Consider the following 112818-nt stretch of genomic DNA (forward strand, 5'->3'; position numbering starts at 1 on the left):
ACGAGTGGCGCACCGTCGACCCGGAGAACAACAAGGACGGCGGCGAGCCGGGCGGCAACATCCGCCAGGTCTTCCTCTTCAACCCTGAGCGGGTCTCGTTCACCGACCGCGCCGGCGGCAACGCGACAGCGGCGACGGGTGTCGTACAGGAGGGCCGGCACGCTGCCCTGACCCTCTCACCCGGCCGGATCGACCCGGCCAACACGGCTTGGGAGAACAGCCGCAAGCCGCTGGCGGGCGAGTTCACCTTCCGCGGCCGTACGGTCTTCGTGGTCGCCAACCACTTCGGCTCGAAGGGCGGCGACGAGTCCCTCACCTCGCACCACCAGCCGCCGGTACGCTCCTCGGAGGCCAAGCGCCTGCTCCAGGCGCAGGCCGTCAACAGCTTCGTCAAGGACATCCTGAAGGTCCAGCGCAACGCGGACGTCCTCGTCGTCGGTGACATCAACGACTTCGAGTTCTCGGCGACGACGAAGGCACTGACGGACGGCGGTGCGCTCTACCCGGCCATCAAGTCCCTGCCGCGTTCGGAGCGTTACTCGTACGTCTTCCAGGGCAACGCACAGGTTCTGGACCAGATCCTGACCAGCCCGTCGATCGACGACTTCAGCTACGACAGCGTGCACATCAACGCCGAGTTCGCCGACCAGAACAGCGACCACGACCCGCAGGTCGTGCGCTTCCGTCCGTAGTACGGCCGGATGAAGACCCCGGGGTCCGGCCGCCGTCCCGGCCGGGCCCCGGCTTCCTCCCCGAGGACAAGCCGCCTAGCCGGGGATGAGCCGCAGTGCGGGCGTGTACCTGTTCACGCCGCCCCCGGTGACGCCCGGATAGTTCTGCACCCGGTGCCACTGAGGAGTGGCGGATCCGATGCCGTCGCCGGGGGCGGCGAGTGCCTCGATGTGCGCCTGCTCGCTCTCCCACTCCGCGTAGTTCAGCACCCGGGTGCCGTCCGTACTCACGTGGAAGTGCCCGGCGATCCCGCCGGGGTGCGGATGCGGATCGCCGGCCATCGCCTCGAAGACGGCGTCGACCCAGGCGCGCTGCCGTTCCGGATCGGGCCCCTCGAACTCCACGTCGACGATCACGACGACCTCCGGTACCGGGGTGTCACCGGGCCGGGGGGTGGTGCTGCGGTAGAGCTCGTACTGGCCGAGGCCCAGCCGCTTGATCCCGGGCACCGCCGCGTCGATGTCCGCGACACGGTCGTCCCGGTGGATGCGGGTGAACGCGGCGAACGCGGCCGGGTTCGTCCACTGCGAGTAGTGCAGCAGGGTGTCCCCGTCGTTGCCCGCGTAGACGGTGTACGAGAGCAGGCCCTCGCTCGGCCACGGCCGGCTCCGCCAGGCCTCTGCGATGGCGTCGACCGCGGCCCGCTGCCGCTCGGGCGTTTCCAGGCCCCACGTGCTGGACACGACGGTCCGGGCATCGGAACGGGTGAGGTCGGGCAGTGCGTCGAGGGCGGCCTGTGTGGTCATGGGGATCTCCTCGGTCGTGGCCGTTTCTGCCGGTGCGTGCCGAGAGCCATCCTCAGACATCAACCAAAGTTGAGGTCAAGCCGTGCCGTGCTCGTCTCATGAGTCCGGTACATCGTGTAGCGGCGCTTCCACCGTCGCTGAAGCAGATTTAAGTGGAGCCGCACGGCTCGGCGCGGCCACACTGCGGTCATGCCCTCACCCTCACCGCACACCTTCGGCCGCGCTCTGTGCGCGATGGTCACGCCCTTCACCGACGTCGGCGCCCTCGACGGCGACGGCGCGCAGAAGCTCGCCGCCCATCTGGTGGACGGAGGGTGCGACGGACTCGTGCTGAGCGGCACCACCGGCGAGTCCCCCACGACCACGGACCGCGAGAAGACGGAGCTGATCCGCGCTGTGGCGGACGCTGTGGGTGACCGCGCGACCGTGCTGGCCGGCGTGGGCAGCGCGGACACCCGCCATACCGTCGAGCTGGCGCGGGCCGCCGAACGTGCGGGCGCCGATGGTCTGCTGGTGGTCACGCCGTACTACAGCCGCCCGCCGCAGCACGCCGTCGAGGCGCACTTTCGCCGCGTCGCGGACGCGGTCGGCGTCCCGCTGATGGTGTACGACATCCCCGGCCGCACCGGTACCCGTATCGAGCCGGACACCATGCTCCGGCTGGCGGATCACCCGCGGATCACCGCGGTCAAGGACTGCGCGTACGACCTGCTGGGCAGCACGAAGGTCATTTCCCGCACCGGTCTCGCGTACTACTCGGGCTGCGAGGAACTGAACCTTCCGCTGTACGCGGTGGGCGGCGCCGGTTTCGTCTCGACCGTGGCCAATGTGGCGGCGCCGCGGCTGCGGGCGGTCCTGGACGCCTACGACGCGGGCGAGACAGCCGAGGCGGCGCGGCTGAACCAGCGCACGCTCGCGCTGACGGAGCTGATGATGGCCTCCGGCCTCCCCGGTACGGTGACCGCGAAGGCGCTGCTCGCGGCACTCGGCCTGCCCGCGGGACCGGTCCGCGAACCGCTGCAGCCCGCCGACCGGGAAACGGTCGACGGGCTGCTGGAGGCGTACGCGGCGCTCACCCAGGCCCTGTCCGCCACGGCGCCTGCTAAGGGTCTCTCTGGATCTTGGCGGCCCGGCGGGGTCCGGCCTGATCCAAACGGCAGACCCTAGTTGTGGCTGTGCAGGATCTCGTTCAGGCCACCCCAGACCGCGTTGTTCGGGCGGGCCTCGACAGCGCCGGTAACCGAGTTGCGGCGGAAGAGGATGTTGTCGGCGCCGGAGAGCTCCAGCGCCTTGACGACCTGGCCGTCGGGCATCGTGACGCGGGTGCCCGCGGTCACGTACAGCCCGGCCTCGATGATGCACTCGTCGCCGAGCGCGATACCGACGCCCGCCTCAGCGCCGACGAGGCAGCGCTCGCCGATCGAGATGATCTGCTTGCCGCCACCGGAGAGAGTGCCCATGGTGGAGGCGCCGCCGCCGATGTCGGTGCCGTCACCGATGACGACACCGGCGGAGATCCGGCCCTCGACCATCGACGTGCCGAGGGTGCCGGCATTGAAGTTCACAAAGCCCTCGTGCATGACCGTGGTGCCGTCGGCGAGGTGCGCGCCGAGGCGGACCCGGTCCGCGTCGGCGATGCGGACGCCCTTGGGTGCCACGTAGTCCGTCATGCGCGGGAACTTGTCGATCGAGGTGACCTGGAGGTGCAGGCCTTCGGCCCGCGCGTTCAGGCGGACGGTCTCGACCTGGTCGACGGCGACCGGGCCGAGGCTCGTCCACGCCACGTTCGCGAGCAGCCCGAAGACGCCGTCCAGGTTCTGGCCGTGCGGCTTGACCAGCCGGTGGCTCAGCAGGTGCAGGCGCAGGTAGGCGTCGTGGGCGTCCAGCGGCTTGTCGTCGAGCGAGGCGATGACCGTACGGACGGCGACGACCTGGACCCCGCGGCGCGGGTCGGGCCCGATCGCCTTCGGCGCGGCCTCCCCGAGCAGCTCGACGGTGCGCTCGGCGGTGAGCCGCTCGGTGCCGGAGGGGCCCGGCTCGGACACGAGCTCGGGTGCGGGGAACCAGGTGTCGAGGACGGTGCCGTCGTCGGCGAGGGTGGCGAGTCCGGCGGCGACGGCGCCGGTGGAGCGAGTAGCAGTGGTGTCGGTCATAACAGAAAACCTAACCGCCCGGGCCGCCCGGGAGCGAACCGGTCTCAGGTGCCGGTCGCGCGCGGGCGGACGCCCCCTCGGGACCGGCCGCGCCGGCCGCTTCCGCGGCGCCCACCCGGCTGGTCGACAACGGCGACAGGGGTTCGGGGAGCTGTGACGCCGGTACGGGTTCACGCAGCCGTCGCGCTGCCAGTACCGCCGCCCCCGCCGCCCCCGCGAGCACCGTGCAGGCGGGCCAGAGCAGGGCCGGCGCGACGGTGTAGAGCGCGCCGCCGAGTGGCGGCGCCAGAACCTGGCCGCTGATCGACGCCCCGGCGTACAGGCTCTGGAAACGGCCCTGGGCATGGTCCGGCGCCTGATCGGCGACGTAGGCCGTGGCCGTGGTCTTGTAGAGGATCTCGCCCGCCGTCAGCGACACCATCATGGTGACCGCGAGCAGCAGCCCCGCTCCCGGAATCAGCACGGCGTATCCGAGCGCCACCAGCAGCAGGCCGGTGCCGACGACGGAGAGCGGGGCTCGCCCCCGCAGCGCGTGCGCGGCGGGGAGTTCGAGGCAGAGGATGACGCCGCCGTTGATGGCGAGCAGCCAGCCGTACACCTGGGCGTCCAGGCCGTGGTCGGCGAGGAAGACGGGCAGGGTGGAGTACTGCTGCCGGTAGACCAGGTCGACACAGACGATCGCGACGAGGAGCACCAGGACGGTGGGCCGCGCCCGTAGTTCCCGGAAGAGGCCGGGCGCCCCCGGTTCGTACGTGCGCCGGTGCTGCACGGCCCCGTGTGCCGGCAGGACGCGGGCTGCGTAGGTGGCGAAGATCAGGGTTCCGGCGCCGTCGGCGACGAAGAGCCAGTCGTACGAGAAGCGGGCGGCAACCAGCGCCCCGAGCGGCGGGCCCACGGTGAACCCGGCGTTCGCCGCGAAGCGCATGACGGCGAAGCCCTGGCGGCGACTGCCCTCCGGGACCGACACGGCGACGAGCGCGGAGTTGGCGGCACGGACGACACCCGCGGCGTACTGGGCGGCCGGGAGCGCGAGGTACAGGGCGGAGACCGGGAGCGCCGGGAGCGTGACCAGGACCGCGCCGGCGGCGGTGGAGCCGATGAGCAGCATCCGGCGGTGGCCGTAGCGGTCTCCGAACCAGCCGCCGGTGAAGTTGCCCGCCACCAGGCCGATACCGCCGACGCCGCTGATCAGCCCGGCCTGTCCGACAGTGAGTCCGCGCGGCCCGGTCAGATAGACGAAGAGGTAGATGAAGGTGAAGCTGACGACCGCGTTGAAGAAGCCGCCGAACGCCAGCAGCCGGACCGTCCGCGGCACTCCGCGAAGCATCCCCATTCCGCCCCCGCCCGAGTGAGTTCCCTTTGGGAACGGACTATGTCAGCATGACAGCCTCGGGTCAACGCCCGTTCGGCGGACGGGACATGCCGGACGGCAGACAGGAGAGGCCATGGCCCAGCGCACGAGCCTCGGTGACGCGAACTGCGCCGTCGCCCAGGCCCTCGACGTCGTCGGCGACTGGTGGACGCTGCTGATCGTGCGCGACGCCGCCCGCGGTGTGCACCGCTTCGACGCCCTGCAACGCGAGCTGGGGATGTCCCGCAAGGTGCTGGCCGAGCGGCTGCGACTGCTGGTCGACGCGGGTGTGCTGACGCGCGAGCCGTACCAGGACCGCCCGGTCAGGTACGAGTACCGGCTCACCCCGCGCGGCCGCGCGCTGCTGCCCGTACTGGTCGCCCTTCAGGACTGGGGAGACACCTGGGTGATGGGAGAGGGAGAGATGACGGCGACGACGGCCGAGGCCTCCAGGGAGGCCGAACGCGTCCATGAACTGGCCGGCACCCGGGTGCCGGACCTCCGGCTGCTGGACCACCGGGGCGAGGTGCGCGATCCGGTCTCCGTATCGCCGTATACCGTCCTGTACTGCTTCCCCGGCGCGTACGCCCACGGCGAGTCCTATCCGCCGGGCTGGGCGGAGATCCCGGGCGCTGCCGGCTGCACGCTCGAATCCAGCACCTACCGCGACCGGTCGGCCGAGTTCACCGCCGCGGGCGCGACCGTGCACGGGGTTTCCACGCAACGCCCGGACGAGCAGCGGGCCTTCGCCGACAAGGAGCGGCTGCGATTCCCGCTGCTCTCGGACGCCGAGCTCGCCCTGACCGCCGCGCTGCGCCTGCCGACCTTCCGCGCCGCCGGGGTGAGCCGGCTCAAGCGGCTGACTCTGGTGATCGACCGCGACCGGGTGGTGCGAGAGGTCTTCTACCCGGTGACGGACATCGAGGCGAGCGTGCGGGCCGCGCTGGCCGCCGTCACCCGCTTCACAGGCGGCATCCTCAGCGGATGATCCGTGCCAGCATCTCCTTCGCGTACGCGGGGTCGTACGCGGCGTCGGTCAACAGGACCTGGAGGCAGATGCCGTCCATCAGCGCGACCAGCGCCCGCGCCGTCACCGGATCGGTGCGCGCGGCCAGCGCCTCGGCCACGCCCTCGCACCACTCGGCGGCGACCGGGCGGAGCGCCGGCCTGCGCAGGGCGGCCAGATACAGCTCGTACTCCAGCTCGACCCCCGTACGGTCGCCGGAGAGCCACTCGCCCAGCAGCCGGGCGAGCTCCTCGGCGAGATCCGCATGCGGATCCTCGAACGCGCCGCTCTCGCTCACGGCCTTGGCGAAGCCTTCGTTGGCCTGGCGCAGCGCGGCGACCATCAACTCGTCGAGCGTCTTGAAGTGGTACGTCGTCGAGCCCAGCGGTACATCCGCCTCGGCCGCGACGGACCGGTGGCTGAGCCCGCCGATGCCTTTCCGGGCGACCACCCGTATCGCTGCGTCGATGATGCGCCGGCGGCGCTCGGGGTCGTACCTGCGCGCCATCAGTGCGCACCGCCGAGGTTGAGCAGGACGACTCCACCAATCACCAGCGCGATGCCGGCCAGTTTGGCCGCGCTCGCCGTCTCATCCAGGAAGACCATGCCGATGACGGCGACCAAGGCGGTGCCGACGCCCGCCCAGATCGCATAGGCCGTACCGACCTGCATCGTCTTCAGGGTCTGCGCAAGCAGGGTGAAGGCGAGAAGGTATCCGGCGACCGTCCCCAGGGACGGCCACAGCTTGCTGAACCCGTCGCTGAACTTCATGGCCGTGGTCCCGGCCACCTCCGCCGCGATGGCCGCGGCCAGCAGTACGTATGGCATGTGTACGACAGTACACAACTATGCGTACGCTCGTACACAACGACGCTGTGCCCCAGCCATACGGAGATCGCGTGGCACCGGTTACCGTGTCCCGGTCAATGGGGGAAACGAGCAGACAGCGGAGCGCACTGATGTCGGACAACATGGGGTGGGGCCCGCCCGGCGGGCCGGGCGGAGAAGCCGGCGGACAGCCGGGCGGTCCGGCATGGGGGCCGCCGGGTGGCGGCGCACCGTACGGAGGGCAGCCGGGATGGGGTCCGCCGGGCGGCGGGTGGATGCCGCCTCCGCCCAAACCGGGGGTGATACCCCTGCGGCCGCTCACGCTGGGCGACCTTCTGGGCGGGGCCTTCTCGGCCATGAGCCGGTACTGGAAGCCGCTGTTCGGCACGGCGGTCATCGCGTACGGCGCGGCACTCGTCGCCGTACTGGGCGCCCTGCTGATCGCGTACCTGGCCGTCGAGGACAGTCTCCGGGCGTGGTTCGACCACCTGGAGTACGGCGATCTGCCGTGGGAGGACGGCCGCACCCTGCTCACCGCCCTCGGCGCGGTGGTCCTCTTCTCCATATTGCTGATGATGTTCAGCACCGCGGTGGTCTACGCCGCCACCTCGGCCGTGGTCCAGGACGCGGTCCTCGGCCGCCCGGCCACCTTCGGCGCGATCTGGCGCCGCGCCTGGTCCCGGATGCCCTCGGTGCTCGGCACCGTGCTCCTCACCTCACTGATCGCCGGCGCTCCGATGCTGGCCTTCGGTGTCGTCATGCTCGGGCTCCTCGCGGCGTCCGCCGGCGAAGGTCAGGACGCCGCCGGCACCCTGTTCGGCATCTGGGCCCTGCTGATGCTGGCGTCGCTGCCGGTGACGGTCTGGCTGTGGGTGCGGTTCTGTCTGGCACCGGCCGCCGCGGTCTTCGAGGAACACGGCCCGGTCGCGGCCCTGCGCCGCTCCGCGCGGCTGGTTCAGGGCAGCTGGTGGCGGACCTTCGGCATCGGGCTGCTGACGATCATCCTGGCCGCGGCGCTGGGCTACATCATCCAGCTGCCGTTCTCGATCGTCGGAGCGTTCACGATGCTGCCCGGCATGATGACCGCCGGTGCGGATCCCAGCCCCTCCGCGATATACGGCTCCATGGGCGCCTACCTCGGACTCAGCATGCTCGGCGGCGCGATCAGCCAGATCGTTCAGACGATCCTCCCGCAGCTGGTCGCGAGCCTGCTCTACGTGGACCAGCGCATCCGCCGGGAGAGCCTGGACCTGAGGCTGGCGGAGGCCGCGGGCATGCCGATGGCCGGGCCGCCGCAACGCTGAGCGCCGGGCGCCGGGCGCTGCGGACAGCAGAGGGGCGGGGCTCCACCGGCAATGGTGGGCCCCGCCCCTCTGGCGTACGCGCTATGCGTACTGACTGCTCAGACCCGCAGCTCAGACGTTGAAGCCGAGCGCGCGCAGCTGCTCACGGCCGTCGTCCGTGATCTTGTCCGGGCCCCACGGCGGCATCCAGACCCAGTTGATCTTCAGTTCGCTGACGATCCCCTCGGTCGCCGACTTCGCCTGGTCCTCGATGACATCGGTCAGCGGGCAGGCCGCGGACGTCAGCGTCATGTCGAGCGTGGCGGCGTTGGAGTCGTCGATGTGAATGCCGTAGATCAGGCCGAGGTTGACGACGTCGATGCCCAGCTCGGGGTCGACGACGTCGTACAGCGCCTCACGGACCTCGTCCTCGGAGGCGGGCTTCGTGGTCACAGTGTTCTCGCTCATGCCGTCTTCCTCTCGGCGCCCTCGCCCAGTGCCTGGGCAGTCGCGTCCTTCCACGCCATCCAGCTCAGCAGCGCGCATTTCACCCGGGCGGGGTACTTCGAGACGCCGGCGAACGCGACCGCGTCCTCCAGCACCTCTTCCATGGCATCGTCCGGTTCGAGCTTGCCCTTGGACTGCATCAGCTCCAGGAAGGTGCTCTGGATCTTCTGCGCCTCGGCCAGCTCCTTGCCGACGAGCAGCTCGTTCAGCACGGAGGCGCTGGCCTGGCTGATGGAGCAGCCCTGGCCCTCGTACGAGACGTCGGCGATGGTCCGGCCGTCGTACTTCACGCGGAGCGTGATCTCGTCGCCGCACGTCGGGTTGACGTGGTGCACCTCGGCGTCGCCATCCCGCAAGCCCCGCCCGTGCGGGTGCTTGTAATGATCCAGGATGACTTCCTGGTACATCGAATCCAGCTTCACGTCCCAGCCCCTAGCCGAAGAAGTTCCGTACGTGCTCCAGCCCGTCGACCAAGGCGTCGACCTCGGCCGGCGTGGAGTACAGGTAGAACGACGCTCGCGTGGTCGCAGGAATTCCGTACCGCAGGCAGACCGGCCGCGCGCAGTGGTGGCCGACCCGGACCGCGATGCCCTGCTCGTCGAGTACCTGCCCCACGTCGTGCGGGTGGATGTCGCCGAGCGTGAAGGAGATCGCCGCGCCGCGGTCCTCGGCCGTGGTGGGGCCGATGATCCGCAGGTCGGGTACCTCCAGCAGGCGCCGGACCGCGTACTCCGTGATCGCGTGCTCGTGCGCGGCGATGTTCTCCATGCCGATCGAGGAGAGGTAGTCCACGGCGGCGCCGAGGCCGACGGCCTGGGCGATCGGAGGGGTACCGGCCTCGAACTTGTGCGGAGCGGGGGCGTACGTCGACGAGTGCATCGAAACCGTCTCGATCATCTCGCCGCCGCCGAGGAACGGCGGCAGGTCCTCGAGCAGCTCCTGCCGACCCCAGAGGACGCCGATGCCCGTCGGGCCGCACATCTTGTGGCCGGTGAAGGCCACGAAGTCGGCGCCGAGCGCCTGCACGTCGAGCGGCATGTGCGGGGCGGCCTGCGAGGCGTCGATCAGCACCAGGGCGCCGACGTCCTGAGCGCGCCGGACGATCGCCTCGACCGGGTTGATCGTGCCCATGATGTTGGAGACCAGCGTGAAGGAGACGATCTTCGTCTTCTCGGTGATGATCTCTTCGATGTTGGACAGGTCGAGCCGGCCGTCGTCGGTGAGACCGAACCACTTCAGCTTCGCGCCGGTGCGCTGCGAGAGCAGCTGCCACGGCACGATGTTGGAGTGGTGCTCCATCTCCGTGATGACCACTTCGGTCTCGTGGTCCACCCGGTAGGGCTCGTCGGCCCAGCCCAGCATGTTGGCGACGAGGTTGAGCGACTCGGAGGCGTTCTTGGTGAAGATCACCTCGTCGCGGCTCGGCGCGTTGATGAAGGCGGCGACCTTGTCGCGGGAGCCCTCGTACAGCGCCGTGGCCTCCTCGGCAAGCACGTGGACGCCACGGTGGACGTTGGCGTTGTGCCGCTCGTAGTACTCGTTCAGCGCGTCGAGAACCTGGCGCGGCTTCTGCGAAGTCGCCGCGTTGTCCAGATAAACGATCTTCTTCCCGTCGTGGACCACACGATCCAGCAGGGGGAAGTCCTTGCGGATCGCTTCGGTGTCGAGGAGCCCCGGCAGCTGTGTCACGCGGTCGCGCCACCCTTCACGTAGGACTCGTAGCCCTCGGCCTCGAGCTTGTCGGCGAGTTCGGCGCCGCCGGACTCGGCGATGCGGCCGTTCGCGAACACGTGCACGAAGTCGGGCTTGATGTAGCGCAGGATCCGGGTGTAGTGCGTGATCAGCATGGTGCCGACCTCACCGGACTCGCGCACGCGGTTGACGCCCTCGGAGACGATCCGGAGCGCGTCGACGTCCAGGCCGGAGTCGGTCTCGTCGAGGATCGCGATCTTCGGCTTGAGCAGCTCGAGCTGAAGGATCTCGTGACGCTTCTTCTCACCGCCGGAGAAGCCCTCGTTGACGTTGCGCTCGGCGAAGGCCGGGTCCATGTTGAGGCGCTCCATGGCCTCCTTGACCTCCTTGACCCACAGCCGCAGCTTGGGGGCCTCACCGCGGATCGCCGTCGCCGACGTACGCAGGAAGTTGGAGACCGAGACACCGGGGACCTCGACCGGGTACTGCATGGCGAGGAAGACACCGGCGCGGGCGCGCTCGTCGACGGTCATCTCCAGGACGTCCTCGCCGTCGAGGGTGACGAAGCCGCTGGTGATCGTGTACTTCGGGTGACCGGCGAGCGAGTACGCAAGAGTCGACTTGCCGGAGCCGTTCGGGCCCATGATGGCGTGCGTCTCGCCCTGCTTGACGGTCAGGTCGACGCCCTTGAGGATCTCGCGGGCGCCACCATCGGCCTCGACGGTGACGTGCAGGTCGTTGATTTCAAGCGTTGCCATGGGTGCCTCAGGACTCCTGTGTGACGGAGACGAGCACATCGTCCCCTTCGATCTTTACGGGGTACACGGGGACGGGGCGCGTCGCGGGAAGACCGGACGGCTTGCCGGTACGGAGGTCGAAGCTGGATCCGTGCAGCCAGCACTCGATCATGCAGTCCTCCACCTCGCCCTCCGAGAGGGACACGTTCGCGTGCGAGCAGATGTCGTTGATCGCGAACACCTCACCCTCGGTCCGGACGATGGAGACCGGCGTGCCGTCGAGCTCTACCCGCTTCGGGGTGCCGTCCTCCAGCTCGCTCAGCGCACAGGCCTTGACGAAGGCCATCAGACGGAAGTTTCCAGCTCGGCGTCGATCTTGGCGATCAGGCGCTCCTCCACATCCGGCAGACCGATCTGCTGGACCAGCTCGGCGAAGAAGCCGCGGACCACGAGCCGGCGTGCCTCGCCGGCCGGGATGCCGCGCGACTGCAGGTAGAAAAGCTGCTCGTCGTCGAAGCGGCCGGTCGCGGAGGCGTGGCCCGCGCCGACGATCTCGCCGGTCTCGATCTCCAGGTTGGGGACCGAGTCGACCCGCGCGCCGTCGGTGAGGACGAGGTTGCGGTTCAGCTCGTACGTGTCGGTGCCCTCGGCCATGACGCGGATCAGCACGTCGCCGATCCAGACCGCGTGCGCGTCCTGGCCCTGCAGTGCGCCCTTGAAGGCGACGTTGGAGCGGCAGTGCGGCGCGTTGTGGTCGACCAGGAGACGGTGCTCCTGGTGCTGGCCCTGGTCGGTGAAGTACAGGCCGAAGAGCTCGGCCTCCCCGCCGGGGCCCGCGTACTGCACGCGCGGGTGGATACGGACGAGGTCTCCGCCGAAGGTGACGGTGACCGACTTGAAGGACGCGTCACGGCCGACGAGCGCGTTGTGCTGCGCCACGTGGACGGCCTTGTCGTCCCAGTCCTGTACGGAGACGACGGTCAGCTTCGCGCCGTCGCCCAGGACGTAGTCGACGTTGGCGGCGAGCACGGCGTCACCGGTGTGGTCGATGACGACGACCGCCTCGGCGAAGGCACCCAGCTCCACGACCTGGTGGCCGAACGCGGTACCGCCCTCACCGTGCACCGCGATCCGGATCGGCTCGTCGAGCACGGTCTCCTTGGGCACCGAGACCACCGAGGCCTTCTCGAAGGAGGTGTAGGCCTGGGCGGTGACCCGGTCCACCGGGGTGCCCGCCCTGCCGAGCCGCGCGTCGCCGCGGTCCACCGTCTCGACGGTGACACCCTCGGGAGCGGTCACCTCGACGGTGAGCACGCCACCCGCCTCGGCGGTGCCGTCGTGCAGACCGCGAAGGCGGTCGAGCGGCGTGAACCGCCACTCCTCCTCGCGGCCGTGGGGGACGGGGAAGTCCGCCACGTCGAAGGACGGGGGCGCACTCATACGGGTGGCGACGGTGGACTCGGCGGCCACCGCGATGGACCCGGCGGTGGTGGAACCCGCCGGAATGTTCTGAGCCTCAGCCATGGCTGTCGTCGTGCTCTCTCTCTACGTCAGAAATGAAGCGCTGCGGTGGTCCGGACGGCGATGCCGGGCTGTGTCAGCCGACAGAGCCCTCCATCTGCAGCTCGATCAGCCTGTTGAGCTCCAGTGCGTACTCCATGGGCAGCTCACGCGCGATCGGCTCCACGAAACCGCGCACGATCATGGCCATCGCCTCGAACTCCGTCATACCGCGGCTCATCAGGTAGAAGAGCTGGTCGTCGGAGACCTTGGAGACGGTCGCCTCGTGGCCCATGGACACGTCGTCCTCGCGGACGTCCACGTACGGGTAGGTGTCCGAGCGGGAGATCGTGTCGACCAGCAGCGCGTCGCAGAGCACGTTGGACTTCGCGCCCGGCGCGCCCTCGCCGATCTCGATCAGACCGCGGTAGGAGGTACGGCCACCGCCTCGCGCCACCGACTTGGAGACGATGTTGGACGAGGTGTTCGGAGCCATGTGAACCATCTTGGCGCCGGCGTCCTGGTGCTGGCCCTCGCCCGCGAAGGCGATGGACAGGGTCTCGCCCTTGGCGTGCTCGCCCATCAGGTAGACGGCCGGGTACTTCATGGTGACCTTGGAGCCGATGTTGCCGTCGACCCACTCCATGGTCGCGCCCTCGTACGCCACGGCACGCTTGGTGACCAGGTTGTAGACGTTGTTCGACCAGTTCTGGATCGTCGTGTAGCGGCAGCGGCCGCCCTTCTTTACGATGATCTCGACCACGGCACTGTGCAGCGAGTCCGAGGAGTAGATCGGGGCGGTGCAGCCCTCGACGTAGTGGACGTAGGCGTCCTCGTCGACGATGATCAGCGTCCGCTCGAACTGGCCCATGTTCTCCGTGTTGATACGGAAGTAGGCCTGCAGCGGGATGTCGACCTTCACGCCCTTGGGGACGTAGATGAAGGAGCCGCCGGACCACACGGCCGAGTTCAGCGAGGCGAACTTGTTGTCGCCGACCGGGATGACCGTGCCGAAGTACTCCTGGAAGAGCTCCGGGTGCTCCTTCAGCGCGGTGTCCGTGTCGAGGAAGATGACGCCCTGCTCCTCCAGGTCCTCACGGATCTGGTGGTAGACGACCTCGGACTCGTACTGGGCCGCGACACCGGCGACGAGGCGCTGCTTCTCCGCCTCCGGGATGCCGAGCTTGTCGTACGTGTTCTTGATGTCCTCGGGCAGTTCCTCCCAGGAAGCGGCCTGCTTCTCGGTGGACCGCACGAAGTACTTGATGTTGTCGAAGTCGATGCCCGACAGGTCGGAGCCCCAGTTCGGCATGGGCTTCTTGTCGAACAGGCGCAGACCCTTGAGCCGCAGCTTCAGCATCCACTCCGGCTCGGACTTCTTCGCCGAGATGTCGCGGACGACCTCCTCGGAGAGACCGCGCTTCGCAGAAGCGCCGGCCACGTCGGAGTCGGCCCAGCCGTATTCGTACGTGCCCAGGCCGTCGAGCTCAGGGTGGGCAGTCTCCGTGGGGAGAGTCATGCGGGGTTCCTCCCGGCCGTACTTGCAGATGCTTCGGTGGTGGTCTGTGTTCCGCTGCGCGGAATGAACGTCGTGCACACCCCGTCGCCATGGGCGATGGTGGCCAGACGCTGCACATGAGTCCCGAGCAGATGAGCGAAGACCTCGGTCTCCGCCTCACAGAGCTGCGGGAACTGCTCGGCCACATGGGCGACCGGGCAGTGGTGCTGGCAGAGCTGTTCGCCGACCGGTGCGCTGCGCGCTGTAGCAGCGTACCCGTCCGCGGTCAACGCCTTGGCGAGCGCCTCTGTGCGCTCCTCCGGGCCGGCCGCTTCCACGGTCTCCCGGTAGGTCTCGGCCTGCGCGGCGAGCCGGGCGCGGGCGAAGGCGGCGACCGCCGCTTCTCCCTGCTCCCCGCCGCCCGCCGCCTCGGCGATCCAGCGCAGGGCATCGACGGCCAGCTTGTCGTACGACTGGTCGAAGGCGTCCCGGCCGCAGTCGGTGAGTGCGAAGACCTTGGCGGGGCGGCCACGGGTCCTGGCCCCGTACACGCGCTGTTCGCGGGGCTCGACCACGTCGTCACCCACGAGTGCGTCGAGGTGCCTGCGGACGGCGGCCTGGGTAAGACCCAGCCGCCCGGCGAGGTCCGCCACGGTCGAGGGACCGTGGTCCAGGATGGACCGCGCGACCCGGTTGCGGGTGGACCGCTCTCCGGTCGCGAGCTCCTCATGGGCCTCGCCGACGTATTTCACAACACCATTGTTGCGTAATTCCCCAAGGTGCGACAAGCGGTCAGGGTTCCGGCCTCGGGTGGCCTCGGTCACTAAGGGTCACCTAATCGGCCCCCCGGCCATGGGAGGCCCGGCCCCTCTCTAGACTCGCCCGTATGCAAATCGCGCCCGTCGTCCGAGTCCGCGGCCTGGTCAAGCGGTACGGCAAGAAGGCCGCGGTGGACGGCCTCGACCTGGACGTCGCGGCGGGCACGGTCACCGCCGTCCTCGGCCCCAACGGTGCCGGCAAGACCACCACCGTCGAGACCTGCGAGGGATACCGCCGTCCGGATGACGGCACCGTGCGCGTACTCGGCCTGGACCCGGTCGCGGACGCCTCCGCACTGCGTCCCCGGATCGGCGTGATGCTGCAGTCCGGAGGGGTGTACTCGGGGGCCCGCGCCGACGAGATGCTGCGGCACATGGCCAAACTGCACGCCCATCCGCTCGACGTGGACGCGCTCATCGAGCGGCTCGGGCTCGAGAGCTGCGGCCGCACGACGTTCCGCAGGCTCTCCGGCGGCCAGCAGCAGCGGCTCGCCCTCGCCATGGCCGTGGTCGGCCGTCCCGAGCTGGTCTTCCTGGACGAGCCGACCGCCGGGCTGGACCCGCAGGCCCGCCGGGCCACCTGGGCGCTCGTACGCGAACTGCGCAGCGACGGCGTCAGCGTCGTGCTCACCACGCACTTCATGGACGAGGCGGAGCAGCTCGCCGACGACGTCGCGATCATCGACGCAGGCAGGGTCATCGCCCAGGGCAGTCCCGAACAGCTCTGCCGGGGCGGCGCGGAGAACACCCTCCGCTTCACCGGGCGCCCCGGTCTCGACCTGGCGGCCCTGCTGAAGGCTCTGCCCGACGGGACCTCGGCGGCCGAGCTCACGCCCGGCGCGTACCGCATCACCGGCAACATCGACCCTCAGCTGCTGGCGACCGTGACCACCTGGTGTGCCCAGCACGGGGTGATGCCGGGCGGCATCTCGGTGGAACGGCACACGCTCGAGGACGTCTTCCTCGAACTGACCGGTAAGGAGCTGCGCGGATGACCGCCGGTACGTTCACGCCGAAGCCGGGCGCCGCGCCGCTGTCCCGGATGATCGCGGCACAGACCGCGCTCGAGACCCGGATGCTGCTGCGCAACGGCGAGCAGCTGTTGCTGACGGTGATCATCCCGACGCTGCTGCTGGTGCTGTTCTCCACGGTCGACATCGTCGAAACGGGAGAGGACGCGGCGGTCGACTTCCTGGCCCCCGGAATCCTCGCGCTCGCGGTGATGTCGACCGCGTTCACCGGGCAGGCCATCGCGACGGGATTCGAGCGGCGGTACGGAGTACTGAAGCGGCTCGGCGCCTCTCCGCTCCCCCGATGGGCCCTGATGAGCGCGAAGACCCTGTCCGTACTCGTCACCGAAGTGCTGCAGATCGCGCTTCTCGCGGCGATCGCGTTCGCGCTCGGCTGGTCCCCGCAGGGCAATCCGCTCGCCGTGGTCCTGCTGCTTGTTCTCGGTACGGCGGCCTTCTCGGGTCTCGGCCTGCTGATGGCCGGGACCCTGAAGGCCGAGGCGACCCTGGCCGCGGCCAACCTGGTCTTCCTTCTGCTGCTGGTCGGCGGCGGGGTGATCGTGCCGCTGGAGAAGTTCCCGGACGCGGTCCAGTCGGTGCTCGCCCTGCTGCCGATCGCCGCGCTCTCGGACGGCCTGCGCGACGTGCTCCAGCACGGATCGGGGATCCCCTGGGGCGACATCGGGATCCTCGCGGTCTGGGCGGTCCTGGGACTGGGCGCGGCGGCGAAGTTCTTCCGCTGGGAGTGAGCGAGCCGCGCCACGGCCCCTCGTGAATGCACGCACAAGCGGGCGCCTACGATGGATGCCGTGTTGACCCCACTCGCTCTTGTCGCCCGGCGCTGGACGCCTACGCCCCGTACGCTCCAGCGCGCCGCGCTCGCCGCCCTCGTGATGAGCGTCGTCATCGTGGTCACCGGTGGCGCGGTCCGGCTGACCGGCTCCGGTCTCGGCTGCGACACCTGGCCGAAGTGCACGGACGACAGTCTCGTCGCGACGCCCGCGCAAGGCGTGCACGGCGCGATCGAATTCGGCAACCGGATGCTGACGTACGTGCTCTGCGCGGCGGTCGGCTGGGCGATCACCGCCGCCCGTTCGACCAAGCCCTGGCGGCGCGGTCTGACCCGGCTGGGCTGGGCGCAGTTCTGGATCGTCATGGGCAATGCGGTCCTCGGCGGCATCACCGTCTTGGCGGGTCTCAACCCCTGGACCGTCGCCGGCCACTTCCTGCTCGCCACCTCGCTGATCACCGTGACCACGATCACCTGGCAGCGCACCCGCGAGGGCGACGGCACCGCCCGGCCACGCGTCCCGCGCCCCGTGCGCAAGCTGTCCCGGGTCCTGATCGCCGCGTCCGTCGTACTGATCGCGGCGGGCACGGTGGTGACGGGGTCCGGCCCGCACGCGGGTGACAGCAGTGAGGTCCCGCGGATGGGGTTCGACTGGGCGGGCACCGCACATGTGCACGCGATCGCGGCCTGGGTCGTGTGTGCGCTGGCTCTGGGCATGTGGCTCGTGCTGCGCATGGTGGACGCACCGCCGGACACCAGTGCCCGGGCGAGGGATCTGCTGCTGGTGCTCCTCGCACAGGGAGCCGTCGGCTATGTGCAGTTCTTCACCGAGCTCCCCGAGGTCCTGGTCGCAGCCCACATGCTCGGCTCCTGTCTCGTGTGGATCGCGGTGCTCCGGCTGGCACTGAGCCTGCGCGAGCGCCCGGAAACGACCACCGGCATCCCGGCTCGGAGCGACCAGGCCCTGTCAGCAGCTGCCTAGGCCGTAGACGCGACGGGCATTGCCCGCAGCGATCATGGCGGCGACCCGTTCCGCGTCCCTGCGGGACCACGCCCCGTCGCCGACCCAGCCGCCGAGCACGCGTGCCATCGCCTCCCGGAACACCCGCGCGCCGACCACGTGCAGCTCCGGAAGCCCCCGGCCTCCGCTGGAGAACAACAGCTTGCCGAACGGTGCCAGCTCCAGGAACTCCGCCAGTACGGCATCGGCCCGTGCCCCCGTGTACGCGAGGGCGGGACCGAGATCGGCGTACACATGGGGGAAGGCACCGGCGAGGTGGGCGGCGTGGCGGTGGTACGGATAGCTGTGCAGCAGCACCAGATCGGTGCCCAGCCCGCCGGTGGCCCGTACGAAATCGGTGAGCAGCATCGGGTCGGTGCGGTCGATGCGCGTCCGGGGGTCGGCCGCCCCGGCGTGCAGCTGCAGCGGACGCCCCGAGGCGATCGCGATCCACAGCAGATGCCGCAGCAGGACGGGGTCGGTCAGCTGCCCGCCGGCCGGGCGCCGGGCTAGCCAGCGTCCGGAGGCTCCACGCACTTCGCCGGGCCCCGGCGGCTCGGGGGCGAACGCCGGCCCGTACCCGATGCCCGCGACCGAGGTGAAGGCGACGGCCGAGGCGGCTGCCCCGTGCACGGCCTCGGCGAGATTGGCCAGGAACGACTCCACGGTGCCGGAGGTGTCGGCCACCTGCTCGGCCAGGAGTTCGAGCCGGACGATCTCATGGGCCTCGGCGGCGCCCGCCACGGCCAGCTCTCCCGGACCGGTGAGGTCGCCGGGGAGCCCGGTGTCCACCAGATAGGTGGCGATACCCGACCCGCGCAGCAGGCGCCTGCCGGACTCCAGGACGCCGAGCTCCCTGCGGCGCGCGAGATAGCGCGCCGGCGAGCAGTGCGGCTCCAGGCCGAGCAGCGGCGGGCACCAGCGGCGCACGGCGAAACCGGTCTGGGTGTCGAAGAAGGTCGTTCCGGCTGCGGGCGGCCCCTCAGCCCTGGCGAGGTACGCCTCGAAGGTGCCGAGGCCCAGCTCGGTACGGAGCACCCCATGGCAGTACTGGTCCACCAGGGACGGCGTTTCGATCATCCGGGCACCCCGTTGTGGGCGTGGGGGTCCTCCCCGGACCTGGTCCGGGAGAGGACGTGCTTCCACCCCGCCTAACGGGTGAACCCTGCCTCAGGTGTTGCTCGCGCTGTTGCTCGGTCCGCCCACCTGGATGCCGGCCATGCGCGTCCACTCGTACGGGCCGGTGCGCACCTTCGCCGCGAACTCCCCGTCGAACGACTCGTGGAGCGTCAGTCCGGCCTTCTCGGCGGCTCGCGCGGCCATGGCGTGGCTCGGGGCCACGAGGTCGCCCCAGCCGCCGTCCTCGCCGACGAGGACGATACGAGTGCCCAGCTGCCCGAGGTACGCGAGTTGGCCCTCGGCGCCCCCGTGCGACTTGGAGAATGCATCGATCTGTTTGGCGAGCTTCGCCGCCAGGCGCTCGGTGCGGGCGTCGGGCGCGGTCTCTTCAGCCTTGGTTTCTGCCATGGCCCGCATGCTACTCGCGAGTAATGGCTATGCCTACCGTCGGCCGTGCTTACCGCGGGCACGACTACCGCAGGAAGGGATCCACCGCGACGGCGACGAAGAGCAGCGACACATAGGTGATCGACCAGTGGAACAGCCGCATCTCCTTCAGCTTCACGCCCGTCGCGCCGCCCTTGGCGCGCGACTGCAGCGCGTGCGCCTCCCAGAGCCACCAGCCGCCGGTCACCAGCGCCACGGCCGTGTAGAACCAGCCGGTGTAGCCCAGCGGAGTCAGGAGCAGCGAGACGCCGACCATCACCCAGCTGTAGAGGACGATCTGGCGGGCCACCACGGTGTTGGAGGCGACGACCGGCAGCATCGGCACACCCACACGGGCGTAGTCCTCCTTCACCTTCATCGACAGCGGCCAGTAGTGCGGCGGCGTCCAGAAGAACATGACGAGGAAGAGGATGACGGCCGCCCACGACATGGAGTTCGTGACGGCGGACCAGCCGATCAGCACTGGCATACAGCCGGCGATGCCGCCCCACACGATGTTCTGCGCCGTCCGGCGCTTGAGCACCATCGTGTAGACGACGACGTAGAAGAGCAGCGCCCCGAGGGACAGCGCGGCGGACAGCCAGTTGACGAGCAGCCCGAACCACAGCGTGGAGACGGCGGCGAGAACGAGGCCGAAGACCAGGCCCTCGCGCGGGCTCACCATTCCGGTGACCAGCGGACGCTGTGAGGTCCGGTCCATCAGCGCGTCGATGTCCCGGTCGATGTACATGTTCAGCGCGTTGGCGCCACCCGCGGAGAGGTATCCGCCGACGCACGTGACCAGCACGAGCCACAGGTCGGGAACGCCCTGCTCAGCCAGGAACATCACCGGTACGGTGGTGATGAGCAGCAGTTCGATGATCCGCGGCTTGGTCAGTGCCACGAATGCCTTGACCCGGGCCCCGAACGGCCGGTGGCCGGGGCTCGTCCCGAGCACCCCCGCGGGACGGGATTCGACGGCCGTCACGTACACCCCTGACAGAGACTCCCAGCAAGCTCCGGACGTGAAGGCCCGGTAAAGACTTGCGCGAACCAGGCCACTCTAGACGTTGCCCGATCGCCGCCCTGCGCCGGGGTGCGGTCGTGTTGAGCAGCGGCCCCGGGAAACGCGTATACGTGCGTGGAGAGGCGAAGACCCCGTGGGGACGGCACTCTGACAGTGACCTGAGCATGTGCCTGTGCTCGAAAAGATGCGCGTTGCGGCGGGGGTAGGCTCGACAACGCCCGGTGCATCAGTCGTCACCGGGATACGACATGTGGAGAGGAGCCCTGACCCAGGGTGAGCACCAAGCCGACCACCACAGACCTCGAGTGGACCGATCTGGACCAGCGGGCCGTTGATACCGCCCGCGTCCTGGCCATGGATTCCGTACAGAAGGTCGGCAACGGCCACCCCGGTACGGCCATGAGCCTCGCGCCCGCCGCCTATGTCCTGTTCCAGAAGCTCATGCGGCACGACCCCTCGGATCCCCAGTGGACCGGGCGCGACCGGTTCGTGCTGTCCGCGGGCCACTCGAGCCTGACGCTCTACACCCAGCTCTACCTCGCCGGTTACGGCCTCGAGCTCGCCGACCTGGAGGCCTTCCGCACCTGGGGCTCCAAGACCCCGGGCCACCCGGAGTACGGCCACACGGTGGGCGTCGAGACGACGACCGGGCCGCTGGGCCAGGGCGTCGCCAACGCCGTGGGCATGGCGATGGCCTCCCGTTACGAGCGCGGCCTGTTCGACCCGGACGCGGCCCCCGGCACCTCCCCGTTCGACCACACCATCTGGGCGATCGCGGGCGACGGCTGCCTCCAGGAGGGCATCTCACACGAGGCGTCCTCCCTCGCCGCCCACCAGAAGCTCGGCAACCTGGTGCTGCTGTGGGACGACAACCACATCTCGATCGAGGGCGACACGGAGACCGCGGTCTCCGAAGACACCCTCAAGCGGTACGAGGCGTACGGCTGGCACGTCCAGCGCGTGGAGCAGCAGCCGAACGGCGACCTCGACCCGAAGGCCCTGTACACGGCCCTGAAGGCGGCTCAGGCCGAGACCGAGCGCCCGTCCTTCATCGCGGCCCGCTCGATCATCGCCTGGCCGGCCCCGCACGCCCAGAATACCGAGGCCGCGCACGGCTCGGCGCTCGGCGAGGACGAGGTCGCGGCCACCAAGAGGGTTCTGGGCTTCGACCCGGAGAAGTCCTTCGAGGTCTCCGGCGAGGTCATCGCGCACACCCGCAAGGCGCTCGACCGTGGCCGCGAGGTCCGTGGCAAGTGGGACAAGACCTTCGCGGCCTGGCGGACCGCCAACCCGGAGCGTGCGGCCGAGTTCGACCGCGTCGCCGCGGGCGAGCTGCCCACGGGCTGGGAGGAGAAGCTCCCCGTCTTCGAGACCGGCAAGTCCGTCGCGACGCGTGCGGCCTCCGGCAAGGTGCTCCAGGCGCTCGGTGAGGTCGTCCCGGAGCTGTGGGGCGGCTCCGCCGACCTCGCGGGCTCCAACAACACCACGATCGACAAGCACTCGTCGTTCCTGCCCGTCGGCAACCCGCTGCCGGAGGCGAACCCGTACGGACGGACGATCCACTTCGGCATTCGCGAGCACGCGATGGCCGCGGAGATGAACGGCATCGTGCTGCACGGCAACACCCGCGTCTACGGCGGCACGTTCCTCGTGTTCTCCGACTACATGCGCAACGCCGTCCGGCTGTCCGCACTGATGCACCTGCCGGTGACGTACGTGTGGACGCACGACTCGATCGGCCTCGGCGAGGACGGCCCGACCCACCAGCCGGTGGAGCACCTGGCCGCCCTGCGTGCCATCCCGGGTCTGAACATCGTGCGCCCGGCGGACGCCAACGAGACGGCGATCGCCTGGCGCGAGATCCAGCGCCGCTGGACCAAGGAGTTCGGCAAGGGTGCCCCGCACGGTCTGGCGCTGACCCGGCAGGGCGTCCCGACCTACGAGCCCAACGACGACACGGCGAAGGGCGGCTACGTCCTGTTCGAGGCCGAGGGCGGTCAGCCGCAGGTCGTCCTCATCGGCACCGGCTCCGAGGTCCAGCTGGCCGTGGAGGCCCGGGAGCAGCTCCAGGCCGCGGGCATCGCGACCCGGGTCGTCTCCATGCCGTCGGTCGAGTGGTTCGAGGAGCAGGACCAGGGGTACCGGGACTCCGTGCTGCCGCCGGCCGTGAAGGCCCGGGTGGCGGTCGAGGCCGGTATCGGTCTGACCTGGCACCGCTTCGTGGGCGACGCCGGCCGGATCGTCTCGCTGGAGCACTTCGGTGCCTCGGCGGACGGAAAGGTGCTGTTCCGCGAGTTCGGCTTCACCGCCGAGGCCGTTGCCGCCGCCGCCCGGGAATCGATCGACGCCGCGGCGCGCTGACGCCCGTACACGACAAGTAGGAGATGCAACTCTCATGACAGACGCACTCAAGCGCCTCTCCGATGAAGGCGTCGCGATCTGGCTGGACGACCTGTCGCGCAAGCGGATCACGTCCGGCAACCTCGCCGAACTGATCGACCAGCAGCACGTCGTGGGCGTCACCACGAACCCGTCGATCTTCCAGAAGGCGATCAGCAGCGGTGACGGTTACGAGCAGCAGCTCGCCGACCTCGCCGTCCGCCGGGTGACCGTCGAGGAAGCCGTACGCATGATCACGACGGCGGACGTCCGCGACGCCGCCGACATCCTGCGCCCGGTCTTCGAGGCGACGCAGGGCCAGGACGGCCGGGTCTCGATCGAGGTCGACCCGCGCCTGGCGCACAACACCCACGCGACCGTCGCCGAGGCCAAGCAGCTCGCCTGGCTCGTGGACCGCCCGAACACGCTCATCAAGATCCCGGCGACCAAGGCGGGTCTGCCGGCGATCACCGAGACGATCGGCCGGGGCATCAGCGTCAACGTCACGCTGATCTTCTCGCTGGAGCGCTACCACGAGGTCATGGACGCCTACCTGGCCGGTCTGGAGAAGGCGAAGGCCGCGGGCCTGGACCTTTCCAAGATCTACTCGGTGGCGTCCTTCTTCGTGTCCCGCGTGGACACCGAGATCGACAAGCGGCTCGACGCGCTGGGCACGCCGGAGGCCAAGGAGGCCCGCGGAAAGGCGGGGCTGGCCAACGCCCGCCTGGCGTACCAGGCGTACGAGGCGGTGTTCAGCAGCGACCGCTGGGCGGCCCTGGACAAGGCGCAGGCGAACAAGCAGCGTCCGCTCTGGGCCTCGACCGGCGTCAAGGACCCCGCGTACAAGGACACCATGTACGTCGAGGAGCTGGTCGCCCCCGGCACGGTGAACACCATGCCGGAGGCCACCCTCGAAGCCGTAGCCGACCACGGCCGGATCACCGGTGACACGGTGCAGGCCACGTACGAGCAGGCCCGCGCCGACCTCGACGCCGTCGAGAAGCTCGGCATCTCGTACGACGAAGTCGTACAGCTGCTGGAAGACGAGGGCGTCGACAAGTTCGAGGCGTCCTGGAACGACCTGCTCAAGTCGACCGAGGCGGAGCTGAAGCGCCTCGCCCCTTCGGAGGGCTGACCACGTTGTCTGTTAACGGAGCGAACCCGCTTCGTGACGCACAGGATCGACGGCTCCCGCGTATCGCGGGGCCGTCGGGCCTGGTCATCTTTGGCGTTACGGGCGATTTGTCACGTAAAAAGTTGATGCCGGCCGTCTACGACCTGGCCAACCGCGGCCTGCTGCCCCCAGGTTTCTCGCTCATCGGCTTTGCCCGCCGCGAGTGGCAGGACGAGGACTTCGCCCAGGTGGTGCACGACGCGGTCAAGCAGCACTCGCGTACGCCCTTCCGAGAGGAGGTCTGGCAGCAGCTGGTGCAGGGCTGCCGCTTCGTCCAGGGCAATTTCGACGACGACGACGCGTTCGAGACGCTGAAGTCGACGATCGAGGAGCTCGACAAGGCGCAGGGCACCGGCGGCAACTTCGCCTTCTACCTCTCCGTACCGCCCAAGTTCTTCCCGAAGGTGGTCCAGCAGCTCAAGAAGCACGGGCTGGCCGACCAGAAGGAAGGATCCTGGCGCCGGGCGGTCATCGAGAAGCCCTTCGGGCACGACCTGAAGAGCGCGCAGGAGCTCAACCAGATCGTCCACGAGGTCTTCCCGCCCAACGAGGTCTTCCGGATCGACCACTACCTGGGCAAGGAGACCGTCCAGAACATCCTGGCGCTGCGCTTCGCCAACACGATGTTCGAGCCGATCTGGAACCGGTCCTACGTCGACCACGTCCAGATCACGATGGCCGAGGACATCGGCATCGGCGGCCGCGCCGGCTACTACGACGGCATCGGCGCCGCCCGGGACGTCATCCAGAACCACCTGCTCCAGCTGCTGGCGCTGACGGCGATGGAGGAGCCCGGCTCCTTCCACCCCAAGGCACTCGTCGCCGAGAAGCTCAAGGTGCTCACCGCGGTGCAGTTGCCGGACGACCTGGGCAAGTACACCGTGCGCGGACAGTACAGCGCCGCCTGGCAGGGCGGCGAGAAGGTCGTCGGGTACCTCGAAGAGGAAGGCATCGACCCCAACTCGAAGACCGACACCTACGCGGCCATCAAGTTGGAGATCAACAACCGCCGCTGGGCCGGCGTGCCGTTCTACCTGCGCACCGGCAAGCGCCTGGGCCGCCGTGTCACCGAGATCGCGGTCGTCTTCAAGCGGGCGCCGTATCTGCCCTTCGAATCCGGGGCGACGGAGGAGCTGGGGCAGAACGCCCTGGTCATCCGGGTCCAGCCGGACGAGGGCATCACCGTCCGGTTCGGCTCCAAGGTGCCCGGAACCTCCATGGAGGTGCGGGACGTGACGATGGACTTCGCGTACGGCGAGTCGTTCACCGAGTCCAGCCCCGAGGCGTACGAGCGGCTCATCCTCGATGTACTGCTGGGCGACGCCAACCTCTTCCCGCGCCACCAGGAGGTCGAACTCTCCTGGACCATTCTCGACCCGATCGAGGAGCACTGGGAGGCGCACGGCATGCCCGCGCAGTACCCCGCGGGTACGTGGGGGCCGGTCGAGGCGGACGAGATGCTCGCACGAGACGGACGGAGCTGGCGCCGGCCATGAAGATCGACCTCACGGACACCAACTCCAGCAAGATCAACGCCGCGTTGGTCCAGGCGCGCCGGGACATCGGCACGCCGGCCATCGGCATGGTGCTGACCCTTGTCATCGTCACCGACGAGGAGAACGCGTACGACGCCCTCAGGGCGGCGAACGACGCGTCCCACGAGCACCCCTCGCGGATCATCGTCGTGATCCGGCGGATAAGCCGCTCGCCGCGCAGCCGGCGCGACGCGCGCCTCGACGCCGAGGTACGGGTCGGCACCGACTCGGGCAGCGGTGAGACGGTGGTGCTGCGGCTCTACGGCGAGCTCGTCAATCACGCCCAGTCCGCGGTGCTGCCGCTGCTGCTGCCCGACGCCCCGGTGGTCGTCTGGTGGCCCGAGGGTGCCCCCGCGGACCTTGCGAAGGATCCGCTCGGCGCACTCGCGCAGCGCCGTATCACCGACACGTACGCCACCGAGAACCCGCTCGCGGCGCTCTCGGGGCGGGCGGAGGCGTACGCCCAGGGCGACACCGACCTGTCCTGGACCCGGATCACTCCGTGGCGCTCCATGCTCGCTGCGGCACTCGACCAGCAGACCGTGGACATCACGTCGGCGCGGGTCGAGGGCGAGGACGAGAACCCGAGCTGCGAACTGCTCGCCATGTGGCTGGCGGACCGGCTCAGGGTTCCGGTCCAGCGTGCGCGCTCGGCCGGCCCCGGGCTCACGGGCGTACGGCTGGCGACCGAGAACGGCGACATCGTCCTGGACCGGGCGGACGGATCGCTGGCGACGCTGTGCATGCCGGGCCAGCCGGACCGCGCGGTGGCGCTCAAGCGGCGGGAGACCGCCGAGCTGCTCGCCGAGGAACTGCGCCGGCTGGACCCGGACAACATCTACGAGTCCGCGGTGAAGTTCGGGGTGGACCGGCTGCACCAGCTTGCCGCCGAGGCCTCGAAGTCCGAAGCCCCGGAGTCCGAAGCCGCGCAAGCCGGTCCGGCTCACTCGCCCGAGGCCGTGAACGGCTCCTCGCCGCAGGCCGCCGGAAAGGCGGCACCGGCGAAGAAGCCGTCGGCCAGGAAGCCGGCCGCGAAGTGAGCACCCCTCAGGTGGTCGTCCACCGCGACAAGGATCTGATGGCCCAGGCCGCGGCGGCACGGTTGATCACGAAGATCGTGGACGCCCAGGCCGCGCGGGGCTCCGCCTCTGTCGTCCTTACGGGCGGGCGCAACGGCAACGGGGTGCTCGCGGCCCTGGCCGCGGCGCCCGCGCGCGACGCGGTGGACTGGGCGAATCTGGACCTGTGGTGGGGCGACGAGCGGTTCCTGCCGGCCGACCACCCCGAGCGCAACCACACACAGGCCCGAGAGGCGCTGCTCGACTCGGTACGGGTGAACCCGGCGCGGGTGCACGCGATGCCCGCCTCGGACGGCCCGTACGGACCGGACGTGGACACCGCCGCCGAGGCGTACGCGGACGAACTGGCCGCCGCCGCGGGACCGGAGAACCACGGGCCGGTGCCCACCTTCGACGTGCTGATGCTGGGCGTCGGCCCCGATACGCATGTCGCGTCGCTCTTCCCCGAGTCGCCGGCCGTCCGGGACAGCGAGCGCACGGTCGTCGGCGTGCACGGCGCACCCAAGCCACCGCCCACCCGGATCACCATGACGCTGCCCGCGATCCGCGCGGCCCGCGAGGTGTGGCTCCTCGCGGCCGGCGAGGACAAGGCGGGCGCGGTGGCGATCGCGCTCGGCGGGGCCGGGGAGATCCAGGCCCCGGCGGCGGGCGCGTACGGGCGGAGCCGCACGCTGTGGCTGCTGGACCGCGCGGCGGCGGCGAAGCTGCCGCCCCAGCTGTACCCGCCGGCCTCGGCCTGAGCGTACGACTGCGGCCCCGCACCCGGCCCGGGTGCGGGGCCGCAGTCACGCGGTACGCCCGGCGGGTGGGTACGATTCCGCCACGCGGTACGCCCGTGAGGGGCGTCGCCGCGGGTCAGGCGGGCCGCCGGTACCTGCTGCCGTCCCGGGTCCGCCGGAGCAGACCGGCCATGACCAGGCGTACGCGGTCGGGGTCGGCCAGGGCGGCCATCAGGGGGTGCATGACGTCCTTTCGGGGCGGTGTCACCGGCAGTTCGGACTGCAGTGTCACCCGCCCCGTCCGGAACGGCATCCCCTTTAGAGCTCCGCGCGGCTGCCCCCTCTCCTACTGCCTGCCGCGCAGCGCCCGATAGGTCGCCACCAGCGCCTTGGTCGACTCGTCCAGGCCCGGAACCTCCGCCGTCCCCGACAGGGCCGGTTCCAGCCGCTTGGCGAGGACCTTGCCCAGCTCGACGCCCCACTGGTCGAAGGTGTCGATGTTCCAGACGGCTCCCTGGACGAACACCTTGTGCTCGTAGAGCGCGACCAGCTGGCCGAGCACCGAGGGGGTGAGCTCCTTGGCGAGGATCGTGGTCGTCGGGCGGTTGCCCGGGAAGGTCTTGTGCGGGACCAGCTCCTCCGGGACGCCCTCCGCGCGTACCTCGTCGGCGGTCTTGCCGAACGCCAGCGCCTGCGTCTGGGCGAAGAAGTTCGCCATCAGCAGGTCGTGCTGGGCCACCAGACCCGTGCTGAGTTCGGCGACCGGCTCGGCGAAGCCGATGAAGTCCGCCGGGATGAGCTTCGTGCCCTGGTGGAGCAACTGGTAGTACGCGTGCTGGCCGTTGGTGCCGGGCGTCCCCCAGACCACCGGTCCGGTCTGCCAGTCGACCGGATTGCCTTGCCGGTCCACGGACTTGCCGTTCGACTCCATGTCCAGCTGCTGCAGGTACGCCGTGAACCTGGAGAGGTAGTGGCTGTACGGCAGCACGGCATGCGACTGGGCGTCATGGAAGTCGCCGTACCAGATGCCCAGCAGGCCCAGCAGCAGTGGCGCGTTGGCCTCCGGCGGGGCGGTGCGGAAGTGCTCGTCGACCAGGTGGAAGCCGCCGAGCATTTCTCGGAAGCGGTCCGGGCCGATGGCGATCATCAGGGAGAGCCCGATGGCCGAGTCGTACGAGTACCGGCCGCCGACCCAGTCCCAGAACTCGAACATGTTCGCCGTGTCGATGCCGAAGTCGGCGACCTTCTCGGCGTTGGTGGAGATCGCCACGAAGTGCTTGGCGACTGCCTCCCGGTCACCGCCCAGGCCACCGAGGAGCCATTCACGGGCGGAAGTGGCGTTGGTGATGGTCTCGATGGTGGTGAAGGTCTTGGACGCGATGATGAAGAGCGTCTCGGCCGGATCCAAGTCCCTCAGGGCTTCGTGGAGATCGGCCCCGTCGACGTTCGAGACGAAGCGGAAGGACAGCTCGCGCGTGGTGAAGGAGCGCAGCGCCTCGTATGCCATGGCGGGGCCCAGGTCCGAACCGCCGATGCCGATGTTCACCACGGTCCTGATGCGCCTGCCGGTGTGCCCGGTCCACGCGCCGGAGCGGACCTGGTCCGCGAAGCCGGTCATCTTGTCGAGCACCGCGTGCACGGCCGGTACGACATTCTCGCCGTCCACCTCGATCACCGCGTCCCGCGGCGCCCGCAGCGCGACGTGCAGCACGGCGCGGTCCTCGGTGGTGTTGATCTTCTCACCGCGGAACATCGCGTCGCGCAGCTCCGCCACGCCGGTCGCCGCGGCCAGTTCCCGCAGCAGCCGGAGGGTCTCGTCGGTCACCAGCTGCTTGGAGTAGTCGATGTGCAGGTCACCGACCTGGAGGGTGTAGCCGGAGCCGCGCCCCGGGTCCGCCGCGAACAGCTCACGCAGATGGGTGTCCCCCAGCTGTTCCCGGTGCTTGCCCAAGGCGGTCCACTCGGGCATCTGATTGAGCCTGGTACGGCCGTCTGCGTTCATACCGGTTATCAGCCCACTTCTTCTCGTACCTGCGTACCTGCCCCGCTGCCTCCCAACCTAGTTGATCGGAGCAGAGGCAGCAGGGAAGCGACCGCACACACGAACAGCCCGGCTGCCAGCAGAGCGGGGGTGTTCAGTCCCCAAGCTCCGGCCGCCGCTCCGCCCAGCATCGCTCCGAGGGGAGCTCCCGCGATCGTCATCGTGCGAAACGCCGAACTGATGCGGCCGAGCATGGAATCAGGGCTGCGCTGCTGCATCAGCGTGACCTGGTTGACGTTCCACACCATGCCCATGAAGCCGAACACCGCCAGTCCGCAGGCCAGGGCCCACAGTTCCCGGACCGTTCCCATCGTGAGCAGACAGCCGATCTGCATCGCACCGGCCCCGACGATGCCCCGGATACGCCCGAACCGCTCGGACAGCCGGCCGGCCAGCAGCCCCCCGGTCACGCTCCCCGCCCCGTACGCCGTCACGGCCAGCGCGTACCCGGCGTTCCCCGCGTCCAGCCAGCCGGTCACATGCAGCACGAGGGTGGCGATGAGCGCCCCCATACCGACGTTGCACAGGGTTGTTGCGGTGCACAGCCCGCGCAGCGCCCGGTCCCCCCACAGCACCCGGAGCCCTGCAGCGATGTCGCCGCGCAGAGTGCTCCCGGCCGCCCGTGGCGGCCTGTCCGGCACGGATACGCGCAACGAGGCGATCAGGACGGCCGCCAGTACGTACGTGACCGCGTCCGCCACGTAGGGCAGCGCCGCCCCGCCGGCCAGCAGCACGGGCACCAGCGGGGCGGCCAGGAAGGCGCCCGCGATCTGCTGCCCGGTGAGCAGCCGGGCGTTGGCGCTGCCCAGCGACTGTGCGGGCACCATCGAGGGCAGCAGCGCGGTGGCGGCGTTGTCGAAGAGCGTCTGCAGGGTGGTGAGTGCGAAGGCCAGCGCGATCAGCAGGGCTATCGAAGCGTGCCCGACCCCCACCGCCACCGCGAAGGCCGCCACAAGGGCCCCTCGCAGCAGATCCACCATCCACATCGCCCGCCGCTGGTCCACCCGGTCGGCGATCGCACCGCCCAGCAGCCCGAATATGAGCCAGGGCAGATACCCGCAGGCCGTCACCAGTGCGATGAGCAGGGGCTGTGTGGTCAGTGAGGCGGCGAGCAGCGGCATCGCAGCCGTCCGCAGCGAGTCCCCGAGCCGCGAGACGACAGCGGCCGTCCACAACCGGCCGAAACCGCCCCGCCAGTCGGCCGACCGCACACTCCCGGCCTCTGTCGCTGCCACGACTCCCCCTCGTGATCGATTGCTTCACGAGCGTAGGGGGCACCACTGACAACGGGCGGAGAACAAAGCAGTCCGGCCGGGCCCTCGAAAGGTGCCCGGCCGGACGTCAAGTCCTAGATCTCGCCCCGCAGTTTCGCGAGAGCCTCCGCGAGGATGGCCTCGCCGTCGGCGTCGGTGCGCCGCTCGCGTACGTACGCGAGGTGCGTCTTGTAGGGCTCGGTGCGCGGCGGGTCCGGCGGGTTGTCCCGGTCCTGGCCTGCCGGGAATCCGCAGCGCGGGCAGTCCCAGGTGTCGGGAACCTGCGCGTCGCTGGCGAAGCTCGGCTGCGTCTCGTGCCCGTTCGAGCACCAGAAGGAGATGCGGAGACGCGGCGCGGACTCGCCGCGCTCGGCCTCACCCATCGGCCCCGCTCCGACCCGACTTCCTCGGATCGCGTTGCCACTTGCCACGGTCGTAACTCCCTGCGTGATGGTGCTCGAAGTCAGCCCAGTCTACGTAAGGCCCAACGCGCGTCCAGTGACCGGAGTTACTTATCGGCCCCCAAAACGCAGGCCCATGATAGGCCGCGCAGGCGACGCCTCAGCGGACAGCGGGTCAGCTGTCCAGCTTCAGCAGCAGACCGAGCGCGACAATGCAGGCAAACCACAGCAGACCGACCACCACGGTGATGCGGTCCAGGTTGCGCTCCGCAACCGAGGAGCCGCCGACGGACGACTGCATACCGCCACCGAACATGTCGGAGAGGCCGCCGCCCTTCCCCTTGTGCATCAGCACCAGCAGCATCAGCAGCAGGCTGAAGACGATCAGGGCGATCGAGAACCCCATAATCACGGCTGAACCCTACTTTCCCGGAATTCCCTCGGACTGAATTGAACGACGGGGGCCGGGTGGCGCATGCCACCTCGGCCCCCGCAAGGGTACGACGGATCGGCCCTACCGCATACTCACTGGTCGCGGAAGCGGACGATCTTGACGAACTCGTCGGCGTCCAGCGCAGCGCCGCCGACCAGGGCGCCGTCGACATCCGGCTGAGCCATGATCGCCGCGACGTTCCCGGACTTCACCGAGCCGCCGTACTGGATACGGACCCGGTCCGCCAGTTCCTGCGAGTACAGCTCCGCCAGACGGCCACGGATCGCCCCGCAGACCTCCTGCGCGTCCTCGGGCGTGGCGACCTCGCCGGTGCCGATGGCCCACACCGGCTCGTACGCGATCACGATCGTCTCGGCCTGCTCGGCCGGGATGTCCTTGAGGCCGCCGTCGAGCTGGCTCAGCGTGTACGAGACCTGCTGACCGGCCTTGCGGATGTCCAGGCCCTCGCCGACGCACAGGATCGGGGTGAGCCCGTGCCGGTAGGCGGCCTTGACCTTGGCGTTGCAGATCTCGTCGGTCTCGCGGTGGTACTGGCGGCGCTCGCTGTGGCCGACGGCCACGTACGTGCACCTCAGCTTGGCCAGCATCGCGCCGGAGATCTCACCGGTGTACGCACCGGAGTCGTGCGCGGAGAGATCCTGGGCGCCGTACTTGATCCTCAGCTTGTCGCCGTCGACCAGGGTCTGCACCGAGCGGAGGGCGGTGAAGGGGGGCAGGACGGTGACCTCGACCGCGTCGTAGTCCTTGTCGGTCAGGGCGAAAGCGAGCTTCTGGACGTGGGCGATGGCCTCGAGGTGGTTGAGGTTCATCTTCCAGTTGCCCGCCATGAGCGGGGTGCGGGTGGTCATTGAGGGTCAGTCCTCCAGTGCGGCGAGGCCGGGGAGCGTCTTGCCCTCGAGGTATTCGAGGCTGGCGCCGCCGCCGGTGGAAATGTGGCCGAATGCCTTCTCGTCGAAGCCCAGGATGCGGACGGCCGCGGCGGAGTCGCCACCGCCGACCACTGTGAAGGCGGGGCCGTCGACCAGGGCCTGGGCGACAGCCCTCGTGCCCTCGGCGTAGTCGGGGTGCTCGAAGACGCCCATCGGCCCGTTCCAGAAGACGGTGCCGGCGTCGGCGAGCTTCGAGGCGTAAAGCTTGCGGGTCTCCGGGCCGATGTCCAGGCCCTCCTGGTCGGCCGGGATGGCGTCCGCGGGGACTGTAGTCGGGTTGGCCGGGGCCTTGGTCTTCAGGTCCGGGAATTCGGACGAGACCAGGACGTCGACGGGGAGGACGAACTCCACGCCGCGCTTCTCGGCCCGCGCCAGGTACTCGAGAACCGTCGGGATCTGGTCCTCCTGGAGCAGCGAGATGCCGACCTCGTAGCCCTTGGCCTTGAGGAAGGTGTACGCCATGCCGCCGCCGACGAGGATGCGGTCGGCCTTCTCCAGCAGGTGGTCGATCACCCCGAGCTTGTCGGAGACCTTGGCTCCGCCGAGGACGACGACGTACGGGCGCTCGACGTCCTCGGTGAGCTTCTTCAGGACGCCGACCTCGGTGGCGATCAGGTAGCCGGCCGCGTGCGGCAGGCGGGCCGGCAGGTCGAAGACCGAGGCGTGCTTGCGGTGGACCGCGCCGAAGCCGTCGCCGACGTACACGTCGGCGAGCTCTGCGAGCTGGTCGGCGAAGGCGCCGCGCTCGACGTCGTCCTTCGACGTCTCACCAGGGTTGAAGCGCAGGTTCTCGATGACGGCGACCTGGCCGTCGGCGAGGCCCGCGACGGTCGCCCGGGCGGACTCACCGACGGTGTCGGTCGCGAAGGCGATGTCGGAACCGAGGAGTTCACCGAGCCGCGCCGCGGCCGGGGCGAGCGAGAAGGCCGGTTCCGGAGCGCCCTTGGGGCGGCCCAGGTGGGAGGCGACGACCACGCGCGCGCCGGCGTGGGCGAGTTTGGTGATCGTCGGCAGGACGGCGCGGATGCGGCCGTCGTCGGTGATGGTGGTGCCTTCGAGCGGCACATTGAGGTCGGCGCGGACGAATACCCGCTGACCCGCGACGCCGTCGGCGAGAAGTTCGTCGATCGTCTTCATCTGTTGCTGACTCCTAGAGAGACCGGGACAAGGAGCAGGGCTCGAACAGCGCGTCCTTGCGCTGTCCGAGCCCTGCCGCTCACATCGAGGGCCTACAGACCCGGGATCAGAGCCGGCCGCCGACGAAGACCGTGAGGTCCACCAGACGGTTGGAGTAACCCCACTCGTTGTCGTACCAGCCGATGACCTTGACACTCTTGCCCGACGCCATCGTCAGGGAGGAGTCGAAGGTGCAGGAAGCCGGCCAGTTGACGATGTCCGAGGAAACGATCGCGTCCTCGGTGTAGTCCAGGATGCCCTTGAGCTGGCCCTCGGCGGCCTTCTGGAAGGCCGAGTTGATCTCGTCCTTGGTGACCTCGCGCTCGAGCTCGATCACGAGGTCGGTCACGGAACCGGTCGGGACCGGGACGCGCATCGCGATGCCGTCGAGCTTGCCCTTGAGCTGCGGGAGAACCAGCGCCGTGGCCTTGGCCGCACCGGTGGTCGTCGGGATGATGTTCTCGGCGGCGGCGCGGGCGCGTCGCAGGTCCGAGTGCGGGAAGTCCAGAATGCGCTGGTCGTTGGTGTACGCGTGGACCGTCGTCATCAGGCCCTTGACGATGCCGAAGTTCTCGTCGAGAACCTTGGCCATCGGCGCCACACAGTTCGTGGTGCAGGAAGCGTTGGAGATGACGTGGTGGTTGTCCGCGTCGTACTTGTCCTGGTTGACACCCATCACGATCGTGATGTCCTCGTCCTTGGCCGGAGCCGAGATGAGGACCTTCTTGGCGCCTGCGGCGAGGTGCTTCGCGGCGTCGGCCTTCTTGGTGAAGATGCCGGTCGACTCGATGACGATGTCGGCTCCGAGCTCGGCCCAGGGCAGGTTCGCCGGGTCACGCTCGGCCATCGTCTTGAAGGTCTGGTTGCCGACCGTGATGGAGTCGTCGGTGTGGCTGACCTCTGCCTTGAGGCGGCCCAGGATGGTGTCGTACTTCAGCAGGTGCACCAGGGTCGCATTGTCGGTCAGGTCGTTGACACCGACGATCTCGATGTCCGCACCCTGCTCCAGGAGCGCCCGGAAGTAGTTGCGGCCGATGCGGCCAAAGCCGTTGATGCCTACGCGGATCGTCACGAACCGATCTCCTCGTTGGTACGCCGGGTGTCCGCCGGCGAGCTGTATGGGATGTCCCCGACCGCCTCCGACCCTACCCCTCCGAGGGCCCGGTAGTGACATCGGTCGCATCCGTGCCGGCCGAGTCGGCCCGTACCCGTGGGTACGGATACGGGCCGCCCGGAACCACGGTCCCGCCTGGGGAGTCAGTCCCGGAGCGAACGCAGCGCCTTGCCGATCAGTGAGGTGCGGTCCGCCGCTGCCGGTACGTGCTCGAGGCCGAATCCGAGGAGCACGGTGTCACGGGTGGTTACCGCCCCGTAGGACTTGAACAGCTCACCGGAGCGGGCCCAGTCACCGGCGACTTCAGGACTTCCCGCCGGTGCGCCCGGGACCGTCCAGACACCGAGGGAGGTCTCGAAGCCTTCGGACTCCTTGTCCGCGCCGCCGACGACCAGCCGGGCGTCGTCGGCGAAGACTCCGCGTCCACCGCTGCCGGGGTCGGTGACGGAGCTGAGCGAGAGCTCGACGCTCTTGCCCGCGTAACCGCTCAGGTCGAAGGTGACCTGCTTCCAGCCGCCGGAGGATCCGGTGAAGCTGTTCCAGGCCCCGCTGGTGCCGGCCGCCGTGCAGCTGCCCGACCCCACGGTCAGGTAGCGCCGCAGGAAGGGGTGGCCGTTGACGAAGTAGCCTGCCTCGCACTCCTCCGGAACCGCCGTGCCGGTGAGGCCGCCCGCCTCGGGAAGCGTGGTCCAGTCGTCGGCGCCGGTTGTGTGGGCCTCGAGGATGGCGTGATCGTAACCGGGCTCGGTGTTCCAGTTCAGAGCCAGCCGGAGCTCCGGCTTGTCGGCCGCGCTGATGCCCGTGAGGTCGACGGTACGGGTGAGGCGCTTCCAGTCCCCGTCCTCGTGCGAGGCGGCCGCCATCCACTGGCCCGCGTACGGAGCGTACGGGTTGGTGACGCCGGCGTAGCGGCCCGCCGACGCGCTCTCGAACTGCGGGAAGTCCGCGGGCGGCAGGGTGTCGGACGTGACTGTGTAGGCCCCGGCCGCGTTGAGCGGATTGCCGGGGCTGCCGGGGGCGCCGGCGAGCGGGCCGGCGTATCCGGCGAGCGCTCCGGCACCGGTGAAGCCGGTGGCGGTGGGCGCGGACGTACGTCCGTACGCACCTAGGTAGTACTGGCTGAAGTCGTTGGTCGCGGCGCGCCCGACCTGGGCGTTGCCGCCGGCCGGCTCACCGGCCTCGATCAGCTTGCCGCCCTCGTTGAGGAAGGCGCGGACCGCCATCTGGGTGGGGCCGCCGGGGGCCCGGTCGCCGGTGTAGTGGACGGCCGTGGAGAAGTGGCCGAGGATGCCGAGCGGGTGCGGTGCTCCTTGGGTGGCGACGTCCCAGACGACGGCCTTGCGGCCGTTGGCCGTCAGCGCGTCGACGTACTTCTGGGCGTGCTGGGCGGGAGCTCCCTCCTCGGCGATCACCAGGGTGCCGGCCCGGGGCCGTTCGGCGACGGTGTAGGTGAAGTGCTCGCTGGAGGTGGGCTTCCCGCTTCTGGTCTCCCCGGTGAACCAGACCTCGACCTTGTCGCCGACGTCACCGTCCTGGACCTTCGCGCGGTACTCGTCGAAGCGGATGTTGTCCTCGCCGCCGTAGGTCTCGCCGCCCTTCCAGGGCTTCAGGGCCTGGTCGTGCGTACGGCCTCCGTTGACGCGGTACCTGAGTTCCTTGTCGCGTACGGACTTGCGGACGGTGACCGACACCTCCTGGTCGCCGCCGCGGGCGTACGAAGTGGTGAAGGGGTCGACGGTGAAGTCGGGGGCGTCAAGGCCGACCGAGGAGGACGGCTGGTCGGGATGGGCAGCGGTCTCGGCGACGGAGAGTGCGAAGGGGATGTTCTTGGCGAACTCCGCCTGGATCAGCTTCTCGTCGTCGGGGAAGTTGAAGCCGGACTGGCAGTCCTCGGGCTTCCACGGATCGTCGGGGTCGTATCCGGCGGCGGTCTGACAGGTGGTCATCTCCGGGGTGAACATCATCATCCCGTTGACGTTGGCCGCATGGCCGTCGGCCTCACCGTTGGTGGTGTAGAGCTCGGAGGAGACCTGGGGGTAGTAGCCGGGCACGGCGGAGTTCTCCGGGGTGCCGGCGAGTGACTTGTAGAGGACGTCGTCGGGTGTCGGGGTGGCGACCTGCCAGCCGACGCCGTACAGCAACAGCTCTGCCGCGGAGTGGTAGTTGATGCCGTACTCGAAACCGATGCGCTTCTGGAAGCGGTCGAGCGCGACGGTCTCGGGCTCGGAGGAGGGCCCGGCTCCGCGGTAGGTCTGGCTCGCCGGGCTGGGCGACGAACCTTCGTTGTCGTAGCCCCACTTGTAGGCGAAGTTCCGGTTCAGGTCGACACCGTCGGCATTGGTGATCTTTCCGTCGCCGTCGTTGTCGCGGAGGTTCTTGCGCCACAGCCGGTTGTCCGCGGACTGGTGGGTGTAGTCATAGCCGTCCGGGTTGGCCGAGAGCACGAACCACAGCTCGGTGGAGTTCACCACCTTGGTGATCCGGGGGTCCTTGCCGTAGTTGTCGAGGTAGTGGCGGAGCAGCCGGCGGGTCATTTCCGGGGTGATCCACTCGCGGGCGTGCTGGTTGGACAAGTACAGCACGGACGGCTTGGCACCGTCCTTGGTCTTCTTGGCGCCCTTGGTCAGCTTGAGGGCGAGGATGTCCTGACCACGCAGCGTCTTGCCGATGGAGACGACTTTGGTGATGTCCGGGTGGGCCTGGCCGGTCCTGACCACCTCCTCCTGGAGGTTGCCTTGCCCGCTGTACGGGCGGTAGACCCCGTCTCCCGCGGACTGCAGCCGCGCCTCGGTCCTTGCCGAGACCTTGCGTTCGGTGGCCTGCACGCCCTGCTTCTCCAGCCCGCGGGCCTGGGCGTCGGTGAGGAAGAGCTCGACCCGGGCGGTGCCCTTGTCGGGGGCCTGTTCGCCCAGTTCGTGGGCGTCCTGGCCGAGTGTGAGGAGCAGGGGTACCTGCTCCTTGGTGACGTCGGCGTTGAAGACCTTCACCGCGTCGGCGGCGGGGTCGGCGGCACGGTCGGCGGCGCGTCCGGCCTCGGCCTGGGCGACGGGTGCCGCCGCCAGTCCGCCGAGCAGCAATACACCCGCCGCGAGGATCGATCCCGCTCTGGGTCTCATGAGCTCCCCTTGCTGTTGTTTGTCACAAAAGGACAGAGGCCAGGCTCATGACACTGCATGATCATGTCAATAGGGCCTGGTGGGACGGAAACGCCACCGCCGGTGCCCGAAAAGGCACCGGCAGCGGCGAATTGACCAGTCGTCACGGAGGTCAGCCGGTCAGTCGGTCAGCCGACGAGGTTGTCGGCCATGTCGTCGGTGAGGTTCGACTCCGTACTGGGAATTCCCAGATCCTGCGCCCGCTTGTCCGCCATGGCCAGCAGCCGGCGGATCCGGCCCGCTACCGCGTCCTTGGTCAGCGGAGGGTCGGCCAGGGCGCCCAGCTCCTCCAGCGAGGCCTGCTTGTGCTCCATACGCAGCCGGCCCGCGGCGGCGAGGTGCTCCGGCACCTCTTCGCCGAGAATCTCCAGGGCGCGCTGCACCCGCGCGCCGGCGGCCACCGCCGCTCGCGCCGACCGGCGCAGGTTCGCGTCGTCGAAGTTGGCGAGCCGGTTGGCGGTGGCCCGCACCTCGCGACGCATCCGCCGCTCTTCCCAGGCGAGGACCGACTCGTGCGCACCGAGCCGGGTCAGCAGGGCGCCGATCGCGTCACCGTCGCGTACGACGACCCGGTCCACCCCGCGCACCTCCCGGGCCTTGGCCGCGATGGAGAGCCGACGCGCCGCGCCGACCAGGGCAAGAGCAGCCTCCGGCCCGGGGCAGGTCACCTCCAGCGAGGAGGAGCGCCCGGGCTCGGTGAGCGAGCCGTGGGCCAGGAAGGCCCCACGCCAGGCCGCCTCGGCATCACAGGTGGCGCCGGAGACGACCTGCGGGGGAAGCCCCCGGATGGGCCGGCCCCGGCCGTCCACCAGACCGGTCTGGCGTGCGAGCTGGTCGCCGCCCGCCACCACCCGTACGACGTAACGCGAGCCGCGGCGCAGGCCGCCGGGCGCCATCACAATGAGCTCGGAGCCGTGTCCGAAGATCTCCAGGATGTCCTTCTTCAGGCGGCGCGCCGCCATGGCGGTGTCCAGCTCCGCCTCGATCACGATCCGGCCGCTCACCAGGTGCAGCCCGCCCGCGAACCGAAGAATCGCCGAGACCTCTGCCTTTCTGCAGCAGGTCCGGGTGACGGGGAGCCGGGAGATTTCGTCCTTCACCGCTGCCGTCATCGCCATGGGCCGATCCTTCCATGCATCCGAAAAATACGGTCGTACGCGGCGGCCAACAGCTCCGGGTCGTGCTTCGGGCCATCGGGCGCGGCGACCGGCGCCAGCTCGACCGCGGCGCCGAGCCGCCTGGCGGCGTCGGCTAGGGACTCGCGGTCGGGCACGGCGGCCTCGTCGGCCAGCACCACGTCCAGGGCGAGTTTAGGGGCGTGTCGGGCCAAAACCTCCAAATGACGTTGCGGTGAGAAGCCATCGGTTTCGCCGGGCTGGGGCGCGAGGTTCAGCGAAAGGACGCGCCGGGCCCTGGTCTGCATGAGCGCGTCGAGCAGTTCCGGCACCAGCAGATGCGGAATCACCGAGGAGAACCAGGAGCCCGGACCGAGCACCACCCAGTCCGCGTCGAGCACCGCCTCCACCGCTTCCGGCACGGCGGGCGGGTCGTGCGGGACGACGTGCACGGACTGCACCTCGCCCGGGGTCAGCGCGACGGTCGCCTGACCGCGCACCGTGGTGATCTCGTCGGGCCGCTCCTGGTTGTGCCCTCGCACCAGCGCCTGGAGCTCCAGCGGTACGGCGGACATGGGAAGCACCCGGCCGTGCGCGCCCAGCAGCCTGCCGACCAGGTCGAGGGCGCTCACATGGTCGCCGAGCTGCTCCCACAGGGCGACGATCAGCAGGTTGCCGACCGCGTGCTCGTGCAGTTCGCCCTGGGACTGGAAGCGGTGCTGGATGACCCGGGCCCAGGTCTGGCCCCATTCGTCGTCGCCGCAGAGCGCGGCGAGCGCCTTGCGCAGGTCGCCGGGCGGCAGTACGCCCAGCTCCTCGCGCAGCCGACCGCTGGAGCCGCCGTCGTCCGCGACGGTGACCACTGCGGTGAGATCGCCGGTGATCCGGCGCAGCGCGGCGAGCGAGGCGGACAGACCGCGGCCGCCGCCGAGGGCGACGACCTTGGGCTGTGCGCCGCGTCTGCGGTTCGTACGGACGGCTTCGCCGCCGCGCTGGGGGGTTATCCGGCGCAGCCGCCGCAATCTGCCCACCTGCGGGTTCGTGCCACTCACTCTCGCCCCATGTCCCGGTGGACGACTACGGTCTCGACTCCCTCGGAGGCGAGGCGGGCGGCGAGCTTCTCGGACATCGCGACGCTGCGGTGCTTGCCACCGGTGCAGCCGACGGCGATGGTCACGTATCGCTTGCCCTCGCGCCGGTAACCGGCCGCGATGAGCTGGAGCAGCTCGGCATAGCGGTCGAGGAACTCCTTGGCCCCCGGCTGGTTGAAGACATAGCCGGACACCTCGTCGTTCAGGCCGGTGAAGGGGCGCAGCTCCGGGACCCAGTGCGGGTTCGGCAGGAAGCGGCAGTCCACGACGAGGTCGGCGTCGACCGGCAGACCGTACTTGTAGCCGAAGGACATGACTGTGGCCCGCAGCTCCGGCTCCTCGTCGCCGGCGAACTGGGCGTCCATCTTGGCGCGCAGCTCGTGCACGTTGAGGCTGGAGGTGTCGATCACCAGATCGGCGTCGCCTCGCAGCTCACGCAGCAGGTCGCGCTCGGCCGCGATGCCGTCGACGATACGGCCGTCGCCCTGCAGCGGGTGGGGGCGGCGTACGGATTCGAAGCGGCGTACGAGTGCTTCTTCGGACGACTCCAGGAAGACGATCCGCCGGGTGACGTTCTTGGCCTCGAGGTCCGCGAGGGACTCGCGGAGGTTGTCGAAGAAGCGGCGGCCGCGCACGTCGACGACCACCGCGATACGCGCCACGTTGCCCTGGGAACGCGCGCCCAGCTCCACCATCGTGGGGATCAGCGCGGGCGGCAGATTGTCGACGACGAACCAGCCGAGGTCCTCCAGACACTTGGCGGCCGTGCTGCGGCCGGCGCCGGACATGCCGGAGATGATCACCAGCTCGGGAATGGCCGTCTCGGCGGCCTGGCCGGCCTCCACGCTCGTGCCCGTACTCACCTGTGCTCCGTCTCGGTCGTGCTCGGTCATTCCTTGATCCCCCGATCGGACAAGGGTCCCGCGGGTGCGGGTTCCTCATCCTCAATGATCTCTCCTGTCGCGGTGTTCACCGCGGGGGCGGCGGGTGCCGCCGAGGCGAAGGCCGCGGCCACGGTCTCGGCCGTCTTGCGGCCTATGCCGGGCACCTCGCAGATCTCCTCGATTGTCGCCTGCTTCAGCCTCTTCACCGAACCGAAGTGCTTGATCAGTGCTTGCTTGCGGGTCTCACCGAGCCCCACGACCGCATCGAGCGGGCTCGCCTTGATCCGCTTGGTCCGCTTGCTGCGCTGGTACCGGATGGCGAAGCGGTGCGCCTCGTCGCGGACCCGCTGCAGGAGGTACAGCCCCTCGCTGGAACGGGGCAGGACGACGGGGTCGCCGTCGCCGGGCAGCCAGACCTCTTCGAGGCGCTTGGCGAGGCCGCACACCACGACGTCGTCGATGCCCAGCTCATCGAGGGCCCGCTGGGCGGCGGCGACCTGCGGTTGGCCGCCGTCGACGACGACGAGCTGCGGCGGATAGGCGAACCGCTTGGGCCTGCCGTTCTCTGCTCCCTCGAATGCGGGCTCGGTGACCTGTTCGACGTGCCCGGCCTGGTCACCCTGCCCGGCCTGGTCACCCTGTTCGCCCTCGGGCCACTCCCCCGTCTTCAGCTTCTCCTGGAGATAGCGCCGGAAGCGGCGGCTGATCACCTCGTGCATGGACCGGACGTCGTCCTGGCCGGCGAAGGACTTGATCTGGAAACGCCGGTACTCGCTCTTGCGGGCCAAGCCGTCCTCGAAGACCACCATCGACGCCACGACGTCCTCGCCCTGGAGGTGCGAGATGTCGAAGCACTCGATCCGCAGCGGAGCGGAGTCGAGACCGAGCGCCTCGGCGATCTCCTCCAGCGCCCTGGAGCGGGTGGTCAGGTCGGAGGCCCGTTTCGTCTTGTGCAGGGCGAGCGACTGCTGCGCGTTGCGCCGGACCGTCTCCATCAGGTCCTTCTTGTCACCGCGCTGCGGGATACGGAGGCTGACGTTGGAGCCACGGCGTTCCGTGAGCCACTGCACGACGGCCGCCGCGTCCTCGGGAACGGCGGGGACCAGGACCTCCTTGGGGACCGCGTCGCCCTTCTCCTCGCCGTAGAGCTGCTGCAGCGCGTGCTCGACCAGCCCCGCCGTGTCGACGGCCTCGACCTTGTCGGTGACCCAGCCTCGCTGTCCACGGACCCGGCCGCCGCGCACATGGAAGATCTGGACGGCTGCTTCGAGCTCGTCCTCGGCGACGGCGATCAGGTCGGCGTCGGTGGCATCGGCCAGCACGACGGCGTTCTTCTCCATGGCCCGGCGCAGCGCCTCTATGTCGTCGCGCAGCCGGGCGGCCCGCTCGTACTCCATCTCCTCGGCGGCCTCGTGCATCTGCTGCTCGAGACGGCGCAGGTACGTACCGGTCCGCCCGGCCATGAAGTCGCAGAACTCCTCGGCCAGCTCCCGGTGTTCCTCCGGTGTGACCCGGCCGACGCAGGGCGCCGAGCACTTGCCGATGTAGCCGAGGAGGCAGGGGCGGCCGATCTGGGCGGAGCGCTTGAAGACCCCGGCGGAGCAGGTGCGCACCGGGAAGACCCGGAGCATCAGGTCGACGGTCTCGCGGATGGCCCACGCGTGCGCGTACGGACCGAAGTAGCGGACGCCCTTCTTCTTGGGGCCGCGCATGACCTGGACCCGCGGGTACTTCTCGTCGAGCGTCACCGCGAGGGACGGATAGCTCTTGTCGTCCCGGTACTTGACGTTGAAGCGGGGGTCGTACTCCTTGATCCAGGAGTACTCGAGCTGGAGTGCCTCGACCTCGGTGGAGACGACGGTCCACTCGACAGAGGCGGCCGTGGTGACCATGGTGCGCGTGCGCGGGTGGAGCCCGGCCACGTCCTGAAAGTAGTTCGCCAGCCGCTGGCGCAGGCTTTTCGCCTTGCCTACGTAGATCACCCGGCGGTGCTCGTCCCTGAACCGGTAGACCCCGGGCGAGTCGGGGATCTGTCCCGGCTGGGGGCGGTAGCTGGAGGGGTCTGCCATGTCTCACACCCTACTGGCGGTGAGTGACAGTCCCACGGGCGAATCCGCCCGGCGAGGCAAGCGCCCGCGGGTGAATCGGGCCGGATCGGACCGCGGCGTCCGGTGCCGTGCATCGCCGGTGGGCTCTTATGCCTCCGGCGAACCATGGGATACGTTCCCGCGCATGATCGTCGTGGCCGGAGAGTCCCTTATCGACCTGGTGCCGCTGGACACGGCGCGGGCGGGCAACTCCCTGCCGGCGCTGCTCCCCCGGCCGGGCGGCGGCCCGTACAACACCGCCCTGGCTCTGGGCCGCCTGGGGGCTTCGGCGGCCTTCTGCTCACGCGTGTCGACGGACGGCTTCGGTGAGGCGCTGCTCGAAGGTCTGAGGTCGGCCGGGGTCGGCCTGGCGCTCGTCCAGCGCGGCCCGGAACCGACGACGCTGGCCGTTGCGTCCATCGGGACGGACGGTTCGGCCGGCTACCGCTTCTACGCCGAGGGAAGCGCGGACCGGCTCTTCGAGACCCCGGTCGCACTGCCCGCCGGGACCCGGGCACTGGCCCTGGGCACGTGTTCGCTGGTGCTGGAGCCCGGCGCGAGTGCGTACGAGGCGCTGCTGCGGCGGGAAGCGGCCCGTGGGGTGTTCACGCTGCTCGACCCGAACATCCGGCCGGGGCTGATCCCCGATGCCGAGGCCTACCGGGCGCGGTTCAGAGGCTGGCTGCCGGACGTGGACCTGCTCAAGCTGTCCGAGGAGGACGCGCGGTGGCTGGGCGGCGGCCCGGCCGACTTCCTGGCGGGGGGCACGGCGGCGGTGGTCCTGACCCGGGGTGCGGGAGGCCTGACCGTACTGACGCGAGCCGGGGGCCAGTTCGCGGTGCCGGCGGAGCCGGTCGAGGTGGCGGACACGATCGGCGCGGGCGACACGGTCAACGCGGCGCTCCTGCACCGGCTGGCCGCGCACGACGCGCTCTCGGCACGGGCCATGGGCTCCCTCGGTGAGCCGGCTTGGCGCGACATCCTGCGCTTCGCCGCCCGCGCGGCGGCCGTGACCTGCTCCCGCCCGGGGGCCCAGCCCCCGTACGCGTCGGAACTGACTCCATAGCGCCGCGGTGGGCGGCCGCACCGCGTCTGCCGGGCTCCCGGGCTGCCGGGCTGCCGGGCTGCCGGGCTGACCGACTCCGGGCGGCGGCCGGCCGGCGATGCCGGACATCAGCCGCCCCCGCACCCCGGGCCCCGTGCGTACACGAGCCGACGGTCCGCGAGGGCGGACCACCGCGTCCTTCGGGCACGCCCGCGGGCGCGAGGGGCCGCCGCTCAGCACTCAGCTCTCAGCCGCCAGCCCCTCGCCCGGTCAGGCCTTGCCCGTGCGCGCCGCCTTCGCGGTCGTGCTCTTCGCGGACTTCACGGCCTTGGCGGCCTTCGCAGGGACCGCGTTCGCCGTCGCCGTCCTCTTCGAAGGGGCCTTCGCCGCGACCGTCTTCCTGGCAGCCGCCCTCTTCACCGGCTTACGTGCCGCAGGCACCGTCGCGTCGCTGATCCGGTCCGCTCCCAGGATGTCCCGCAGGAACTTGCCCGTGTGGCTGGCCGGGACCGATGCAACCTGCTCCGGCGTGCCCTCGGCGACGACCAGGCCTCCACCGTGGCCGCCCTCGGGACCCATGTCGACGACCCAGTCGGCCGTCTTGATGACGTCCATGTTGTGCTCGATGACGATCACCGTGTTGCCCTTGTCCACCAGTCCGGACAGCACATTGATCAGCTTGCTGATGTCGTCGAAGTGCAGACCGGTCGTCGGCTCGTCCAGGACGTACACCGTCCGGCCCGTCGAGCGCTTCTGCAGCTCCGATGCCAGCTTGACGCGCTGCGCCTCACCGCCCGACAGCGTCGGCGCGGACTGGCCGAGCCGGACGTACCCGAGGCCCACCTCGTTGAGCGTCTTGAGGTGGCGGGCGATCGTCGGCACCGCCTCGAAGAAGTGCAGGGCCTCCTCGATCGGCATGTCCAGCACCTCGGCGATGGACTTGCCCTTGTAGTGAACCTCCAAGGTCTCCCGGTTGTAGCGCGCCCCGTGGCAGACCTCGCACGGGACGTACACGTCCGGCAGAAAGTTCATCTCGATCTTGATCGTGCCGTCGCCCGAGCAGTTCTCGCAGCGGCCGCCCTTGACGTTGAAGGAGAACCGGCCCGGCAGGTAGCCGCGGACCTTCGCCTCCATCGTCTCCGCGAACAGCCGGCGCACGTGGTCGAAGACGCCGGTGTACGTGGCCGGGTTGGACCGGGGCGTACGGCCGATCGGCGACTGGTCGACATGCACCACCTTGTCGACGAGATCGTCGCCGTCCACCCGAGTGTGCCGCCCGGGCACCGAACGGGCTCCGTTCAGTTCACGCGCCAGGTGCGTGTAGAGGATGTCGTTGACCAGCGTCGACTTGCCGGAGCCCGACACTCCGGTGACCGCGGTGAGCACACCGAGCGGGAAGGAGACGTCGATGTCCTGCAGGTTGTTCTCGCGGGCACCGTGGACGGTCAGCCTCCGCCCCGGGTCCACCGGCCGCCGGATCTCCGGCATCACGATGGACTTCTTGCCGGACAGATACTGGCCGGTCATCGAGTCCTCGTTGGCCAGCAGCTCCTTCAGGGAGCCGCTGTGCACCACCTTGCCGCCGTGCTCGCCCGCACCCGGGCCGATGTCCACGACCCAGTCGGCCACCTTGATGGTGTCCTCGTCGTGCTCGACGACGATCAGGGTGTTGCCCATGTCGCGCAGCCGCACGAGCGTCTCGATCAGGCGGTGGTTGTCGCGCTGGTGCAGTCCGATGGACGGCTCGTCCAGTACGTACAGCACGCCTACCAGACCGGAGCCGATCTGCGTGGCGAGCCGGATGCGCTGCGCCTCACCGCCGGACAGCGTGCCGGCCGCGCGGTTCAGGGAGAGATAGTCCAGGCCGACGTCGACCAGGAACCTCAGCCGCTCGTTGACCTCCTTCAGCACCCGCTCGGCGATCTTCTTGTCGCGCGCGTCGAGCCTCAGCTGACCGAGGAACTCGGCGCAATCGCTGATCGACATCGCTGAGACCTCGGCGATGGACTTCTCCATCACCGTGACCGCGAGAACAATCGGTTTCAGGCGCGTGCCCTCACAGGTCGGGCAGGGCACTTCGCGCATATAGCCCTCGAAGCGCTCTCGGCTGGAGTCGCTCTCCGCTTCCGAGTGCCGGCGCTTGACGAACGGCACCGCCCCCTCGAAGGACGTGGTGTACGCCCGCTCGCGCCCGTACCGGTTGCGGTAGCGCACCTCGATCTGCGTCTTGTGGCCGTACAGCAGGGCCTTCTTCGCCCGCTGGGGCAGCCCGGCCCACGGGATGTCCGTACGGAAGCCGAGCTCGTCGGCGAGCGCGCCGACCAGCCGGGCGAAGTAGTCCTTGGTGTGACCGAGCGACCACGGCGAGACCGCGCCCTCGTCGAGGGACTTCTCCTCGTCCGGGACGATCAGCTCGGGGTCGACCTCCATGCGCGTCCCGATGCCGGTGCAGTCGGGGCAGGCGCCGAAGGGGGAGTTGAAGGAGAAGGAGCGCGGCTCCAGTTCCTCGAAGGACAGGTCGTCGTACGGGCAGTAGAGGTGTTCGGAATACATCCGCTCACGCTCGGGGTCGCCCTCCGGGAGGTCCACGAAGTCCAGGATGACCATGCCGCCGGAGAGACCGAGCGCGGTCTCGACCGAGTCGGTCAGACGACGCTTGGCGCTGTCCTTGACGGTGAGGCGGTCGACGACCACCTCGATGGTGTGCTTCTCCTGCTTCTTCAGCGTGGGCGGCTCGGACAGCTGGATCGTCCGGCCGTCGACCCTCGCCCGGCTGTAGCCCTTGGTCTGCAGATCCGCGAAGAGGTCGACGAACTCACCCTTGCGCTCGCGCACCAGCGGCGACAGCACCTGGAAGCGGCTGCCCTCCGCCAGGCCCAGCACCTTGTCGACAATGGCCTGTGGCGACTGTCGCGCGATGGGCCGGCGGCACTGGGGGCAGTGCGGCTTGCCGATCCGGGCGAAGAGCAGACGCAGGTAGTCGTAGACCTCGGTGATGGTGCCGACCGTCGACCGCGGGTTGCGCGAGGTCGACTTCTGGTCGATGGAGACCGCCGGGGACAGGCCCTCGATGAAGTCCACATCGGGCTTGTCCATCTGGCCCAGGAACTGGCGGGCGTACGAGGAGAGAGACTCGACGTACCGGCGCTGCCCCTCGGCGAAGATCGTGTCGAACGCGAGGGACGACTTGCCCGATCCCGAGAGTCCGGTGAAGACGATGAGCGAGTCGCGAGGGAGGTCGAGCGAGACGTTCTTGAGGTTGTGCTCGCGAGCGCCACGAACGATGAGACGGTCGGCCACGCCGGTCCGCACCTTTCTTGAGAGAAGCAGGGGGACTATGCAGACAGCCCCGTCCCAGGGTATGGGGGGCGCCGAGCGATGTCGTAAGGATTGAACTTCGAGCTTATAGCACGCGCATTCGATTTTAGGCACACACCCAAGTGCTTCACCCGAACGAGTGGGCGGCGATATCGTCGACGGCATGATCGATCATGTGCGCGACCTGGCGTCTCTACGCGAAGCGACCGAGCGGCTCCTCGCCGCGACCGGCAAACTGGACAACGCTGGTGTGACCGAGCAGTCACGGCTGCCCGGCTGGAGCCGCGGTCACGTTCTCGCTCACCTGTCCCGTAACGCCGACGCGCTCGTCAATATTCTCGAAGGCCGGCCGATGTACGTCAGCGCGGAGGCCCGCGAGGCCGACATCGAACGCGACGCGTCCCGGCCCCTCGACATACAGCTCGCCGACATCCGCGACAGCGACGCCCGCTTCCGGCAGGCGGCCGACGCCCCGGCGGACTGGTCCCGCACCGTCACCATGCGCAACGGCGTCACCGACGTCGCCGCGCGGCTGCCGTTCCGCCGGCTGATCGAGATCGAGCTGCACCATGTCGACCTGGACATCGGCTACGAGCTGGAGGACCTGCCGGAGTCATTCACCGGCCGTGAGATCGAGTTCCTCACGGAGCGTTTCTCCGGCCACCCGGACGTACCGTCCCTCGTTCTGACGGCGGCCGACGGGCGCCAGTGGCGCACCGGCGGCACCGGGGACGCCACCCGCCTCGCCGTCAACGGCAGCCCCGCCGCGCTGCTGGGCTGGCTGGCCGGCCGCGGCGCCAAGGGAGCGGACCTGGAAACCGGTGGAGCCCCGCTGCCGCCACTGCCCCCGCTATAGGCTGAGCCCATGACGTACAGCGGAGCGGTTCGGGTCGGCGGCCCGGCGGATGTGCACGAGCTGGCGGACCTGATGATCTCAAAGGTCGCGGTCGGTCCGATGGACAACAACGCCTACCTGCTGCGCTGCCGGGCCACCGGCGAGCAGCTGCTCATCGACGCGGCCAACGACCCGGAGACCCTGCTCCAGCTGATCGGTGACGACGGCATCGCGTCCGTCGTCACCACCCACCGGCACGGCGACCACTGGCAGGCACTCGAAGCCGTGGTCGCCGCCACCGGCGCCCGCACCTTCGCGGGCCGGTACGACGCCGAGGGCATTCCCGTCGCGACAGACGTACCGGTCGAGGACGGTGACACCATCGAGGTGGGCCGGGTTTCCCTCACCGCCCGTCACCTCGTGGGCCACACTCCGGGCTCCATCGCCCTCGTGTACGACGACCCGCACGGCCACCCGCACCTGTTCACCGGCGACTGCCTCTTCCCCGGCGGTGTGGGCAACACGCACAAGGACCCGAAGGCCTTCGCGAGTCTGATCGACGATGTGGAGCGGAAGCTCTTCGACCAGCTGCCTGACGAGACCTGGGTCTACCCGGGCCACGGCAAGGACACGACCCTGGGCGACGAGCGGCCGCACCTGCCGGAGTGGCGCGCTCGGGGCTGGTAGACCAGGGGCGGCTGATCGCCTGACCGATGGGGCGTCCGATCAGTCGTCCGGTCGTTCGTCCGAGCGCTCAGCAGGCCGCGTCGGGCCGGGCGCGGCGTCGGCGAACCGTTCCGCCACTTCCGGCGGCAGCGGTCCCAACTGCAGCAGCCCGGTGACGATCCTGGTGGTGAGGGCGTGCCACTCGCCCGCTCCCCGCAGCATGGCGTGATCGCCGCCGGGCATCCTCAGCGCGCAGGACTCGGCGCCGGCCGCCCGGGCCCGTTCCTCGAACGCCCAGGAGTCGCACGGGTCTGTGACCCGGTCACGGTCGCCGTGCACCAGCACAACCCGGCGCCCCGCGAGGTGCTCCACCGGTTCTCCGGGCGGGCACCACGGCGCGAGGCCGACCACGGCCCGTACGTGCGGGTGGCCCGCCACCCGCAGGGCCGCGCGCCCGCCCATCGAATGGCCGACCAGGACGACGGGGACGGGCCCGGCCAGCCGCGTCAGCACGCCCAGGGCCCGGCGGGCGTCCTGGGCTGCATCGTCCCGTACCCCGTTCCAGCCGCGATGGCGGTAGCGGACCTGCGCCAGCACGACACCGTCGTTCGCGGTGACCCGCGCGATCGCACGGACGAAGGGGCGCATCCGCACGCCCGGCAGGTTCCAGCGTCTGGGGGGCTCGAGGGCGTCCGCACGGCCACCGTGCAGCAGCACAACCGCGGCCCGCGGTTGCTCGGCGGAGCGCTCGACCACGAGAGCGGAACCGGGTGGAGGCGACGGCGCCTGCGTTTCGCGTACGACCATGGACGGGTCCTCAGCTCCTTGTCGACAGGGCCGCGCGCTTCGGGCCCCCGCCTGGTGTTCGGTGCCCGGGGCAGTGCGGACGGGCCGGCGCACCGATTCTCGCAGGGAGGGGGCACGCCGGCGGCCGCGGATGCCTCCGCGCGCCCCATAACCGCCCGCCGGCCCGGGTAGTTGGAGCGTCATGCGCGAAGATCACCCCCCGTCCGGCTCTCCGTCCATGGCCCGCCTCGCGGCCGCGTCACTCGCCGGGACCGCCATCGAGTTCTACGACTTCTTCGTCTACGGGACAGCCGCCGCGCTGGTCCTGGGACCCCTCTTCTTCCCGACCTTCTCGCCGCTGGCCGGGACGCTCGCCGCGTTCGGCACCTTCGCCGTCGGTTTCCTGTCCCGGCCGCTGGGGTCCGTGGTCTTCGGTCATGTCGGCGACCGGTACGGCAGGCGTCCGGTGCTGTTCGCCTCGCTGCTGCTGACCGGCGTGGCGACGGTCGCTGTCGGGTGCGTACCGACGTACGGCTCGATCGGGGTCGCCGCGCCCGTCCTGCTGCTGGTCCTGCGGTTCCTCCAGGGCCTCGGGCTCGGCGGCGAGTGGGGCGGGGCGGTGCTGCTCACCGCGGAACACGCTCCCGAGCGGCGGCGCGGACTGTGGGCGAGCTTCCCGCAGATCGGGCCCGCGGTCGGCTTTCTGCTGGCCAACGGGGTGATGCTGGCGCTGTCGGCGGCACTGACCGATGCCCAGTTCCGGTCATGGGGATGGCGGGTGCCGTTCTGGGCAGCCGGCGTGCTCGCGCTGGCCGGGCTGCTGCTGCGCACCTCCCTGAGCGAGACGCCGCAGTTCAAGAAGCTCACCGAGACAGGACAGCGGGCGAGTGTGCCGCTGGCCGAGGTGGTGCGCGTGCACTGGCGGCTGGTTCTGCTGACCGCGGGCGCGCTGTCGGTCGGGTACGCCGTCTTCTACGCGGTGAGCACCTGGTCCCTCGCCTACGGAACGGAGCAGCTGGGAGTCAGCCGGACCGTCATGCTCGCGTGCATCATGGCGGCTGTCGCGATCAAGGGCGTCGCGACACCCTTCGCGGCGATGCTCGGTGACCGATACGGGCGGCGGCCGATGTGCCTGCTGGGCTGTGCGGCGTCGGCGGTGTGGATGTTCCCGCTCATCGCCCTGCTGCGCACGGGCGAACCGCTGCTGATGTTCCTCGGCTTCCTGGGCGCCCTGTTGGCCTTCATCACCATGTTCGCGGTGGTGGCCGCGTACCTGCCTGAGCTGTACGAGCCGAGGGTGCGCTGCACGGGCGCCGCCGTCGGCTACAACCTGGGCGGTGTCGTCGGAGGCGCGCTGACCCCCATTGTGGCCACGGCGGTGGCCACGGGGGACGGGCCGCCGTGGGGAGTGGCCGCCTATCTGACCGGCATCGCGCTGCTCAGCCTGGGCTGTTTCGCGCTGCTGCCGGAGACCCTGCCCGCCTCGGCGCGCGCCGGGGCTCCGGGGACGGTGGACTCCGCGGACGGGCCGGATTCCATGAACTCGACGAGCTCGCTGGACTCGACGGAGACCACGGACTCGGCTGAGGCAGCGCGCGCCTGAGAAGCAAGCACCGGCCGGAGTGTGCTGCGACTCCGGCCGGTGCCTGGCATCCCTGCTTCTCGCGCGGTCAGGCGTCGACGCTGTCCGTCCGGTTCTGCTCCGCCGCCTTGGCCGCCTCTGCCGCCTCCTGCTTCCGGGACGCCATCAGGCTGGTGATGGTGGTGATCACCAGCACGCCGCAGATCACGGCGAGCGAGACCGGGATCGAGATCTCGGGGACGTGGACCCCGGACTCGTGCAGTGCGTGCAGCACCAGCTTCACACCGATGAAGCCGAGGATGACCGACAGGCCGTAACTCAGGTGGACCAGCTTCTTGAGCAGACCGCCGATGAGGAAGTACAGCTGTCGCAGGCCCATCAGGGCGAAGGCGTTGGCGGTGAAGACGATGTACGGGTCCTGGGTCAGGCCGAAGATCGCCGGGATCGAGTCCAGCGCGAACAGCACGTCGGTGGTGCCGATGGCCAGCATGACGACCATCAGCGGCGTCAGGACGCGCTTGCCGTTGTTACGGATGAACAGCTTGGTCCCGTGGTAGCGGTCTGCCACGCCGAAGCGCTTCTCGACGGACTTGAGAAGCCTGTTCTCCTCGAACTCCTCTTCCTCGTCGTCGGAACGCGCCTCCTGGATGAGCTTCCAGGCGGTGTAGATCAGGAACGCGCCGAAGATGTAGAAGACCCACGAGAAGCTGGCGATGATCGCCGCGCCGGCGGCGATGAAGATCGCACGCAGGACCAGTGCTATCAGGACGCCGACGAGCAGCACGCGCTGCTGGAGGTGGGAGGGCACCGAGAACTTCGCCATGATGAGGACGAAGACGAAGAGGTTGTCGACACTCAGCGACTTCTCGGTGATGTAGCCCGCGAAGAACTCGCCGGCCGCCTGGCTCTCGCCGAAAAGCAGCAGGCCGAGGCCGAACAAGGCGGCAAGGACGATCCAGACGATCGTCCAGGTGCCGGCTTCCTTGATCGACACGTCATGGGGCTTGCGGCCGATGAAGAAGTCGGCACCGATCAGGATGCCCAGACCGACGATGGTCAGCATCCAAAGGGTCAATGAAACGTCCACTACGCCTCCGGCGGATGGCTACGGCTCAAGAGTCAGCGTCATCGCTGCCGGAGGTCTCTTCCACCCGGGCACGTTGAGCGCGCCGCGGGCCGACGCCCCGGGACCGGTCTCGGTCCGTATTGACGGGAACGCCGCAGTAGGAGTACTCCCCTCCGCACAAAGAAGAGTACAGGGATCACCAAGGAAAGGTAAAGGGATTGGTAAAGCCGATCCCAAAAGCCCAGTTCAGCGGACCAGTTCAGGGCGGCGAACCAGTTCGTCGCGGCCCCGGTTCAGGGCCGCGACGTCGCGGCGGCAGGTCAACGGCGCCAGGCGCGACGGGCCTCGGCCGCTCGGCCGAGCACCTGCTGCAGCACCTGGCTGCCGGGCGGCGCCAGCAGCGGCTCGAAGGTCCAGGCGTGGCCGACCCACGGGTCGGCCAAGTGATCGTCCGGGACCGGGGTGATCCGCAGCAGCGAGCGCCACAGCGGATCGAGCACCGGTCCATACGCGCTGGCGTCCTCGCGGTCCGCGACCATCATCAGATGCACGCCGGCCGCCGGGCCCTCGTCGGCGAGATAGCGCAGCTGGGTGACCGCCCGGTCGTCGAAGCCGTGCGGGAAGTCATTGACGATCAGCAACTGCTCGGCCGCGTCGAGGCCGGGCGGCAGCGAGTCCGGCGCACCGCCGCGGATCGCCATCTGGACGAGGTCCGCCCGTTGGGTGAGTTTGGCCAGCACGGCGGCCACTCCCCCGGCGCCTGCCGCGGGTGCCTCGTCGAGCACCCCCGACTGGACGAGCGGGGCGAGGGCCGCGGCCCCGGACCCGGCCGGATCGATCACGTGCACCGAGAAGTCGCCCGCCGGGTAGACCGAGAGCAGCCGGGCTGCCGTCGCGACGGCAGTGTCCATGGCGAGCCGGCGCAACTGGCCGGAGTCCGTCATCAGGGCGGCGTCCGAACCGGAGCGCCCGCTGTCTATCCACAGGCCGCGTTCGAGCGGCAGCCGCACGAGCATGGGGATCCGCAGATCCGTGCGCTCCGGGAGATGCAGATCGCCGACGCGCAGCGCCATCGGGACCTCCATCGGCACCCGGTAGCCGTGCCAGACCGGGTTGTCCCAGCGGGCGAAGGCCGGCGGCAGGGCGGGCTCGACCACCGCCGACTCCGCGGCGAGCTGGGCGAGATCGCGGTCGAGCGCCTCACGGGCCTGGTCGACGAGCTTGTCGTGTTTGGCGCGGGCCGCAGCACGGGCATTGTCTCCGGTGCTGCCGATGCGGCTGCGCGGGTCGGAGAGGACCCGGTCGAGCTCCTGCTCCATACGGGACTCTGCGAAGTCCACGGCGCTGCGGTACGCGGCGGTGGCGCGGGCCAAGTCCTCGAACATGCCCCACACCTGGTTGTACAGGCGCTCTTCCATGGACCAACCGGTGGCGTCGCCGGCAACCGGCGTGGCCGGCCGGCCGGGCTGGGCCGGCGGTGCGGTCGGGGGCGGCGAGGGCGGCGCGGCGGCCTGTCGGCCGGGGTGCGCGTAGTTGACCGGGCCGCCGCTGCCGCCGGCACCGAGCGGGCCGCCGGGCCCACCGGCCTGTGGGGCACGTGAGCCCGGACCGTGCGCGTTCGTCCCGTGGGCGTTCGTCCCGTGCGGGGTGGTGCCGTGGCCACCGACGCCATGGGTGTTCGGGCCGTGGGCGGTGGTGCCGTGGGAGGGCGTGCCGTGCGTGTGCGGGCCATGGGACGGCGTGCCGGTGGAAGGCGTGCCGGTGGACGACTGGTCGGCCCCGGGCACGGCCGCTCCGGTCTGGCCGGGGGCCGGGTGCGCCGCGGTGTGGCGGGCCCGGTCGCCGTCCGGGGTGCGCGGCGGGGGTGCCGAGACCGAGCGGGCCAGCCCGCTCGCCACCGCGTCCTGGATGGCCGTTGCCAGCTCTCGGGCCTGCGGCAGGCCCTGGTCGCCGAGCATCTCGGCGAGCCCGGCCGCGTACCCCTGGCCGACGGCACGGACCTTCCACGCACCCTGCCTGAGGTAGAGCTCGAGGGCCACGACCGCGGACTCGGCGTCCAGATCGGTGATGGTGTAGCTGGCGACCTCGGCACCGTCCAGGCCGGTGACCGCGACGAAAGGTGCCGCGACGGCACCGAAGCGGACCGGCCCGCCGACGCCGACCGGCAGCGCGAGCAGGACGTTCACCCGGTGCACGGACTCCGGGAGAGCGCCCAGATCGACCGCCAGCCGGTGGTCGGCCGCCGCCTGGCGGGACACCTCGAGACCGGGCAGCTGGGGCGAGCCGGGATGGGCGACCCATTCCACACCGCGCACCTTGCCGTGCTCGTCACTGAGCGTGGCGCCCGCGATCACCGGCTGCCCGGCGGATACGCGGATTTCCAAACGGGTCTGGGGCAAGGGGTGGTTCTGCCCCCGGACCAGCTCGGCCGTCATCGCCTCAAGTCCCCTCGTCAAGTCGGGTGGTGCGGTGCAGCTCCCGGCGGCTGCGTGCCTCCGGGAGCCGCGTCCGGCGAAATCGCCGTACTGGATCGCCGTATCGGATCGCCGTACTGGTCGGACTACAGGTGCGGCAGGATCGCCGGCATCAGGTCCTGGAACGTACGGCCGTTGGCCGGGTTGCCCACCGCCGTCATCTGCCAGCCGGCGCCGGAGCGGTGCACCTTCGCCATGATCTGCGCGGTGTACTGACCGCCGCCGTCGAGCGTGTAACGGGCCAGCTCCTGGCCGTTGGTCTCGTCGACGATGCGGCAGAAGGCGTTCTGCACCTCCTGGAACGTCTGACCGGTGAAGGAGTTCACCGTGAAGACGATCTGGTCGATGTGTACCGGCACGCGCTGCAGGTCGACGAGGATCGCCTCGTCGTCGCCGCCCTGGCCGGCGCCGCCGACCAGGTTGTCGCCGGTGTGCCGGACGGAACCGTCGTCGCTGACCAGGTGGCGGAAGAACACGACATCGACCGGCTGCTTGTCGGCGAACAGCACCGCCGAGGCATCCAGGTCGATCTCACGCGTACGCGAACCGAACAGACCGCGACGCGGCGCCGCCTGCCAGCCGAGCCCCATCCGCACCGCGGTCAGGGTCCCCCCGTCGGACTTCTGCAGGCTGATGGCCTGACCCTTGGTCATGTTGACCGTCACGCGCTGTCCCCTCTCCTTCGGCCCGGGGGCCCGGAGGTTGTCCCCCGGGAAAGCACAGCCCCCTCAACCGCCTGTGTGTGCGGTTGTCCAGCACCCTACGCAGTCCCTTCGCCGGCGCTGCGACCGCGTCCCGTTTTTGTGGCGGTCTTGCAACACTCCGCCCCTGCCGACTAGGCGATGCCCGCCTCACGCATCTGCCGCAGCTCCTTCTTCAACTCGCTCACCTCGTCGCGGATCCGGGCGGCGACCTCGAACTGCAGCTCCGCGGCGGACGCCCGCATCCGCTCCGTCATCTCTTCGATGAGTGCGGCCAGATCTGCGGCCGGGCGGTCGCTGAGGACCTCCTCCTTGCCACCCTTGCGGCCGCCCTTGACCGCCTTGGCCCCCTTGGTGCCGAGAGCGGGCACCGGAGCCTTGGCTCCCTTGCCCTCCTTGGCCTGCCGGTAGCCGGTGCCGAGCAGTTCCTCCGTGTCAATCTCCTCGCGGGCGATCGTCGCGACGATGTCGTTGATCTTCTTCCGCAGCGGCTGGGGATCGATGCCCTTCTCGGTGTTGTACGCGATCTGCTTCTCGCGACGGCGGTTGGTCTCCTCGATGGCCTTCTCCATCGCCGGAGTGATCTTGTCCGCATACATATGGACCTCGCCGGACACATTGCGCGCCGCACGGCCGATGGTCTGGATCAGAGAGGTCCCGGAGCGCAGGAAGCCCTCCTTGTCCGCATCCAGGATCGCCACGAGCGACACCTCGGGAAGGTCGAGGCCCTCCCGGAGAAGGTTGATGCCGACCAGTACGTCGTACTCACCGGAGCGCAGCTCGCGCAGCAGCTCGATCCGGCGCAGCGTGTCCACGTCGCTGTGCAGGTAGCGGACCTCGATGCCGAGTTCGAGGAAGTAGTCCGTGAGGTCCTCGGCCATCTTCTTCGTGAGCGTGGTGACCAGGACCCGCTCGTCCTTCTCGGTGCGCTTGCGGATCTCGTGCACCAGGTCGTCGATCTGGCCCTCCGTGGGCTTGACGACGACCTGAGGGTCGACGAGCCCGGTGGGCCGGATGATCTGCTCGACGAATCCGTCGCCACGCGAGAGCTCGTACTTTCCGGGGGTGGCCGACAGATAGACGGTCTGGCCCACCCGCTTCAGGAACTCCTCCCACTTGAGTGGCCTGTTGTCCAGGGCGGACGGCAGCCGGAAGCCGTGGTCGACGAGGGTGCGCTTGCGGCTGGCGTCGCCCTCGTACATCGCACCGATCTGCGGCACCGTGACGTGGGACTCGTCGATCACCAGGAGGAAGTCCTCCGGGAAGTAGTCGATGAGGGTGTTGGGCGCCGACCCGCTGGCGCGGCCGTCCATGTGCAGCGAGTAGTTCTCGATGCCGGAGCAGGAGCCGATCTGCTGCATCATCTCGAGGTCGTACGTGGTCCTCATGCGCAGCCGCTGGGCCTCCAGCAGCTTGCCCTGCTTCTCCAGCTCGGCCAGCCGCTCGGCGAGTTCCGTCTCGATTCCCGCGATCGCCTTCTGCATGCGCTCGGGACCCGCGATGTAGTGGCTGGCGGGGAAGATGTACAGCTCGGTGTCGTCGCTGATGACCTCGCCGGTGAGCGGGTGCAGCGTGGAGAGCGCCTCGATCTCGTCGCCGAACATCTCGATCCGGACAGCCAGCTCCTCGTACACCGGGAAGATCTCGATGGTGTCGCCCCGCACCCGGAACGTGCCTCGGGTGAACGCCAGGTCGTTGCGCGTGTACTGGATGTCGACGAAGCGGCGCAGCAGCTGGTCGCGGTCGATCTCCTCGCCGACCTTGAGCGGCACCATACGGTCGACGTACTCCTGCGGCGTGCCGAGGCCGTAGATGCAGGAGACGGAGGCCACCACGACGACGTCGCGGCGGGTCAGCAGCGAGTTGGTGGCGGAGTGGCGCAGCCGTTCGACCTCCTCGTTGATGGAGGAGTCCTTCTCGATGTAGGTGTCCGACTGCGGGACGTAGGCCTCGGGCTGGTAGTAGTCGTAGTACGAGACGAAGTACTCGACAGCGTTGTTCGGCAGGAGTTCGCGGAACTCGTTCGCCAGCTGGGCGGCGAGCGTCTTGTTCGGTGCCATCACGAGCGTCGGCCGCTGGAGCTTCTCGATCATCCAGGCGGTGGTCGCCGACTTGCCGGTGCCGGTCGCACCGAGCAGCACGACATCCTTCTCGCCTGCGCGGACGCGCCGCTCCAGCTCGGCGATGGCCGTCGGCTGGTCACCGCTCGGCTGGTAGGGACTGACGACCTCGAAAGGCGCCACCGTGCGTTCGATCTTGGATACGGGCCGCATGAAACCACGGTACGACCCCCCACTGACACTCACGCATCGATCGCCGCGGATCACCAGTCCCGGCGGTACGGAGGGCCTCCGCGGGGCGGGGGTACGGTCCGGGCACGGGGCACCGGTGGAGGGGCCGGCGGGGTCCTGGGACCGGGCCCCGGGCTCTGCCACTCCGGCGTTCCCATGAGCAGCAGCGGATCGAACATCACGACGACGCCGGCCACGAAGAGGAAGATCACCGGGCCGATGAGCATGGGTGCCAGCAGGGCGGCGGGTGAGTCCCCGCCGGGCGGGGACACGGGTCCGTGCAGCCGGACGCTCAGCGCCGCCATGCCCGTGTAGTGCATGCCGCTCATCGCGAGGCCCATCACCAGGCTGGCGCCCAGGGCGGGGAGGAAGCCGCGCAGCGAGATCGCCGCCCAGAGAGCCCCGGTGGCTGCCACGACAGCGATCACGACGGAGACGGCGACGGTGGCCGTGTCGTATTCGAGCCGTCCGTGCAGCCTGACCCCGGCCATACCCAGGTAGTGCATGGAAGCCACGCCGAGACCGGTGATCGTGCCGCCGGTGACAAGCGCCATGGGGGTGGTGCCGCGGTAGCCGACGATGAAGATCCCGATGCCGACCATGACGATCGCGACCCCGAGGCTGGCGAAAGTAATCCGTCTGTCGTAATGCAACGGGGTTTCTGCGACGGAGAAGCCAATCATCGCAATGAAGTGCATGCACCAGATGCCGGAACCCGTGGCGGTGGCCCCCAGAGCCAGCCAACCAGGCTTCCAGGAACGCTTGACGAGCAGTGAACGTGTGGCGCAGCGCAGTCCGAGAGCGCCGCCGAGACAGGCCATGACATACGCCACGACCGGCGTGACCAGGCCGTAGCTGAAACCGTCGACCGTACCCTGCATGCGTGTCTGCCCTTCAGCCCATCCTCTGCGAGGTCCGGCCCAAGTCTTGGCGCGGAGGGCCTGGTTGAGGGCGAGAGTAGGGCGGCGGAAGGGGCAGGCGCACGGGCTCCCGTCATTTTGGCACCGCAGAAACGTACCGTCGTCACGATCCGAGCGGATTCGTTCACGTTGTGGTCATCCTGCACCTGTCCCCCGTTGGCGGTCCGCTGTCACGCTCGGCGAGCGGGCACCGGTCTGCCGAGCTGTCACCGTGAGGAGTCGAACGTGTACCTACGTCCTGCCGCAGCAGCCGCCGCAGCGCTCCTCGGAGCCACGGTGCTCGTCGCCCCCGCCCCCTCCGCCCAGGCCCGGGCCCAGGACGTCGCCTGCCCGTCCGGTCCCCTGGTGTTCGCGCACCGCGGCGCTTCGGCGTACGCGCCGGAGAACACCCTCGCGGCGGTCGACGTTGCCGATCACCTGGGCTTCGAGTGGGTCGAGAACGACGTCCAGCGCACCAGGGACGGCCGGCTTGTCGTGATCCACGACGACAACCTCAGGCGGACGACCAACGCGGAGGAGGTCTTCCCCGGCCGTGCCCCATGGAATGTCAGGGACTTCACCGCCGCCGAGATCGCCCGGCTGGACGCGGGGAGCTGGTTCGACCGGAAGTTCGCGGGGACCCGGGTGCCCACGCTCGAGGAGTACGTCGGCCGGCTCTCGCGCAATCAGCAGAAACTGCTCCTGGAGATCAAGAAGCCCGAGCTGTACCCGGGGATCGAGCGGGACACCCTGCGGGTGCTGGGCCAGGCGGGCTGGCTGGACGCGGCACACGTCAACGAGCGGCTCGTCGTCCAGAGCTTCGGCGTCGATAGCGTGCGGGCCGTGCACCGGCAGCGCCCCGACCTGACGACCGGGGTGCTCGGTACGCCGTCGGCCGGCGACGTGGCGGCTTATGCCGAGTTCACGGACCGGATCAATCCGTCGCACACCACGATCACGTCCGACTACGTGGCGGCGGTACACGCGCTGAAAGGCGCGCACGGCAAGCCGCTCGAGGTGAACACCTGGACCGTCGACGACGCCGCCGGGGCCGTCCGGGCCCGGAACCTGGGCGTGGACGGCATCATCACGAACACCCCCGATGTCGTGGGGGAGGCCGTCTGCGAGGGCTGACGGCAGCCGGCTCTCACCACCCTGCCCGAGGTTGCTGTCCAGGCCGTAGCGGCTGCCCCGGCATGCGCGAAGGACGGCGTTGTCAGTGGCCCGCCGTACCGTGGTTCCCGTGAACAGCAGCGCGCAGTTCCAGGTGGAGTGGGCCGTCGTCGGCACCGATATCGGTCCGCTGTTTCTTGCCGCGACCGGCGAGGGACTCGTCAGCGTCGTCTTCCATGCCGACGAGGCGGTGCGGGAAAGGATGCTCGACCGGCTGCGCGCCCGGCTGGGTGCCGAGCCGGTGGAGGCTCCCGGTTCCGCGCGGCTGGCCGAGCCGATACGTCAGCTCGCGGCGTACTTCGCGGGTGACCTGAGGGCCTTCGAGCTTCCGCTCGACTGGTCGCTCATATCGGGGTTCAACCGGCAGGTGCTGCGGGAGCTCGTGGCGACCGTGCCGTACGGCACGGTCGTGGGTTACGGGGAGTTGGCCCAGCGGGTGGGACAGCCGGGCGCCGCGCAGGCGGTGGGTGCCGCGATGGGGTCGAATCCGCTACCGGTGGTGGTGCCGTGCCACCGGGTGGTGGAGAGCGACGGCGGCCTGGGCGGCTTCGGGGGCGGTCTGGAGACCAAGCGCACCCTGCTGGCTCTCGAAGGCGTCCTGCCCCAGCCGCTGTTCTGATCACTTGTTCTTGCCGTCTGCGCTTACCGCTTGCTCTCACCCGGTTTATGACCGCTCTATCCGGGTGCCGCCCGGGCGTAAGGGGTGGCACACTGCAGCGGTAACTACAGCACCCTGGACACGGCTCTGTGAGCCGACGGAGGAAGGGCGTACGCCAGGTGACCGCTACCGAGAGAGCCGTGCCGACCGTCGCGGTGGCCGATCTGCCCGCTCTGCGCCGGCGTACTTCCGGCGTGCTCATCGTGAGCCAGATACTCGGCGGCCTGGGCGTGCCGATCGGCATTGCCCTCGCCCCGGTGCTGGCCACCGAAGTCAGCGGGACCGAGGCGCTGTCCGGGCTGGCTCCGACCGCTTCGGTGGCCGGCACCGCACTGCTGTCGATGCCCCTGGCCGCCTTGATGACCTCGAGAGGCCGGCGCCCCGGGCTGGTCCTCGCGTACCTCGTCGGGGCCCTCGGCGCGGGGCTCGTCGTCCTCGCCGCCGTCATCGACAACTTCCCGCTGCTGCTGCTGGGCATGGCGGGCTTCGGAGCGGGTTCCTCTGCCAATCTCCAGGCCCGCTTCGCGGCCGCCGACCTTGCCGAGCCCGACCGCCGCGGCCGCGCGATATCCACGGTCGTCTGGGCGACGACCGTGGGCGCGGTCCTCGGACCCAACATCGCGGCTCCCGCGAGCCGCGGCTTCGCGGACACGGCGATACCCGAGACGGCCGGGCCGTTCCTGTGGGCGGCGGGCATATTCCTGCTGGCCGGCGTCGTGGTCGCGATCCTGCTGCGGCCGGACCCACTGCTCACGGCGCGGGTTCTGGCCCCGCAGGAGCAGCAGTCGGCCGAGGGCCGTTCTCTGCGCGCCGGCCTCGCGGCCGTGGCGGCCTCCCCACGTGCGCGCCTCGCACTGGTCACCGTGGCCGTGTCGCACACCGCGATGGTCTCGATCATGGTGATGACACCGGTGGACCTCGGACATCACGGCGCCGATCTTGAGCTGATCGGTCTGGTGATCAGCGGTCACATCGCCGGCATGTACGCCTTCTCGCCGGTGATGGGCTGGCTTTCGGACCGCGTCGGGCGGCTCGCGGTGATCGGACTGGCCGTAGGCCTGTTGTCCTGCGCGGCGCTGCTGGCCGGCACGGCAGGCCCCAGCCACGCCCAGACCGCGGCCGGGCTGTTCGTCCTCGGGCTCGGCTGGTCGGCGGGGCTGGTCTCCGGCTCCGCCCTGCTCACCGACTCCGTGCCGCAACCCGCCCGTGCCGCCGTCCAGGGTCTGTCCGACCTGACCATGAACACTGCCGCGGGCATCGGCGGTGTGGCGGCGGGCGTGGTCGTCTCACAGGCGAGCTACGGCTGGTTGAACGTCCTCGGCGCTGCCCTGCTGCTGCCGATGGCCGCACTCGCCCTGCTCACCGCCCGTCGCCGGCCTGCCGTGGAGGCCGGGGCTGTCAGAGACTGATGTGGTAGGCCTTGCGCAGCGTCTCGTGGACGGTCCACGTCGTACGGTCGCCCTCCCGCAGCACGCAGGCGGACCCGGGACCCACCTCCAGCGTCTCGCCGCCCTCGACGTCGATGGTCGCGCGTCCACTGACCACGACGAACAGCTCGTTCGCCTCGATGTCGGTGACGATGCCGGGGGTGATCTGCCAGATTCCGCGCACCTGCTCGCCGTCGGCGGACTCCCACAGCACCTTGCCCGTCACCACTGGTTCGCCGGACACGATCTGGCTCGGGTCGAGGGGCTCGGGCTCCAGGTCGGCGTCGGGGATGTGCACGGCAAAGGAGACGGGAGCTCGGTCAAGGTTCGTCATGGCGGGACCCTAACCTGCCCCTCTGCGGTCACCGCCGGGCGGTCCTGACCGGCTGGAAGAAGCCGGTGCCGAAACTCGGGCGCGCATGGGACGAAACTAGCCCCCGGCCGTGCCGGGCCGGTCGTAGTGGCGGGCTTCGAAGATGTTGCCGTCCGGATCACGGAAGTAGAAGCTGCGCGGTGCGCTGCCGCGCGCACCGAAGGAGTCGTGGGAGTACGGGCTGACGGGAACCCCCATTCCTTCCAGCCGGTCGTGCAGGGCGTCGAACGCCTCCCGCTCCATGGCCAGGCAGACATGGTTGACCGGATGGCCCGCCGAGCTCTCCGCCCCCGGAACGGCGTTCATGGCGTCGGCCATCGTGCGCGGCGCGAGGTCCAGGATCGACGCCTCGGAGATACGCACGGAGGGAAAGGACGCCTTGCCCTCCGCGAATTCGGCCGCGCGGACGGAGGCCAGCCCGACGGCCTTCTCGAAGAACTCCACCGATGCGAGCGGATCGCTCACCCACAGGACGACGTGGTCGATACGTATGTCCGTCATACGACCAGGCTCCCGCCTGACCCGTCGCGCGCACAAGGCCGGGCACCGGCAGTCCGTGCGGCGCCGGGATTCGCCCGGCCCTCGACGTTTGCCGACCCGGCCGCGGTGTCAGGGATGGGGACATGCCTCCACACCCACCTGTCCTGGCCCTGTCCGACGAGGTGCGGGATGCGCTGGAGCAGCGCCGTCCCGTCGTCGCTCTGGAATCGACCATCATCGCGCACGGTCTTCCGCGCCCGCGCAATCTGCGGGTCGGCGAGGAGCTGGAAGCCCTGGTGCGGGCCGAGGGCGCGGTTCCCGCCACCGTCGCTGTGCTCGACGGCGTGCCCCGTATCGGACTCGACAAGGCCCAGTTGGAGCGTGTCGCGGGCGACGACACCGTACGGAAACTCGGGCATCGCGATCTCGCGCCCGCGCTCTCGGCGGGCGCGAGCGGCGCGACGACCGTGTCCGCGACCGCCTTTCTGGCCGCGCGTGCCGGGCTGCGCGTCTTCGCCACGGGCGGACTGGGTGGCGTTCACCGGCGGTGGACCGAGACACAGGACGAGTCGGCGGATCTGGGGCTGCTGGCGCGCACCCGGATCACCGTGGTGTGCGCCGGGGTGAAGTCGATCCTCGACGTGCCGGCCACCCTGCAGCGGCTGGAAACGCTCGGGGTCACCATCCTCGGCTTCGGGACACAGCGTTTCCCCGGCTTCTATCTGAGCAGTTCAGGGGAACCTGTCGACTGGACGGTGCGCACGCCGGAGGAGGTGGCCGTGGTGATGGGGGCTCAGGACGCCCTCGGCGGCCGGGAGTCGGCGCTTCTGGTCGCCAACCCCGTTGCGGAGGCGGATCAGCTGGACCCCGTGCTGCACGACCGGGTACTGGCCGAGGCGCTTGAGGAGTGCCACGAACGCGGAATCACCGGCCAGGCCGTCACTCCCTTTCTGCTGGACTTCCTGGTGCGCGCCACTGGAGGGGCGTCCCTGGAGGCCAACTTGGCTGCGGTGCGCGGAAACGTCCGCCTCGCGGGGCGCATCGCCGCGGCCTGGTCGGCCCGGTGAGCGGCGGGCTGCTCGTCCTCGGTGACGTGGTTACCGACGTGGTCGCCGTGCACCGCGAGCCGCCCGCTCCGGCGACCGACACGGCTGCGGTCATCCGTATCCTGCCGGGCGGCGCGGGCGCCAACGTGGCCTGCTGGGCGGCTCACGCGGGGCTGGCGGATGTCGGCTTGCTGGCGCGGGTCGGCGCCGACCGGTCCGGCTGGCACGAGGAGTTCCTGCTGCGTGCGGGAGTGCGCCCGCGTCTCGTCGTCGACAGCTGCGCCCCGACCGCGACGGTCGTCTCGCTCGTCGACGCCTCGGCCGGAGCCGAGCGCAGCTTCCTGACCGACAGCGGGGCGACACTGCGCCTGTGCCGCGCCGACTGGTCTCCGGACCTGCTCGACGGCGTCGCACACCTCCATGTGTCGGGCTACCTGTTCTTCGCCGAGGCGAGCCGTGAGCTGGCCCTGATCGCTCTGCGGGACGCACGCTCACGCGGTGTCCCGGCGAGCGTGGACCCCGCGTCCGCCGGGTTCATCGCGGACTTCGGGGTGAGTCGTTTCCTCGCCGCGGTGGAGGGGGTGAGCATGCTGTTGCCCAACCGGGACGAGGCTCGCCTGCTCACCGGACTGCCCGACCCGGTGGACGCGGCCGCGAAGCTGAGCCGCCACGTTCCGCTGGTCGTCAGCACCCAGGGTGCCCAGGGGGCGCTGGTGGCAGAGTCGGGCGCGGTGACCGCCCGGATTCCGGCCGTTTCGGCGCAGGCAGTGGATTCGACGGGCGCGGGCGACGCGTTCACCGGGGCGCTCCTGGCCGCCCTGCTGTCGGGCTGCGGTCCGGTGGCGGCAGCGGAGGAGGGCTGCCGGGCGGGGGCAGAAGCGGTGGCGGGGATGGGCGGCCGCCCCCGGGCGGGCGAGACCGCCCCAGGCCGACGGTGACGATCAGGCATCTTGAGCGGAGCAGCCCCCAATGTGTCAAGCGGCGCCCGTTCCGGCACCCGTCACTGCCCGCAGCGATGTCGACGTGCCGTCAACCACGCTCCTTGAGGGCCCGTGAATGATCTCGACCCACTGGGATTCGGTCGCCGGCGGGCGCTGGAGCCCCGGCGATGGTGAGGTGTGTGATCCCGCTTCCGGGACGGGCACTTCCGTAGGACACCCCAGCCCAGCCCTTAGCGGATTCCGCTCCACGCGGGGTGGCGCGGATCGTCCGCGCGTACGAGCACATCGGCTGCCTCCACCGGATCGACCTCCACCTCGTACCGCGCGAAGGCGGGCAGCGTCCAGCGCGCGCCCTCCTCCGTGCGCCTGGCGAGAGCGCCGGGCGAGAGCCGTAGGTGCACGGTCAGATCGAACGGGAACCAGTGCCCGAGCAGCAGGGGCCCATGCAGAATCACCACCCCTCCCTGCGGAAGCCGGGTGTAGGGGGTGCGGGTCGCCCGGTCCGTCACCGGATCCCACAGGTCCGGAAGCACCCGACCGCTGCCGTCCGCGTCCAGCGGACCGAAGACCTCGCGCCACAGCGCGCCCGTGTCGAACCAGCCGCTGAAGTACGTGTCGGGGTCCTCACGCCCGTACTCCAGGCGCAGCGAAGCCGGCCGCAGGAACCCGCCGGTGCCGATGACGAGCACGGACCGGCCGCGCAGTCTCAGCGCCTCGGCAAGTCGCTCGGCCAGCGGTCCGGTGCCTGCGGCCGGGGCCCCGTCGAGAGCCACACGCAGCCACGGCCCGTCCTTCAGGCCGTCCACATGCTCGGCCAGCGCCTCGGCCAGGCGCTCCCAGGTGATCGCTTCCAGCTGCACGCGTCCCATGATCGCCCCGAGACACCGTGCCGGTCACCCCGCGAGGCGCCGCCCGAGACGCACGCGCACGGAGTTGAGCGTCTCAACCATGCCCACCGAGCCAAGTCCGGGGGTTCACTGATCACATGGACAACGGACTGCTCTTCACGCTGCCCCTGCTCTCCGCCCTCGGCACGGGCCTGGTGGCCGGGACGTTCTACGCCTTCTCGTCGGCTGTCATGCGCGCGCTGGCCGCCCTGCCTGCTCCGCAGGGCATCGCCGCGATGCAGTCGATCAACATCGCGGTGATCCCCTGGTTCGTGCTGGCATTCCTCGGTGCGGGTGTTCTCTCCGTCGCGACTGCGGTCGTGGCGCTGATGCACTGGGACGAGGCGGGGGCCGGCTGGGCGCTGGCGGGCGGAGTCGTGTACTTCTTCGGCTCGCTGGTACTGACGTTCGCGTTCCACATTCCCCGCAACAACGCGCTGGCGGACATGGATCCGGCGGCGGAGCAGAGCGCGGCGTACTGGACGGACTACGTGCGCGAGTGGACAGCCGGCAACCATGTGCGGACCGTGGCCTCCCTGGCGGCCGCGGTGTGTTTCATCCTGGCGCTGACCGCGGGCAGGTGACCCGGACCGCGGGCGGACGGACGCGGGCTACTGCTCGTCCTCGATCTCGTCGTCCGCCGCGGGCAGGTTCTTGGCGCGCCTGCTGACCACGACCGCCGCAGCGAGCGCGCTGCCCAGGAAGGCCACCGCGACGACCCAGGGCTGGTCGAGGCGGTGCCCGGTCACATGGTCCAGGGAGTAGCGGCCGGCTCCCGCCACCCCGATGCCGGCGGCGGTGAAGCCCAGAAAGGCGGGGTATTCGAAGCCGCCGCTCTGAGCGAAGAAGCCGGCGGGAGCGTGCACGGAGACCGCACCGGCCATGGCCCCGGCCGCGGCCGCGCCGGCCACCGGGGTCGCGAGACCCAGGGCCAGCAGCGCCCCGCCGCCCGCCTCACCGAGGCCCGCCGCGATGGCGCTCTGCCTGCCCGGCTTGAAGCCCATGGACTCCATCGCCGCGGCGGTGGCCTCGATGCCGCCGCCCCCGAACCAGCCCAGCAGCTTCTGCGTGCCGTGGGCGGCGAGTACGGCCCCGGTGCCGAGCCTAAGCGTCAGCAGGCCGAGGTCGCGTCGGTTGAAGGATGCCGTGGCTGCCATGGATGTCTCCCGGTGCGTGGACGGTGCGGACTGTGGGGACGGGTGTACGGACGGGTGCTGAGCTGCACCGGCCGGTGGGCCGGACGGACGCGTACGCATCCACTCTCCGCGCACCCGGCGGGCGGGCCGCACCGTTGCTGGGCCAATCGGGCGACGACCGCCCCGGGGCTTGATTGTCAGTGGCGGCCCGTAGCGTTCTCAGCAGTGGGATCCGACGGGAAACGGCCGTCGGATCCGTCGTGGGGAGGGGTCTGCCATGTCTCGTACCAAGACGTATCTGGAGCTGTCACAGGACGGCGGCGGCGCGCACAAGTTCTATGAGGTGACCGTGGAGGGGACGGCCGTCTCGGTGCGCTATGGACGGATCGGCGCGGACGGTCAGTTGCAGACCTCTACCTTCCCCACGGCCCAGAAGGCACAGGCCGCCGCGGCCAGGAAGATAGGCGAGAAGGTGCGCAAGGGGTACGCCCCCGCTGTGCGGGGAGAGCGAGCGGCCCGGGCGGTGACCCGCCGTCAGGTGACGTCGGCGCCGTCGACGGCCCGCGCGGTGGCGCCGGTGCTGTGGCGGTTCCGTACGGGCGCTGCCGCCTTCGGGATACACATCGACGAGGACCGCTGCTGGGTGGGCAACCAGTCCGGCGATGTCTACACGCTCAGTCACAGCGGCGAGGTGCTCGCCCGCTACTCTCTGCCGGACGGCGTCAAGTGCCTGGTCGCGGACGACTTCTGGATCTATGCGGGATGCGACGACGGCACGGTGTACGACCTCTCGTCGAAGCTGCCGTTCGGGGCCTACGACATCGCGGCGGATGTCGACATCTTCTGGCTGGACATCCGCCAGGGCGTATTGAATGTGGCCGACCGGAACGGCGGACTGACGGTCATCGACCACGAGGACGAATACCAGTGGGCACGCAAGTCGACCGGCGCGCACGCGTGGATGGTCCGGGCCGACGAGCGGGCGGTTTACCACGGGCATCAGCGGGGCGTGACGGCCTACGCCCCCGACGGCGGCGCGGAGTTGTGGCACACGGCGACGACGGGGGCGGTGCTGTTCGGCTGGCAGGAGGACGAGTCGGTGTACGCCGGCACAGGCCGTCATGTCGTGCAGCGGCTCTCGAAGACCACGGGCGCGGTGGAAGCGACGTACGGCTGCGACACCGCGGTGTACTCGTGCGCGACGGCGCCCGGTGGCCGTTATGTATTCGCCGGTGACTCGGCGTCCTCGGTGTACTGCTTCGACGCGGACGGCACGCGGCTGTGGAAGCTGGGTACGGGCGGCGGCTCGGCTCTGTCCATGCAGTACCTGGACGACAAGCTCTACATGGTCACCACGGACGGCTCGCTGGTGTGCGTGGACGCGAGCACTTCCGCCATAGCCGACGCCCAGCAGGGCACGGTCCCGGTCGCCATGGACGTGAAGTCGGCTGCCGTGTTGCCCACTTATACGCCGGCGGCGTCGTTGACGGCGGTGGCGACGGTGTCTTCTCCGCCTGCCGGGGGCGTCGTGGTGGAGTGCGTCCAGGAAGGCGGCCGGGTACGGGTGCACGTCGTCTCGGACGGCTTCGAGCCGTCCTGGAACGTCCAGTTCCCGCGCGGGATACGCCAGGTGGGCGAGCGTTACGTGGTCGACGCCCTGCACCCGGCGTCAGCCGGGTTCTACCGGGTCCGCGGGGAGATACGCCGACTGGTCTGAGACCGCACCGGACGGTACGGCGCCCCCACCTCGCGAGGGCGGTGGGGGCGGCGCCTTTCCGTCATGCGTCGGTGGACGCCTCGTGGCCGGTACGCCGCGAGAGGTCACGCGCGGTCACACCGGCCTACAAGGGGGCGCACCGCAGTCGCGCCGCACAAACGGCTCCGCCGGACGAGCAGCTGGACTACTCCTTGGCACACTTCGGAGCGTCGGCGTCCACGGACAGCGGGCTGCCCGCCGGCAGCATGTAGGTCACGTACAGCACGACCGGCTCGGTGCCGAGATTGCGGCCGATGTGGACGTGCCGGTGTCCGGAGGGCTCAATGAACGACGAGCCTGCCGGTGTCGCTTCGACCGAGCAGTCGTCCAGCGTCCGCGTCAGTGTGCCGGACTTGACGACGGCGATGAGCTGGCCCGGGTGATAGTGCCAGCCGGTGGAGCCGCCGGGCTGCACCGTGATCTCCCGTACCACCACGTCGGTCGGTCCCTTGGTTCTGACTTTCAGGGCCCCTTCCGAGGTTCCCTTCGCCAGCACCGTGCCGGAGACTCCCGTGCCGGGTGTGGCGAGCGCTGCCGAGGGCACCAGCCCCAGCGCCGCCATGCAACCGCCCACCACCACGGCCTTGCGTATCCAACCCTGCTGCTTGCCACCGCGCATGTGAACCCCTCCCCAGTCGGCTGAAACGCCCACACGCTACCGGCCCCCGCCCCACCGCCACAGGAACACGGGAACAACCGGGAAAGGAGCGGGCCCGGGGGCGTAGCCTGCCCCCGAGCCCTGTGTTGCCGCCCAGTTGCGCACGCCGGCACTTTTAAGGGCACGGGTCAGTCATCATGTCGTCGTGTTCTGCCTTTGAACTACCGCGCATCGGAAGGGAAAGCTGCGCGGGCCGGACTTGAACCGGCATCCGACGACGCAGGCCCGGGCCCGGTCGATCCGGCGATCGGCGGCGAATGCTGAGTCTGGAGCAAGAGTCTGAGATTGATCGCGGTCTGCCTCTGCCGAGTTGGGCTACCGCGGCCCGTGAAGAGAAGTGCCGCGGGGAGGACTTGAACCTCCACTGGAACCGCGTCCGTCACGACAAGCTTCAGTTTCAGCTTGCGCTCCTCGCGCACCCCGACCGCCAACAGCGGTCGAGGAGTTGTTGACGCTACCCGAAGAGGTAGCCGAATACGACGTCTCCCACCCGCTCGTCGGTGACGTCGACACCGTTCGCCTCCTCGCGGGCGAACTTCACCGCCTGCTGGAGTTTCTCCACCCGGTCGAGCAGCTCGTTCACGCGACGCGCCGGCAGTGCCCCGGAGAACTTCACGGTCGTCCAGTACCCGACCGGCACGTCCTCGTAGTACACCTCGACCTGAGCCGGGTGCTTCTCCGTGGCCTCGGCCTTCACATGGTTGCGCGGCACCTTCTTCGTGCGCAGCGTCCTGACCGGCTCGGTCTTCCAGGCGTCCGTCGACGGATCCTGCACCCACGACTCCGAGGCGTCCAGCACCGGCAGCTTGCGCACGAAGGTATTGAGGTCCGTGAGCTGCTTCTCCAGGAACAGCAGGTACGACACCGGCACCTGGCTCAGCAGGGTGCGCCCGTCCACCTTCACATCGGCGCGCGCGGTGCAGTTGGCCCAGTCCTTGGTGGCGGTCACATCGAACAGCCGCGTCAGCGTGGCCGCGGTGTCCCGCAGTACGTCCTCCGCCTGGACCTGAACCCGTGTGGACTCGGGCGGCAGCTGCTCGCCCTCCTCGTCCTTCGGCTGGTACGCACGGGAGATGCCCGCAAGCAGCGCCGGCTTCTGCAGGCCGTGATGCGCTGCCGTCAGGTCTTGGTGCGACTTGGACTTGACGCCCTTCTCCACTGCGATGATCTGATTGAGTTTCGCCACGTCCGCAACGTATCAGCCTCAACACATCCCGCCCGAACGGTTATTTGATCAGGCGGGCCGAACCGGCCGAACGGTTGCCGCGCTCGGGTCGTCGGTATGAAACAGGCATGGCAAGCTCTCCTACGCTCAAGGACCTCGTGGTCGTCGAGCCGGTCAAGCGGCGCCACTGCGCGGAGTGCAGGCAGGGCCCGCTTGCCCGTCTGGTCCTCGAGGACGGTGTGCCGCGCTGCCTGGACTGCGCCGACCTGGGGCATCTGGTCTACCTGGCACGCGGCGACACCGCCCTCACCCGCCGGGCACGTGAGGGCAGTTCGCTGTCGGCGATCGTGTTCCGCTTAAGCAAGCGCCGCCGGCGGTACGAGCGTCAGGGCGTCCTCGTCGAGGAGGAGGCACTGGCCCGCGCCGAGGCCGACTGTCTCGCGGACTCCGAGTCCCGGGCGCGTCGGCGCGCGCGTGACGCGGTACGCCGCGCGGCCGAGGACGTGCGGTTCACCGCGGCGTTCACCGCCGAGATCCGGCGATTGTTCCCCGGCTGTCCGCCCGAGCGGGCTCGTGCCGTCGCCTCGCACGCCTCGGTCCGCGGCAGCGGCCGGGTGGGGCGAAGTGCGGCGGGCCGCGCCCTGGACGAGGGCGCGGTGACGGCCGCGGTGCGGGCGTCCGTACGCCACGACGACACTGCGTACGACGCGCTGCTGATGTCTGGGGTACCGCGGTACGAGGCCCGTGCCCGGGTGGCGGCCGCCATCGAGGCGGTACTCACGGCCTGGCGGGGAGCCGGATGAGCGACGGTCAGCGCCGGGCGGCGCCGCGCGACCTGCGGTAGAGCATGGCGCCGCCGAGCAGCAGGGCCGCGCTCGCCGGCACTGCGACGGCCAGCCCGTCCGCACCGGTGTTGGCCAGCTCGGTGTCCTTCGGCACGGTGTGATTCACCGGCGCCTCCTGCGGCGGCGCGGGGCGTTCGGGACGCGGGCCGGGCTTGTTCGAGGAGGAGTTGCCGACTGCGGCGTTGCCGATACCGATGACATTGACCGAGTTCCCGGTGACGTTCACCGGGACATCGACGGGGAGCTGAATGCCGTTGCCCGAGAGCACACCAGGCGAATCCTTTCCTCCGGCTTCGGCGGTCGCACCGCCGGACGCCGGCCGGTTCCGGTTGCCCGCCTCACCCGACGTGGCGTGCGAGGTGGGCTTGCCGCCGTGCGAGGCGTTGCTGCAGCTGTTGCCGACTGCCGGGTTGAGCAGTCCGACGACGTTCACGGTGTTGCCGCACACGTTCACCGGGACGTGAACCGGAACCTGCACCGTGTTGCCCGAGAGCAGCCCGGGGGATCCGGTCGCGCTGCCGTCGGCGCCCGAGTCGGCGTGCGCGTATCCCGCGCCGGTAAGCGCAGTTCCCGTGATCATCGCGGCTACCAGACCGTTTCGGCGTACCTGCCTCATCAGTTCCCTGCTTTCCGGAGGTTTCACGGGCACTCACCCGCACCGGAAATAACGCGATGGAGCCATTCGGGTTATGGCTCATACGTCTTTCACTCCATCGAGTGGGCGGTTTATCGAACTACCTCGGCACGAGCCGACGCGCGCCGGCTTCTAGGCCCTGAGCCCTGTCCAGTGGTCGCCGGCCGGTGGTCGCCGGCCGGTGGTCGCCGGCCGGTGGTCGCCGGCCGGTGGCCACCGAGCCGCGTCGTCAGGCGCCGCGCGGCACGACTGTCGACAGGACGGCGGGCAGCGGGTACCAGTCCGCCGACACGACGCTCGCATGGCGCCCGGCCAGCAGGGCGAGGCGTTCGCGTGCCTGTGCCTCGGTCGGGCTGGTGCCGTCGATGGCGGGCGGGACGTTGTGCGCGTCCGTCATGACGACGAGGTAGTGCCGGCTGTTGTACCAGCCGGTATCGATGCCGCCTCCCACGTATGCGGACGCGTCGCCGTCGAAGACGACGAACCAGGGCCGGATACTCGCGTCCGCGTACCGCGCGCGCGGGTCGCCGGCCCCGGCCTTGTGTACGGCGGGGAAGGCTGCCGCATCACGCAGTCGCCCGGCCGCGGCCAGGTCCCGCAAGTGGGTCGCGTACTCCCGGTCGGTCCACAGGGTGTCGGCGGGGTTGCCCTCCTCGACCGTGCCGGGGATCAGCTCGACGACGAACCGGCCGGCCAGGGCGGACCGGGTCGGCCAGCCGTGTGCCCGTACGGCCTCGTCGAGCGTCGCCCAACCGCCTGCCAGATCGGCCGGCCGGTAGAGAGCGTCACCCAGCTTGCTGGTGAGCAGGGCGTCGAAGGCGGCGGGCCCGCGGCCGTTCCGCCCCTGGAAGCCGTCCTTCATCTCGACCTTCAACAGGATGGGCCGGTGACCGGGGTGGGCGTCGTGCCAGGCTCTGATGTCCGCGAGACAGCCTGCGAGGTTCTGGTTACGCGGCTTGGTACGCAACTGGCCGGCGTTGGCCGCGTTCTCGCAGTTGTTGTCGTTGCCCAGCGGGTTGTTGTGCGACACCCGCCAGGAGCTGCCGAAGACGTTGGTCCACACGTCGAGTTCGAGCATGGCGGCGCCGGAGTCCAGCGCGTCGGCGAAGTACGGGTACTTGGCCTTCTCGTACGCGTTGTGCACGCCGACGCCGGTGGTCGCCGAGTAGGACGACTGGACGGGGTCGGCGCTCACCGGGCCGGCGTACGCCGAAGTCCCCGCCCACGCGAGCGCCCCTGCCGCAGCACCCGTTACTGCCGTACGCACCAGTGTCCTCATACTTCCCCCACCCTCACCGGTCACTCTGGTCAATGTGGGTGCACAGTAAGGGAGTTGGCTGAAGTACGGGAAGACGGCAGCTTACGTTCAGAAGCGCACCGGAAGCGCGAGCGGCCCCGCCGACATGGACGGGTGCCACCACAGTTCGCCGTAGGCACACCTGGCGAGCCCGGGAAAGCGGTCCGGCGCCTTGGTCCCGCGGCTCGCCGCTGTCACAGCCCTGCGGACAGCCCGCCCGTCCACGAGCCGGAGAGCATGCCCTCGGTCAGCCACAAACCCGTGGCGGCCTCGATGACGCCCGCGGTGCGCTGGGCGCCGTCGCCGTCCGGCCCCTCGGCGTCCTGGTCACTGGTGCCGGCGGGGAACCCGGCAGCGGTGAGTGCCGCGGACAGGCGCGCGCCGAGCGTCCCCCAGCGTCGGCCGGTGTCGGCGTCGAGACCGGCCAGTGGCCGGCCCTGTCCGGCGAAGAGTGCCTGGGTCTGGTTGGGGTCCCGGTAGACGGTGCAGGCGATGCCGGCCGGACAGGCCGCCAGCCCGTCGAGCACCTCCGTCTGGGCGCCGATCCACCCGGTGCTGCCTTCGAGTTCCAGGATCAGCGACCAGTCCGCTGTGGCCTGCCGGCCGAGCAGCATCACCTCACGGCTGGTCGTGGTGCGGCCGCGGACGCGTGAGTCCAGCACCTCGTGCGGTGTGGGAGCCGGGGCGGGTTCCTCCACGCCCATGCGCCATAGGGCCTCTTCCACCGGCAGGCCGGCCACGGTCACGCTCCAGGCCTCGCCGAACAGGGCGGTGAGGTCAGCGGGACGGCGCATCTTCGGCTCTCCTCCTGTGAGCGGATGAACGGATGAACGGATGAACGTGCTACGGATGAACGGCGGGGCCGCCCTCCCGGAAGGAAGGAGGCGGCCCCGCGATGGCACAGCCCTGCGGAGGCTACTGGATGTGGACGTAGAAACGGTCGTTGGTCAGGTCCGGCCGAGGCAGGTCGTAGTCCCGGGCCAGCATGCGGTCCCGGTCGTAGTACGAGCGCAGGAGTCCTCCCGCGACGCCGTTGTCACGCTGGGGTACCGCCTTGACGGAGAAGTCCCAGTAGGGGTGCGCGGCTCCCTCGAGCGTCGAGGCGAAGGGGTACTCGTCACACTGCTCCGCGGGGGGATTGGGCCGGGTGGGCAGGCCGGTGTCCCGGTAGAGATCGGCCTGGGGGCCGGTCCCGTAGCACGCGCCGTCCTTGTGGTTCTTGTTCGCGAGACTCTCGCCGGGATGCAGTTGCTCGGTGATCCGGTGGAGTGCGGGTGCGGCGGGGTCTCCTGGGACGTACCTGCCGGGAATCCGCTTGTCCCGCGGCTGCGGCTGACCTTCCGGGACGAGCTTGGGGTAGGTGCTGTTGGGGAAGTACTGAGCGCTGAAGACGTGGAAGGCCACGCCCTGGTGGTCGGATCCGAGCTGGTAGGTCAGGAACGGCAGCACTTCGGCGAAGACACAGGCCTCGGGACGGTTCGTGAAGTAGGTAGCCGAGTCGCATCGCATCAGACGCGGGTCGGTCTCGCCTCGGTCGAGGGTCTTGAACTCGACCTCGTCGGTGAAGAACGATTGAGCCGTCCGCTCAGGACGCGCGGCGGGCCACCGCCTCCACCGGGTCCGTCGACGGTGTGCCCCTGGGCCTGGGCCACCAGTCGTCGCGGCCCGGGTCCGATTCGTAGGCGTACCAGTAGCCGTCGCGGCCCAGGCGGAGCTGGAGCGAACCGCCCGGGGCCGTCAGGTGGTTGCGCCACGGGCGGAGGTTCGCCAGACCTGACGCCGCCAGGGCCGGGCGGGCCCGGTCGAAGGGGCCGGCCGGGGGGTCCCACGGCGTTTCCAGCACCTCGAGGGCGTCCGGGCCGCCCTGACGCCAGGCGGCCACCGCGCGGGCCAGGGCGGTGGGCGTGCGGCCGGTGGCGGTGGCGAGATCCCGGTAAAGGGCGCGCGTCGGGGCGGCCAGGCCGGAACCGGGCTGTGCCGCGGCCAGGCGGACGGCGTCCTGCCAGGGGGTGAGGTCCGCGACGGGGTCGTGGGATGTGGAGAGGATCGTATGGGCCCGGACTGCAGCGTCCGTGGCGAGCTGGTCCAGGGCGAGGGCATCCGGGGCGCCGGCGGCCGCGGGGTACGACGGGGGGTGCGCCGGGTGTGGGGGCACGGGCAGCGGCGCCGGCAGCGGGGGGAGCGGAGCGCGGGCGACGGCCTCGCGGGCCGGGATCCCCGGGGTGGCGGGAGCGGTGGTGCGCTCGCGTGCGGCGTGTGCCGCGTTGCGACGGGACAGGGCGTCCAGGAGTTCACGTTCGCCCCGCCCGCGCATGAGCAGGAGTACGAAGGGGTCCTCGTCCAGGAGGCGGGCCGTCCGGTAACAGAGGGCAGCCGCGTGCTTGCAGGGCCGGCCGCGGTCCGGGCAGGTACAGGCGGGAAGCAGGTCGCCCACGGCGGGCAGCAGCTCGACGCCCGCGTCGGCGGACAGTTCGGCCAGGGTGTGCGGCATGTCCTTGTCCAGGAGCGCCGCGAGATGTGCCGGATGTGCGGCCGCCGTGTCCAGGAAGCTCTCCCAGTCGCCGTCGGTGAGGGTACGCAGGCGGATCTCCGTACGGTACGGGCGCGCGCGGCTGCCCCGTACATACGCGACGATCCGGCCCGGCGTCACGCTGATCGTGTCGACGTACCCTTCGCGGGCGTACGTACGGCCGCGTGCCAGGCGGCCATCGTCCAGGGAGAGTTCTTCCAGGGCACGCACCCACGCGTGGCCCCACCAGGTCGACGCGCTGCCTTGCGGGACCGCGTCGAAGGTGCGGCGACGCTCGTCGGGGCGGGTGCTCATGACGGCCTCCGCAGCGCGACCAGGTCGGCGAGCTGGGCGTCGGACAGTTCCGTCAGAGCGGCCTCTCCGCCGCCCAGGATCGCGTCGGCCAAGGCGCGCTTCGACGCCAGCATCTCGGCGATCCGGTCCTCGACCGTGCCTTCCGCGATCAGCCGGTGGACCTGGACCGGCTGGGTCTGGCCGATCCGGTAGGCCCGGTCGGTGGCCTGTTCCTCGACAGCCGGGTTCCACCAGCGGTCGTAATGGATGACATGGGCGGCCCGGGTGAGGTTCAGGCCGGTGCCCGCCGCCTTGAGGGAGAGCAGGAAGACCGGGACCTCACCGGACTGGAAGCGGTCCACCATCTCCTCGCGCCGGGCCACCGGCGTTCCGCCGTGCAGGAGTTGGGAGGGAATGCCGCGGGCGGTGAGGTGCTCGGAGAGAAGCCGGGCCATCGTCACGTACTGGGTGAAGACCAGTACCGAGCCGTCCTCGGACAGAATCGTGTCGAGGAGTTCGTCCAGGAGTGCGAGCTTCCCGGAACGGTTGCCGAGGCGGACGGCGGTCCCCTGCGGACCGTGTTCTCCCCGGCTGTGCGCCCTCGGGCCGTGCTCCTTCTGGCTGTGCTCTTTCAAGAACTGAGCCGGGTGGTTGCAGATCTGCTTGAGCGAGGAGAGCAGCTTCATGATCAGGCCACGACGCGCGATGCCTTCGCTCGCCTCGATCGCCGCCATCGTCTCGTGTACGGCGGCCTGATAGAGGGACGCCTGCTCCCGGGTGAGCGGGACGGGGTGGTCGGTCTCCGTCTTCGGTGGCAGTTCGGGTGCGATGCCCGGGTCCGACTTCTTGCGGCGCAGCAGGAACGGGCGGACGAGGCGGGCGAGTCTTTCGACCGCTTCCTGGTCCTCACCGCCTTCGACCGCACGGGCGTGGCGGGCGCGGAACGACTTTAGCGGGCCGAGCAGCCCAGGCGTCGTCCAGTCGAGGAGCGCCCACAGTTCGGAGAGGTTGTTCTCGACCGGAGTGCCGGTGAGCGCGACCCTGGCGGACGTGGGAATCGTCCGCAGCGCCTTGGCAGTTGAGGAGTGCGGGTTCTTGACGTGCTGTGCCTCGTCGGCGACCACCATGCCCCAGCTCTGGGTGGCCAGATGCCCTGCGCTCGCCCGCATCGTTGCGTACGTGGTGAGGACGAAGCCGCCGTCGAGGCCGGACAGGGTGCGGCCGGCGCCGTGGAAGCGGCGCACGGGGACGCCGGGCGCGAAGCGGGTGATCTCGCGCTGCCAGTTGCCGAGCAGCGACGCCGGGCAGACGACGAGGGTGGGCTCGGTTCGGGCCCGATGCAGGTGAAGGGCGATAAGCGTGATCGTCTTGCCTAGCCCCATGTCGTCCGCGAGGCAGCCGCCGAGGCCCAGGGAGGTCATCAGGTCCAGCCACCCGAGGCCGCGCAGTTGGTAGTCGCGCAGGGTGGCGTTCAGCCCGGGCGGCTGCGGAAGCGGGGCGGCGTCCGTGGTGAGCCGCGTGCGCAGGGTCGCCAGCGTGCCGGTGGGTATGGCCTCGACCGTCGCACCGTCGACCTCCGCCGTGCCGGTGAGCGCGACCGCAAGGGCGTCCACCGGGCCGAGCAGGCCCAACTCACGTTTGCGCGCCTTGCGTACGAGCGCGGGGTCGACCACCACCCACTGGTCCCGCAGTCGCACGATCGGGCGGTGCGCCTCGGCCAGCGCGTCCATCTCCGCCTCGCTCAGCCGGTCGTCACCGATCGCCAGCTGCCACTGGAACTTGAAGAGTTCTTGCGCGTCGAAGAACGGGGTGCCGTCCGTGGCCGAGCCCGGCGCCGGCCGTACCACGGCGGTGACGGTGAGCGAACGCGCGAGTTCCCTGGGCCAGTGCACGGCGACCCCGGCAGCGGCGAGCCGCGTCGCGGCCATTCCGAGCAGGTCGGCCAGCTCGTCCTGGTCCAACGGCAGTACGTCCGGCGTGGGCTGCTCCAGTAGCCGGCCGAGGGGTGGCCAGAGGCGCGCAGCCCGCCGCAGTACGAGTACGGCATCGATGCGCGCGCGTGGCCCGAAGCCGTCGCCGGCCTCCCCTGCCCACAGTCGCGCCGCGTCGATGACGAGTGTCGGGTCGGCCAGGCTGTGCACCTGGACGACCGCTGCGCCCGCTCTCCGTTCCCGCCCGGCGTCGCCGTCGCCTTGGCCTTCGCCTTCGCCGTGAGTGTCGAAAAGCTCGTACGCGGAGAGGTCGAGCCGCAGCGAGATCCCGACCCCGGCGTCCATTCCCGCCGCGACTTCGGCCGCCCATTCCCGAAGCCCTGACAGCCGCTGCGGCTCGCGCGCGGCGAAGGGCGCGCCGAACGCGTGACCGGCAGCGGGCGTACGTGGCAGGGTGTCGGCGACCGCGTCGAGGAAGGCCCGTATCAGCGCCTCGGGCTCGGGGAGCTGTAGGGGCCGGCGGCCCGGCAGGGGGGTGGCGTACGCCTCGTACGGCATGGCCGCAGCGACGGACCGCAGATGCGCCACGTCGTCGGCGTCCAGGGGGCCGGCCCGCCAGGCGTCGTGGTCGTCGGCCGTCAGCCCCGGCAGGAGCCGGCCACGAGCCGCGAGCTGCAGGGCGTGCAGCGCGGCAGCACCCCAGCAGCGGGCGGCGGGGTGCGCGGCGTGATCGTGCCGGGCACGGGCGAGCAGGGGCAGGGCGTCGGCGAGCGGCAGCAGGACGGCGGAAACGGTCTGGCTGCGCACACCGCCACCGCTGCCGTGGCGGCGTACGACGGTGAGCCTGCCGCGCCCGTCCGCCCCCGTCTCCGCCGACGGCCGGCCGGCCGGCTCGGCGGCGTCCGGCGCGCCGGGCGCTGCGAGCAGGCTTCCGGCCGGCTCGGCAATGGCGGCCGGGCGATCGGGGGCCAGGCCGACCGGGCGCGGCACATGCGGGAGGGGGCTTCCCGTGGGGGACCAGAAGGCGATGCGGCCCTCGCGCGGCAGCGCGGCAGGGATGAAGACCGCGGCGAGGCTCGCCAGGGCGTCGGCCGCGCCCGCGGCCGGAGACGGATTGTCCCGGTGCGCCACCGTCTCTCCCGCCCGCTCGTGCCCGTGGATTGCCCTGGTCTGCGAGTCTACGGGCGAGGTCCGACAGCCCCCGCTACCCGAGTTCGGCGGCCAGTGCCTGCAGTGCCTCGATCTGGCGCTCGGGGACGATTCCGGTGAGCCCGGGCTCCCAGTGGATCTCGTCGGCGCCGAGATCAGCCGCCCGTTCCAGGTCTTCCAGCGCGATCCGGGCGAATGCCTCGGGCAGGTCCGGGGTGTCTTCGACGGGCGGCATCACCCGGAGGACGACCGGCCTCTTTCCGCCAGTCCGGTCCGGCGGGCAGCAGCAACCGTTCCCTGGGCCGAGATGCTGGCGAATCGTTTCGGTGTGCCTGCCAAGTGGTCACTGTCAGGTGCTGCGAGAGGCCGGTGCCGTCGCCGCTCGATGCCGTCGCCGCTCGGTGCCTTCCCTGGTCGGTGGCCCAGCGGCCGGTCTCCTGCGCATAGCCGTACTCCGGACGGCCCTTGGCCGCGCTCGTACGGAACGGCCTGCCGCCGTCGTCGATCCGCGTCGTGCCGGACCGGCCGGAGCGGGTCCAGACGAGTTCCAGGTACCAGTCGCAGTCGCAGCGGGACGTTGCGGTCTCGACCCGTAGTACCACGGGGTCCGTCGACGACACCCGGAACGGGAAGGTCACGGCCGGCAGCGCCTTCTCTCCGTCGAATCCGGCCACCGGGCGGGCGAGGGGGCGCGGGACATCCAGGTTCACCGCGAACGAGGCAGGCGTGAGGACGCCGCCGCAGCCCTGCGACATCGTGTAGACGTTCCACGGCAGCGGCGCGCGGCGGCCCGCGACCCGTACCTGCAGGGCCTGGAGTACGGCGGGTTCGGCCGCATCGCCCTGCACGGTGATCTCGACGACCGTCTGTCCGCCGTGCACGGCACGCTGAGCTGCCGCCCAGGCGGAGGCGTCCTGTTCGACCGGCGGCGCCGGAACGTCCTTCGGGCCTCGGTCGATCAGATAGCTGTGGTCGCAGCCGTGCTGCCAGACATGGGAACGGGCGGCCCAGGTAAGTGGCGGGCGGCCCGTGGGTGGAGTGGCGGCGGGTGCGGGCGGGCGCGGAGTCCGGCCGGGGGCGGAGCCTTGGCCGTCGGCCGGTTCGGTGGTTGTCGTGGTGCCGGTGGGCACCGGCGTGGCGGCGGGCGGGCCGACGCTGCGGCCGGGGCTGGATCCCGGACCGGAACCGGGACCGGAACTGGCACCGGTCCCGCGAGCGGTACCGCGGGCAGGGTCGGCGCTGGAACCGGTGGCGAGGTCCACGGCGACAACGGCCGCAACGAGCGCGCAGACGGCTGCCGCGAGGGCGGCGTGGCGACGCCCCACCCAGCGCCGCGCCGGGCTGGACCCGGCACCCGGCACCGATCGCACCGTGGCCTCCACGCCGGATTTCGCGGCACCTTCTCCGCCCGCGGGCGAACCGGTAGCTGGGGTCGGGTGCGCACCCGACCCCGCCCCCGACGCCGACTCCGACTCCGACTGCGGCCCCGACCCCGACTGCGGCCCCGGCGACGCGGCGGTTGGCGGTCCGGGCCACGTCGCGGGCGGCTGGGAGGGCTCCGGTGACGACTGGCCGCCGGGCTCCGGTGCGGGCGCCGGTACCGCCTGCGGCGGAGTTCCCACCTCCGGGTCGCCTACGTGCTCCGGTTGCGGATCCACCGCCTGCAACTGGGGTGCGGCACGGGCCACACCGCGCTCCGGCCCCGCTTCTGGAGCACGTACGGCGTCGGCCACGGAACCCCGCGCCGGGTCCCGGACACGCTGGGCGTCGGCCAGGAGCCAGCGGCGGTGCAGGTCCACCATCTCCTGCGGCGACGCCCCGCACTGCCGGCCGAAGCGGTCGACCGTCGCGAATTCGACGGGCACCGCGTCGCCGTTGCAGTACCGGTGCAGCGTCGACGTGCTGACGTGCAGCCGCCGCGCGAGCGTGCCATAGCTGAGGCCCGCGCGTTCCTTCAGCCCGCGCAGACAGTCAGCGAAATCCCGGGTCTCTGCCGCCTTCTCCACCGTTCTCCCGTCCCGCAGCAGCGTTCCACCCCAGGTGCATTCCCCCAGGTGGTCGTACGTACCACCGTTCCGGCGTCCCAGATCGGCCGCGTTCTGTTGCCTTCACGCCTCTCCAGCTCAGACGCTGACGGGGCAACAGCAGTTCACCGCACAGCACACAGAAAGACGGGGGAATCATCCATGCTTCAGCGCACCCTCACGGTGGCCGTCGTGGCAGCGGCCGCCGTGGCCGCATGCACCCTGCCCGGCACCGCCCAGACGCAGACCGCCCAGGCACCCGGGAGCGCCGCCGCGAGCACCACCGCAGCCGCCACCGCGCCCGGCTTCATCAAGGGCACGGACCTGCCGCCGCACCCCACCTCGCCGTGGTTCGCCGGCAAGGTGACCCGTGGGCTGCCGGAGTTCCTGCCGTTCTGCCTCGACGGCGTGGTGCCGTCGAAGGGCGCCTGGCACCGCAGCTTCGGTACGGAGTTCGACACCGGGGCAAGCCAGATCTCGGTGCGGGCCTCCTCCCCCACCGCAGCCGGCAAGCTGGCCGCCGCGGTCGAGAAGGCCGTGGCCGGCTGCGCGGCCGACTGGCTGCGCGAGACGCCGGGCGGCACGGCAAGCTGGCAGGACTACGGCCCGGTGCGGGTGGAGGAAGGCGCCCACGTATATGGCGTGCACACCTCGGTCCCCGAGTCAGAACCGGGCGTGCACCTCTACGGCATCGGGCGCGACGGCAGCACCGTGACCGTCGTCCACTGGTCCCAAATGGGCCACCTCGGTGACGCGCCGGTCACGAGGTTCAAGAAGACGACGACCACGGCCGTCAACAAGCTCCACTGACGAGCCGGGCGGGCCCCCTGCACGGGGGGGCAGGGGGCCCGCCGATGTTCCCTCAGGCGCGGATCGCCGCCAACTGCTCCTCGAAGGGGACCACTTCATCGGGCGCCTGGTCCGGCGCGGTTTCCGGCGAGGGCAGCCGGCCCAGCAGACCGGCCAGTTCGCCGGCGGCACGAGCGATGCGGGCGGACAGACCGTCCGTACGCGTGTCTCCAGAGCCGCCCCAGTCCTCGGAAGCCGCGAACACAGCTGTGGGCACGACTTGCGTACGCAGGTACGCGAACAGCGGCCGCAGCGCGTGTTCCAGGGCCAGCGAGTGACGGGCCGTACCACCGGTGGCTGCGATGAGTACGGGCTTCCCGGCGAGCGCGTCCTGGTCGATCACGTCGAAGAACGACTTGAACAGACCGCTGTAGGAAGCGGAGAAGATCGGCGTGACCGCCATCAGCGCGTCCGCACCGGTGACTGCCTCGACAGCGTCACGCAGCTCGGCGTCCGGGAACCCGGTGACCAGGTTGTGTGCGATCGCCGTGGCGAGATCGCGCAGTTCAATCACCTGCAATTCGGACGTACGCCCGTCCTCGGCCAGCCGGCGCCGGGCGGTCTCGGCGATGCGGTCGGCCAGCAGGCGGGTCGAGGACGGCTTGCTGAGGCCGGCCGAGACGACGACCAGCTTGATGGGCTCCATATATCTTCTCCTCACTCCTTCTTCGGTCTTCGGTCTTCGGTCTTCGGTCTTCGGTCTTCGGTCTTCGGTCTTCGGTCTTCGGTGTACGGTCTGTCTCCCGTCCCCGGTCAGACCGCCGGAAGGGTCTCCGCGTCGGCCTCGGCCGCCGCCTCGACGCGCGCCGCGTGCGTCGGCCCGTCCGGCACCTCGGCGGGCCGGCCCTTGGCGAACTCCTCGCGCAGCACAGGCACGACTTCTTCGCCCAGCAGGTCGAGCTGCTCCAGCACCGTCTTGAGCGGCAGGCCGGCGTGGTCCATCAGGAACAGCTGGCGCTGGTAGTCGCCGAAGGACTCGCGGAACGTCAGCGTCCGCTCGATGACCTCCTGCGGGCTGCCGACCGTCAGTGGCGTCTCGCGGGTGAAGTCCTCCAGGGACGGCCCGTGCCCGTACACAGGAGCGTTGTCGAAGTACGGGCGGAACTCCCGTACCGCGTCCTGCGAGTTCTTCCGCATGAAGACCTGGCCGCCGAGGCCCACGATCGCCTGCTCGGGGGTGCCGTGACCGTAGTGCGCGTACCGCTCCCGGTAGATGCCGATCAGGCGCTGGAAGTGGTCCTTGGGCCAGAAGATGTTGTTGGCGAAGAAACCGTCGCCGTAGTAGGCGGCCTGCTCGGCGATCTCCGGGCTGCGGATCGAGCCGTGCCAGACGAACGGCGGTACGCCGTCCAGCGGCCGCGGAGTCGAGGTGAAGGACTGCAACGGCGTGCGAAACCTGCCCTCCCAGTCGACCACGTCCTCGCGCCACAGCCGGTGCACGAGCGCGTAGTTCTCAATCGCGAGCGGGATCCCCTGGCGGATGTCCTGGCCGAACCAGGGGTAGACGGGGCCGGTGTTGCCACGTCCCATCATCAGATCCACCCGGCCCTCGGCCAGGTGCTGCAGCATCGCGAAGTCCTCGGCGATCTTCACCGGGTCGTTCGTTGTGATCAGAGTCGTGGACGTCGAGAGGATCAGCCGTTCCGTCTGCGCCGCTATGTAACCGAGCATGGTCGTCGGGGAGGACGGGACGAACGGCGGGTTGTGGTGCTCGCCGGTCGCGAACACATCGAGACCGACCTCCTCGGCCTTGCGCGCGATGGCGACCATGGCCTTGATCCGCTCGTGCTCGCTAGGCGTCCGGCCGGTGGTGGGATCGGTGGTCACATCTCCGACGGTGAAAATCCCGAATTGCATGGCAAGCCCCATCAATGTTGTTGATTGTTCAACTACATCGTGGAACCGACTGCCTCTCGCGTCTATTCCCGCAGGCCGCGCCCTGCTACGCCCGTCGGCGCAGCAGGGCGACCAGCTCGGCGTTGTGCCGACGGCGCGTCCACGCGACCAGCGCGAGCGGCACGATCAGGATCAGCGGCGTGATCGCGTACTGACCGTCGAACACGGTCACCTGGGTGACGAAGGCGCCGATCATGAGGCCGATGAACGCCAACGCCGCCACCCCCGAAAGCAGGGGAATCAGCAGCGCGACGGCCCCGGCGAGCTCCAGTCCTCCGATGAGGTGCATGTACCAGTCGCCGAAGCCGATCCTGTCGAAGGACTCGACTGCCGAGGAGTGGCCGACGAGCTTGGGGAAGGCGCTGGCGATCCCGAAGAACAGGGCGAGTACGGCCTGAAGGGCGCGCAGCGCGATCCGCACACGGCGGCCCGGGCGGTGGGCGGCGGGAGTGACGGCCGCGGGGCCTGCGGAAGCGGTCACGGTGGGGGTTGCTGCGTCGGACATGTCGGTCTCCTCGAAAAACCTTGCGGCGGGGCGTGTCTTCACCGGGACAGACCGGACGGCCGCGCGAAACTCATCGCTCGCCCGCCTTGTGTCCGACCGCCGAATACCTGCACGCGCGCCGAGCCGGCCGGCGGCCCGGCTTCAGGCACTTCCTTCCGCAACGCGAGCTGCCGGTACCGGTCCGGCCGCGGCCGGACCCTGGAAGGCCCTGCGGTAAGCGTGCGGGCTGGTGCCGGTGAGGCGCCTGAAGCGGTCGCGGAATGCGGTGGGCGAACCGAAGCCCACCCGGTCCGCGATCCGGTCCACCGGTTGAGTGGTGGTCTCCAGCAGATACTGGGCCTGGCGGATCCGGGCACGGTGCAACCACTGCAGAGGCGTGGTTCCGGTCTGTTCGCGGAAGCGCCGGTTCAAGGTGCGGGTGCTCATCCCGGCATGGCCGGCGATGTCGTCGAGCGTGAGCTCCCGCCGGGCGTTCTCCTCCATCCACCGCAGCAGCGGCTCCATGACCGAGCCGCGGGGAGCAGGAGGCTGCTGGTGGACGATGAACTGGGCCTGCCCGCCATCGCGTTCGAGGGGCATCACCGAAAGCCGCGCCGCATCGGCGGCGACCGCGGACCCGTGGTCGCTCCGGATCACGTGCAGGCACAGGTCGAGGCCGGCAGCGGCACCGGCCGAGGTCAGGAACTGCCCGTTGTCGACATAAAGCACCTCCGGGTCCACCTCGACCGCGGGGTGGCGCTCTGCGAGCAGGGCGGCGGCCACCCAGTGGGTGGTGGCGCGCATCCCGTCCAGCAGCCCGGTGGCGGCGAGGGTGAAGGCACCCGAGCAGATCGAGGCGATGCGGGTGCCGCTGGAGGCGGCCCGGAGCACGGCGTCGAGCACCTCGCGGGGGACGGGCGCGGTGGGGTTCTCCAGGCCCGGCAGGATGATCGTGTCCGCATCGGCAAGTTCGTCCAGGCCCCACGGCGCCCGGAGGACGAAGGCACCCGCGTCGACGTCCGCTCCGGCGGTCGGGGCACAGACACGGACCCGGTAGGGGGAGCGGCCGTCGGGCAGCCGGGTGCGCCCGAACACCTCGATGGGGGTGGACAGGTCGAAGGCGATGACCCCGTCGAGGGCGAGAACGGCGACCGTATGCATGGCGGCAATTATGCGCCGTACGGATTCCCGCCCACCCTCGGTGACAGGCTCGGGGATACCAGGAGACCGGCACAGACGCCTGGCGAGAACCCGTTGCAAGGTGGCAATCTCGCCACTGTTCCGCCTCCCGGTGGCCCGATTAGCGTCGGCGACGGCTCCCCGCCCGGGGCAGCCTCCCCCAGCCCCGGAAGGCACGCTGCCCATGCACGCCCAGATCGTCCTGTTCGACGGATTCGACCCCTTGGATGTCATCGCGCGCGACCGGGACGGTACGACCGTGGCCACGGTGTGCGGCGGCTCGATGCTGCTGGCGATGGCCGGACTCATCGCAGGCCGCCACGCGACGACCCACCACCTGGGGCTGGACGTGCTGCGTTCCACCGGAGTGCACGCGGTGGACGCCCGGGTGGTCGACGACGGCGACCTGGTGACCGGCGCGGGGGTCACCTCGGGCCTGGATCTCGGCCTGCACCTGCTGGAACGGGAGCTCGGGCCGCGCGTCGCTCACGCGGTGGAGCGGCTTTTCGCGTACGAACGCCGGGGCACGGTCTGGCGGAACGGCGGCCTCGTCCCTGTGTCCCTCTGACCCCCGTGCAGGGGGCCGTCCGAATTCAGGCCCGACCCGGTCTCCCGGCCTTGTCGAAGAGACGCCCCCGGCCGCGCACTGCCCCACCCGCACTCCCCCACCACATCCCGGCCCTCCGGCCCCCATCCCGGACGAACAGGCACCCGTTCCATGACCAAATTCCTTCTCTCCGTACACGTCCTGGCCGCGATCATCGCCATAGGGCCGGTGACCGTGGCGGCCAGCATGTTCCCCGCCGCCACCCGCAGAGCGGCGGACGCCCCCAGCGACGCCCATGCCCGGGCCGTCCTGGCCACCCTGCACCGCATCTGCCGGGTCTACGCCACCGTCGGCGTCGTCGTACCCGTCTTCGGGCTCGCGACCGCCATCGGCCTCGGGGTGCTGGGCGACATCTGGCTGATCGTCTCGATCGGCCTCACGGCGCTCGCGGCCGCCCTGCTCATCCTGTTCGTCCTGCCCGGCCAGAACGCGCTGGTCGCCGCCCCCGACGGCGCGTCGGCGGCCCGGCTGGCCATGTACACGGGAATGTTCAACCTTCTGTGGGCGACGGTCACCGTCCTGATGATCGTCCGTCCCGGTTCCACCACGGGGGCGTAACGGTGAACGACGTGAAAGGGCCGCAGGAACCAAATCGGGAGCCTTGCCGCCCTGTTGGCCAATCTGGCCACCGTGCACTGGCCGGCCGTCTCCTCCCTGACCGGGCCGGTCCAAGGCTGTGCCTACCTGTTCGTCGTCATCGCCGCGCACCGGGCGCCGGGCGCCACAGCGGCGACCAGGGCTCTCGCACTCGTCCCGGGTGTCGGCGGCCTGCTCGCGCTGCGCCGCCGTACCGCCTGATCGCGGTCGCGACCTCCATGGGCGGGATCCCGGCCCGGTCACGGGGTACACCTCTGGGAGAGGCGATCATCATGCGTACTGGCAGTGAACCCACCACCGCACGCAGTCCGCTGCGGATGCGGTTCTGGTTGAGTCTGTGGGGCCTGATCTGGGCCGCGGGCGGCACCGCCGCATTCGCCCTGGCCGGCCGGACCGGCTGGGCGATCGCCTGCGGCCTGCTCCTGATCGTGGTCGCGGTCGACCTGGTGCTGGTGCTGCGGCACATACGCCAGGGTCCGCACTGGCAACCGGGGCCGGACGTCCCGCCCTACGAACCCGACCACGGCGGCCGCGGCGGCCGGGGCGGCTGAGGCACGGCGGTGTGCGTGCGCCCTCGCGGGCTTACGCACACCCGGCCTTCCGGCCTTACGGCGTCGAGGAAGGCTTTACGCGTCGAACTTCGCGGCCTCGAGATACTCCGGGTTGGGGTCGAGCGCCGCCGCCAGCCGGAAGTGCCGCCTGGCCTGTTCGGGGCGTCCCGAGCGCTGGAAGGTGCGGGCCAGCGCGAAGTGCGCGAACGCGTTGTCCGGCTCGCGCTCCAGGACCAACTCGAACTCGAGCTCGGCAGGCCGCAGTTGCGCCGCCGCGAAAAAGGCGCGGGCACGGAGCAGGCGGGCAGCCGTGTTCTCCGGATGCGCTGCGATGACCGAATCCAGCAGCTTGACCGCGCCCCGCGGATCACGGGCGGCAAGCAGATGCTCCGCCGCACGGTAGTCGATGACGTGAGTTTCCGGGTTGCTCTCGGGCACGGTCCACTTCCTTCCCTCGCTGGGGGCTCTCAACGCCTGCACTCAGCGTCGTATTCCGCCTACCTCTCAGTAGCCCACCCTGTTCGCGCGCTCGGAGAGCTCCGCCCACACCTTGCGGACCTGGGGTTCCAGGGCCTGCAGCGGGCCGTCGTTGTCGATGACCAGGTCAGCGACCGCCAGCCGCTGCTCCCGGCTCGCCTGCGCCGCCATCCGCGCCCGGGCCTCGGACTCGGCCATCCCCCGCAGCCGGGTCAGCCGGTCCAGTTGGGTCTGCGGGAAGGCGTCGACGACCACCACCACGTCGTACAGCGGCGCGAGGCCGTTCTCGGCGAGCAGCGGTACATCGTGGACGACGACGCAATCCTGGCCGGCGGCGCCTTCGAGCTCGGCCGAGCGGGCCCCGACGAGGGGGTGCACGATCGCGTTCAGCGTCCGCAGCTTCTCCTGGTCCGCGAAGACGATCGACCCGAGCTTCGGGCGGTCCAGGGTGCCGTCGGCGGTCAGGACCGACTCCCCGAACGCCTGGACGACGGCCGCGAGCCCGGGTGTCCCGGGCTCGACGACCTCTCGCGCGATCCTGTCCGCGTCGATCAGCACCGCGCCGTACGAGACGAGCAGGCGAGAGACCTCGCTCTTACCCGCACCGATTCCACCTGTCAGGCCAACTTTCAGCATGGCTGAAGCCTAGGGGGTGCCTAGGCCTCCCCCTCCCGCTCAGCGAGAAAGCGTTCGAAGTCGCGGCCGATCTCGTCCGCGGAGGGGATCTCGGCCGGCTCGGCGATCATGTTGCCCCGGGTCTCCGCCCCCGCTACCGCGTCGTACTGGTGCTCCAGCCCCTGCACCAGCGCGACCAGCTCCTCGTCGCCCTCGCCGATCTGGCGGTCGATCTCGGTCTGGGTACGGTGCGCCTCGGTGCGCAGCGCGTGGGCGACGGCCGGCAGCACCAGCCCCGTGGCCGCCGTGATCGCCTCCAGGACGGTGAGCGCCGCGTCGGGGTAGGAGGAGCGGGCCACGTAGTGCGGAACGTGCGCGGCCACGCCGAGGACGCCGTGACCCGCCTCCGTGAGCCTGAACTCGACCAGCGACTCCGCGCTGCCCGGCACCTGCGCCTCGTCGAAGGGGCTGCGGTGCCCCGGCATGAGGTCGGTGCGGTTGCCGTGCGGGGTGATGCCGACCGGGCGGGTGTGCGGGACGCCCATTGGGATGCCGTGGAAGTTCACCGAGAGCCGGACGCCGAGGCGCTCGACAATCTGCCGCACGGCGACCGCGAAGCGCTCCCACTCCACGTCCGGCTCCGGGCCGGACAGCAGCAGGAACGGGGCTCCGGTGGCGTCCTGCACCACTCGGACCTCCAGGCGGGGCTGTTCGTACGAGGTCCAGCGGTCGCGCTGGAAGGTGAGCAGCGGGCGGCGCGCGCGGTAGTCCACGAGCCGGTCCGCGTCGAAACGGGCCACAACCTGGTGGGGCAGTGTGTCGAGCAGTCGCTCGACGATCTGGTCGCCCGCCTCACCCGCGTCGATGTAGCCGTCGAAGTGGTAGAGCATGACCAAGCCGGCCGATTCCTGGGCGAGCGCCATGTCGACGACTGCCAGCCCCTTCGGCTCCCATTCGTACAAATCCTGTGGATCAAGCACGATTGCCGCTCCTCCTCGTGTTCACCGGGGAGAACGCCGGACCAGGCGTCGGCATTCCCCGGCGGAGCCGGTGAACAGCGGCCGTGAGCAGCACCCATGGCGCGATCCGGGGCGAACAGGAGGGTCGGAACGCCCAGTTCGGGGCGGCCTTCCGCCCCGGGCCAGGCGCCCTGGCATGAGCGTGTGCGGTCATGGCCGGGTGCACGCGGGCGGGGCCGCCCCGCACGGTCAGGGCCGGTGAAGGCGGTGAGGCCCGCCCCCCCGAAGGGGACGGGCCTCACCGTTTCAGCCAGTCAGCCGCGCCGGAGCGCTGCGATCAGCTCTGGCCGCCGGCCAGCTTCTCGCGGAGCGCGGCCAGGGCCTCGTCCGACGCCAGGGCGCCGGAGTTGTCGTCCGACTCCGAGGAGTACGAACCGCCCGAGATGCCCGCACCGGCGTTGCCACCGGCGGCCGGGGCGGCAGCGCCCTCGGCAGCGGCGGCCTCGTCGGCCTCGCGGGACTTGATGACCTGCGCCTGGTGCTGCTCGAAGCGGACCTGCGCCTCGGCGTACTGGCGCTCCCACTCCTCGCGCTGCTTCTCGAAGCCCTCGAGCCAGTCGTTGGTCTCGGGGTCGAAGCCCTCGGGGTAGATGTAGTTGCCCTGGTCGTCGTACGACGCGGCCATGCCGTACAAGGTCGGGTCGAACTCGACCGACGCCGGGTCGGCACCGAAGGACTCGTTGGCCTGCTTCAGCGAAAGGCTGATGCGACGACGCTCGAGGTCGATGTCGATGACCTTGACGAAGATCTCGTCGTTGACCTGGACGACCTGCTCCGGGATCTCCACGTGGCGCTCGGCCAGCTCGGAGATGTGGACCAGGCCCTCGATGCCCTCGTCGACGCGGACGAACGCACCGAACGGAACGAGCTTGGTGACCTTACCCGGGACGACCTGACCGATCTGGTGGGTCCGGGCGAACTGCTGCCACGGGTCTTCCTGGGTCGCCTTGAGCGACAGGGAGACGCGCTCGCGGTCCATGTCGACGTCGAGAACCTCGACGGTGACTTCCTGGCCGACCTCGACAACCTCGGAGGGGTGGTCGATGTGCTTCCAGGAAAGCTCGGAGACGTGGACGAGACCGTCGACGCCACCGAGGTCCACGAACGCACCGAAGTTGACGATCGAGGAAACGACGCCGGAGCGGACCTGACCCTTCTGCAGGGTCGTGAGGAAGGTCTGACGGACCTCGCTCTGGGTCTGCTCGAGCCAGGCACGGCGGGACAGGACCACGTTGTTGCGGTTCTTGTCCAGCTCGATGATCTTGGCCTCGAGCTCCTTGCCCACGTAGGGCTGGAGGTCGCGGACGCGGCGCATCTCGACAAGGGAGGCCGGCAGGAAGCCACGGAGGCCGATGTCGAGGATGAGACCACCCTTGACAACCTCGATGACGGTACCGGTGACGATGCCGTCTTCTTCCTTGATCTTCTCAATCGTGCCCCAGGCACGCTCGTACTGAGCGCGCTTCTTGGACAGGATGAGACGGCCTTCCTTGTCCTCCTTCTGGAGAACAAGGGCCTCGATCTCGTCGCCGACCTTGACAACGTCGTTCGGGTCGACGTCGTGCTTGATCGAGAGCTCACGGCTCGGGATCACGCCCTCGGTCTTGTAACCGATGTCGAGCAGGACCTCGTCCCGGTCGACCTTCACGATGACGCCGTCGACGATGTCGCCGTCGTTGAAGTACTTGATCGTCTCGTCGATCGCGGCGAGGAAGGCTTCCTCGTTACCGATGTCGTTGACCGCTACCTGCGGAGTGGTGGCGGTGGTCTCGGTGCTGCTCGTCATGTGGGAAAGGGCTCCGGTTACGGACAGAAAGTCGTAGGTACTGCTACGCCGGGAGCCCTTATCGCCGCTGCAGAAGCCGGACAGCTTTGGAGACGCACGTGCGCCTCGAGAACCGAGGGGACATACAACAGAGGCGAGCGCAGCCTGCTAGGTCTGAGGAGCGCAGGCTCGCAACGCAACTTGTAGCATACGGGAGCAGCCGGACACGGTCAATGCGCGAAGGCGCCCACCGGGGGCGGATCACCCCATGTCCGGCACAAACAAATGTTCCGCGAGGCCACAGGGGCCGCACGGCGCTCTACGCCTACAGGTTCGAGCGATGCGTACGCAGACTAATCTGACGGGCACGATGAACCAAGAGGAAGACACCACTTACGAGCCCGAAGCGACGCGGCGTGACGCCGGGGACGCGGAAAGCAGCCGGGCGAGCCGCGGGTGGTGGGACCGCAACGCCGACGAGTACCAGAGCGACCACGGAGCGTTCCTCGGGGACGACCGCTTCGTATGGGGGCCGGAGGGTCTCGACGAGGCGGATGCCGGCCTGCTGGGCCCGTCCGGCTCACTGAAGGGGCGCGACGTCCTGGAAATCGGCGCCGGCGCCGCGCAGTGCTCGCGCTGGCTGGCCGCGCAGGGCGCCCGCCCGGTGGCGCTGGACCTCTCCCACCGGCAGCTCCAGCACGCGCTGCGGATCGGCGGCGGGGATGTACCCCTGGTACAGGCGGACGCCGGCCTGCTGCCGTTCCGCGACGGTTCCTTCGACCTGGCGTGCTCCGCCTACGGTGCGGTGCCCTTCGTGGCGGATCCGGTCAACGTGATGCGTGAGGTACGGCGGGTCCTGCGACCCGGCGGGCGCTGGGTCTTCTCCGTCACGCACCCGATCCGCTGGGCCTTCCCCGACGAGCCGGGCCCCGAGGGCCTCACCGTCGCCGCCTCCTACTTCGACCGCACTCCGTACGTGGAGCAGGACGAGCAGGGACGCGCGGTGTACGTGGAGCACCACCGCACCCTGGGCGACCGGGTGCGCGACGTGGTGTCGGGCGGTTTCCGCCTGGTGGACCTGGTCGAACCGGAGTGGCCCGCCTGGAACACCCGGGAATGGGGCGGCTGGTCGCCGCTGCGCGGCAATCTGATCCCGGGGACGGCGGTCTTCGTCTGCGAGCGCGACTAGCAGCCGGAACCAGCGCGTGGCTTCGGATCCTTGATCCCTTTCGCCCGCCGCCCGGCTGCGAGGATGAGCGGATGAGCATCCGCACCGACGCCCTGGACGGGCTGCCCGTCCGCCACGCCCTCCCCGCGCTGCTGGACGCGCTCGACGGGCACGGCAGCGCGGTGCTGTGCGCGCCGCCCGGCACGGGGAAGACCACACTCGTTCCGCTGGTGCTGGCCGGGCTGGTGGGTGACGGCCGTCCCGTGCGCAGAGTGGTCGTGGCCGAGCCCCGGCGGATCGCGGCCCGGGCAGCGGCGCGGCGGATGGCGTGGCTGCTGGGTGAGGACGTCGGGGGGCGTGTCGGTTTCACCGTGCGCGGTGAGCGCATGGTCGGGCGCGGGACCGTGGTGGAGGTAGTCACCACGGGCGTACTGCTGCAGCGGCTCCAGCGCGACCCGGAGCTCGCGGGTGTCGACGCGGTGGTGCTCGACGAGTGCCACGAGCGGCACCTCGACGCCGACACGGTCGCCGCCTTTCTGCTCGACATACGGGCCGCACTGCGGCCTGAGCTGCGGCTGGTCGCCGCGTCGGCGACCACGGACGCGGCGGGCTGGGCCCGGCTGCTCGGGGACGCGCCGGTGGTGACGGCCGAGGGCGTGTCGCATCCGGTGGAGGTGGTGTGGGCGCCGCCGGCAAGGCCGGTCCGGCCGCCGCACGGCATGCGGGTGGACCCGGCCCAGCTGACCCATGTCGCGTCCGTGGTGCGCCGGGCGCTGGCCGAGCGGGAGGGGGACGTGCTCTGTTTCCTGCCCGGCGTGGGCGAGATCTCCCGGGTGGCCGCGCAGCTCGCCGGCGCGGGGGCGGGGCTTGAGGTGCTGCAGGTGCACGGCCGGGCCCCGGCGACGGTGCAGGACGCGGTGCTGGCGGGGTCGTCCGGCCCCCGCCGGGTGGTACTGGCGACGTCGGTGGCCGAGTCGAGCCTGACCGTGCCGGGCGTGCGGGTCGTCGTCGACTCCGGGCTGGCGCGCGAGCCGCGGATGGACCACGCGCGGGGGCTCGGCGCGCTGACGACCGTACGGGCGTCGCAGGCCGCCTCCCGCCAGCGGGCGGGCCGGGCGGGGCGCGAGGCACCAGGGGCGGTGTACCGGTGCTGGCCGGAGGCCGAGGACGTGCGGCTGCCCCGTTTCCCGTCTCCGGAGATCAGGATCGCCGACCTGGCCGCGTTCGCCCTGCAGGCGGCTTGCTGGGGTGATCCGGACGCGTCGGGTCTCGCGCTCCTGGATGCGCCGCCTGCCGGGGCCATGGCCTCGGCGCGGACGGTGCTCGCGGCGGTCGGCGCGGTGGACGCGGCAGGACGGGCGACCGGGCGGGGCGTACGGATGGCCAGGATCGGCCTGCACCCCCGGCTGGCCCGTGCGCTGCTGGACGGCGCCGAGCAGCTCGGCGCGCGCCGCGCGGCGGAGGTCGTGGCGCTGCTGAGCGAGGAAACACCGCGCGAGTACGGGGACGACCTGGCGGCGGCCTGGCGTTCCGCCCGCCGGGGCGGGGACGCGTACGCGTCCCGCTGGCGCGCGGAAACCCGCCGCCTCACCTCGGCGGCCGGAGGCCCCGGCGCCGGCACCACGCAAGGGACCGACACCACGCAGGGCACCGGCCAAGCGAATGCCGTGGCCACGGGCGGCGGGTCCGCGCAGTCGGCGCCCGGCGGGGAGGTCGCCGATGATGCCGCCGCCGGGCTCGTCGCCGCACTCGCGTTCCCCGAGCGGATCGCCCGGGCGCGCGGCGCGGGGGCTTATCTCATGGTGTCCGGGACCGGGGCCGAGCTCGGTGACGGGTCTCGGCTGCGCAGTGCCTCCTGGCTCGCCGTGGCGGTGGCGGACCGTCCGGTCACGGCCGCCTCGGCGCGTATCCGGCTCGCCGCCGTCGTCGACGAGGCCACCGCCCGCTCGGCCGCCGGGCACCTTCTCGCGTCCGGCGAGGAGGTCCGGTGGGACGACGGCGATGTGGTCGCGAGGCGCGTGGAACGGCTCGGCGCCGTGGAACTGGCGGTGCGGCCCCTGAAGGACGCCGAGCCCGCTCTCGTCCGTGAGGCCCTGCTCGACGGGCTGCGCCGCGAGGGCCTCGGGTTGCTGCGGTGGTCGCGGGACGCGGAGGCGCTGCGGCAGCGCCTCGCGTTCGTACACCGGGTGGTGGGCGGGGCGTGGCCGGACATGACGGACGCCGCCCTGCTGGATCGCGCCGGAGAGTGGCTGGAGCCGGAGCTGTCCCGGGCCCGGCGCCGGGACGCTCTGGCTCGGATCGACGCGGGCCAGGCGCTCGGCCGGCTGCTGCCCTGGGCGTCGGGCGAGGCCGCCCGCCTGGACGAGCTGGCGCCGGAACGGATCGAGGTGCCCAGTGGTTCGCGGGTCAGGGTCGATTACGGCGGGGAGCAGCCGGTGCTCGCGGTGAAGCTGCAGGAGCTGTTCGGGCTCGGCGAGACGCCACGGGTCGCCGGCGTGCCGGTGCTGGTGCATCTGTTGTCGCCGGCCGGGCGGCCGGCCGCGGTGACGGCCGACCTGGCGTCGTTCTGGCGGGACGGCTACCGCTCCGTACGCGCCGAACTGCGCGGTCGCTACCCCAGGCATCCGTGGCCGGAGGACCCGGCGACGGCCGAGCCGACCCGGCACACGAACGCGAGGCTCAGGCGCTGACCGGCTGCGGGGCGGGGTCCGGCTGCCCGGTGGGTTCGCCGGGACGGCGTGAGCGGGCCTCCAGGTAGAGGGAGAGCGTCAGGAGTCCGCCGCCGAGGAGCAGGAAGGCGGCGGGGAGGTACGTGCGCATCGCCATCAGCTTCGTACGGTTGGACTTCACCAGGGCGACCGTGTGGTCCAGGTAGTCGTCGCGCATCTTCACATGGCCGGCGAAGGCGGTCGCCTTCTCCATGCCCAGCAGTGTGGACGCGTTGCGCAGCTCCTCCCGGTGGATCTCCTCGCCTCTGACGGGCGCGCCGGTGAGCGGCTCGACCCAGAACATGCGCTTGGTGGTGTACCAGCGCGTCATGCCGGTCTTCTCGACAGTTTCCGGCGTGATGCCCTTGATCGGCATCTTCTTCGGCATCCTGACCTTGGTCCACGGGATGATCTGCTCGAAGGAGTAGACCTCCAGGCCGCGGAAGTTCTGCGTCCCCCTGTAGTGGATGGGGGCCGTGATGCGCGCCTGCGCGTCGAAGTACCGGTAGTCGCGCTTCTCGGTGAGGAAGGGCCACTTGAACTCGATGCCCTCGCGCTTGACCATGTCGCCGTCGACCATCTCGCCGGTGGCGTGCACCGGGTCCTGGGTGCGGGCGTCGAAGATGTACCGCTCGGGGATCTGGGAGACCATCTTGCCGTCCGGTCCCTCCACGTAGGAGAGGGAGTCCCAGACCACGACGTCCCGCCCGGCGCTCCGCTCGATCTTGCGGGACTCCTCCACGTTGCCCTTGAGCGTCTGCACGATGGTGACCCTGGGGACCTGCTTGACCTTGATCCCGGTGGGGTCGTTGTAGTCGAGGAGTGTCGCGGGCTTCGCCTCCAGCACCATCTCCTGGTACTGGCTCGCCGGGATCTCCACGACCCGCGCGAACATGTACCAGCGCAGGAGTGGTGCCATGGCGGTGAAGAACACGGCGAAGGCAAGCAGGACGAGGCTCGCTCTGCGGCGCATGACCGGCCCTCCTCTACTGTCCGGGTGCGTCGGGGACGGTGGTGAGCAGGGGCTTCGGCGAGGTCGTCCCCTCGGGCACGCCGATGGCCGTGATGCCGAGGACGAGGACGAGGGCGGCGGCCAGTCCGACGGCGGCGGCGACGAGAGCACGCATGACGGGCCTCCCGAAGATCTGATATGGCGTCAGGGATGGGGCACCGTAGCAATGCGGGGACGAGATGAGAACACGTCGCACGCGCGCGAAACCGCATACTGGGCCCCGTTGATGTGCATCGAGTCGATCCGCATCGGTCCCAGGGGGGAACCTTGCCGTTCACGCTCAGCCACGCCGCGGCGGTACTGCCGGGCATCAGGAGAGACGGCACTGCACGTGGCCCGCTCGTCGCGTCGGCTCTCGTCGCCGGTTCCTTCTCACCCGACATGACCTACTTCGCCGACACGGCGATCCCCGGCGCGATGCTGTTCGGCGAGGTGACGCACTCGCTGCCCGGCATCCTCACCGTGGACGTCCTGATCACGGCCGGGCTGGTCGCGCTCTGGCTGCTGCTGCGTGAGCCGCTGCTTGCTGTGGTGCCGTACGCCTGGCGCGGCCGCGCGTACGCGTTCGTGCGCGGGCAGGACTGGCGCGGCCGCCCGCCCTTCGGGCTCGCCGTCCGGTTCTACGTCTCGGCGGTCGTCGGCGCCTGCACCCACGTGGTCTGGGACAGCTTCACGCATCTGGACCGCTGGGGCATGAAGGTCTTCCCGCTGCTGGGCGAGATCGTGGCGGGCTTCCCGATGTACCTGTACTTCCAGTACGGCGGCTCGGCGCTGGCGCTGGTGGCCCTCGGGTGGTTCACGGTTTCCGCGTTGCGGCGGCAGCCGGACACGAAGGCGCCCCCTTCCCTGCCCGTACTGGACCGGCGGGGGCGGTGGCTGGCCGGCGGGCTGGTGCTGCTGTGCGTGCCGGCCGGGATCGTGCACCGGTGCCTGCGCTGGTACGCGCACTTCGGGCAGATCAGCACGCCCCTCGACATCATCCCCACGGCCTGCTTCGGGGCGGGCGCGGGGCTTGCCGTGGGGCTGGTGCTGTTCGCCGTGGCGGTGCGGCTGCTGCACCGGCCGCGGCCGAATCCTCCTGCGCCTCCGGCTCCGCCCGCTCCTCCGGTGCCGCCGGTGCGCTCCGGTGCGGGATCGCGCTGACCCCGCACCGGAGCGAGCCCGGTCCAGTCCTGTACGAGCCGGCCCGGCCCGGAGCGAGCCCGGTCGGGTGCGGGCTCCGGCTCAGTGCGCGGCGGACTCCCAGTCGTCGCCGACGCCCACCGACACATCGAGCGGGGCGCGCAGGTCGACGGCCGCGGCCATCTCCCGGCGCAGGATCTCCTCGACGGCCGCGCGCTCGCCGGAGGCGATCTCCAGCACGATTTCGTCGTGAACCTGGAGCAGCATCCGCGACTTCAGCTTCGCCTCGGTCAGGGCGCGGTCGACGTTCAGCATGGCGACCTTGACGATGTCGGCCGCCGTGCCCTGGATCGGGGCGTTGAGCGCCATCCGCTCGGCCGTCTCGCGGCGCTGGCGGTTGTCGCTGTTGAGGTCGGGAAGGTAGCGGCGGCGGCCGAGCATCGTCTCGGTGTACCCGGTGGCCCTGGCCTCCTCGACGACGCGCCGCAGGTAGTCCCGCACCCCGCCGAAGCGCTCGAAGTACGTGTCCATCAGCCCGCGGGCCTCGGCCGGTTCGATGTTCAGCTGCTGGGACAGGCCGAACGCCGAGAGCCCGTACGCCAGCCCGTACGACATGGCCTTGATCTTGCGGCGCATCTCCGGGTCGACGGCGGACTTGTCGACGCCGAACACCTGGGAGGCCACGGTGGTGTGCAGGTCCTCGCCGGAGGTGAACGCCTCGATCAGGCCCTCGTCCTCGGAGAGGTGCGCCATGACGCGCAGCTCGATCTGGCTGTAGTCGGCGGTCATCAGTGACTCGAAGCCTTCGCCGACGACGAAGCCGCGGCGGATGGCCCGGCCCTCGTCCGTACGCACCGGAACGTTCTGCAGGTTGGGATCGGTGGAGGAGAGCCGTCCGGTCGCCGCCACCGTCTGGCTGAAGGACGTGTGAATCCGGCCGTCCGCCCCGATCGTCTTGATCAGTCCCTCGACGGTGGAACGCAGCCGGGCCTGCTCACGGTGGCGCAGCATGATCACCGGCAGCTCGTGGTCGGTCTGCGCGGCCAGCCAGGCCAGTGCGTCGGCGTCCGTGGTGTAGCCGGTCTTGGTCTTCTTCGTCTTGGGCAGGGCCAGCTCGCCGAAGAGGACTTCCTGCAGCTGCTTGGGCGAGCCGAGATTGAACTCGTGGCCCACAGCGGCGTGCGCCTCCTTCACCGCCTGCTGCACCGCGCCCGCGAACTGCTGCTCCATCGCCTCCAGGTGTGCGCGGTCGGCCGCGATGCCGTGCCGCTCCAGGCGGGCCAGCAGCAGGGAGGTGGGCAGCTCCACGTCGTGCAGCAGTCCGGTCGCGCCGACCTCGGTCAGCTTCTCGCCGAGCGCGTCGCCCAGGTCGAGGACCGCACGGGCCTGGCTCATCAGGGCATCGGCCTCGGCCTGTTCGTCGATGCCGAAGGCCAGCTGCCCGTCCCCGGCGGCCGGGGCCAGCTCACGGTGGAGGTACTCGACGGACAGGGCGTCCAGGGCGAAGGAGCGGCGCCCCGGCTTGACCAGGTAGGCGGCGAGCGCGGTGTCCATCGTGACGCCCTCGATGCGCCAGCCGTGCTCCGGGAAGACCCGCAACGCGCCCTTGGCGTTGTGCATGACCTTCGGCCTCGCCGGGTCGGCGATCCAGGCGGCGAACGCCTGCTCGTCCGCCTCGTCCAGCTGGGAGGTGTCGAACCAGGCAGCGGCGCCGTCGGCACCGGCCAGCGCGATCTCGCTGACACTGCCCGCGCCCAGCGCCCACGCGTCGACCGTGGCCACACCGAGCGGCTGCGCGCCGTGCTGCTCGAGCCAGGGAGCCAGCTCGCCGGAGCCCAGCACGGTGCCGTCCAGCTCGACGCCGGCCGCCGGAGCGGGCGCCTCCTCCTCGGCGGCCCCCGGGTCGACCGCGAGAAGCCGCTCACGCAGGCTGGGGTTGCGGATCTCCAGCACCTCCAGGACGCCCTTGACGGCAGCCCGGTCGTACGGAGCGCGCTCCAGATCCGCGGGGGTCTTCGTCAGCTGCACGTCACGGACCAGCTCGGTCAGGTGGCGGTTGAGCTTGACCGACTCCAAGTGGTCGCGAAGGGCCTGCCCGACCTTGCCCTTGACCTCCTCGGCCCGCTCCACCAGGTCCGCGAACGAACCGTACTGGTTGATCCACTTCGCGGCGGTCTTCTCACCGACACCAGGGATGCCCGGGAGGTTGTCCGACGGGTCGCCGCGCAGCGCGGCGAAGTCCGGGTACTGCTGCGGGGTGAGCCCGTACTTCTCCGCCACCTTCTCCGGGGTGAAACGGGTCAGCTCGGATACGCCCTTGGTCGGGTACAGCACGGTGGTGTGCTCGCTCACCAGCTGGAAGGAGTCCCGGTCGCCGGTGACGATCAGCACCTCAAAGCCGGCCGCCTCGGCCTGCGTGGCCAGAGTGGCGATGACGTCGTCCGCCTCGAAGCCGTCCACCGCGAACCGGTGGGCGTTCATGGCGTCCAGCAGCTCGCCGATCAGCTCGACCTGACCCTTGAACTCGTCCGGGGTCGTGGAACGGTTCGCCTTGTACTCGGGGAAGTCCTGCGAGCGCCACGTCTTGCGGGACACGTCGAAGGCCACCGCGAAGTGCGTGGGCGACTCGTCGCGCAGCGTGTTCGCCAGCATCGACGCGAAGCCGTAGATGGCATTCGTCGGCTGTCCGCTCGCGGTCGTGAAGTTCTCCGCGGGCAGCGCGAAGAACGCCCGGTACGCCAGGGAGTGCCCGTCCATGAGGAGCAGGCGGGGACGGTTGTCTGCGGTCTTCTTCGATGCTGTCTCTGCCACGCCCCCGATCCTAGGCCGCACCACCGACAATCCTGTCCCGGCGGCCGGCAGCAGCACACCGACAGTGGTGCGTGAAAGGATCGGAGGTGTACACCAGAACCATCCCGCTCAAAGGGGAGCGCCATGGCTGCCAAGCCGCCCGCAGGGGACCCGGTCCAGGACGCGCCGCAGGTCGCAGCGCCGCAGCATGCCGCCGCGGGCCTGCCCGCCATCGGGCACACCCTGCGTATCGCCCAGCAGCAGATGGGGGTGCGACGCACCGCTCGGACCCTCCTCAAGGTCAACCAGAAAGACGGCTTCGACTGCCCGGGCTGCGCCTGGCCCGAGGGCGACAACCGCCACACGGCCGAGTTCTGCGAGAACGGCGCGAAGGCGGTCGCCGAGGAGGCGACGCTGCGCCGGGTCACGCCCGATTTCTTCGCCGCGCACCCGTTGGCCGACCTGGCGACCCGCAGCGGGTACTGGCTTGGCCAGCAGGGCCGGATCACCCAGCCGATGTACCTCCCCGCCGGCGCGGACCACTATGAAGCGGTCACCTGGGAGCGGGCGTTCGCGATCATCGCGGAGGAATTGGAGGCGCTCGGCTCCCCCGACGAGGCGGTCTTCTACACCTCGGGCCGCACCAGCAACGAGGCCGCGTTCCTGCTTCAGCTCTTCGCCCGTGAGTTCGGCACGAACAACCTCCCGGACTGCTCCAACATGTGCCACGAGTCCTCGGGCTCCGCGCTGAACGAGACCATCGGTATCGGCAAGGGCAGCGTGTCCCTGGAGGACCTGTACCAGGCCGACCTGATCATCGTCGCCGGGCAGAACCCGGGCACCAACCACCCGCGGATGCTCTCCGCCCTGGAGAAGGCCAAGGCTGCCGGAGCGAAGATCATCTCGGTGAATCCACTGCCCGAGGCGGGCATGGAGCGCTTCAAGAACCCCCAGACGCCGGTGGGCATGATCAAGGGCGCCGCCCTCAACGACCTCTTCCTGCAGATCCGCATCGGCGGCGACCAGGCCCTGTTCCGGCTGCTGAACAAGCTGATCCTCGAGGCCGACGGCGCGACCGACGAGTCCTTCATCCGTGAACACACCCACGGGTACGAGGACTTCGCTGCCACCGCCCGCACCGCCGACTGGGACGACACGCTCAAGGCCACCGGCCTGGACCGGGCGGAGATCGAAGCGGCCCTGCGGATGGTCCTCGCCTCGCAGCGCACAATCGTGTGCTGGGCCATGGGCCTGACCCAGCACAAGCACGCGGTGGCCACCATCCGCGAAGTCGTCAACTTCCTGCTGCTGCGAGGCAACATCGGCCGCCCGGGCGCCGGGGTGTGCCCGGTGCGCGGCCATTCCAACGTGCAGGGCGACCGCACCATGGGCATCTTCGAGCGGCCCGCGCCCGCCTTCCTGGACGCCCTGGAGAAGGAGTTCGGGATCTCCGCGCCCCGCCACCACGGGTTCGACGTCGTACGGTCGATCCGGGCGCTGCGCGACGGCGAGGCGAAGGTCTTCTTCGCCATGGGCGGCAACTTCGTCAGCGCCACCCCCGACACCGAGGTCACCGAGGCGGCGATGCGCCGCGCCTCGCTGACCGTCCATGTCTCGACCAAGCTGAACCGGTCGCACGCGGTCACCGGCAGCCGGGCGCTGATCCTTCCCACGCTGGGCCGCACCGACAAGGACGTCCAGGCAAGCGGAAAGCAGTTCGTGACGGTCGAGGACTCCATGGGCATGGTGCACGCCTCGCGCGGCAACCTCCCTCCGGCAAGCCCCCACCTCCTCTCCGAGCCGGCCATCGTCGCCCGTATGGCGCGGGCGGTACTCGGCGACGAATCGGCCACGCCATGGGAGGAGTTCGAGAAGGACTACGCGACGATCCGTGACCGGATCTCCCGTGTCGTCCCCGGCTTCGAGAACTTCAACGCGCGGGCGGCCCGCCCCGGCGGCTTCACCCTGCCGCACGCCCCCCGCGACGAACGGCGCTTCCCCACCGCCACCGGAAGGGCCAACTTCACCGCCGCGCCGGTGGAGTACCCGGAGCTGCCCGACGGCAGGCTGCTTCTGCAGACCCTGCGCTCGCACGACCAGTACAACACCACCATCTACGGCCTCGACGACCGCTACCGAGGCATCAAGGGCGGCCGCCGCGTCGTCCTGGTGAACCCCGACGACGCCCGCGCCCTGGGCGTGGCCGACGGCGCGTACACCGATCTGGTCAGCGAGTGGAAGGACGGCGTGGAGCGGCGTGCCACCGGCTTCCGGGTGGTCCACTACCCCACCGCACGTGGCTGCGCCGCCGCGTACTACCCGGAGACCAACGTCCTGGTGCCGCTGGACGCCACCGCGGACACCAGCAACACCCCGGTGAGCAAGTCCGTCGTCGTACGGCTCGAGCCGACGGGCGCGGATACGGGCGCGGGTACGGGTACGGAATGACCGCCCCCGGCTAAGCGTTTGCTCAGTCACCTGATAAGACGGGTGCACACAGTAACCGCATCACCCGCAGACGATCGGAGCCGGGCCCCATGGGCGAGCAGACCACCGTGAAATTCCCGCAGGAGATCATCGACGAGTACGCAGCCCTCGGCGTCGACCTGCCCGCCCTCTTCTCCGCGGGCAACCTCGGCAACCGCATGGGCGTACAGATCATCGAGGCGGCCCCGGAGCGCGTCATAGGCACCATGCCGGTCGAGGGCAACACCCAGCCGTACGGGCTGCTGCACGGCGGAGCCTCCGCCGTGCTCGCCGAGACCCTGGGGTCCATCGGCTCGATGCTGCACGGCGGCAGCTCGAAGGTCGCCGTCGGCGTCGACCTCAACTGCACGCACCACCGCGGTGTGCGATCGGGCCTGGTCACCGGAGTCGCGACCCCCGTACACCGCGGGCGCTCCACCGCGACGTACGAGATCGTGATCAGCGACGAGCAGGACAAGCGGGTCTGCACGGCCCGGCTGACCTGCCTGCTGCGGGATGTGAGCCCGGGCGGCACGACGGGCTGACCGGCACAGCGGTCCGGCGCCCCGCACGGGCACCGGACCGCAAATCCTTCCCGGCCTCTCCTGCGCAGCAGACCACGTGTCCGGCGGCACCGGGCGCACCATTGCCCTCTCCCGCCACGCCCGCTAGCGTCGCGGCATGGGGCCAGGACCGCCACGCCGAGCAAGGCACTTCGCGGTGTGCGCCACCACGCTGCTGGCCGTCCTCACCGGCTGCGGGAGCAGCAGCCCCACCGGCTCCGCCTCACCGGTGCCGCGGACGACCTCACCCCAGGAACTGTGCGAGCGGCTGATTTCGCACTGGGCCCGGGTCGTCCTCGACGGCGGCGAGCAGGCGAATCTGGACTACCAGGCCATGGGCCTGTCCGGCGGGCAGAATGAGATCCTGCTCGCCGTGCTGACCGCTGCCCGCGTCGAGCTGAAGCGGCAAGGCCCCGACGCCGCGAGCAAGTTGATTGACCGTCAGGCAGCCGCCCGGTGCGCCGAGCGCCATCGCGGCGGGACCCCGACCGGCGGCCCCTGGCAATGAGCGGAGTCGGCCCGGTCGAGCCGGGTGAGGGCACCCACCCGTCGGACGACGCCCCCGCCGGGTACGCGGACGGCCCACGCCGCAGCCGGCCGGCGCACTTCGCCTCGCGTCATCGCCCCGCGGTCGTCGCGGTCGCCTCGGCGGCCGTCCTGGCCGCTGCGGCCGCCCACCTCTACGCCACCCGGCCGACGCCGCCCCCGCCTCCACCCACACCCTGGCCGGCCCAGGCGGTCAGCGTGGTCTACCGGGGCGCCGCCACCGGACGGCCGGAGGACGGACACGGCTCGTTCGATTTCACCGTCACCATCACCACCACCGCGGGACCGCCCGTCACGATCGAGCGAATCACCCAGAACTCCGCAGCTCTCCGGCTTGCGAACCGCCCGCGCACACCGTTCACCGTCAGTGGCGAAAAGCCACGCAGCGTACTCGTCTTCGTGCGTGTGCCGGGACGCCGAAAAGTGACACGGAATGCCGGGCTCCCCTTCCTCGACGTAACACTGCGTAATGCGCGAGCAATACAAGAGCACAGCTACATTCTGGGCGACCGGTACACCCGAGACCTGGCCAGAGCACTTGGCACCGCGTGCCCAGAAGATCCGGATGTCAGGACTCAAACCCCTGACAGTCCTGCACCTTCTCAGCATGCGGACAAGACGAACCGACCGGAATTCCCCCGTTCCACCCACGAAAATCCGCTATCCATTACGCCGTGGCATAACAAGAGCGTCACATCCTTGGCCAGACCACTCCACCTCCCCCAATACCGCGCTTAGAGTCACCGCCAGTCACCGCGCCACCGGATTACCTTCAGTTCGGTTCCCGCGCTCGACTCGGTGCGTCCCAGGGGGGACGGCCGTGCCAGGTGAAAGGACTGATCGTGCGTCAACGTTCGCTCATAGCCATGACGGCTGCACTCACCGCGGGAGCCCTCACGCTCACCGCCTGTGGGTCGCGCGACGAAAGCAAGGATGGCGGGGCCGAGGGCGGTGGCACCACGGTCGTCATCGGCATCGACGCCCCGCTGACCGGCGAGCTTTCCGCGCTGGGTCTCGGCATCAAGAACTCCGTGGACCTCGCCGCCAAGCAGGCCAACGCGAAGAAGTACGTCAACGGCGTCACCTTCAAGGTCGAGGCCCTCGACGACCAGGCCCAGCCGTCCTCCGGACAGCAGAACGCCACCAAGTTCGTCGCCAACAAGGACGTCCTCGGCGTCGTCGGCCCGCTGAACTCCTCGGTCGCCGAGTCCATGCAGAAGGTCTTCGACGACGCCAAGCTCGCCCAGGTCTCGCCCGCCAACACCAACCCGGCCCTGAGCCAGGGCCCGGACTGGAACGGCGGCAAGAAGGCGCGCCCCTACAAGTCGTACTTCCGCACCGCGACCACGGACGCCATCCAGGGCCCGTTCGCCGCGCAGTACCTCTTCAACGACGCCAAGAAGAAGAACGTCTTCATCATCGACGACAAGAAGACGTACGGCGCCGGTCTCGCCGCCACCTTCAAGGCGGAGTTCGAGAAGCTCGGCGGCAAGGTCGCCGGCACCGAGCACGTGAACCCCGACACCAAGGACTTCGCCGCGGTCGTCACCAAGATCAAGAGCTCCAAGGCGGACGTCGTCTACTACGGCGGCGAGTACCCCGTCGCGGGCCCGCTCAGCAAGCAGATCAAGAAGTCCGGTACCGCGATCCCGCTCGTCGGGGGCGACGGCATCTACAGCGCCGACTTCATCAAGCTCTCCGGCAAGGAGGGCCTGGGCGACCTCGCCACCTCCGTCGGCGCGCCCGTCGAGACCCTCCCCTCGGCCAAGGAGTTCGTGGCCAACTACCAGGCGGGCGGCTACAAGGAGGCCTACGAGGCCTACGGCGGCTACTCGTACGACTCCGCCTGGTCGATCATCGAGGCCGTCAAGAAGGTCGTCGAGGGCAACGACGGCAAGCTCCCCGAGGACGCCCGCGCCAAGGTCATCGAAGCCCTGCAGGGTGTCTCCTTCGACGGCGTGACCGGCAAGGTCTCCTTCGACGAGTACGGCGACGCGACCAACAAGCAGCTCACGGTCTACAAGTACGAGGGCACCGCCTGGAAGGCCGTCAAGTCCGGCACCTTCGCCGGCTGACCGTCACTCCGTAACACCTCACCAGCCGCGCGGGGCGCTGCAAAACCAGCGCCCCGCGCGGTGTCACATCCGTCGAAAGACTCGGAGGACCTGCGGTGCACGAACTGCCGCAACAGCTGGTCAACGGCCTGCTACTGGGATCCATGTACGGGCTCGTCGCCATCGGCTACACGATGGTTTATGGCATTGTCCAGCTCATCAACTTCGCCCATGGCGAGATCTTCATGACCGGCGGGTTCGGGGCCCTCACGGTCTGGCTCATCCTTCCCACCGGCACCACCATGTGGCTCGCCCTGCCCCTCATGCTGGTCGGCGCGATCATCGTCGCCACCACCATCGCAGTCGGCGCCGAACGTTTCGCCTACCGGCCACTGCGCACCGCACCACGCCTCGCCCCGCTCATCACCGCCATCGGCCTCTCCCTCGCCCTCCAGCAGGCGGTATGGGCCTGGTACCCCGAGGCGAAGTCCTCCCGAACCTTCCCCGAAATCCCCGGTGGCCCCTTCCACCTCGGCAGCATCACCATCCAGACCGGTGACATCTTCCTGCTGATCGCCGCACCCATCTGCATGGCGATCCTCGCCTTCTTCGTCATGAAGACCCGCACCGGACGCGGCATGCAGGCCACTGCCCAGGACCCGGACACGGCCAAGCTCATGGGCATCAACACCGACCGCATCATCGTGGTCGCGTTCGCCCTCGGCGCCGCGTTCGCCGCCGTCGGAGCCGTCGCATACGGCCTCAAGTACGGCGAAGTGAACTTCCGCATGGGCTTCATCCTCGGCCTCAAGGCGTTCACCGCAGCCGTCCTCGGCGGCATCGGCAACATCTACGGCGCCATGCTGGGCGGCCTCGCCCTCGGCGTCGCCGAAACCATGGCCACCGCTTACATCAACGAAATCCCCGGCATGCAACAGCTCGGCGGCCAGTCCTGGGCCGACGTCTGGGCCTTCGTACTTCTCATCGTCGTGCTCCTCGTCAGGCCACAAGGCCTCCTCGGCGAGCGCGTCGCGGACAGGGCGTGACACCGATGACGACACAGACCACCACCGCGGAAACCCCACAGACCCCGGCCGACGCCGCGCAGACGGGCCTCATCTCCCTCCCGCCGAACATCGCGCGAGCCGTCGCGACCGGAGGCGGTGCCCTCACCGTCATCTCCGCATTCCTCGCCTGGACCTGGACGGCCGCCTTCCCCGGCGACCTCACCGTCTACGGATACCCGGGCGGACTCCAGTGGCTCGTCCTCATCGCGGGCGCACTCACCACCCTGTTCGGACTCTCCTCATACGGCGTCAAGGGCCTGAAGTGGCTCACCCCCGCCGGGGCTGACTCATCGATCCGGCTGTCCGCCTACGCTGCCTTCGCCACCACGTGGTTCACGCTGGGAGCCATCAGCAAGCAGCTCGGCGGCCTCGCCAACCTCGAGCCCGGCGGCTTCATCGCCGGCGCCGTCAGCCTCATCGCCCTCATCGGCGCCCGGGCTCTGCCCTTCACGCGGCCCGAGCTCGAACCCGCCGACCCCGAAGACAGCTGGTGGGACCGGTTCCAGCACAACCGGCGCAACCGGATCGCCGTCGCCAAGGCCGCCTACGCCACCGGCACGTCGGCACCTGCCCGCACACTGCCCTCCTACGTCGAGATCCTGATCATCGTCGCAGCACTCAGCTTCGGCCTGGTCGTCTTCACGTACGGCATCGGCACCGAGTACGACGAACTCTTCATCGGCTTCCTCATCACCGCCGGTTACGGCTTCGCCGCACTCTTCAAGTCCGGCCTCGTCGCACGCCTCTCCGCCATCACCGCCAAGCACCGCAACGTGACAATGGCCGGCGCGTTCGCCGCCGCCGCCGCGTTCCCCTTCACCCAGTCCGACGACCAGTACGCGACCATCGGCGTCTACATCCTCATCTTCGCCACCGTCGCACTCGGCCTGAACATCGTCGTCGGCCTCGCCGGACTCCTCGACCTCGGATACGTCGCATTCCTCGGCGTCGGCGCATACGCCGCGGCCATGGTCTCCGGATCGCCGTCCTCACCGTTCGACATCCACCTCCCCTTCTGGGGAGCGGTCATCGTCGGCGCCACCGCATCCATGGTCTTCGGCGTCCTCATCGGCGCACCCACCCTGCGACTGCGCGGCGACTACCTCGCCATCGTGACCCTCGGCTTCGGTGAAATCTTCCGAATCACCGTCAACAACCTCGACGGCACCTCCGGCCCCGACATCACCAACGGGTCCAACGGCATCTCCTCGATCCCCAACCTGCAGATGTTCGGCTTCGACTTCGGACTCGAGCACAACATCTTCGGCGTCACCATCGGCCGCTTCGCGAACTACTTCTTCCTGATGCTGCTGATCACCCTCGTCGTCGTAGTCGTCTTCCGACGCAGCGGAGACTCCCGCATCGGCCGCGCCTGGATCGCCATCCGCGAAGACGAGACCGCCGCACTCGCCATGGGCATCAACGGCTTCCGCGTCAAGCTCATCGCCTTCGCCCTCGGAGCGACCCTCGCCGGCCTCGCCGGCACCGTCCAGGCGCACGTCACCTACACCGTGACACCCGAGCAGTACCAGTTCGCCCACGTCGTCCCGCCCAACTCGGCCTTCCTGCTCGCCGCAGTCGTCCTCGGCGGCATGGGCACCATCAGCGGCCCCCTCGTCGGCGCCGCACTGCTCTACCTCATCCCGGCCAAGCTGCAGTTCCTCGGCGACTACCAGCTCCTCGCCTTCGGCCTCGCGCTCGTACTCCTGATGCGCTTCCGGCCCGAGGGACTCATCCCCAACCGGCGCCGCCAGCTCGAATTCCACGAGAACGCGGAAGCGCCCGCAGTCCTCAGCAAGACAGGGGCCTGATCCATGACCACCGACACCACGACGAAGGACACCACGCCGGCCACCACGCCCGGCGAGACCGTCCTCGACGCCCGCGGCGTCACGATGCGGTTCGGCGGCCTCACCGCCGTACGCTCGGTCGACCTCACCGTCAACAGCGGCGAAATCGTCGGCCTCATCGGCCCCAACGGCGCCGGCAAGACCACCTTCTTCAACTGCCTCACCGGCCTCTACATCCCGACCGAGGGCGAAGTCCGCTACAAGGGCACCGTCCTCCCCGCCAAGTCCTTCAAGGTCACAGCAGCGGGCATCGCACGCACCTTCCAGAACATCCGCCTCTTCGGCAACATGACCGTCCTGGAAAACGTGCTCGTCGGCCGCCACACCCGCACCAAGGAAGGCCTCTGGTCCGCCCTCCTCCGCGGCCCCGGCTTCCACAAGGCCGAAGCCAAATCCCGCGCCCGCGCCATGGAACTCCTCGAGTTCATCGGCCTCGCCGACAAGGCCGAACACCTCGCCCGCAACCTCCCCTACGGCGAACAGCGCAAGCTCGAAATCGCCCGCGCCCTCGCCAGCGAACCCGGCCTCCTGCTCCTCGACGAGCCCACCGCCGGCATGAACCCCCAAGAAACCCGGGCCACCGAAGAACTCGTCTTCGCCATCCGGGACATGGGCATCGCCGTCCTCGTCATCGAGCACGACATGCGCTTCATCTTCAACCTGTGCGACCGCGTCGCGGTCCTCGTCCAGGGCGAGAAGCTCATCGAAGGCGACAGCGAAACCGTCCAGGGCGACGAACGCGTCATCGCCGCCTACCTCGGAGAACCCTTCGAAGGCGCCCCCGGCGACGAAGAAGTGGCCGAAGTGGAAGCGGCCGAAACCGGCGCTGCGGAGTCCACCGACTCCCCCACCACCGCCGAGTCCGCCAGCAAGGAGAACGACTGATGACCGCACTTCTCGAAGTCGAGGACCTGCGCGTCGCCTACGGCAAGATCGAAGCCGTCAAAGGCATCTCGTTCAGCGTCGAAGCCGGCGAGGTCGTCACCCTCATCGGCACCAACGGCGCCGGCAAGACCACCACACTGCGCACCCTCTCCGGCCTCCTCAAGCCCGTCGGCGGCCAGATCAAGTTCAACGGCAAGTCGCTCAAGAAGACCCCGGCCCACCAGATCGTCTCGCTCGGACTCGCCCACTCCCCCGAGGGGCGGCACATCTTCCCGCGCATGACCATCGAGGACAACCTCAGGCTCGGCGCCTTCCTCCGCAGCGACAAAGCCGGCATCGAAAAAGACATCCAGCGCGCCTACGACCTCTTCCCCATCCTGGGCGAACGGCGCAAGCAAGCCGCAGGCACACTCTCCGGCGGCGAACAGCAAATGCTCGCCATGGGCCGCGCACTGATGTCCCAGCCCAAACTGCTCATGCTCGACGAGCCCTCCATGGGCCTCTCCCCGATCATGATGCAGAAGATCATGGCGACCATCGTCGAGCTCAAGGCCCAGGGCACCACCATCCTGCTCGTCGAGCAGAACGCCCAGGCCGCCCTCTCGCTCGCCGACCAGGGCCACGTCATGGAAATCGGCAAGATCGTGCTCACCGGCACCGGCCAGGAACTCCTCCACGACGACTCCGTCCGCAAGGCCTACCTCGGCGAGGACTGACCCTCCCGTACGCACAACGAAGAGGCCCGCCACCGGAACTCCGGGGCGGGCCTCCTCGCGCTGTCACGGGGACCTCCAGCGACCTACTGCCCCTTGGCAGCCTTCTTCTTCTCCTCGGCATCCTCGATAACCGCCTCAGCGACCTGCTGCATAGACATCCGCCGGTCCATCGACGTCTTCTGGATCCACCGGAACGCCGCCGGCTCCGTCAGCCCGTACACCGACTGCAGCACACTCTTCGCCCGGTCCACCAGCTTCCGCGTCTCCAGCCGCTGCGACAGATCGGCGACCTCCTGCTCCAGCGCCCTCAGCTCCGCGAAACGCGACACGGCCATCTCGATGGCCGGCACGACATCACTCTTGCTGAACGGCTTCACGAGGTACGCCATGGCACCGGCGTCCCGCGCCCGCTCCACAAGGTCGCGCTGCGAGAACGCGGTCAGCATCAGGACCGGCGCGATGGACTCCGCAGCGATCTGCTCCGCGGCGGAGATGCCGTCGAGGACCGGCATCTTCACATCGAGGATGACGAGGTCGGGCCGGTGCTCGCGGGCGAGGTCGACGGCCTTCTGCCCGTCACCCGCCTCTCCGACCACGGAGTAGCCCTCTTCCTCGAGCATCTCCTTGAGGTCGAGGCGGATCAAGGCCTCGTCCTCGGCGATGACGACGCGGGTCGTCAGCGGCGGGACGTGCGACTGGTCGTCGTCGGCGGGCTGGGGCGACTCGGGGGCGGTCACGGGACTCCTCGTTCAAGGGCAGGTGCTGCTACATGAGCCTACCTAGCTCCTGTATCTTTGAGACACGGAGGGTCTTGGGTATCCTTCGTTTCGAAGGGGCCCCGGTAGCCCAGCGGTAGAGGCCATGGATTCAAAACCCATACAGCGTCGGTTCGAATCCGACTCGGGGCACTTTCCCTTCAATTCCAAGGTTTGCGCAGTGATTGGCGATCTTCACTCGTCCCAGTGAACAAAGCTTCGAGTTCCGCCTGAGGACACGAACATCCAGCGAAGCTCCATGCCATGGAGCAGCACAATTCTTCGATACGCGATGAAGCGCTCGCGCTCCTGCGGCGAGGCGTGGCCAATCGCGTCGTGGCTGAACGCCTGAACGTGCCTCGTGGCACAGTCGGCTGGTGGCGCCACGAAGACCGGAAGCGGCGGGGCGAGAAATTTGAGCACCCCACCGACTGCCCAAGGTGCACCGGCAAAGAGTTCGACCGTCAGGCTTACTCGTATCTGCTGGGGCTCTACCTCGGCGACGGGCACATCATCTCGAAACCGAAGCAGCACCACCTGTCGATCTTCTGCGCTGAAGCATGGCCCGGTCTGATCCACGAAGCAGAGTCAGCCATGCGCAGGGTGATGCCCATGCCCAGCGTTCGACGACGACAGAAGCAGGGATGCGTCGAGGTCAAGTCCTTTACGCAGCACTGGACATGCATGTTCCCTCAGCACGGCCCAGGCAGGAAGCATGACCGCCCGATCGTTCTCGTAGCCTGGCAGCAACAGATCGTGGACACATATCCGTGGGAGTTCATCCGTGGACTCGTCCACTCCGACGGTTGTCGGAGTATGAACTGGACCACGCGGCTCATCGGCGGCGAGCGGAGGCGCTACGAGTATCCGCGTTACTGGTTCACGAACGCGTCCGACGACATCAGGCAGCTCTATACGGACACGCTCGACAGGCTGGGCATCGAGTGGAAGCACTGCACCCGCGCGGGGAGGGCGTACAACATCTCCGTCGCCAAGCGCGCTTCCGTCACCCTTATGGACGCACACGTCGGACCGAAATACTGACCCCCGGACGGCGGAACGACCTACTTCGGGCTGTCGTCCTCGCCGATGTGGTGGACGCGGACCAGGTTCGTCGAGCCCGCTACTCCCGGCGGGGAGCCCGCCGTGATCACCACGATGTCGCCCTTGTCGCAGCGGCCGATTTTCAGGAGCTGTTCGTCCACCTGGGCGACCATCGCGTCCGTGGAGTCGACCTGCGGGCCGAGGAAGGTCTCCACTCCCCAGGTGAGGTTCAGCTGGGACCGTGTGGCCGGGTCCGGGGTGAAGGCCAGGAGGGGGATCGGCGAGCGGTAGCGGGAGAGGCGCCTGACCGTGTCGCCGCTCTGGGTGAAGGCGACCAGGAACTTCGCGCCGAGGAAGTCGCCGATTTCGGCGGCGGCGCGGGCGACGGCGCCGCCCTGGGTGCGGGGCTTGTTGCGGTCGGTCAGCGGCGGGAGGCCCTTGGCGAGGACGTCTTCCTCCGCCGCTTCGACGATGCGGCTCATTGTCTTGACGGTTTCGATGGGGTACTTGCCGATGCTGGTCTCGCCCGAGAGCATCACGGCGTCTGTGCCGTCGATGACCGCGTTGGCGACGTCGGACGCTTCGGCGCGGGTGGGGCGGGAGTTCTCGATCATCGATTCGAGCATCTGGGTGGCGACGATGACCGGCTTGGCGTTGCGCTTGGCGAGTTTGATCGCGCGTTTCTGGACGATCGGTACCTGCTCGAGGGGCATTTCGACACCGAGGTCGCCGCGGGCGACCATGATGCCGTCGAAGGCGGCGACGATGTCGTCGATGTTCTCGACGGCCTGCGGCTTTTCGATCTTGGCGATGACGGGCAGCCGGCGGCCTTCTTCGTCCATGATGCGGTGGACGTCTTCGATGTCGCGGCCGCTGCGTACGAAGGACAGGGCGATGATGTCGGCGCCGGTGCGCAGTGCCCAGCGCAGGTCGTCGAGGTCTTTGTCGGAGAGGGCGGGGACGGATACGGCTACGCCGGGGAGGTTGAGGCCTTTGTGGTCGGAGACCATGCCGCCTTCGATGACGGTGGTGTGGACGCGCGGCCCGTCGATCTTGGTGACTTGGAGTGCGACGCGGCCGTCGTCGACGAGGATGCGTTCGCCGGCGGTGACGTCGGTGGCGAGCCCGAGGTAGGTGGTGGCGCAGATGTGGCGGTCGCCTTCGAGGGGTTCGATGGT

The 112818-nt window shown here is 70.0% G+C and carries 103 protein-coding genes, 1 tRNA gene and 1 pseudogene (2 of these 105 cut by a window edge); 42 read left to right on the top strand and 63 right to left on the bottom strand.

Annotated features, from left to right (window positions below; genetic code table 11):
- A protein-coding gene (locus AB0M62_RS03250; RefSeq protein WP_366072368.1) for an endonuclease/exonuclease/phosphatase family protein crosses the window boundary here: on the top strand, nucleotides 1-692 show its 3' portion. It extends 1141 nt beyond the left edge of the window; 692 of the gene's 1833 nt are visible here — the last part of the coding sequence; its start codon lies beyond the left edge, outside the window; it ends in the stop codon at nucleotides 690-692.
- A gap of 75 nt (nucleotides 693-767) precedes the next feature.
- On the opposite strand, the gene AB0M62_RS03255 is transcribed toward AB0M62_RS03250, so the two are convergent.
- A complete protein-coding gene (locus AB0M62_RS03255) occupies nucleotides 768-1478 on the bottom strand; it encodes an antibiotic biosynthesis monooxygenase (RefSeq protein WP_366072369.1) in 711 nt (236 codons plus the stop codon).
- Nucleotides 1479-1667: 189 nt separating this feature from the next.
- Between AB0M62_RS03255 and dapA the strand changes: the two genes are divergently transcribed.
- Nucleotides 1668-2645 (top strand): 4-hydroxy-tetrahydrodipicolinate synthase, encoded by a 978-nt coding sequence (gene dapA, locus AB0M62_RS03260; protein WP_366072370.1) that lies wholly within the window; start codon nucleotides 1668-1670, stop codon nucleotides 2643-2645.
- Here dapA and dapD read toward each other — a convergent pair.
- Together dapD and AB0M62_RS03270 are read right to left on the bottom strand one after the other, a co-directional pair.
- Complete coding sequence (gene dapD / locus AB0M62_RS03265) at nucleotides 2642-3631, bottom strand: 2,3,4,5-tetrahydropyridine-2,6-dicarboxylate N-succinyltransferase (RefSeq protein ID WP_366072371.1); 990 nt, start codon at nucleotides 3629-3631, stop codon at nucleotides 2642-2644. The two genes, dapA and dapD, sit on opposite strands and share 4 nt — an antisense overlap.
- A gap of 10 nt (nucleotides 3632-3641) precedes the next feature.
- Nucleotides 3642-4964, bottom strand: coding sequence for an MFS transporter (locus AB0M62_RS03270; RefSeq protein WP_366072372.1), 1323 nt, complete (start codon nucleotides 4962-4964; stop codon nucleotides 3642-3644).
- A 112-nt stretch (nucleotides 4965-5076) separates the two neighbouring features.
- Between AB0M62_RS03270 and AB0M62_RS03275 the strand changes: the two genes are divergently transcribed.
- On the top strand, nucleotides 5077-5970 hold the full coding sequence (locus AB0M62_RS03275; protein WP_366072373.1) for a winged helix-turn-helix transcriptional regulator: 894 nt from the start codon (nucleotides 5077-5079) through the stop codon (nucleotides 5968-5970).
- On the opposite strand, the gene AB0M62_RS03280 is transcribed toward AB0M62_RS03275, so the two are convergent.
- Both AB0M62_RS03280 and AB0M62_RS03285 read right to left on the bottom strand, forming a co-directional pair.
- Nucleotides 5960-6496 carry a TetR family transcriptional regulator gene (locus tag AB0M62_RS03280; protein ID WP_366072374.1) on the bottom strand — a complete coding sequence of 179 codons (537 nt, stop codon included), beginning with the start codon at nucleotides 6494-6496 and terminating at the stop codon, nucleotides 5960-5962. The two genes, AB0M62_RS03275 and AB0M62_RS03280, sit on opposite strands and share 11 nt — an antisense overlap.
- Nucleotides 6496-6816 carry a multidrug efflux SMR transporter gene (locus AB0M62_RS03285; RefSeq protein WP_366072375.1) on the bottom strand — a complete coding sequence of 107 codons (321 nt, stop codon included), beginning with the start codon at nucleotides 6814-6816 and terminating at the stop codon, nucleotides 6496-6498. Before AB0M62_RS03285 ends, AB0M62_RS03280 begins: the two co-directional genes overlap by 1 nt.
- A gap of 299 nt (nucleotides 6817-7115) precedes the next feature.
- On the opposite strand from AB0M62_RS03285, the gene AB0M62_RS03290 reads away from it, so the two are divergent.
- A complete protein-coding gene (locus tag AB0M62_RS03290; protein ID WP_366072376.1) occupies nucleotides 7116-8120 on the top strand; it encodes a hypothetical protein in 1005 nt (334 codons plus the stop codon).
- A 111-nt stretch (nucleotides 8121-8231) separates the two neighbouring features.
- Here the strand turns inward: AB0M62_RS03290 and AB0M62_RS03295 are convergent, their stop codons facing one another.
- From AB0M62_RS03295 to AB0M62_RS03330, 8 genes are all read right to left on the bottom strand, one after another.
- Complete coding sequence (locus AB0M62_RS03295) at nucleotides 8232-8567, bottom strand: metal-sulfur cluster assembly factor (protein ID WP_366072377.1); 336 nt, start codon at nucleotides 8565-8567, stop codon at nucleotides 8232-8234.
- Nucleotides 8564-9028: a Fe-S cluster assembly sulfur transfer protein SufU gene (gene sufU, locus AB0M62_RS03300; RefSeq protein WP_366072378.1), complete on the bottom strand. Its 465-nt coding sequence runs from the start codon at nucleotides 9026-9028 to the stop codon at nucleotides 8564-8566. The genes AB0M62_RS03295 and sufU overlap by 4 nt, the downstream gene beginning before the upstream one ends.
- A 10-nt stretch (nucleotides 9029-9038) precedes the next feature.
- Entirely contained in the window at nucleotides 9039-10295 is a 1257-nt protein-coding gene (locus AB0M62_RS03305) for a cysteine desulfurase (RefSeq protein ID WP_366072379.1), read from the bottom strand.
- Nucleotides 10292-11056 (bottom strand): Fe-S cluster assembly ATPase SufC, encoded by a 765-nt coding sequence (gene sufC, locus AB0M62_RS03310; RefSeq protein ID WP_366072380.1) that lies wholly within the window; start codon nucleotides 11054-11056, stop codon nucleotides 10292-10294. The genes AB0M62_RS03305 and sufC overlap by 4 nt, the downstream gene beginning before the upstream one ends.
- Before the next feature lie 7 nt (nucleotides 11057-11063).
- The gene (locus AB0M62_RS03315) at nucleotides 11064-11381 is read right to left on the bottom strand and encodes a bifunctional 3-phenylpropionate/cinnamic acid dioxygenase ferredoxin subunit (RefSeq protein ID WP_366072381.1); all 318 of its coding nucleotides are present in this window, start codon (nucleotides 11379-11381) and stop codon (nucleotides 11064-11066) included.
- Nucleotides 11381-12559, bottom strand: a complete 1179-nt coding sequence (sufD, locus tag AB0M62_RS03320; protein WP_366072382.1) for a Fe-S cluster assembly protein SufD — start codon at nucleotides 12557-12559, stop codon at nucleotides 11381-11383. Before sufD ends, AB0M62_RS03315 begins: the two co-directional genes overlap by 1 nt.
- Before the next feature lie 73 nt (nucleotides 12560-12632).
- On the bottom strand, nucleotides 12633-14054 hold the full coding sequence (gene sufB / locus AB0M62_RS03325) for a Fe-S cluster assembly protein SufB (protein ID WP_366072384.1): 1422 nt from the start codon (nucleotides 14052-14054) through the stop codon (nucleotides 12633-12635).
- Nucleotides 14051-14785, bottom strand: a complete 735-nt coding sequence (locus tag AB0M62_RS03330; RefSeq protein WP_366072385.1) for an ArsR family transcriptional regulator — start codon at nucleotides 14783-14785, stop codon at nucleotides 14051-14053. The genes sufB and AB0M62_RS03330 overlap by 4 nt, the downstream gene beginning before the upstream one ends.
- 134 nt (nucleotides 14786-14919) lie before the next feature.
- Between AB0M62_RS03330 and AB0M62_RS03335 the strand changes: the two genes are divergently transcribed.
- The 3 genes from AB0M62_RS03335 to AB0M62_RS03345 are packed head-to-tail and all read left to right on the top strand — an operon-like array spanning nucleotide 14920 to nucleotide 17633.
- On the top strand, nucleotides 14920-15846 hold the full coding sequence (locus tag AB0M62_RS03335) for an ABC transporter ATP-binding protein (protein ID WP_366072386.1): 927 nt from the start codon (nucleotides 14920-14922) through the stop codon (nucleotides 15844-15846).
- Entirely contained in the window at nucleotides 15843-16610 is a 768-nt protein-coding gene (locus tag AB0M62_RS03340) for an ABC transporter permease (RefSeq protein WP_366072387.1), read from the top strand. The genes AB0M62_RS03335 and AB0M62_RS03340 overlap by 4 nt, the downstream gene beginning before the upstream one ends.
- A gap of 51 nt (nucleotides 16611-16661) precedes the next feature.
- Nucleotides 16662-17633: a COX15/CtaA family protein gene (locus AB0M62_RS03345; RefSeq protein WP_366072388.1), complete on the top strand. Its 972-nt coding sequence runs from the start codon at nucleotides 16662-16664 to the stop codon at nucleotides 17631-17633.
- Here AB0M62_RS03345 and AB0M62_RS03350 read toward each other — a convergent pair.
- The 3 genes from AB0M62_RS03350 to AB0M62_RS03360 form a co-directional block, all read right to left on the bottom strand.
- Complete coding sequence (locus tag AB0M62_RS03350) at nucleotides 17619-18731, bottom strand: amidohydrolase family protein (RefSeq protein WP_366072389.1); 1113 nt, start codon at nucleotides 18729-18731, stop codon at nucleotides 17619-17621. The two genes, AB0M62_RS03345 and AB0M62_RS03350, sit on opposite strands and share 15 nt — an antisense overlap.
- A gap of 90 nt (nucleotides 18732-18821) precedes the next feature.
- Nucleotides 18822-19178: a hypothetical protein gene (locus AB0M62_RS03355; protein ID WP_366072390.1), complete on the bottom strand. Its 357-nt coding sequence runs from the start codon at nucleotides 19176-19178 to the stop codon at nucleotides 18822-18824.
- 64 nt (nucleotides 19179-19242) lie between these two features.
- The gene (locus AB0M62_RS03360) at nucleotides 19243-20184 is read right to left on the bottom strand and encodes a heme o synthase (RefSeq protein ID WP_366072391.1); all 942 of its coding nucleotides are present in this window, start codon (nucleotides 20182-20184) and stop codon (nucleotides 19243-19245) included.
- A 312-nt stretch (nucleotides 20185-20496) separates the two neighbouring features.
- Here AB0M62_RS03360 and tkt point away from each other — a divergent pair, with 312 nt between their 5' ends.
- From tkt to pgl, 5 genes are read left to right on the top strand one after another with little or no spacing between them, the layout of a single operon-like run.
- Complete coding sequence (tkt, locus tag AB0M62_RS03365) at nucleotides 20497-22584, top strand: transketolase (RefSeq protein ID WP_366072392.1); 2088 nt, start codon at nucleotides 20497-20499, stop codon at nucleotides 22582-22584.
- Between the two features lie 34 nt (nucleotides 22585-22618).
- Nucleotides 22619-23737 (top strand): transaldolase, encoded by a 1119-nt coding sequence (tal, locus tag AB0M62_RS03370; protein ID WP_366072393.1) that lies wholly within the window; start codon nucleotides 22619-22621, stop codon nucleotides 23735-23737.
- A gap of 5 nt (nucleotides 23738-23742) precedes the next feature.
- Nucleotides 23743-25272 carry a glucose-6-phosphate dehydrogenase gene (gene zwf / locus AB0M62_RS03375; RefSeq protein ID WP_366072394.1) on the top strand — a complete coding sequence of 510 codons (1530 nt, stop codon included), beginning with the start codon at nucleotides 23743-23745 and terminating at the stop codon, nucleotides 25270-25272.
- On the top strand, nucleotides 25269-26351 hold the full coding sequence (opcA, locus tag AB0M62_RS03380) for a glucose-6-phosphate dehydrogenase assembly protein OpcA (protein WP_366072395.1): 1083 nt from the start codon (nucleotides 25269-25271) through the stop codon (nucleotides 26349-26351). The genes zwf and opcA overlap by 4 nt, the downstream gene beginning before the upstream one ends.
- Nucleotides 26348-27130: a 6-phosphogluconolactonase gene (gene pgl / locus AB0M62_RS03385; RefSeq protein ID WP_366072396.1), complete on the top strand. Its 783-nt coding sequence runs from the start codon at nucleotides 26348-26350 to the stop codon at nucleotides 27128-27130. Before opcA ends, pgl begins: the two co-directional genes overlap by 4 nt.
- Before the next feature lie 115 nt (nucleotides 27131-27245).
- On the opposite strand, the gene AB0M62_RS03390 is transcribed toward pgl, so the two are convergent.
- From AB0M62_RS03390 to uvrC, 13 genes are all read right to left on the bottom strand, one after another.
- The gene (locus AB0M62_RS03390; protein WP_366072397.1) at nucleotides 27246-27422 is read right to left on the bottom strand and encodes a hypothetical protein; all 177 of its coding nucleotides are present in this window, start codon (nucleotides 27420-27422) and stop codon (nucleotides 27246-27248) included.
- Between the two features lie 33 nt (nucleotides 27423-27455).
- Entirely contained in the window at nucleotides 27456-29111 is a 1656-nt protein-coding gene (pgi, locus tag AB0M62_RS03395; protein ID WP_366072398.1) for a glucose-6-phosphate isomerase, read from the bottom strand.
- An 8-nt stretch (nucleotides 29112-29119) separates the two neighbouring features.
- Nucleotides 29120-30385 (bottom strand): MFS transporter, encoded by a 1266-nt coding sequence (locus tag AB0M62_RS03400; protein WP_366072399.1) that lies wholly within the window; start codon nucleotides 30383-30385, stop codon nucleotides 29120-29122.
- A gap of 113 nt (nucleotides 30386-30498) precedes the next feature.
- Entirely contained in the window at nucleotides 30499-30834 is a 336-nt protein-coding gene (locus AB0M62_RS03405) for an RNA polymerase-binding protein RbpA (RefSeq protein WP_267241347.1), read from the bottom strand.
- A gap of 145 nt (nucleotides 30835-30979) precedes the next feature.
- The gene (secG, locus tag AB0M62_RS03410) at nucleotides 30980-31210 is read right to left on the bottom strand and encodes a preprotein translocase subunit SecG (protein ID WP_366072678.1); all 231 of its coding nucleotides are present in this window, start codon (nucleotides 31208-31210) and stop codon (nucleotides 30980-30982) included.
- 119 nt (nucleotides 31211-31329) lie between these two features.
- Nucleotides 31330-32106 carry a triose-phosphate isomerase gene (gene tpiA, locus AB0M62_RS03415; RefSeq protein WP_366072400.1) on the bottom strand — a complete coding sequence of 259 codons (777 nt, stop codon included), beginning with the start codon at nucleotides 32104-32106 and terminating at the stop codon, nucleotides 31330-31332.
- A gap of 6 nt (nucleotides 32107-32112) precedes the next feature.
- Nucleotides 32113-33324 carry a phosphoglycerate kinase gene (locus AB0M62_RS03420; RefSeq protein WP_366072401.1) on the bottom strand — a complete coding sequence of 404 codons (1212 nt, stop codon included), beginning with the start codon at nucleotides 33322-33324 and terminating at the stop codon, nucleotides 32113-32115.
- A 106-nt stretch (nucleotides 33325-33430) separates the two neighbouring features.
- Nucleotides 33431-34435, bottom strand: coding sequence for a type I glyceraldehyde-3-phosphate dehydrogenase (gene gap / locus AB0M62_RS03425; protein ID WP_366072402.1), 1005 nt, complete (start codon nucleotides 34433-34435; stop codon nucleotides 33431-33433).
- 185 nt (nucleotides 34436-34620) lie between these two features.
- Nucleotides 34621-37593, bottom strand: coding sequence for a M14 family zinc carboxypeptidase (locus tag AB0M62_RS03430; RefSeq protein WP_366072403.1), 2973 nt, complete (start codon nucleotides 37591-37593; stop codon nucleotides 34621-34623).
- A gap of 167 nt (nucleotides 37594-37760) precedes the next feature.
- Nucleotides 37761-38750, bottom strand: a complete 990-nt coding sequence (gene whiA / locus AB0M62_RS03435) for a DNA-binding protein WhiA (protein ID WP_366072404.1) — start codon at nucleotides 38748-38750, stop codon at nucleotides 37761-37763.
- Complete coding sequence (gene yvcK, locus AB0M62_RS03440) at nucleotides 38741-39769, bottom strand: uridine diphosphate-N-acetylglucosamine-binding protein YvcK (protein WP_366072679.1); 1029 nt, start codon at nucleotides 39767-39769, stop codon at nucleotides 38741-38743. Before yvcK ends, whiA begins: the two co-directional genes overlap by 10 nt.
- A gap of 26 nt (nucleotides 39770-39795) precedes the next feature.
- Entirely contained in the window at nucleotides 39796-40731 is a 936-nt protein-coding gene (rapZ, locus tag AB0M62_RS03445) for an RNase adapter RapZ (RefSeq protein ID WP_366072405.1), read from the bottom strand.
- Nucleotides 40728-42791 (bottom strand): excinuclease ABC subunit UvrC, encoded by a 2064-nt coding sequence (uvrC, locus tag AB0M62_RS03450; protein ID WP_366072406.1) that lies wholly within the window; start codon nucleotides 42789-42791, stop codon nucleotides 40728-40730. The genes rapZ and uvrC overlap by 4 nt, the downstream gene beginning before the upstream one ends.
- 163 nt (nucleotides 42792-42954) lie before the next feature.
- On the opposite strand from uvrC, the gene AB0M62_RS03455 reads away from it, so the two are divergent.
- On the top strand, nucleotides 42955-43875 hold the full coding sequence (locus AB0M62_RS03455; protein WP_366072407.1) for a carbohydrate kinase: 921 nt from the start codon (nucleotides 42955-42957) through the stop codon (nucleotides 43873-43875).
- A 249-nt stretch (nucleotides 43876-44124) separates the two neighbouring features.
- Here the strand turns inward: AB0M62_RS03455 and uvrA are convergent, their stop codons facing one another.
- Complete coding sequence (gene uvrA, locus AB0M62_RS03460) at nucleotides 44125-47154, bottom strand: excinuclease ABC subunit UvrA (RefSeq protein ID WP_366072408.1); 3030 nt, start codon at nucleotides 47152-47154, stop codon at nucleotides 44125-44127.
- Nucleotides 47155-47335: 181 nt separating this feature from the next.
- On the opposite strand from uvrA, the gene AB0M62_RS03465 reads away from it, so the two are divergent.
- Nucleotides 47336-48028, top strand: coding sequence for a maleylpyruvate isomerase family mycothiol-dependent enzyme (locus tag AB0M62_RS03465; RefSeq protein ID WP_366072409.1), 693 nt, complete (start codon nucleotides 47336-47338; stop codon nucleotides 48026-48028).
- Nucleotides 48029-48037: 9 nt separating this feature from the next.
- A complete protein-coding gene (locus tag AB0M62_RS03470; RefSeq protein ID WP_366072410.1) occupies nucleotides 48038-48694 on the top strand; it encodes an MBL fold metallo-hydrolase in 657 nt (218 codons plus the stop codon).
- Between the two features lie 39 nt (nucleotides 48695-48733).
- On the opposite strand, the gene AB0M62_RS03475 is transcribed toward AB0M62_RS03470, so the two are convergent.
- Nucleotides 48734-49480: an alpha/beta fold hydrolase gene (locus AB0M62_RS03475; RefSeq protein WP_366072411.1), complete on the bottom strand. Its 747-nt coding sequence runs from the start codon at nucleotides 49478-49480 to the stop codon at nucleotides 48734-48736.
- Between the two features lie 217 nt (nucleotides 49481-49697).
- On the opposite strand from AB0M62_RS03475, the gene AB0M62_RS03480 reads away from it, so the two are divergent.
- A complete protein-coding gene (locus AB0M62_RS03480) occupies nucleotides 49698-51062 on the top strand; it encodes an MFS transporter (protein ID WP_366072680.1) in 1365 nt (454 codons plus the stop codon).
- A gap of 67 nt (nucleotides 51063-51129) precedes the next feature.
- Here AB0M62_RS03480 and AB0M62_RS03485 read toward each other — a convergent pair whose 3' ends face one another.
- From AB0M62_RS03485 to AB0M62_RS03505, 5 genes are all read right to left on the bottom strand, one after another.
- Nucleotides 51130-52128 carry a TerC/Alx family metal homeostasis membrane protein gene (locus AB0M62_RS03485; RefSeq protein WP_366072412.1) on the bottom strand — a complete coding sequence of 333 codons (999 nt, stop codon included), beginning with the start codon at nucleotides 52126-52128 and terminating at the stop codon, nucleotides 51130-51132.
- A 299-nt stretch (nucleotides 52129-52427) separates the two neighbouring features.
- Nucleotides 52428-54542 carry a TerD family protein gene (locus AB0M62_RS03490; protein ID WP_366072413.1) on the bottom strand — a complete coding sequence of 705 codons (2115 nt, stop codon included), beginning with the start codon at nucleotides 54540-54542 and terminating at the stop codon, nucleotides 52428-52430.
- A 125-nt stretch (nucleotides 54543-54667) separates the two neighbouring features.
- Nucleotides 54668-55246, bottom strand: a complete 579-nt coding sequence (locus AB0M62_RS03495) for a TerD family protein (RefSeq protein WP_366072414.1) — start codon at nucleotides 55244-55246, stop codon at nucleotides 54668-54670.
- Between the two features lie 170 nt (nucleotides 55247-55416).
- Complete coding sequence (uvrB, locus tag AB0M62_RS03500) at nucleotides 55417-57555, bottom strand: excinuclease ABC subunit UvrB (protein ID WP_366072415.1); 2139 nt, start codon at nucleotides 57553-57555, stop codon at nucleotides 55417-55419.
- Nucleotides 57556-57605: 50 nt separating this feature from the next.
- Nucleotides 57606-58454, bottom strand: coding sequence for an MHYT domain-containing protein (locus AB0M62_RS03505; RefSeq protein WP_366072416.1), 849 nt, complete (start codon nucleotides 58452-58454; stop codon nucleotides 57606-57608).
- A 264-nt stretch (nucleotides 58455-58718) separates the two neighbouring features.
- Between AB0M62_RS03505 and AB0M62_RS03510 the strand changes: the two genes are divergently transcribed.
- From AB0M62_RS03510 to AB0M62_RS03520, 3 genes are all read left to right on the top strand, one after another.
- Entirely contained in the window at nucleotides 58719-59606 is an 888-nt protein-coding gene (locus tag AB0M62_RS03510) for a glycerophosphodiester phosphodiesterase family protein (protein WP_366072417.1), read from the top strand.
- A gap of 109 nt (nucleotides 59607-59715) precedes the next feature.
- A complete protein-coding gene (locus AB0M62_RS03515; RefSeq protein ID WP_366072418.1) occupies nucleotides 59716-60264 on the top strand; it encodes a methylated-DNA--[protein]-cysteine S-methyltransferase in 549 nt (182 codons plus the stop codon).
- A 158-nt stretch (nucleotides 60265-60422) separates the two neighbouring features.
- Complete coding sequence (locus AB0M62_RS03520) at nucleotides 60423-61712, top strand: MFS transporter (protein WP_366072419.1); 1290 nt, start codon at nucleotides 60423-60425, stop codon at nucleotides 61710-61712.
- Here the strand turns inward: AB0M62_RS03520 and AB0M62_RS03525 are convergent.
- Nucleotides 61702-62064, bottom strand: coding sequence for a cupin domain-containing protein (locus AB0M62_RS03525; RefSeq protein ID WP_366072420.1), 363 nt, complete (start codon nucleotides 62062-62064; stop codon nucleotides 61702-61704). The two genes, AB0M62_RS03520 and AB0M62_RS03525, sit on opposite strands and share 11 nt — an antisense overlap.
- 96 nt (nucleotides 62065-62160) lie before the next feature.
- Nucleotides 62161-62604: a VOC family protein gene (locus tag AB0M62_RS03530; RefSeq protein WP_366072421.1), complete on the bottom strand. Its 444-nt coding sequence runs from the start codon at nucleotides 62602-62604 to the stop codon at nucleotides 62161-62163.
- Nucleotides 62605-62726: 122 nt separating this feature from the next.
- Here AB0M62_RS03530 and AB0M62_RS03535 point away from each other — a divergent pair, with 122 nt between their 5' ends.
- Both AB0M62_RS03535 and AB0M62_RS03540 read left to right on the top strand, forming a co-directional pair.
- Complete coding sequence (locus tag AB0M62_RS03535; protein ID WP_366072422.1) at nucleotides 62727-63650, top strand: pseudouridine-5'-phosphate glycosidase; 924 nt, start codon at nucleotides 62727-62729, stop codon at nucleotides 63648-63650.
- A complete protein-coding gene (locus AB0M62_RS03540; RefSeq protein WP_366072423.1) occupies nucleotides 63647-64567 on the top strand; it encodes a sugar kinase in 921 nt (306 codons plus the stop codon). Before AB0M62_RS03535 ends, AB0M62_RS03540 begins: the two co-directional genes overlap by 4 nt.
- Before the next feature lie 233 nt (nucleotides 64568-64800).
- Here AB0M62_RS03540 and AB0M62_RS03545 read toward each other — a convergent pair whose 3' ends face one another.
- Nucleotides 64801-65430: a uridine kinase gene (locus AB0M62_RS03545; protein ID WP_366072424.1), complete on the bottom strand. Its 630-nt coding sequence runs from the start codon at nucleotides 65428-65430 to the stop codon at nucleotides 64801-64803.
- A gap of 125 nt (nucleotides 65431-65555) precedes the next feature.
- Here AB0M62_RS03545 and AB0M62_RS03550 point away from each other — a divergent pair, with 125 nt between their 5' ends.
- Nucleotides 65556-66041, top strand: coding sequence for an anthrone oxygenase family protein (locus AB0M62_RS03550; protein ID WP_366072425.1), 486 nt, complete (start codon nucleotides 65556-65558; stop codon nucleotides 66039-66041).
- Between the two features lie 27 nt (nucleotides 66042-66068).
- On the opposite strand, the gene AB0M62_RS03555 is transcribed toward AB0M62_RS03550, so the two are convergent.
- Nucleotides 66069-66614, bottom strand: coding sequence for a DoxX family membrane protein (locus AB0M62_RS03555; protein ID WP_366072426.1), 546 nt, complete (start codon nucleotides 66612-66614; stop codon nucleotides 66069-66071).
- 256 nt (nucleotides 66615-66870) lie between these two features.
- On the opposite strand from AB0M62_RS03555, the gene AB0M62_RS03560 reads away from it, so the two are divergent.
- Nucleotides 66871-68310, top strand: a complete 1440-nt coding sequence (locus AB0M62_RS03560; RefSeq protein ID WP_366072428.1) for a WGR domain-containing protein — start codon at nucleotides 66871-66873, stop codon at nucleotides 68308-68310.
- 184 nt (nucleotides 68311-68494) lie between these two features.
- On the opposite strand, the gene AB0M62_RS03565 is transcribed toward AB0M62_RS03560, so the two are convergent.
- Together AB0M62_RS03565 and AB0M62_RS03570 are read right to left on the bottom strand one after the other, a co-directional pair.
- Nucleotides 68495-68968 carry a cupin domain-containing protein gene (locus AB0M62_RS03565; RefSeq protein WP_366072429.1) on the bottom strand — a complete coding sequence of 158 codons (474 nt, stop codon included), beginning with the start codon at nucleotides 68966-68968 and terminating at the stop codon, nucleotides 68495-68497.
- A gap of 493 nt (nucleotides 68969-69461) precedes the next feature.
- On the bottom strand, nucleotides 69462-70193 hold the full coding sequence (locus AB0M62_RS03570) for a hypothetical protein (RefSeq protein WP_366072430.1): 732 nt from the start codon (nucleotides 70191-70193) through the stop codon (nucleotides 69462-69464).
- Between the two features lie 107 nt (nucleotides 70194-70300).
- Here AB0M62_RS03570 and AB0M62_RS03575 point away from each other — a divergent pair, with 107 nt between their 5' ends.
- Nucleotides 70301-70975, top strand: coding sequence for a DUF2293 domain-containing protein (locus AB0M62_RS03575; protein WP_366072431.1), 675 nt, complete (start codon nucleotides 70301-70303; stop codon nucleotides 70973-70975).
- Between the two features lie 7 nt (nucleotides 70976-70982).
- Here the strand turns inward: AB0M62_RS03575 and AB0M62_RS03580 are convergent, their stop codons facing one another.
- From AB0M62_RS03580 to AB0M62_RS03615, 8 genes are all read right to left on the bottom strand, one after another.
- Nucleotides 70983-71597, bottom strand: coding sequence for a chaplin (locus tag AB0M62_RS03580; protein ID WP_366072432.1), 615 nt, complete (start codon nucleotides 71595-71597; stop codon nucleotides 70983-70985).
- A gap of 283 nt (nucleotides 71598-71880) precedes the next feature.
- The gene (locus tag AB0M62_RS03585; RefSeq protein ID WP_366072433.1) at nucleotides 71881-72930 is read right to left on the bottom strand and encodes a phosphatidylinositol-specific phospholipase C domain-containing protein; all 1050 of its coding nucleotides are present in this window, start codon (nucleotides 72928-72930) and stop codon (nucleotides 71881-71883) included.
- Nucleotides 72931-73142: 212 nt separating this feature from the next.
- Complete coding sequence (locus AB0M62_RS03590) at nucleotides 73143-73742, bottom strand: hypothetical protein (protein ID WP_366072435.1); 600 nt, start codon at nucleotides 73740-73742, stop codon at nucleotides 73143-73145.
- Between the two features lie 121 nt (nucleotides 73743-73863).
- Entirely contained in the window at nucleotides 73864-74457 is a 594-nt protein-coding gene (locus tag AB0M62_RS03595; RefSeq protein WP_366072436.1) for a NucA/NucB deoxyribonuclease domain-containing protein, read from the bottom strand.
- A 76-nt stretch (nucleotides 74458-74533) separates the two neighbouring features.
- Nucleotides 74534-75772 (bottom strand): SWIM zinc finger family protein, encoded by a 1239-nt coding sequence (locus tag AB0M62_RS03600; RefSeq protein ID WP_366072437.1) that lies wholly within the window; start codon nucleotides 75770-75772, stop codon nucleotides 74534-74536.
- Nucleotides 75769-78813 carry a DEAD/DEAH box helicase gene (locus AB0M62_RS03605; protein ID WP_366072438.1) on the bottom strand — a complete coding sequence of 1015 codons (3045 nt, stop codon included), beginning with the start codon at nucleotides 78811-78813 and terminating at the stop codon, nucleotides 75769-75771. Before AB0M62_RS03605 ends, AB0M62_RS03600 begins: the two co-directional genes overlap by 4 nt.
- 73 nt (nucleotides 78814-78886) lie before the next feature.
- Nucleotides 78887-79066, bottom strand: a complete 180-nt coding sequence (locus AB0M62_RS03610) for a hypothetical protein (protein WP_366072439.1) — start codon at nucleotides 79064-79066, stop codon at nucleotides 78887-78889.
- The gene (locus AB0M62_RS03615; protein WP_366072440.1) at nucleotides 78987-80837 is read right to left on the bottom strand and encodes a helix-turn-helix domain-containing protein; all 1851 of its coding nucleotides are present in this window, start codon (nucleotides 80835-80837) and stop codon (nucleotides 78987-78989) included. The genes AB0M62_RS03610 and AB0M62_RS03615 overlap by 80 nt, the downstream gene beginning before the upstream one ends.
- 180 nt (nucleotides 80838-81017) lie before the next feature.
- Between AB0M62_RS03615 and AB0M62_RS03620 the strand changes: the two genes are divergently transcribed.
- Nucleotides 81018-81665 carry a hypothetical protein gene (locus AB0M62_RS03620; protein ID WP_366072441.1) on the top strand — a complete coding sequence of 216 codons (648 nt, stop codon included), beginning with the start codon at nucleotides 81018-81020 and terminating at the stop codon, nucleotides 81663-81665.
- A gap of 52 nt (nucleotides 81666-81717) precedes the next feature.
- Here the strand turns inward: AB0M62_RS03620 and AB0M62_RS03625 are convergent, their stop codons facing one another.
- From AB0M62_RS03625 to AB0M62_RS03640, 4 genes are all read right to left on the bottom strand, one after another.
- Nucleotides 81718-82350, bottom strand: a complete 633-nt coding sequence (locus tag AB0M62_RS03625) for an FMN reductase (protein WP_366072442.1) — start codon at nucleotides 82348-82350, stop codon at nucleotides 81718-81720.
- A 107-nt stretch (nucleotides 82351-82457) separates the two neighbouring features.
- Nucleotides 82458-83561, bottom strand: a complete 1104-nt coding sequence (locus AB0M62_RS03630) for an LLM class flavin-dependent oxidoreductase (protein ID WP_366072443.1) — start codon at nucleotides 83559-83561, stop codon at nucleotides 82458-82460.
- A gap of 85 nt (nucleotides 83562-83646) precedes the next feature.
- Complete coding sequence (locus tag AB0M62_RS03635; RefSeq protein ID WP_366072444.1) at nucleotides 83647-84105, bottom strand: DoxX family protein; 459 nt, start codon at nucleotides 84103-84105, stop codon at nucleotides 83647-83649.
- Between the two features lie 141 nt (nucleotides 84106-84246).
- Nucleotides 84247-85245 (bottom strand): helix-turn-helix domain-containing protein, encoded by a 999-nt coding sequence (locus AB0M62_RS03640; RefSeq protein ID WP_366072445.1) that lies wholly within the window; start codon nucleotides 85243-85245, stop codon nucleotides 84247-84249.
- A gap of 274 nt (nucleotides 85246-85519) precedes the next feature.
- Here AB0M62_RS03640 and AB0M62_RS03645 point away from each other — a divergent pair.
- From AB0M62_RS03645 to AB0M62_RS03660, 4 genes and pseudogenes are all read left to right on the top strand, one after another.
- Nucleotides 85520-85831 (top strand): annotated as a pseudogene (locus tag AB0M62_RS03645) (DJ-1/PfpI family protein); the annotation flags it as partial.
- 150 nt (nucleotides 85832-85981) lie between these two features.
- Nucleotides 85982-86428, top strand: a complete 447-nt coding sequence (locus AB0M62_RS03650) for a hypothetical protein (protein WP_366072446.1) — start codon at nucleotides 85982-85984, stop codon at nucleotides 86426-86428.
- 72 nt (nucleotides 86429-86500) lie between these two features.
- Nucleotides 86501-86668, top strand: coding sequence for a hypothetical protein (locus AB0M62_RS03655; protein ID WP_366072447.1), 168 nt, complete (start codon nucleotides 86501-86503; stop codon nucleotides 86666-86668).
- 71 nt (nucleotides 86669-86739) lie between these two features.
- On the top strand, nucleotides 86740-87018 hold the full coding sequence (locus AB0M62_RS03660) for a DUF6343 family protein (RefSeq protein ID WP_366072448.1): 279 nt from the start codon (nucleotides 86740-86742) through the stop codon (nucleotides 87016-87018).
- A 75-nt stretch (nucleotides 87019-87093) separates the two neighbouring features.
- Here the strand turns inward: AB0M62_RS03660 and AB0M62_RS03665 are convergent, their stop codons facing one another.
- The 4 genes from AB0M62_RS03665 to rpsA form a co-directional block, all read right to left on the bottom strand.
- Entirely contained in the window at nucleotides 87094-87456 is a 363-nt protein-coding gene (locus AB0M62_RS03665) for a tetratricopeptide repeat protein (RefSeq protein ID WP_366072449.1), read from the bottom strand.
- Between the two features lie 66 nt (nucleotides 87457-87522).
- Entirely contained in the window at nucleotides 87523-88131 is a 609-nt protein-coding gene (gene coaE, locus AB0M62_RS03670; RefSeq protein WP_366072450.1) for a dephospho-CoA kinase, read from the bottom strand.
- Nucleotides 88132-88151: 20 nt separating this feature from the next.
- Nucleotides 88152-89090, bottom strand: a complete 939-nt coding sequence (locus tag AB0M62_RS03675; RefSeq protein ID WP_366072451.1) for a PAC2 family protein — start codon at nucleotides 89088-89090, stop codon at nucleotides 88152-88154.
- 316 nt (nucleotides 89091-89406) lie between these two features.
- Nucleotides 89407-90915, bottom strand: coding sequence for a 30S ribosomal protein S1 (gene rpsA, locus AB0M62_RS03680; protein ID WP_366072452.1), 1509 nt, complete (start codon nucleotides 90913-90915; stop codon nucleotides 89407-89409).
- A gap of 349 nt (nucleotides 90916-91264) precedes the next feature.
- Between rpsA and AB0M62_RS03685 the strand changes: the two genes are divergently transcribed.
- Nucleotides 91265-92083, top strand: coding sequence for a class I SAM-dependent methyltransferase (locus AB0M62_RS03685; protein WP_366072681.1), 819 nt, complete (start codon nucleotides 91265-91267; stop codon nucleotides 92081-92083).
- Nucleotides 92084-92154: 71 nt separating this feature from the next.
- Nucleotides 92155-94752: an ATP-dependent helicase HrpB gene (hrpB, locus tag AB0M62_RS03690; protein ID WP_366072453.1), complete on the top strand. Its 2598-nt coding sequence runs from the start codon at nucleotides 92155-92157 to the stop codon at nucleotides 94750-94752.
- Here the strand turns inward: hrpB and AB0M62_RS03695 are convergent.
- Both AB0M62_RS03695 and AB0M62_RS03700 read right to left on the bottom strand, forming a co-directional pair.
- Nucleotides 94742-95743, bottom strand: a complete 1002-nt coding sequence (locus AB0M62_RS03695) for a DUF3068 domain-containing protein (RefSeq protein ID WP_366072454.1) — start codon at nucleotides 95741-95743, stop codon at nucleotides 94742-94744. The two genes, hrpB and AB0M62_RS03695, sit on opposite strands and share 11 nt — an antisense overlap.
- A 13-nt stretch (nucleotides 95744-95756) precedes the next feature.
- The gene (locus AB0M62_RS03700; RefSeq protein WP_366072455.1) at nucleotides 95757-95897 is read right to left on the bottom strand and encodes an SPW_0924 family protein; all 141 of its coding nucleotides are present in this window, start codon (nucleotides 95895-95897) and stop codon (nucleotides 95757-95759) included.
- 152 nt (nucleotides 95898-96049) lie between these two features.
- On the opposite strand from AB0M62_RS03700, the gene AB0M62_RS03705 reads away from it, so the two are divergent.
- On the top strand, nucleotides 96050-96925 hold the full coding sequence (locus tag AB0M62_RS03705; RefSeq protein WP_366072456.1) for a DUF4184 family protein: 876 nt from the start codon (nucleotides 96050-96052) through the stop codon (nucleotides 96923-96925).
- 81 nt (nucleotides 96926-97006) lie between these two features.
- Here AB0M62_RS03705 and polA read toward each other — a convergent pair whose 3' ends face one another.
- Nucleotides 97007-99715: a DNA polymerase I gene (polA, locus tag AB0M62_RS03710; protein ID WP_366072457.1), complete on the bottom strand. Its 2709-nt coding sequence runs from the start codon at nucleotides 99713-99715 to the stop codon at nucleotides 97007-97009.
- 123 nt (nucleotides 99716-99838) lie between these two features.
- Between polA and AB0M62_RS03715 the strand changes: the two genes are divergently transcribed.
- The 8 genes from AB0M62_RS03715 (at nucleotide 99839) to AB0M62_RS03750 (ending at nucleotide 109841) form a co-directional block, all read left to right on the top strand.
- A complete protein-coding gene (locus tag AB0M62_RS03715) occupies nucleotides 99839-102142 on the top strand; it encodes an FdhF/YdeP family oxidoreductase (protein WP_366072458.1) in 2304 nt (767 codons plus the stop codon).
- Nucleotides 102143-102231: 89 nt separating this feature from the next.
- Nucleotides 102232-102705 (top strand): hotdog fold thioesterase, encoded by a 474-nt coding sequence (locus AB0M62_RS03720; RefSeq protein ID WP_366072459.1) that lies wholly within the window; start codon nucleotides 102232-102234, stop codon nucleotides 102703-102705.
- A gap of 136 nt (nucleotides 102706-102841) precedes the next feature.
- Entirely contained in the window at nucleotides 102842-103231 is a 390-nt protein-coding gene (locus tag AB0M62_RS03725; RefSeq protein WP_366072460.1) for a hypothetical protein, read from the top strand.
- A gap of 880 nt (nucleotides 103232-104111) precedes the next feature.
- Nucleotides 104112-105344 (top strand): branched-chain amino acid ABC transporter substrate-binding protein, encoded by a 1233-nt coding sequence (locus AB0M62_RS03730; protein ID WP_366072461.1) that lies wholly within the window; start codon nucleotides 104112-104114, stop codon nucleotides 105342-105344.
- Between the two features lie 95 nt (nucleotides 105345-105439).
- Nucleotides 105440-106369, top strand: a complete 930-nt coding sequence (locus tag AB0M62_RS03735) for a branched-chain amino acid ABC transporter permease (RefSeq protein ID WP_366072462.1) — start codon at nucleotides 105440-105442, stop codon at nucleotides 106367-106369.
- A 5-nt stretch (nucleotides 106370-106374) separates the two neighbouring features.
- Entirely contained in the window at nucleotides 106375-108201 is a 1827-nt protein-coding gene (locus AB0M62_RS03740; RefSeq protein ID WP_366072463.1) for a branched-chain amino acid ABC transporter permease, read from the top strand.
- 3 nt (nucleotides 108202-108204) lie between these two features.
- Complete coding sequence (locus tag AB0M62_RS03745; protein WP_366072464.1) at nucleotides 108205-109125, top strand: ABC transporter ATP-binding protein; 921 nt, start codon at nucleotides 108205-108207, stop codon at nucleotides 109123-109125.
- The gene (locus AB0M62_RS03750; RefSeq protein ID WP_366072465.1) at nucleotides 109125-109841 is read left to right on the top strand and encodes an ABC transporter ATP-binding protein; all 717 of its coding nucleotides are present in this window, start codon (nucleotides 109125-109127) and stop codon (nucleotides 109839-109841) included. Before AB0M62_RS03745 ends, AB0M62_RS03750 begins: the two co-directional genes overlap by 1 nt.
- 83 nt (nucleotides 109842-109924) lie before the next feature.
- Here the strand turns inward: AB0M62_RS03750 and AB0M62_RS03755 are convergent, their stop codons facing one another.
- Nucleotides 109925-110578, bottom strand: a complete 654-nt coding sequence (locus AB0M62_RS03755; protein ID WP_366072466.1) for a response regulator — start codon at nucleotides 110576-110578, stop codon at nucleotides 109925-109927.
- A 98-nt stretch (nucleotides 110579-110676) separates the two neighbouring features.
- On the opposite strand from AB0M62_RS03755, the gene AB0M62_RS03760 reads away from it, so the two are divergent.
- Nucleotides 110677-110749 (top strand) — tRNA-Leu (locus AB0M62_RS03760).
- A 111-nt stretch (nucleotides 110750-110860) separates the two neighbouring features.
- The gene (locus AB0M62_RS03765) at nucleotides 110861-111640 is read left to right on the top strand and encodes a helix-turn-helix domain-containing protein (protein ID WP_366072467.1); all 780 of its coding nucleotides are present in this window, start codon (nucleotides 110861-110863) and stop codon (nucleotides 111638-111640) included.
- Nucleotides 111641-111660: 20 nt separating this feature from the next.
- Here AB0M62_RS03765 and pyk read toward each other — a convergent pair whose 3' ends face one another.
- Nucleotides 111661-112818: the 3' portion of a pyruvate kinase gene (gene pyk / locus AB0M62_RS03770; RefSeq protein WP_366072468.1), read on the bottom strand. It continues 276 nt past the right edge of the window; 1158 of the gene's 1434 nt are visible here — the last part of the coding sequence; its start codon lies beyond the right edge, outside the window; the stop codon is at nucleotides 111661-111663.

This window comes from Streptomyces sp. NPDC051219 (genome assembly GCF_040682335.1).
In the GTDB taxonomy this organism is placed as follows: domain Bacteria; phylum Actinomycetota; class Actinomycetes; order Streptomycetales; family Streptomycetaceae; genus Streptomyces.

What these genes read in the sequence shown, in the direction of transcription:
- AB0M62_RS03255 (WP_366072369.1), bottom strand. Translation starts at nt 1,478, where the DNA reads ATGACCACACAGGCCGCCCTCGACGCACTGCCCGACCTCACCCGTTCC.
- dapA (WP_366072370.1), top strand. Translation starts at nt 1,668, where the DNA reads ATGCCCTCACCCTCACCGCACACCTTCGGCCGCGCTCTGTGCGCGATG.
- dapD (WP_366072371.1), bottom strand. Translation starts at nt 3,631, where the DNA reads ATGACCGACACCACTGCTACTCGCTCCACCGGCGCCGTCGCCGCCGGA.
- AB0M62_RS03270 (WP_366072372.1), bottom strand. Translation starts at nt 4,964, where the DNA reads ATGGGGATGCTTCGCGGAGTGCCGCGGACGGTCCGGCTGCTGGCGTTC.
- AB0M62_RS03275 (WP_366072373.1), top strand. Translation starts at nt 5,077, where the DNA reads ATGGCCCAGCGCACGAGCCTCGGTGACGCGAACTGCGCCGTCGCCCAG.
- AB0M62_RS03280 (WP_366072374.1), bottom strand. Translation starts at nt 6,496, where the DNA reads ATGGCGCGCAGGTACGACCCCGAGCGCCGCCGGCGCATCATCGACGCA.
- AB0M62_RS03285 (WP_366072375.1), bottom strand. Translation starts at nt 6,816, where the DNA reads ATGCCATACGTACTGCTGGCCGCGGCCATCGCGGCGGAGGTGGCCGGG.
- AB0M62_RS03295 (WP_366072377.1), bottom strand. Translation starts at nt 8,567, where the DNA reads ATGAGCGAGAACACTGTGACCACGAAGCCCGCCTCCGAGGACGAGGTC.
- sufC (WP_366072380.1), bottom strand. Translation starts at nt 11,056, where the DNA reads ATGGCAACGCTTGAAATCAACGACCTGCACGTCACCGTCGAGGCCGAT.
- AB0M62_RS03315 (WP_366072381.1), bottom strand. Translation starts at nt 11,381, where the DNA reads ATGGCCTTCGTCAAGGCCTGTGCGCTGAGCGAGCTGGAGGACGGCACC.
- sufD (WP_366072382.1), bottom strand. Translation starts at nt 12,559, where the DNA reads ATGGCTGAGGCTCAGAACATTCCGGCGGGTTCCACCACCGCCGGGTCC.
- sufB (WP_366072384.1), bottom strand. Translation starts at nt 14,054, where the DNA reads ATGACTCTCCCCACGGAGACTGCCCACCCTGAGCTCGACGGCCTGGGC.
- AB0M62_RS03335 (WP_366072386.1), top strand. Translation starts at nt 14,920, where the DNA reads ATGCAAATCGCGCCCGTCGTCCGAGTCCGCGGCCTGGTCAAGCGGTAC.
- AB0M62_RS03340 (WP_366072387.1), top strand. Translation starts at nt 15,843, where the DNA reads ATGACCGCCGGTACGTTCACGCCGAAGCCGGGCGCCGCGCCGCTGTCC.
- AB0M62_RS03345 (WP_366072388.1), top strand. Translation starts at nt 16,662, where the DNA reads ATGGATGCCGTGTTGACCCCACTCGCTCTTGTCGCCCGGCGCTGGACG.
- AB0M62_RS03350 (WP_366072389.1), bottom strand. Translation starts at nt 18,731, where the DNA reads ATGATCGAAACGCCGTCCCTGGTGGACCAGTACTGCCATGGGGTGCTC.
- AB0M62_RS03355 (WP_366072390.1), bottom strand. Translation starts at nt 19,178, where the DNA reads ATGGCAGAAACCAAGGCTGAAGAGACCGCGCCCGACGCCCGCACCGAG.
- tal (WP_366072393.1), top strand. Translation starts at nt 22,619, where the DNA reads ATGACAGACGCACTCAAGCGCCTCTCCGATGAAGGCGTCGCGATCTGG.
- opcA (WP_366072395.1), top strand. Translation starts at nt 25,269, where the DNA reads ATGAAGATCGACCTCACGGACACCAACTCCAGCAAGATCAACGCCGCG.
- AB0M62_RS03390 (WP_366072397.1), bottom strand. Translation starts at nt 27,422, where the DNA reads ATGCCGTTCCGGACGGGGCGGGTGACACTGCAGTCCGAACTGCCGGTG.
- pgi (WP_366072398.1), bottom strand. Translation starts at nt 29,111, where the DNA reads ATGAACGCAGACGGCCGTACCAGGCTCAATCAGATGCCCGAGTGGACC.
- secG (WP_366072678.1), bottom strand. Translation starts at nt 31,210, where the DNA reads ATGGGGTTCTCGATCGCCCTGATCGTCTTCAGCCTGCTGCTGATGCTG.
- tpiA (WP_366072400.1), bottom strand. Translation starts at nt 32,106, where the DNA reads ATGACCACCCGCACCCCGCTCATGGCGGGCAACTGGAAGATGAACCTC.
- AB0M62_RS03420 (WP_366072401.1), bottom strand. Translation starts at nt 33,324, where the DNA reads ATGAAGACGATCGACGAACTTCTCGCCGACGGCGTCGCGGGTCAGCGG.
- AB0M62_RS03430 (WP_366072403.1), bottom strand. Translation starts at nt 37,593, where the DNA reads ATGAGACCCAGAGCGGGATCGATCCTCGCGGCGGGTGTATTGCTGCTC.
- whiA (WP_366072404.1), bottom strand. Translation starts at nt 38,750, where the DNA reads ATGGCGATGACGGCAGCGGTGAAGGACGAAATCTCCCGGCTCCCCGTC.
- rapZ (WP_366072405.1), bottom strand. Translation starts at nt 40,731, where the DNA reads ATGACCGAGCACGACCGAGACGGAGCACAGGTGAGTACGGGCACGAGC.
- uvrC (WP_366072406.1), bottom strand. Translation starts at nt 42,791, where the DNA reads ATGGCAGACCCCTCCAGCTACCGCCCCCAGCCGGGACAGATCCCCGAC.
- AB0M62_RS03455 (WP_366072407.1), top strand. Translation starts at nt 42,955, where the DNA reads ATGATCGTCGTGGCCGGAGAGTCCCTTATCGACCTGGTGCCGCTGGAC.
- AB0M62_RS03465 (WP_366072409.1), top strand. Translation starts at nt 47,336, where the DNA reads ATGATCGATCATGTGCGCGACCTGGCGTCTCTACGCGAAGCGACCGAG.
- AB0M62_RS03470 (WP_366072410.1), top strand. Translation starts at nt 48,038, where the DNA reads ATGACGTACAGCGGAGCGGTTCGGGTCGGCGGCCCGGCGGATGTGCAC.
- AB0M62_RS03475 (WP_366072411.1), bottom strand. Translation starts at nt 49,480, where the DNA reads ATGGTCGTACGCGAAACGCAGGCGCCGTCGCCTCCACCCGGTTCCGCT.
- AB0M62_RS03480 (WP_366072680.1), top strand. Translation starts at nt 49,698, where the DNA reads ATGGCCCGCCTCGCGGCCGCGTCACTCGCCGGGACCGCCATCGAGTTC.
- AB0M62_RS03490 (WP_366072413.1), bottom strand. Translation starts at nt 54,542, where the DNA reads ATGACGGCCGAGCTGGTCCGGGGGCAGAACCACCCCTTGCCCCAGACC.
- uvrB (WP_366072415.1), bottom strand. Translation starts at nt 57,555, where the DNA reads ATGCGGCCCGTATCCAAGATCGAACGCACGGTGGCGCCTTTCGAGGTC.
- AB0M62_RS03505 (WP_366072416.1), bottom strand. Translation starts at nt 58,454, where the DNA reads ATGCAGGGTACGGTCGACGGTTTCAGCTACGGCCTGGTCACGCCGGTC.
- AB0M62_RS03525 (WP_366072420.1), bottom strand. Translation starts at nt 62,064, where the DNA reads ATGACGAACCTTGACCGAGCTCCCGTCTCCTTTGCCGTGCACATCCCC.
- AB0M62_RS03530 (WP_366072421.1), bottom strand. Translation starts at nt 62,604, where the DNA reads ATGACGGACATACGTATCGACCACGTCGTCCTGTGGGTGAGCGATCCG.
- AB0M62_RS03535 (WP_366072422.1), top strand. Translation starts at nt 62,727, where the DNA reads ATGCCTCCACACCCACCTGTCCTGGCCCTGTCCGACGAGGTGCGGGAT.
- AB0M62_RS03550 (WP_366072425.1), top strand. Translation starts at nt 65,556, where the DNA reads ATGGACAACGGACTGCTCTTCACGCTGCCCCTGCTCTCCGCCCTCGGC.
- AB0M62_RS03555 (WP_366072426.1), bottom strand. Translation starts at nt 66,614, where the DNA reads ATGGCAGCCACGGCATCCTTCAACCGACGCGACCTCGGCCTGCTGACG.
- AB0M62_RS03560 (WP_366072428.1), top strand. Translation starts at nt 66,871, where the DNA reads ATGTCTCGTACCAAGACGTATCTGGAGCTGTCACAGGACGGCGGCGGC.
- AB0M62_RS03565 (WP_366072429.1), bottom strand. Translation starts at nt 68,968, where the DNA reads ATGCGCGGTGGCAAGCAGCAGGGTTGGATACGCAAGGCCGTGGTGGTG.
- AB0M62_RS03575 (WP_366072431.1), top strand. Translation starts at nt 70,301, where the DNA reads ATGGCAAGCTCTCCTACGCTCAAGGACCTCGTGGTCGTCGAGCCGGTC.
- AB0M62_RS03580 (WP_366072432.1), bottom strand. Translation starts at nt 71,597, where the DNA reads ATGATCACGGGAACTGCGCTTACCGGCGCGGGATACGCGCACGCCGAC.
- AB0M62_RS03585 (WP_366072433.1), bottom strand. Translation starts at nt 72,930, where the DNA reads ATGAGGACACTGGTGCGTACGGCAGTAACGGGTGCTGCGGCAGGGGCG.
- AB0M62_RS03590 (WP_366072435.1), bottom strand. Translation starts at nt 73,742, where the DNA reads ATGCGCCGTCCCGCTGACCTCACCGCCCTGTTCGGCGAGGCCTGGAGC.
- AB0M62_RS03595 (WP_366072436.1), bottom strand. Translation starts at nt 74,457, where the DNA reads ATGCGATGCGACTCGGCTACCTACTTCACGAACCGTCCCGAGGCCTGT.
- AB0M62_RS03600 (WP_366072437.1), bottom strand. Translation starts at nt 75,772, where the DNA reads ATGAGCACCCGCCCCGACGAGCGTCGCCGCACCTTCGACGCGGTCCCG.
- AB0M62_RS03610 (WP_366072439.1), bottom strand. Translation starts at nt 79,066, where the DNA reads ATGCCGCCCGTCGAAGACACCCCGGACCTGCCCGAGGCATTCGCCCGG.
- AB0M62_RS03620 (WP_366072441.1), top strand. Translation starts at nt 81,018, where the DNA reads ATGCTTCAGCGCACCCTCACGGTGGCCGTCGTGGCAGCGGCCGCCGTG.
- AB0M62_RS03625 (WP_366072442.1), bottom strand. Translation starts at nt 82,350, where the DNA reads ATGGAGCCCATCAAGCTGGTCGTCGTCTCGGCCGGCCTCAGCAAGCCG.
- AB0M62_RS03630 (WP_366072443.1), bottom strand. Translation starts at nt 83,561, where the DNA reads ATGCAATTCGGGATTTTCACCGTCGGAGATGTGACCACCGATCCCACC.
- AB0M62_RS03635 (WP_366072444.1), bottom strand. Translation starts at nt 84,105, where the DNA reads ATGTCCGACGCAGCAACCCCCACCGTGACCGCTTCCGCAGGCCCCGCG.
- AB0M62_RS03640 (WP_366072445.1), bottom strand. Translation starts at nt 85,245, where the DNA reads ATGCATACGGTCGCCGTTCTCGCCCTCGACGGGGTCATCGCCTTCGAC.
- AB0M62_RS03650 (WP_366072446.1), top strand. Translation starts at nt 85,982, where the DNA reads ATGACCAAATTCCTTCTCTCCGTACACGTCCTGGCCGCGATCATCGCC.
- AB0M62_RS03660 (WP_366072448.1), top strand. Translation starts at nt 86,740, where the DNA reads ATGCGTACTGGCAGTGAACCCACCACCGCACGCAGTCCGCTGCGGATG.
- coaE (WP_366072450.1), bottom strand. Translation starts at nt 88,131, where the DNA reads ATGCTGAAAGTTGGCCTGACAGGTGGAATCGGTGCGGGTAAGAGCGAG.
- rpsA (WP_366072452.1), bottom strand. Translation starts at nt 90,915, where the DNA reads ATGACGAGCAGCACCGAGACCACCGCCACCACTCCGCAGGTAGCGGTC.
- AB0M62_RS03685 (WP_366072681.1), top strand. Translation starts at nt 91,265, where the DNA reads ATGAACCAAGAGGAAGACACCACTTACGAGCCCGAAGCGACGCGGCGT.
- hrpB (WP_366072453.1), top strand. Translation starts at nt 92,155, where the DNA reads ATGAGCATCCGCACCGACGCCCTGGACGGGCTGCCCGTCCGCCACGCC.
- AB0M62_RS03695 (WP_366072454.1), bottom strand. Translation starts at nt 95,743, where the DNA reads ATGCGCCGCAGAGCGAGCCTCGTCCTGCTTGCCTTCGCCGTGTTCTTC.
- AB0M62_RS03700 (WP_366072455.1), bottom strand. Translation starts at nt 95,897, where the DNA reads ATGCGTGCTCTCGTCGCCGCCGCCGTCGGACTGGCCGCCGCCCTCGTC.
- AB0M62_RS03715 (WP_366072458.1), top strand. Translation starts at nt 99,839, where the DNA reads ATGGCTGCCAAGCCGCCCGCAGGGGACCCGGTCCAGGACGCGCCGCAG.
- AB0M62_RS03720 (WP_366072459.1), top strand. Translation starts at nt 102,232, where the DNA reads ATGGGCGAGCAGACCACCGTGAAATTCCCGCAGGAGATCATCGACGAG.
- AB0M62_RS03725 (WP_366072460.1), top strand. Translation starts at nt 102,842, where the DNA reads ATGGGGCCAGGACCGCCACGCCGAGCAAGGCACTTCGCGGTGTGCGCC.
- AB0M62_RS03740 (WP_366072463.1), top strand. Translation starts at nt 106,375, where the DNA reads ATGACGACACAGACCACCACCGCGGAAACCCCACAGACCCCGGCCGAC.
- AB0M62_RS03745 (WP_366072464.1), top strand. Translation starts at nt 108,205, where the DNA reads ATGACCACCGACACCACGACGAAGGACACCACGCCGGCCACCACGCCC.
- AB0M62_RS03750 (WP_366072465.1), top strand. Translation starts at nt 109,125, where the DNA reads ATGACCGCACTTCTCGAAGTCGAGGACCTGCGCGTCGCCTACGGCAAG.
- AB0M62_RS03765 (WP_366072467.1), top strand. Translation starts at nt 110,861, where the DNA reads ATGGAGCAGCACAATTCTTCGATACGCGATGAAGCGCTCGCGCTCCTG.